The organism is Streptococcus parasalivarius, assembly GCF_054785155.1.
On the sequence record NZ_BAABOB010000003.1, the window covers coordinates 1 to 115343 of the forward strand.

The following is a 115343-nucleotide window of genomic DNA, read 5'->3' on the forward strand; positions in this document are numbered from 1 at the left end:
TTGACCGTAAGATGTCATACTCTGGTAAAGGCTGAGCTAGAGCTACCATGTCGTTTAAGACAACTTGTCTGCGTTCAGAAAGACGAAGCAATTCTTGAGCATAGTAACGAACCTCTTCAAGCATTGGGGAGGTTTTCTTGACCGCACAAAAAGATTGTTTAGCGAGTTTTATAAGTTTATCAGTCAGGTAAGCAATACGCTTTTTAGAGATGCGTTTGGAGGTAGATTGACGGATAACCTCACACAAGTTACTTTGAGATAGGCTTAATACAAACTCTTTGCATGGAAAAGCCATCACTAAGTTCCAATATTGTTCTCCAGTAGGTGTGGATAATAGATTTTCCAATTCAGGAAAGGTGACTTGTAGGACCTTGTGTAGACGGTTTTTAGTTCGAACAAGATCTTCTGTCATATTTTGATAGAAACGGCTTAAATCACGCAAGTGTTGATAAACTTCTTCCTGCACGTAAGTTGGTTTACGATTGTGCACAAGCTGAGATTTAGCCAACTTTTCAGCGTCAATTTTATCTGTTTTACGAACTCGCAGACTGTCCAATTGCTTCTTAGCTTCCAGTGGATTTAGCCGTGTGTAAGCGTAACTATATTCCTCAAGAAAGGCTTGAAGACGTCGAGAATAGACGCCTGTAGCCTCAAATATAATCTCAGGGTTATGAACAGTTTTCAAGTCGCCCAACAGGCGATTGAATCCAATGGCATCATTGAGTATGGTGTAGCTATGAACCTTCTCACCGTTGACTAAAATGGCCACCTCAGAACTTGTTTTACTGACATCAATTCCAAATACTGCACGCATGACATTACCTCTTTTGTCTTGAATAATTCCATGTTTTAGTGATTTTATTTTCAATACGCGACGTTTAGCGTCCTACATACTTTGATCAAACTCCACCTAAAACAAGGTGTCTTGCCAGTTTGTCAAGCGACGTCTAGCGCCATAGAGCCCTACGACTTTACAAGACACCACTACTTTAACATAAAGAAAAAGTAGTGAGTACTCTCTCCCGTCGGAGATTTCTTCACTACTAATCTTAGTATGTTTGTCAACTGTAGTGGGTGACGAAAAGCTAACATCTAGAGAGGACCATATAGGTCTTCTCTTTTTCTATCATTTGTCAAGTATAATACGGTTTCTGACTCAACATTATTTCTGAAAGTGTATGAAGAGAATTTTTTGAGGGATAGTTCAAGCCGTTTTTTCTGACATTTGAGCATATAAAAACGACACCTTATCTGGTATTTTTTGAAACAAGGTGTTAGAATTATAGGGCATGGACGACTTTAATGACTTTGGGCTAAAGTATAGTCTTAAAGTTCATTATGCATTATAAGATAATACATTGTCCTAATAAGGCGATGTATAGAGGCAATCGTATGAGGCTTAGTTGAAGTTGTCTGCGATTGTCTTTTTCGTTTCTCATAGAAATCTGAGATATGGAAAAGATTGGTATGGCTAGCTGAAGCGATATTGTGAATACATTTGTGCAGAATTTTTCTTGCATAAGGATTCCCACGCTTAGTAATATGCTCTTGACCTAGGAAATCTCCTGATTCATTGTGTTTGAGATCAATACCGATAAAAACGTTGATTTGGTAAGCAGACTTAAAGCGACGAATGTCTCCTAATTCGCCAATAACGCTTGTAGCCGTTGTCTCTGCGATACCAAGAATAGAGAGAAGAATCTCATATTCAGGTAGAGGTTTAGCTAACTCTATCAACTGTTCTAAAATTTGTTCCCGACGGTTTGTCAACCTTATAAGTTCCTGTGCATTATACTTAACCTCTTCTATTATAGGAGAGGTTTTTGAAATGGCAGAATAAGATTACTTTGCCAGTCCAACTAACTTCTCAGCCAAGTTACCTACTCTGTTCTCTGAAATGTGTTTTGTATGTTCAGAGTAATGAAAATACGCTTCCTAAAGTTGATAAAATTTCTAAAACCGAAGCCCAGACGTTTAATATCTTTGATAAGCTTATTGGTCCCCTCCAATTTTGCATTTGAGTAATGTGTTTCTAGTGCGTTTTTGATATATGGTTTGTGTCTAAGGAAGGTCCTAAAGACAGTTTTGAAGTAATGATTGACCTTGCTTATATTCTCCTCTATGAGCTCAAAAAACTCATCCACTCTTTTTTCCTGAAAGTGAAAAAGCAAAAGCTGATAGAGGTTATAATAATTGGCAAGTTCTTCTGAGAACTTCAGTGTCTTCTCAACAACTTCATGTGGACTTAAGGTTTGACAAAAGGTCTTCGAGTGAAATGATTTACAAGATAACTTACGGCTGTCCTTTTGGAAGAGTCTCCAGTGATTTTTTAAAGCTCGATAAGGTAGTGATTTCTTATCAAACTGGTTCATAATGGCAATTCTTGTCTTTAGAAAGGCTCGACCGAGGTGCTGGATAATGTGGAAACGATCAATAATGATTTTGGCATTTGGGAAAAGCCTTCGAGCTAGTGGCATATAGGCTCCTGACATGCCCATCGTGATAAACCGTACCTTTTGGCGTACTTTCAAACATCTGATGAAAAACCTTGGTTTAACTGCTCTAATTCGTCGCAAACGGCAGTATCCTTTCATGTTAGTATACGATAAACTATTATTATCCTTTCTCATCACTGTTCCTCCTTTTGTATATTAGTTAGTGGTCGGGAAACCCTATCTAATATTACACTTTAGGGGGCTTTTTTGACACATCGCTAAAAGCTTTTCGGAACCATTAGCATATCTAGTGGTTTTCGTGACACAAAAAGACTCACCCCTATCAGGGATGAGTCTTTAGGTTTGAAAACTTAGAAGACTATTTAAATCACTTCTATAAGAATATTTTATCTTAATCTTCTTTTCTACGTTTTCCTGCAATGGCGATTCCAGCTGCCGCTAGAATTCCACCAAGGACTACGCCACCGATAGATGCTTCGTCTCCTGTTTCTGGAAGTGTAGAAGCATCTTTTTCAGTTGCTGAAATATTTGCCCTAGTTTTAAGGTTCATGCGTTTCGCTGAAGTAGTTGATGACTCAACTTTGCCACTTAGTGTCGGTTTAACAACTGTTGGAGTATTCTCAGAACCCTTACCATTGTTAAAGGAATCTACTGTTCCACTTGTTGTGGCAAACATTGGAGCACTAGCTCCTGAAACATTACCTGCTAGGTCTGTCGCTTTCGCTGTCACAGTACCTTCTGGAATGTTAACTGTTGGAACTACTACGGCATGACCTGTTTCATCAGCTGTAGCTTCACCAATCTTGTTACCATCTTTATCGAACAATTCAACCTTAGTTCCTGGTTCTGCAATAACATCAATTGGAGTACGAGTGCCAGCCTTACCTGTAAGATCAGTAGTCACAACTGGTGCATCTGGAGCTGTCGTATCAGTTCCCTTACCTACAGTCACTGATGTTGGGTTAGAGGTGTTGTCTGCGTCATCTGTTGCAGTGACAGAAACTGTGTCACCTTCCTTCAAACCACTTACTGGAACACTGAAGTTACCATCTTGGTCAGCTTTAGCTGATACTTTAGAACCATCTGGAAGGGTTACTTCTACAGTTGAGCCAGCTTCGGCTGTTCCTGTGATTACTGTGTCACCAGCTTTAACTAGGTTCACAACTGGTGCTGATGGAGCTGTCGTATCAATTCCTTTACCTACAGTCACTGATGTTGGGTTAGAGGTGTTGCCTGCGTCATCTGTTGCAGTGACAGAAACTGTATCACCCTCTTTCAAACCGCTGACTGGTACACTGAAGTTTCCATCTTGGTCAGCTTTCGCCGATACTTTAGAGCCATCCGGAAGCGTTACTTCTACTGTTGAACCGGCTTCGGCTGTTCCTGTTACTGCTGTAGTACCTGCTTTAACTGGGTTTACAACTGGTGCTGATGGAGCTGTCGTATCAGCTGTTTTCGCTACGGTTACAGTTGTCGCATCTGATGTGTTACCTGCGTTATCTGTGGCTGTTACAGATACTGTCTTACCTTCTTCCAAACCGCTGACTGGAACGCTGAAGTTTCCATCTTGGTCAGCTTTAGCCGATACTTTAGAGCCATCTGGAAGAGTGACTTCTACAGTTGAGCCTGCTTCGGCTGTACCTGTGATCGCTGTGCCACCTGCTTTAACCGGGTTCACAACTGGTTTAGCTGGCGCTGTGGTATCTGTCGCAACTTTTGGTGCGCTTGCATCTGATGTTTGACCATCTTTCGTAGCTTTAGCTGTTACATTACCTGCTGGAATATCAACGGTTGGCGTGATCGTAGCTTTACCATTTTCATCAGCTGTTGCTTCACCAATCTTGTTACCATCTTTGTCGAACAATTCTACCTTAGTGCCTGGTGCTGCAGTCACTTCAACTGGATCTTTAGTTCCTGCTTTACCTGTAAGGTCTGTATCGACAACTGGTTGGCTTGGTTTAGCTGGTGTTGCTGCTGTAGCTTCTTTTGGTGCGCTTGCATCTGATGTTTGACCATCTTTCGTAGCTTTAGCTGTTACATTACCTGCTGGAATATCAACGGTTGGCGTGATCGTAGCTTTACCATTTTCATCAGCTGTTGCTTCACCAATCTTGTTACCATCTTTGTCGAACAATTCTACCTTAGTGCCTGGTGCTGCAGTCACTTCAACTGGATCTTTAGTTCCTGCTTTACCTGTTAGATCTGTCTTAACTTCTGGTTTCGCTGGAGCTGTGGTATCTGTCGCAACTTTTGGTTCACTTACGTCTGATGTATTTCCTGATGGGTCTGTCGCTGTCGCTGTCACATTACCTACTGGAATATCTTTCGTTGGAGTGATAGTTGCTACACCGTTTTCGTCAGCTGTTGCTTCACCAATCTTGTTGCCATCTTTATCGTAGAGGGCTACTGTTGAGCCTGGTTCTGCACTGACTTCAACTGGGTCTTTAGTTCCTGCTTTACCTGTTAGATCTGTCTTAACTTCTGGTTTCGCTGGAGCTGTGGTATCTGTCGCAACTTTTGGTTCACTTACGTCTGATGTATTTCCTGATGGGTCTGTCGCTGTCGCTGTCACATTACCTACTGGAATATCTTTCGTTGGAGTGATAGTTGCTACACCGTTTTCGTCAGCTGTTGCTTCACCAATCTTGTTGCCATCTTTATCGTAGAGGGCTACTGTTGAGCCTGGTTCTGCACTGACTTCAACTGGGTCTTTAGTTCCTGCTTTACCTGTTAGATCTGTCTTAACTTCTGGTTTCGCTGGAGCTGTGGTATCTTTGACTACAAATTCTGTTAATGGTTTTGTATCTTTAGAACCATCTTTATAGGTTACAACAAGATTGTTTCCATCTTTTTCTACTTTATCAACAACTTTTGTAGCATCTTCTACTTCTTGACCTTTTTTGTCAGTTAAACGTGCATCTGGATTATTTTGAGAATATTCAACTTTAACTTTCTCTTTAATCTTTTCAAACTCTTTATCAGTAACATTGTTAGCATTTGATACGACTACTTTATCTGCTTCTGATGGAGTTTTGATATCATATTTCTTAGTTTGTGCTTTTAATACGAAAGTTACTGCACCTGGGTCAGTAAGGTAAGTACCAACTATTTCTCCATTATTTTTAGTTTTTGTTGCATTATTGGAAATCAATGCACCATCTGTATCTGTTGCTGTTGCAAAACGAGTTACAAGTTCTAATGAGTCATTTTCTGTTTTTGGAAGTCTATTTTCAGCAATACCAGAAACTTGTCCAGTAACTTTAATTTTTGCTGGTGTAGGAGTTTCAGAATTTATCGCTGTTACAGTGTAGCCCCATTCATTATCTTGTTTTTCTGGGTTCCCATCAATATTATTTAAGGCGATATTTCCACCTTTTTTTAATGATGCGGATTTAATTTTTCCAGAATCGTCATTAAAGGTAATATCAACGTCAGCTTCTTCTCCAGTATAAAGATAAATTTCTTTTTTGTTTGGAGCTGGATCTGAATATGGAATCTCTACTGTTGGAGCTACGTTTTCACGTGCAGGATTTACAACTACAGTAACTTCAATCTCGTCTGACTCTTTACCTTGGCTATCAACAGCTTTATACTTAACTGTATAAGTGCCTGGGGTATTTGTATCTACTGTCTTAGTTGCTGTGTTACCATTTACTGAGACAACTTCAGCATGCACCTTATCACCTAGTGTTGCTTGAGCATCATCTTCTTTATCTGAAACTGTCACCAGAGAAGCAAGATCCAGTTGAGCACCTTGTTCAACAGTTTTTCTGTTTCCTTCAACTGCTGATGTAATAGTTGGAGCTTGGTTTTCTACTGAGCGCGGTTGCCATCCAGCCACACTTGAGAAGCCACCCTCTACCACGTTTGAGATAGCTGCTACTTCTGTACCTGCAATCTTGTCAGCCATCGTAAGGACGATCGTATCTTGGAACTTACCGTTCTCAACTGATTTGACAGTTGCTGCTTCTGGTTTTTGAGATGTCCATGCAGATGAGACATTATCACGTTTGACTGGGATCTCCGCAGTCTCTCCTGCAGTATTTGTATAACGCAAGTAGGCAATCCCTGCGTCATGAGGAACCTTAAGAGTAACCTCTTTTTGTCCTGCTACAACTGCATCTTGGTTAGTAGTCAAGCTTGAAGGTTCAACAGTAGTCACACCGACAGATACTGGTACTGTACGACGGCTACTTTCTTCACCGTTAACTACTTGGCTTACCTGTACTGTTTGACGTGGTTTGATGGTTGCACCAGTACCTTGGTTGTTGTTAAGAGCTGTTGGAAGCTCACCTGTGGTCCAGTTTCCATCATTGTCAACTGTGACCGTACCGATGTTTTGCTCCTGACCATCGATATAAAGTTTGATAGTTGCCCCTGGAACCCCTGTCCCTGAAAGAGTGCTTGAAGTCGACGCCACTGTCTGAACAGGAACATTGATAGAAGTGTTCGTCAAGTTTGGAGTCACACTTGGTGCATCAACCTGACTAACCAAGTTCTTGTCGTACTTACCTGAGATAGCATACCAGTTATTCCTTGGTAGCCCTGTCTTGGATTCAACTCCGGCAATATAAGAAATGGCTTGTGATGAGTTTTCAACTACTGTACGGTACTTAATAGTAAACTTGCGAGCACTAGAGTTATTAGATAATGAAAGAACATATACCTTTTTAGTGTCCCCCATGACACCGCTAAGACCATCTACATTATTGTAATCATTTCCGACAGTATTTTTGACACGCCATTCAAGTCTATTACCTGCGTCAACATACTGAACACCTTCTGCATTTGCTGTTCCGGCACCCGATTCTTTATTTGCATCCTTCCAACCATATCGGTCTACGTAAGCACCATCATAATCTGTAACAACATCATAGGGATCGGATACATTGTTAGGGATGGTAAAATAGTAGTATCCTCCCATCTTATCGTACTTAGCCTCGTTAAAGGTTACAGTCCACTCTAATACTGGGCGACCTTGACCAGATGGATCAGTTGCGACTGTCTTCCCATTGACTACCTCATAGTCGTCCAACTGCCTGTATTCAATCTTAGCACGTTCAGTTGGTTCTCCACCATTAACCGTAGCTCGTCTATTTTGGTATACGTACTTAATATCCTTTCCTTCCATAGAGCGATCTTGAGCACGTTCTTGTCCTGCTGCTCGACGACTACGTACACGAGGCGCATTTGCCGTTTCTGACACAGTAACATTATTTGCACTAGCGCTCACTGAGCTTGCTGTAGTCGACGATGCTGTAGAAGCTGTGACTGAACGAGATGCCTCTGAAGCAGTTGCTGGTTTTGCAGTTGATACATTTGTTGAGCCTGTAACTTCTGAAGCAACTGCTGTAGTTGATGATGTTGCTGCTGATGAAGTCGGCGCTGAACTTGTAGCACTTGATGAAGCTGGTGCTGTTGAAGCCGGCGCTGAACTTGTAGCACTTGTTGAAGCTGGTGCTTCCGAACTTACTGCTACACTTGATGCAACTGAGATTGTAGGTGCAACCGACGTCGCTGTAACTGTTTCAGTAGCTGCTGGTGCTACCGTAGCAGTTGCTGCACTTTCTGGTGCTGTGCTTGGCGAAGTGGTGGTCGAGACTCCTTCACCTTGACTTGCACTTACAGCTGTAGCTACAACTGTTGCTCCATCAGATGTCGTTTCATCCGCTTGAGCTGTGTGACCAATCATGATCAAAGTACCAAGCAAGACCGAGCAGACTCCGATATTCAATTTACGAATCGAGAAACGACTCTTCTTACTAAAGATATCTTTACCCATATTTCCTCCTAGACAAGGAATCATTAGATTTTGATTGCTCTTGTCTCTTCTAAAAATAATATAAATTGAATTTCCCTAACATAAAATATATCATATAATTAGAATTGAATCAATATTTTACTGTCATAAAATTAATTTTATATATATTTTTTAAAAACTAACTTAAGCAAAATTTTTCTATATTAGTCTCATCTTACACATTATCTTTATACAGAATTTGAAACCTTACAAATATAAATTAATAAGCAAAAACAAACTGTATATAAACGATTAAAAACCTTACAAAACCTATGCTCTCCCTTTGTTAAAAGCTTTACATTTTTCGGAAAACAGAATGATTCTTACGTTTTATACTTTCAATCTATATAGGATAATTCACAATAAAATTAATATTTAGATCCAGAAATATACATATTTTTAGATTTATTAACGATTTTACATTAGAAAAATGTCGATATTTTTAATGATTCAATTTCCCATCAAACTTTATTTTTGACTGAATAATTAAAAACTGCTCTAGAGATTATAGAGCCGATATTTTTAAGACTAGAATTGCGATTATGAACCATTTCGACAAGAAATCACTACCTTGTCGAGCCTTGAAAAATTACTGACAACACTTTCAAAAAGAGAGCCATAGGTTATCCCTAAACTGTTACTATTCAAAGACTTTTCGTCAAACTTTAGCACCACATGAAGTCGTTTAGAAGACACTGAAGTTCTCAGAAGAACTCGCCAATTATTATAACTTCTATCAGCTTTTGCTTTTTCACTTTCAAGAAAAAAGAGTGGATGAGTTTTTTGAACTCATAGAGGAGAATATAAGCAATGTCAATCATTACTTCCAAACATTCTTTAGGACTTTTTTTAAACATAGACAATACAAAAAAATGTTTTAGAAGCACATTATTCGATTGCAAAATTAGAAGATGGCAATATACTTAACAAGCATATCAAAGATTTGAGATCTGGTTTAAAAAAATTAATCAGCTTTAGAAAGCATGTATTTATAACTTTGAACATCACAAAAGAGACCCAGCCCTTATGGGATGAGTCTCTTTTTCGAAAACTGAAATAGTCTAACTAACTATGTTGAGGGATTTAACCTATGAACTATCTTAGTCTTCTTTTTTGCGTTTTCCTGCCAAACCAAGTCCAGCTGCCGCAAGGATTCCTCCGAGAGCCATAGCTGCCATAGACGCATCATCACCTGTTTCAGGGAGAGCTGGTCCTTTAGGAGCTTCTGGTGTAGTTGGTGGTGTCACTGGTGGAACCACTGGTGTTGGAGGAGTTGGTGGTGTTGGTGGCGTTGGAGGAGTCGGTGGTGTTGGTGGTGTTGGAGGAGTCGGTGGTGTCACAATATTGTTGAACTCAGTATCTTCTGGCAATTGAGAAGTTACTGTCAAGACTTTACCGTCTTTAGTTACTGAGACAACGACTGTAGCAACCATCTTATCGTAGGTAACAGTTGCATCGTTACCTTGTACTTCTTCTACTGTGTAGACGTGAGTACCTTCTTCACCACGTTTGTACTCAAGAGCTGAGAACTTGATCTTACCGTTAGCATCATTGCTTACAGTTTCGATCACATTACCCTTGCTGTCTTTAAGTACGAAGCTAAACTCACCAGCTTTAAGTTCACGACCTTCAAGTTTCTTAGTGAATTCAAACTCAACCTTAGTTGGGATATTGACTACACGTTTTTCTGTTGGTTTTTCTGGTTTTTCAACAGATTTCTTAGTTGGGTCGTATTGGTGAACGATTTGTGACGCAGTATTTTCGATGTCTACACCATCTTTAGCAGTGCCTTTGATAGTTGCAGGAATATCGAACTTGTAGTAGCGTCCGAATGCCAATTTGGCAGTATCGATCACTTGAGTATTTTCTGCATCACCGAGTGACTTAGTAAGGTCAGACTTAGATGTTGCAGTGATTACACCATTTTCAACCTTGATGTCAAACTTAGCTGTCACATCTTCTCCTGTTACAGAGTCGTATGCTTTAATATCAGCAACGTTGATAGTCAAGTTTTCGCTGTCATATTTATCTGTTACACCAACAGATTGAATATTGTGAGCGTCAGTGAAGTTAGTTGTGTCGAGCCATACTTGGTAGACAAACTTATCACCTTTCTTGAGTGTCTTAGTATTGATATTTTCAGCTTCGTTGTTAGCTGTGCTGTCAGCGTAAGGATCCTTGTTAGTATCGCCTACTTTATCTTTCAACTCAGCATCATCGTCAACAAGTTTCATACCAGTGATATCGAATTTCTCTTTAGAAACAACGTATTTCTCTGGTTGGAACTTAGGTTTTTCTGGTGGACGAACAGTATTGTTGAATTCTTTATCTGCTGGATCAGTAACCTTAGTGATAAGAGCTTTAGCTTTACCATCATGTGATACTTCAACAGTGACAAGAGCTTTCATACCGTCGTATTGAACAGTACCGTCAGTACCTTTAACTTCTTCTACTGTGTACTTGTAAGTGCCTTCTTGGCCTTTCTTGTACTCAATAGGTGAGAATTTAACGTTACCTTTAGCGTCATTGCTTACAGTTTCAAGAGTCTTACCTTCTGAATCTTTAAGCACGAAGCTGAATTCGTTAGCTTTAAGCTCACGGCCTTCCAAACGTTTAGTGAAGTTGAATTCTACTGAAATTGGAACACTGTTAACACGTTTTTCAGTTGGTACGTTTGGTTTTTCAACTTTCTTAGTAGTTGGGTTGTAGTAGTTAACAACTTGGGCTGCTGTATTTTCGATATCCACACCGCCAGCGACGTCTGCTTTCACTGTTGCAGGAATATCAAATTTATAGTAGCGACCAAACTCGAACTTAGTAGTGTCGATAACTTGAGTGTTTTCAGCATCGCCAAGTGACTTCGTGAAGCCATCTTTAAGGTTAGCTGTAACAACACCATTTTCAACCTTAATGTCGAACTTAGATGTTACATCCGCACCTGATACTGAATCGTAAGCCTTGATTGCTGATGCATCGACATCCAACTTAGTTTCATCGTAGTCATCAGTGATACCAACAGTTTGGATATGATCCTTGTTGTTAGCATCAAATCGAGTTGTATCAAGCCATACTTGGTAGTAAAGTTTTTGACCAGGTTTAACTGACTTAGTATTCAAGTTTTCCAATTCATTGTTTGATGCATCATCAGCGTAAGGGTTGGTATTTGTATCTGCAACCTTATTAGCCAATTCTTTATCATCATCAACAAGTTTAGTACCTGTTACGTCGAATTTCGCTTCAGAAACAACATATTTTTCTGGTTGGAACTTAGGTTTTTCTGGTGGACGAACAGCATTGTTGAATTCTTTATCAGCAATTTCACCAACAGTTGCTACAAGAGCTTTAGCAGTACCATCATGAGAAACAGTGATTGTTACATTCGCTTTCATTGTATCGTATGTAACAGTTGCATCAGTTCCTTTGACTTCTTCTACTGTGTACTTGTGAACGCCTTCTTGGCCTTTCTTGAATTCAAGTTTAGAGAATTTAACGTTACCAGCTGCATCATTCTTAACAGTTTCAACAACTTTACCTGCTGCATCCTTCAACTCGAATGTGAATTCGTTAGCTTTAAGCTCACGACCTTCCAAACGTTTAGTGAAGTTGAATCCGACTTCAACTGGAACACTGTTAACACGTTTTTCAGTTGGTACCTTAGGTGTTTCAACCTTCTTAGTTGTTGGGTTGTAGTAGTGAACAACTTGTCCAGCTGTATTTTCAATATCTACACCACCAGGAACAGTGTCTTTAACAGTGGTTGGGATATCAAATTTATAGTAACGACCAAAGGCAAACTTAGTTGTGTCGATAATTTGAGTGTTTGCAGCATCACCAAGTGACTTAGTGAAGCCATCTTTAAGGTTAGCTGTGATTACACCGTTTTCAACTGTGATGTCGAATTTAGCGGTAACATCTTCACCTGTTACTGAATCGTAAGCTTTAATCTTAGTAGCGTCAAGTTCCAACTTAGTTTCGTCGTAGTCATCAGAGATACCAACTGTTTGGATGTAATCCTTGTTGTTGGCGTCGAATTTAGTTGTATCGAGCCATACTTGGTAAACAAGTTTATCACCACGTTTAACAGACTTAGTATTCATGTTTTCCAATTCGTTGTTTGATGCATCATCAGCGTAAGGATTAGCATTTGTATCTGCAACCTTGTTAGCCAATTCCTTATCATCATCAACGAGCTTAGTACCTGTGATATCGAATTTTGCTTCAGAAACAACATATTTTTCTGGTTGGAACTTAGGTGTTTCTGGTGGGCGAACTTTGTTGTTGAACTCTTTATCGTTAGCACTTGAAGCGAATCCGCCTGTTGAAGCGTGATTAACGACAGTTGTGAGAACTTTGCCTTCCTTAGTAACTTTCACTGTTACAGTTGCTTTCATAGCATCGTAAGTGATTGAAGTATCTTTACCAGCTACTTCTTCAACTGTGTAAGTGAATGTCTTACCAAGATCAGCTTTGTTGAACAAGAGTTTTTCAAACTTGATGTGACCATCTTTATCGTTGGTTACTGTTTGAAGAACCTTGTTGTCTTTGTCTTTCAATACGAAGCTGAACTCACCTGCAGTCAACTCACGGCCTTCAAGTCGTTTAGTGAAGTTGAACTCGAGTGGAACTGGAACGTTGTTTTCACGTGTTTGAGTTGGTTTTTCAGGAGTTGTAACTTTCTTATTGAATGGGTTGTATTGGTGAATTGTTTGGTTAGCTGTATTTTCAATATCTACACCGTCGTTAGCATCAATGTCTTTAACAACAGCTGGAATATCAAATTTATAGTAACGACCAAACTCGAATTTAGTTGTATCGATGACTGGAGTAGCATCTGTTGCACTAATAGCTTTAGTCAAGCTTGCTTTAGATGTACCGTAGAGAACACCATTTTCAACTTTAATATCGAACTTGTCTGTAACATCCTTACCAGTGATACCATCGTAAACCTTGATTTCAGAAGCGTCGATATCGAGCTTAGCTTCTTCGTAGTTGTCTGTGATACCAACTGTTTGAAGGTTGCTTTCTGCAGTGAAGTCACGAGTATCAAGCCATACTTGATAGTAGATCTTTTGACCACGTTTGAGGGTCTTACCATTCAAGTTTTGGATTTCAACTTTATCAGCTGAATCGTCGTCATCAGCAAGTTTATTACCAATGATGTCGAAGCTTGGTTCTGAAACAACGTATTTCTCTGGTTTGAAGTTAGGAGTTACGTTGTTATCGAAGACACGATCGTCACCTCCATAAGCATCTCCACCTACTGTAGCGTAAGAGATAACTGTTGACAATTGATCTCCTACTGAAGGTTGGATAACTTGAACAGTAACATTGACTTTCATGTTATCGTAAGTAACAGTTGTATCAGTTCCTTTAACTTCTTCTACCGTGTAGTTGAATGTCTTACCAAGATCTGCTTTACCGTAGTTGATAGTAGAGAATTTAACTTTACCTTCGGCATCATTCTTAACAGTTTCAAGAACATTACCTTTTTCATCTTTCAATTCAAAAGTAAATTCTTTGTCTTGCAACTTACGTCCGTTAAGTGTCTTACCAAAAATCAACTCGATAGCAGTTGGAACGTTGTTAACACGTTTTTCAGTTGGTTTGTTTGGTTTTTCAACAGTCTTAGTAGTTGGGTTGTAGTAGTTTACAACTTGAGCTGCTGTATTTTCAATTTCAGCACCATCGTAAGCACCGTCAGTGACCTTAGCTGGGATGACAAACTTGTAGTAACGTCCAAATTCGAACTTAGTAGTATCGATAATTTGAGTGTTTTCTGCATCGCCAAGTGACTTAGTGAAGCCAGCTTTAAGGTTAGCAGTAATCACACCATTAGCGATTGAGATGTCAAACTTGTCAGTAACATCAGCACCAGTCTTACCATCGTAAGCCTTGATATCAGCTACCTTAACATCCAATTTAGCTTCATCATAATCATCAGTGATACCAACAGTTTGGATATGATCCTTGTTGTTTGCATCAAATTTAGTTGTATCAAGCCATACTTGGTAGTTAATAGTGTCGCCACGTTTAACAGCTTTAGTATTGATGTTTTCTGCTTCGTTGTTATCAGCTTTATCAGCGTATGGGTTCGCATTTGTTTCTGCGTACTTATCTGTCAACTCTGCATCATCATCAAGAAGCTTAGTACCAGTGATATCAAACTTACCGTTACCATCGCTAAGAACGTATTTCTCTGGTTGGAACTTAGGTTCTTCTGGTGGAGTTACAGTATTGTTGAACTCTTTATCTGCTGGGTCTGTCACATTAGTGATAAGAGCCTTAGCAGTACCATCATGACGAACTTCAACTGTTACAACAGCTTTCATTGTGTCGTATGTAACGGTTGAGTCAGTTCCTTTAACCTCTTCTACTGTATACTTGTAAGTGCCTTCTTGACCCTTCTTATACTCAATAGCTGAGAATTTAACGTTACCTGAAGCATCATTCTTCACGCTTTCAACGACTTCGCCTGCTTCATTCTTCAACTCGAATGTGAATTCGCCTGCTTTAAGCTCACGACCTTCAAGTTTCTTAGTAAAGTTGAACTCTACTGAAACTGGAACGCTGTTAACACGTTTTTCAGTTGGTTTGTTTGGTTTTTCAACTTTCTTCGTAGTTGGGTTGTAGTAGTTAACTACTTGAGCCGCAGTATTTTCGATATCTACTCCACCTGCAACATCAGCTTTAACTGTTGCTGGGATATCAAATTTATAGTAGCGACCAAACTCGAATTTAGTTGTGTCGATGATTTGAGTGTTTTCCGCATCGCCAAGTGACTTAGTGAAGCCAGCTTTAAGGTTAGCTGTGATTACACCATTTTCGATTGAGATATCGAATTTATCTGTAACATCAGCACCAGAAACTGAATCGTAAGCCTTGATAGCTGATGCATCCACATCCAACTTAGTTTCATCGAAGTCATCTGTGATACCAACAGTTTGGATATTGTCCTTGTTGTTTGCATCAAATTTAGTTGTGTCAAGCCATACTTGATAGTAGATAGTTTGACCACGTTTAACAGACTTAGTATTCAAGTTTTCAGCTTCGTTATTTGAAGCATCGTCCGCATATGGGTTCGCATTTGTATCTGCGTACTTGTCTGCCAACTCTTTATCATCATCAACGAGTTTTGTACCTGTTACGTCGAACTTAGCTTCTCCAACTACGTATTTCTCTGGTTGGAACTTAGGTTCTTCTGGAGGTGTTACACGGTTGTTGAATTCTTTATCCGCAATGTCGCCTACAGTCGCGATAAGAACTTTAGCTGTTCCATCGTGTTTCACTGTAACTGTTACATTCGCTTTCATTGTGTCGTATGTAACGGTTGCGTCTGTTCCTTTAACTTCTTCTACTGTGTAGTTGTGTACGCCTTCTTGGCCTTTCTTGAATTCAAGTTTAGAGAACTTAACGTTACCTGAAGCATCATTGCTTACAGTTTCAAGAGTCTTACCTTCTGAATCTTTAAGAACGAAGCTGAATTCGTTAGCTTTAAGCTCACGACCTTCCAAACGTTTAGTGAAGTTGAATTCCACTTCAACTGGAACGTTGTTAACACGTTTTTCAGTTGGTTTGCTTGGTTTTTCAACTTTCTTAGTTGTTGGGTTGTAGTAGTTAACTACTTGAGCCGCAGTATTTTCGATATCTGCACCACCAGGAACATCAGCTTTAACTGTTGTTGGGATGTCGAACTTGTAGTAACGTCCGAAAGCAAATTTAGTTGTGTCGATAACTTGTGTGTTTTCTGCGTCGCCAAGTGACTTAGTGAAGCCATCTTTAAGTGTTGCAGTAATCACACCGTTGTTAACAGTGATATCGAATTTAGCTGTAACATCATCACCTGTTACTGAATCGTAAGCTTTGATCTTAGTAGCGTCAAGCTCCAATTTAGTTTCATCGTAGTCATCTGAGATTCCTACTGATTGGATGTTGTCCTTGTTTGCTGCGTCGAATTTAGTTGTATCCAACCATACTTGGTAAACCAACTTATCGCCACGTTTAACAGTCTTAGTATTGATGTTTTGTGCTTCGTTGTTTGAGGCATCGTCAGCGTATGGGTTCGCATTTGTATCTGCGTACTTGTCTGCCAACTCTTTATCGTCATCAACGAGCTTGTCACCAGTGATATCGAATTTCTCTTCAGAAACAACGTATTTCTCTGGTTGGAACTTAGGTTCTTCTGGAGGTGTGACACGGTTATTAAATTCTTTATCCGCAATGTCGCCAACAGTCGCGATAAGAACTTTAGCTGTTCCATCGTGTTTAACTGTGACTGTTACATTCGCTTTCATTGTATCGTATGTAACGGTTGCGTCGCTTCCTTTAACTTCTTCTACTGTGTAGTTGTGTACGCCTTCTTGGCCTTTCTTGAACTCAAGTTTAGAGAACTTAACGTTACCTGAGGCATCGTTGCTTACAGTTTCAAGAGTCTTACCTTCTGAATCTTTAAGTACGAAGCTGAATTCGTTAGCTTTAAGCTCACGACCTTCCAAACGTTTAGTGAAGTTGAATTCTACTTCAACTGGAACGCTGTTAACACGTTTTTCAGTTGGTTTGTTTGGTTTTTCAACTGTCTTGCTTACTGGGTTGTAGTAGTTAACAACTTGGGCAGCAGTATTTTCGATATCTGCACCGCCAGGAACATCGTTCTTAACAGTTGCTGGAATATCAAACTTGTAGTAACGTCCAAATTCAAATTTAGTTGTATCAATGATTTGAGTATTTTCTGCGTCGCCAAGTGACTTAGTGAAGCCAGCTTTAAGAGTTGCAGTCATCACACCATTTTCAACTTTAATGTCAAATTTATCTGTGACATCAGCTCCAGTTACTGAATCGTAAGCCTTGATTGCTGAACCATCTACATCAACCTTAGTTTCATCGAAGTCATCAGTGATTCCTACAGTTTGAACGTTGTCTTTGTTAGCTGCGTCAAATTTAGTTGTATCCAACCATACTTGATAGTAGATCTTTTCGCCGCGTTTAACAGACTTAGTATTGATGTTTTCTGCTTCGTTGTTATCAGCTTTATCTACATATGGATCGGTATTTGTTTCACCATATTTATCAGTCAACTCTGCATCATCATCGAGAAGCTTGTTATCAGTGATAGAGAATTTCGCTGTATTCAATACGTATTTCTCTGGTTGGAACTTAGGTTCTTCTGGAGGTGTCACACGGTTGTTAAATTCTTTATCCGCAATGTCGCCAACAGTCGCGATAAGAACTTTAGCTGTTCCATCGTGTTTAACTGTAACTGTTACATTCGCTTTCATTGTGTCGTATGTAACGGTTGCATCTGAGCCTTTAACTTCTTCTACTGTGTAGTTGTGTACGCCTTCTTGACCTTTCTTGAACTCAAGTTTAGAGAACTTAACGTTACCAGCCGCATCGTTGCTTACAGTTTCAAGAGTATTACCTTCTGAATCTTTAAGTACGAAGCTGAATTCGTTGGCTTTAAGCTCACGACCTTCCAAACGTTTAGTGAAGTTGAATTCCACTTCAACTGGAACGTTGTTAACACGTTTTTCAGTTGGTTTGCTTGGTTTTTCAACTTTCTTAGTTGTTGGGTTGTAGTAGTTTACTACTTGAGCCGCCGTATTTTCGATATCTACACCGCCAGGTACATCAGCTTTCACTGTTGTTGGGATGTCGAACTTATAGTAACGTCCAAAGGCGAATTTAGTTGTGTCGATAACTTGAGTGTTTTCTGCATCGCCAAGTGACTTAGTGAAGCCTGCTTTAAGAGTTGCAGTGATCACTCCACCTTCAACTGTGATATCGAATTTATCTGTGACGTCTGCGCCTGTTACTGAATCGTAAGCTTTGATCTTAGTAGCATCAAGGTCCAATTTAGCTTCATCGTAGTCATCTGAGATTCCAACTGATTGGATGTTGTCCTTGTTAGCTGCGTCAAATTTAGTTGTATCCAACCAAACTTGGTAAACCAACTTATCGCCACGTTTAACAGTCTTAGTATTCAAGTTTTCTTTTTCGTTGTTTGAGGCATCGTCAGCGTATGGGTTCGCATTTGTGTCTGCGTACTTGTCTGCCAACTCTTTATCATCATCAACGAGTTTGTCACCAGTGATATCGAATTTCTCTTCAGAAACAACGTATTTCTCTGGTTGGAACTTAGGCTCTTCTGGAGGTGTTACACGGTTGTTGAATTCTTTATCCGCAATGTCGCCTACAGTCGCGATAAGAACTTTAGCTGTTCCATCGTGTTTAACTGTAACTGTTACATTCGCTTTCATTGTGTCGTATGTAACAGTTGCGTCGCTTCCTTTAACTTCTTCTACTGTGTAGTTGTGAACACCTTCGTCACCCTTCTTGAATGACATAGCTGAGAACTTAACGTTACCTGAAGCATCATTGCTTACAGTTTCAAGAGTCTTACCTGTTGAATCTTTAAGAACGAAGCTGAATTCGTTAGCTTTAAGCTCACGACCTTCCAAACGTTTAGTGAAGTTGAATTCCACTTCAACTGGAACGTTGTTAACACGTTTTTCAGTTGGTTTAGTTGGTTTTTCAACTTTCTTAGTTGTTGGGTTGTAGTAGTTTACTACTTGAGCCGCAGTATTTTCGATGTCTACACCACCAGGTACATCAGCTTTCACTGTTGTTGGGATGTCGAACTTGTAGTAACGTCCAAAGGCGAATTTAGTTGTGTCGATAACTTGTGTGTTTTCCGCATCGCCAAGTGACTTAGTGAAGCCATCTTTAAGTGTTGCAGTAATCACACCGTTGTTAACAGTGATATCAAATTTAGCTGTAACATCATCACCTGTTACTGAGTCGTAGGCTTTGATCTTAGTAGCATCAAGATCCAATTTAGTTTCATCGTAGTCATCTGAGATTCCTACTGATTGGATATTGTCCTTGTTAGCTGCGTCAAATTTAGTTGTATCAAGCCATACTTGGTAAACCAACTTGTCGCCACGGTTAACAGTCTTAGTATTCAAGTTTTGAGCTTCGTTGTTTGAGGCATCGTCAGCGTATGGGTTCGCATTTGTATCTGCGTACTTGTCTGCCAATTCTTTATCATCATCAACGAGCTTGTCACCAGTGATATCGAATTTCTCTTCAGAAACAACGTATTTCTCTGGTTGGAACTTAGGTTCTTCTGGAGGTGTCACACGGTTGTTAAATTCTTTATCCGCAGGGTCTGTCACGTTTGTGATCAAGGCTTTCGCTGTACCATCATGAGATACAGTAACGGTTACAACAGCAGCCATTTCATCGTAAGTGACAGTTGCATCTGTACCCTTAACCTCTGTTACAGTGTACTTGTAAGTACCTTCTTGACCCTTCTTGTATTTAAGGGCTGTAACAGTTTCACCAGCTTTATTTGTGTACTCTACTGGAGAGAATTTAATCTTACCAGCTGCATCGTTGGTTGCAGTTGCAATCACAACATTGTCGCTATCTTTCAACTCGAATGTGAATTCGCCAGCTTTAAGGTCGCGACCTTCCAATTTCTTAGTGAAGTTGAATTCTACTGAGATTGGAACACTGTTGACACGTTTTTCAGTTGGTTTTTCAGGTTTTTCAACTTTCTTAGTTGTTGGGTTGTAGTAGTTAACAACTTGAGCTGCTTTGTTTTCGATATCTGCACCAGCTACAACATCGTCTTTCACTGTTGCTGGGATATCAAATTTATAGTAGCGTCCAAATTCGAACTTAGTCGTATCGATGATTTGTGTATTTTCAGCGTCGCCAAGTGACTTAGTGAAGCCAGCTTTAAGGTTAGCTGTAAGAACACCGTTGTTATCAGTGATATCGAACTTGTTAGTAACATCTGCACCAGTTACAGAATCATAAACCTTGATATCTGAAGCATTAACAGTCAATTTATCCTTGTCGTAGTTATCTGTGATTCCTACTGTTTGGATATTGTCTTTGTTAGCTGCATCAAATTTAGTTGTATCCAACCATACTTGGTAGTAAAGTTTAGATCCACGTTCAACTGACTTAGTATTTAAGTTTTCATCTTCGTTGTTGTTTGTATTATCAACATATGGGTTTGTATTTGTTTCACCATATTTATCTGTCAATTCAGAATCATCATCAACGAGTTTAGTACCAGTGATATCGAATTTCGCTTTAGAAACAACGTATTTCTCTGGTTGGAACTTAGGTTCTTCTGGAGGTGTTACACGGTTGTTGAATTCTTTATCAGCAGCATCTGTTACGTTGGCAACGATTGCTTTAGCTGTACCATCGTGTGAAACAACAACTTTAACAGTGGCAACCATTGTGTCGTATTTGACAGTTGTATCTGTACCAGGAGTTTCTTCTACTGTGTAGTTGTAAGTCTTACCAAGATCATCGCGACCAAATTCAAGAGTCTTGAAGACAATCTTACCAGCAGCGTCGTTCTTCACGCGTTCAACTTCAACGCCGTCTTTCTTCAATACGAATTCGAATTCGTTAGCTTGAAGTTCACGACCTTCCAAACGTTTTGTGAAGTTCATTTCCACTGGAACTGGAACGCTGTTAACACGTTTTTGTGTTGGTTTTTCAGGTTTTTCAACTGTCTTGCTTACTGGGTTGTAAACGTGAACTGTTTGGTTGGCTGTATTTTCAATATCAGCACCAGCTTTAACAGATTCTTTAACAGTTGCTGGGATATCAAATTTATAGTAACGTCCAAAGGCGAATTTAGTAGTATCGATAACAGGATTGTTTACTTTATCTTTGATAAATTCATCTTTAGAAGTTGCAGTGATTGTGCCATTTTCAACTTTGATGTCGAATTTAGCAGTCACGTCTGCACCAGTTACTGAATCGTATGCTTTGATGTCAGCAGCGTTAACGTCCAATTTTTCTGCATCGTATGTATCAGATACACCAACGTATTGAACGTTGTTAGCTTCTGTGAATTTAGTAGTATCAAGCCATACTTGGTATACCAATTTAGAACCGCGTTTAACAGTCTTAGTATTCAAGTTTTCTGGTTCGTTGTTGGCAACACCATCAACATATGGATTGGCGTTTGTTGCTGTGTACTCGTTACCAGGAACATCATCGTCATCATCCATCAACTTGTCACCAGTGATGTCATATTTCTCTTTAGAAACGACAAATTTTTCTGGTTGGAATTCAGGAGTGTTCGGAGGAGTGACTTTGTTGTTGAATTCTTTATCTGCAGTACCATCAGTTGCATTACCGTTAGCGTCTACACCACCAGTTGATGTAACGTTTGTAACAGTAGTCAATGTGTGACCGTTCTTAGCAACTTCAACTGTCACTGTAGCTTTCATTTGGTCGTAAGTCATTCCGAATTCTTTATTTTCAGGAATCACTTCTTCTACAGTGTAAGTGTGTGTACCAACTTTAGTATTGTCAAATGACAATTCAGAGAAGGTTACGTTACCAGCAGCATCATTTTTAACAGTTTCAACGACGTTACCCGCAGCATCTTTCAATACGAAGCTAAATTCACCAGCTTTAAGTTCACGACCAGCCAATTTCTTAGTGAAGTCAAACTTAGTTACAACTGGAGAAACCACATAGTTGTTGAACTCAGTGTCTTCAGGCATTGTAACAGCAGTACTCAAGAGACCTGTAGCGGCATCTTTAGTAACTTTAACTTTCACTACTGCGTTCATAGTATCGTAATCGATATTTGTATCGTTACCAGCTTTTTCACGCACAGTGTAAGTGTGTTCACCTTCAGCGCTGTATTCAATAGCATCAAATGTGATTGAACCGTCTGCTGCATTTTTCTTAGTTTGGATTACATTGCCATTTTCAAGCAATTCGAATGTGAAGGCATCTGCTTCAAGTGCTTTACCTTCAAGACGTTTAGTGAACTTGAATTGAGCTTGAGTAGGAGCAGATGTGAAGGTATTGTTGAACTCTTTATCAGTTGGAAGAGTTGCAACAGCAGTAAGCGCATGACCTGACTTAGTAACAGTAACTGTTACGTTAGCTTTCATTGGGTCATAAGTCATACCTGCTTCAGTTCCTTGAACTTCTTCTACAGTGTACTTGTGGTCACCAACTTGAGCATTTGTAAATGTCAATGCGTCAAATTTAACTTTACCGTTGGCATCATTTTGTTTTGTTTGAAGGACTTTACCATCTTTGTCTTTCAATACAAAGCTAAATTCGCCAGCTTTCAAGTCACGACCTGCAAGAGCTTTGCTGAAGTCAAATTGTGCAGTTACAGGAGCTACAACGTGGTTGTTGAAGATCTTGTCATCAGTACCAGTTGCTTCACCACCTGTTGAAGTCATTTCAGTCTTAGCAACCAAAAGACCTGTAGCGGCATCTTTAGTAACTGTTACTTTAACTGCGATAGTCATTTCATCGTAGTCTACATCGGCATTGTTGCCCTTCACTTCTTTAACAGTGTAGTTGTAGACACCTTCGCGGTCAAATGACAATTCGCTGAAGTTAATCTTACCGTTAGCTTTGTTAGTTACAGTTTCGTTAACATTGTTATCACCAGTCAATGTGAAGCTAAAGTCACCTGCGTTCAAAGTACCGTTTGAAAGTGATTTATCAAATTCAAGGTTAACTTTAACCGCACCTGGAGTGAATGTATTGTTGAACTCTGTATCTGATGGAAGAGTGTTTGTTGCTTTAAGAACGTGACCTTCCTTAGTAACAGTGATTGTTACTTCAGCCTTCATTGTATCGTAAGTCATACCAGCTTCTTTATTTTCTGGGATAACTTCTTCTACAGTGTACTTGTGAGTACCAACTTGTGTATTGTCAAAGGTCAAGTCATCAAAGGCTACAACACCTTCTTTAGTATTTGTCTTAGTTTGAAGAACTTTACCAGTTGAATCTTTCAATACAAAGCTGAATTCACCAGCTTTCAACTCTCGACCTGCAAGGGCTTTGCTGAAGTCGAAACGAGTCTTAACTGGAGCTACAACGTAGTTGTTGAAGATCTTATCAGTTGCGCTTGAAGCAAAACCACCAGCACCACTGTATTTAACTGAAGCTTGCAAATCACCTTTAGAGTTCTCTGTAACAGTAACTGTCATAGTAACTGTCATTGCATCGTAATCAACGTTTGCATCTGAACCTGCAGTTTCAGTGATTGTGTAGATGTAAGTACCAACTTTATTGAAAGTTAAGTTACTAAATGTCGCTTTACCGTTTTTGTTAGTAACAGTTTCTTCATATGAAGGAAGTGATTTGTTTTCATTGACTTCTTTAATCTTGAAGCTGAATTCACCATCAACAAGTACACGTCCTTCAAGTTGTTTTTCAACTTCTGGAGTAACTGTTACAGGTTCTTGCTTCACGTAGTAGTAAACAGGTTGTTTATACGGTGTCAAAGAGTTGAGCAAGTCAACGTTGGTACCGATACCTTCTACTCCACGTTCTAATTGAGCATTTGGAGAAAGGTGACCGATATTGTCTCCTAAGAATGGTACGAATACAGATTTATATGGTGTATACCCAGCAGCTTTTTGGAAATCAAATGGTACATCTTTACCGTTTGGATATTCAGTTTTTGCTCCTGTTTTTGGATTAGTTACTGTATGTGCAATAGTTTTAAGAGGTGTTTTCTTAACAGCTAATTCTTGTTTGTTATAATCACCTGGTTTAATTGGTTTCGTTTCCGCTAGTAACATGTAACCATCAGTGCTTAATGTACCATCAGAACGTTTACTTTGTTGTTTTGGATCTAATAAGTAAACACGAACGACTACAGTTCCATCTTCCCCTACGATTTCTTTAATCCGTTTAATTCCCGCACGCTCAGCGTCCATGAATTTCGTACCAACTTTGTAAGGGCGACTTACATAACCTGATTGATCATTTGCATCAGCTGCTTGATACAATTTATAGCCATCAAATTGACGCTCTCCAGATGCTGTGAAGTTTTGCCCTTCCATAGCTTTAAGAGTGTATGAAGCTAAGTCTACTTCGTTACCATTTGCTACGTAGTCTTGAACAGTTTTATCTGTTTTATTAGCGTTAAATGTTGGGTTGTTTTTATCAACTACTTTATAGTAAGTTGTTTTATTAACTGATACTGGAATCTTGGCATTAGTATCCGTAATCGTACGACCGTTATAAGCTGGTTCTACAACGTTGATAATATCTGTTGATGTACGAGCATCATAAACAGCATCGTATAATTTTTTCTCATCCGGAGTAAGGTTATGTCCTGGAGCTACTAAAGCTTGGATACTTGCCCCAACTTCATAACCAAATTGAATAAATGGTTGGTCCGTTTTACCAGGTCCAGCTCCTAAACCTTTATCATAATCTACTTGGAAAGTTAATTCACCTTTAGAAGCAGATTGAGTAGTCGTGAATTTTTGAATACCACTAGAGGCAGTAATTGTTCTTGTTTCAACTACAGCACCAGTATTTTTGTTGATCAATTCAACAGTCGTATCTGTTGAAGCATCAAATCTCTTGTAAGCACGTACATAGTAGCTTGTATTGTAACGTTCATTGAAGCGAGTGAGGTCTACGATACTGTATGTATAGACATCACCTTCTTTAGCTTGATAACCTGATGGTACTGTTTGTGAACGAACACTTGCACCATTAGGATCCGTCATATCAGGTGTAGCAACTTCACCGTCTTTTAGGAAAGTTGCTACAGCAACCGGCTCGTTATTGTGGTCTGTAGCGGCACGACGGTTACGACGGCTACGACTTGTTGCCAAAGCGCCAGCATTAGTCAAATCAGTTGCAGCGCGGTCAAGTACTGCACTGCGATCTTCGGCTGCTGCTCTAACAGAGTAAGCACGTGCTGTGACATTTGGCTTAACACTTGTTGCTGCTGCCGCAGTTTCAGCTGCTGCTGTTTCTTCAGCTACTGGAGCGGCTGTTGCAGCAGTACGGTTAGCCGCTGTTGCAGCTGGAGTTGCTGCAGCGGTTGTCGCTGAAGCTGTTGTTTCAACGTTGTTGCTAGCTGCATTTGTAGATGCCGCTGTAGCTGGTTTAGCTGTTTCTGTAGCAGCTTTTTCAGTTTGTTTTGCAGTCTCTGAAGCTGGTTTAGCTGCTTCAGGTTTTGCAGTTTCTGTAGCTTGTTTGTCAGTTGTCTCTGCGGCAGCCTTATCTGTTGTTGAAGCTTCTGGCGTCAAGTTAAATGTTGACGCAGTTGCCTCAGTTGAAGATACAGCTGCAGTAGGATCTGCTTGAGCTGTTGATGCTGTTGACGTCTCAACCAGGTCTGAAGAACTCTCGCCCTCAACTGATGAACCAGGATTTGATGAAGAAGCGTCAGGCGCTGTTACTTCATCAGCCTGTGCAGTATGAGCAGCAAAGAGTGCCGTTCCTAGCAAGACTGAAGCGACACCAAACGAATATTTACGCAATGAAAATCGTTGACGTCTGTTAAAAATGTCTTTCATTTCAAGTCTCCCTCTGTATGAAATAGTTAGTTATAGGTCACGAGTATACAAGAATCCTATACTTGAACTCATGATTCTATTACATTCTAACATTCTGACAATTCATGGTCAAGTGATTAATCGATATTTTTTAAAAAAAATCAAGTTGTCTGACAATTCAACCAACAACTTTTGCTCGTTTTTTATTTTTACAAGTGTAAAAACCTTGATTTTATTTGCTTTATACCGTTTTCAATTTTCTATTTTATTTTCTTTTCATTCCTAACTTTCTCATAATTTTCACGGAAGATATTAGACTTATGAGAGGATTTAACTCATTTTATTGGCTGATTTCCTCACTTTGATTCTAATTTTCACCTTCTTATTACAAACCATCCGATTCTGTAACACCCTCGATAAACCATTGATATACAATTTAATAATCCTCTTTCACGACTAAAGTCTCCCATTAGCATTTCAAAAACACTAAAAAACCCAAGTATCATAAACTTGGGTTCATAATCTTATTGGTTTCAGAGGTAAGTTCCTCTATTTTTTTCTGATATGGTTGTCATTCCAAGTCTGCAATTCTTGGTAGGACTTGACTTTTCCTTCTTCCTGAGTCGGTCTAAATGCCCTAACCGGTAACTCGTAGGCATCTTGGCCTTCAGGTGCCACCCAATGGAGTAAGGTATTGAACCAGGTTTCATTGTTAATCTTGCTTGGAATGGTGTAGATCCTAGCATGTTTGGTCTTAATCGCTTCATAAGCATCCTTATGCTCTTTGGCAAAGTTGGTACTATCCATATTGAGGCTTCTGTCTTTTTCAGAAATGTAATAAAGAGCAGGCAGACTCGCAATTGGTGTTTCTGTTGGATAATCTAGATCCTTACCATTAGTTGCACCTGGCCACATTTCAAGACCAAAAGGCTCTAAAGTCTTACGCATATCAACATTGGCGTAATCCAATTCCGAGTCCAAAGTATTCGAGTTAGCTGGAATATTCATTTCCTCAATCTTTTGCGTTTTGAGATTGAGGTATTTTTTATTAGAAGCAAAATCAGCTGATGACGCACCAAAAGGCATTTGTAAGTAAGCTTGTTCATTAAGCATGAAAAGCCTTAGACTTGCCTGATTTAAATAATCTTCATCCCCAGCTTTTTTAGCCAATTTCAAGAGGTCAATTTGTTTAGGTTTTTGATTTGGTTTTTCCGTGTCATACATATAGATATTAAAGTAGTCATACTTATAAAGTGTCTCACCCTTGGCATTTTTCTTACCAGATTCACCCCCCTTGTACTCTTGAGTGACTAAGTATTGACCAGCAACCCCCACAATGTTAAACATGTTTCTATCATGACCAGGATTTGGTGTCACGAGTAAAAATTCTTTATTATCTCCGAAGGTTTTCAGGGTGATTTTGAACAAGGGGTCTTCTGCATTGCTGCCGGAATAGACAGTCGTACTCGACTTACTGGATGCAGCTGAACCTTTGTTAGCCTTACTGCTACTATTCACAGCAAAGAAGATAGCCGTCCCTGCGATTATAAAAAGCAATGCCACTAAGAGACCTATAAAAACAATTCTTGTGGACTTATCCCCCTTAGGTGTTGGTTTCTTTACAAACTTATTTTCCATAAATAATCTCCATTTTTAGTATTGCTTTTAGTATAGCACAGGTGGAGACTATTGATAAGGTAGATTGGCAGTCTAATAAGGTTGGATATTTTATTTTCATTTGACAAAATCTCTCAGACAGCGTACAATCAAGACAAGTAACATTCGGAGGTAAATGGAGACATGAACAACTAAGTCTATTCACAATAAACCTGCTTTATTTGATAGATTGTTTTCATGTCTTTTTTGCGCTCTTTTTTTGTAGAAAACTTGTTGATGGTATCTGATTTTTTTGCGTCCACACCATCACTATCTCCTAGAGAGCTTTTTAGCTAGATTCAAGACAGTTCTATCTTATAAGGTAGGACTGTTTTTTGACCTTTGATATTGTTTGAAGTAAGAACCATATTTTCTATGAAACAATATCTACAAGCACTCAGACCTAGGAGGACCTATGATACAAATTCAACATCTAACCATAACACATACTAAGGATTTGCGTGAACTCGTTCATGATCTAAATCTAACGATAGCTACAGGCGAAAAAGTCGCCATCATTGGGGAGGAAGGCAATGGAAAATCTAGTCTCCTTGCCCTTCTGGTCAATCCAAAAACACATTTCAACCATCTTTCTTACGAGGGAACTATTAATAAACCAGATAGCCCACAGGTCTATATTCCCCAACAGATTTCGGATGACTTACAATCCCTAACCCTTAACGACTACTTCTTTGCGGATACTTATGACTTAGACTATGCTCCCCTCTATCGTCTGGCTGATGAACTTCATTTTGATAGTGATCGTTTTGCTAGCAGTCAGCTTATCTCCTCTCTGTCAGGTGGCGAGAAGCTCAAAATTCAACTCATCCGAGAATTAGCCCGTCCCCACGACATCATTTTTCTTGATGAGCCCTCAAACGATATGGACTTGACTACTATGACTTGGCTAAAAGATTTTATCAAACATTCTGATCAAACCATAATCTATATCTCACATGACGAGGACCTACTAAGCAAGACAGCAGATACCATTATCCACCTAGAACTCTTTAAACGTCGTCGACAAGCCAGGACCAGTGTGGAACATCTCGACTATGATAACTATAGCCAGCAACGCACTGATGCCTTCCAGCAACAGATACAGCAAGCCAAAACCGAGAAAAAAGCCTATGACAAAGCTATGGCCAAGCATCGCCGTATCAAACAAAATGTCCAAACCACCCTACGTAATACGCATGATAGCACGCAAGGACGGTTGGTTGCTAAAAAGATGAAAGCAGTCCTCTCACAAGAAAAACGCTACGACCGCCTTGCCCAAGACATGACACAGATGCCTTATAAAGAAGACAGTATTGAACTATTCTTCTCTCATATCGACCCTCTACCTCAGGGAAAGTATCTCTTAAATCTGGATGAAAAGCAGATAAACATCGCTCCCCACCTGACCATTGACCATCTCAAACTTTCTTTGAAAGGGCAAGAAAAAATTGGTATTGTTGGAGATAACGGCTGTGGTAAATCCACTCTCTTACACTACCTCTACCAGGAACTTAACAGGAAAACAGACCTGACTATCGGCTACATGCCCCAAAATTACGATCTTATCTTGAAAAATGATTTGTCACCGATAGCGTTTTTACATAAGACTGGCGACAAAACTGAGAAAGAAATCATAAGTTCCCATCTCGCTAACCTCAACTTTAGTCATGATGAAATGAACCATGCCATTTCTGATTTATCTGGAGGACAGAAAGGAAAACTACTCCTGCTACACCTGGTCTTAGAAAGCCCTCAGCTCCTTATCCTAGATGAACCAACCAGAAATTTTTCACCCACCTCGCAACCCCAAGTACGCCATCTCTTTGAGAACTATCCAGGTGCCATTCTTACAGTCTCACATGATGTCAACTACCTCAGACAAGTCTGCCAAAAGATTTATCGTCTAGACTCACATGGTTTAAAAGAAGTTGAGATTTAAGATATCAAATTTATCGTTTTTACAAGAAAAGTCTCAAAAGAATCATTTTCTTCAGATGCAAAAGAACTCAGGTTTTGCCTGAGTTCTTTTAATCTTAATCAATTTCAAGACCACCAGTATAGAGTCGGTAGTAGGTACCACCTTGTTCCATAAGGCTGTCATGGTCACCACGTTCAATGATACGGCCATGATCCATAACCATGATAACGTCAGAGTTAACGATGGTTGAAAGACGGTGGGCGATAACAAAGACCGTGCGTCCTTCCATAAGTCGGTCCATTCCCTCTTGTACCATTTTTTCGGTACGAGAGTCAATAGAGGATGTCGCTTCATCAAGGATGAGGACAGGGGCATTGGCAAGGGCAGCACGCGCAATGGCAATCAGCTGACGTTGTCCATTAGACAAGCCTGCGCCATCATCTGTGAGGACAGTGTCGTAACCATTGTCCAAATGTTGCACAAAGGAATCCACATTAGCAATACGAGCAGCTTCAAGAATTTCCTCGCGCGTCGCATCAGCACGGCCGTAGGCAATATTTTCAGCGATAGTCCCTGTGAAGAGATGCGTATCTTGAAGTACGATACCAAGTGATCGACGAAGAGAATCTTTTTCAATCAGCTTCACATCGATACCATCATAAGTAATCACACCAGATTGGATGTCGTAGAAACGGTTAATCAAGTTAGTAATCGTCGTCTTACCTGCACCTGTCGCACCAACAAAGGCAACCTTTTGCCCCTTGTCTGCATAGAGGTTAACATCGTGAAGGATTTGTTTCTTACCATCGTAAGAGAAATCAACGTCTTGGAAGACTACATTTCCGACCAATTCGACCAATTCATAGTCGCCATTTGGACGTGGGTGTTTCCAAGCCCAAAGATTGGTTTTCTTGTCTGTCACAACCATTTGACCGTCTACCAATTCGTAGTTGACCAAAGTGACCTTACCTTGGTCCACTTCTTCTGCTTCATCCAAAAGGTCAAAGATACGGTCAGCACCAGCAAGGGCCATAAGGACAAAGTTAAGTTGTTGAGAAACCTGAGTAATAGGACCATTGAAGGAACGGTTCAATTGTAGGAAGGCCATGAGACCACCGATAGTTAAGCTACCGACACCATTTAGAGCAAATACCCCACCGACCAAGGCAGTCAAAACAAAGGAAACATTTGCTAAGTTCCCAAGAATGGGCATGAGAACATTGGCATAGCGATTGGCCAAGTATGATGATTCAAAGAGCTGTTCGTTAATCTTATCAAAGTCAGACATGCTTTCTTCTTCGTGGACGAAGGCCTTGACTACCTTTTGACCTGACATCATTTCTTCGATAAAACCATTCTCAATCCCTAGGTTCTTTTGTTGTTCACCGAAGTAACGACCTGATTTGGATGATACATTTTTGATGACCATAAACATGATGCCTACCATGATTAGAACCACGATAAAGAGAAGAGGACTAACCGTAAGCATGGTCACAGTCACACCGATAATGGTAATAGTCGTTTGTAGCAACTGTGGAATAGATTGCTCGACAGCTTGACGGAGGGCATCGATATCATTGGTGTAAATAGACATGATGTCACCGTGTTGGTGAGTATCAAAGTAGCGAACCGGAAGCTTTTGCATGCGAGCAAAAAGCTGATTACGAAGGGAACGCAGAGAATCTTGCGAAATCGTCGCCATAAGGAGTGATGACACATAGTTGGCAATCACACCGATAAGACAGAAGACAGCCACTGAAGTCAAGAAACGTAACAATGGCCCAAAGTCATGGCTACCAGATTTGAGCAAAGGTTGAACGTAAACGTCAACCAAGGACTGAATAGAAGCCGTCAAATTGACTGTTGCCAAAGAAGCAACAACAATGAGGATAAAGGCGATAGAAAGCGAAAGTTTGTAGTCTTGCCACAAAAAGCGTAGAAGACGTGCTAGAGAGCCCCAATTGGCTTTTTTCTTATTCTGCATCTGCTACTCCTTTCCCTTGTGTTTGCATCTTGTAAACGTCACGATAGATGGCATTATTAGCCACCAAGTCGTCATGACTACCAATAGCATCGATACGGCCATCATTCATGACGATGATACGGTCTGCATCTTGGATAGATGAAATCCGTTGACCGATGATAATTTTAGTTGTTTCCTTAAGACTCGATGCGAAACCTTGACGAATCAAACTATCTGTCTTGGTATCAACTGCTGATGTCGAATCATCCAGAATCAAAATTTTCGGATTCATGAGAAGGGCACGTGCGATACAAAGACGTTGACGTTGTCCCCCTGAGACATTGGCTCCACCACGTTCAATCTTGGTATCATAGCCATCCTTAAACTCTTGGATAAATTCATCAGCTTGGGCAATCTTACAAGCTTCAATGATTTCCTCATCTGTTGCCTGTTTATTTCCCCAACGCATATTTTCTTTAATGGTTCCTGAGAAAAGGACATTGGTTTGAAGGACCATGGCAACTTGCTTACGTAAGCTATCCAAATCATAATCCTTAACATCATGCCCAGCAACCCTAACCTGACCTGCTTCCACATCATAAAGACGAGGAATGAGCTGAACCAAGCTTGATTTACCCGAACCCGTTCCACCAAGGATACCAATAACTTCACCAGACTTAATATCCAAAGTGATATCTTTGAGGACATGGGTCTTGTCACCATTTTCATCCGTGTATGAGAAATCCACATGATCAAAGCTGATAGAACCATCTGCAACTTCTGTTAAACCATTTTCAGGTGAAACAATGGTGGCTTCAGTACTAAGAACTTCATCAATACGTTCAACAGATGCTGTAGAGATAGACAACATGACAAAGATCATCATGAACATCATGAGTGACATGAGGATGGTCATGGTGTAGCTAAACATGGAAGTCAATTCCCCTGTAGTTAAGCTACCACCAACGATGAGATGGGCACCAAACCAGGAAATCATAAGGAAGGACGCATACATAGACAACATCATAGCTGGGTTAGACATGATAACTACACGAATGGCACGCATGAACATCTTGTAAATACGACGTGAGGCCTTCTTAAATTTGTCAGTCTCTTCCTGCTCTTTAACATAGGATTTCACCACACGCATGTTGGTGATGTTTTCCTTGATACTGTTATTGAGGTTGTCATAAGCCTCAAACACTTGAGTAAAGAGAGGGTATACAATCTTGGTAATAATGGCTAAAACCAAACCAAGGAAGAGTGTTACACCAACGAAAATCCAAGCCATTTCGCCATTAATCAGGAAACTTGCTGCAATGGCAAAAATCAGATTAAGTGGCGCACGCACACAGATGCGGATAATCATCTGGTAAGAGTTCTGCACGTTGGTAACATCAGTCATCATACGTGTCACCAAACCACCAGCTGAGAACTTATCGATATTTTCAAAAGAGAAAGTTTGAACCTTTTTGAAAATGGCCTGACGTAGATTCTTGGCAAATCCAGCAGAGGCAAAAGCTGCATAGCGAGCCGACTGCATACCGCAGAAAAGCGAAAGAAAGGCGCAGACCAGCATGAGGCCACCGTAGAGCCAAATGTTAGACATGTTGGATTGCTGGACACCTTTGTCCAAAAGATTAGCCATGACAAAGGGAATGGAAATCTCAAACATGACTTCTAGTGTCATAAAGAGGGACGCTAGGATTGAGGGTTTCTTGTATTCCTTTATCTGGGGGATAAGGGTTTGAAACATAGTTACCTCCGTTTTTTATTCTTTTTCTTTTTTTGATATTTTTCTTAAGTGGCTTCGGACGCTAGCAGCTTCCTTCGGAATCTCATAGCTAAGTTTTGAGCCAAAGTCTCAAAACTTCCGAGTTATAGAAGTCTCTTGACTTCTATAACTATTGCCACGGCGAAAAATATCGCCTGCCCTGAGCAGAGTGTGTTTCAGGCATTGATAGATATAAGCTAGTCCTGTAATCCATCACGACGAAAGTATCGCTTTTGGGCAGAGCGTGTTTCAGGTATTGATAGATATAAGCTAGTCCTGTAATCCATCACGGTGAAAGCATCATTTTTGAGCAGAGCATACTGTCGGAAAGCTACTCTTAACGCTCATCCTTTATCTATAAAAGAACGGTTATACCCTTTTGAGAGCATACAAAAGCCCCTGAGGGCAGACCCTAGGGATTCTTTCGTTCTCATATATACGTCATTAGTATAGGCTAATTTGATTTAAATTGCAAGAGAAATAACATTTTACATAAAAATCGGTGGGTATTTTACAATTTTTGCATATAATAGAGTTAAAAAGCAACCGGTTTTAAGAATTCTTATCTAAAACATTCGGAAATTCCCCTTAACCGTAGCAGAAAGTTGTTTTCTTCTCCTATTTATAATAGACTATCACTAACATTAGATGAAAAGGTGACTCTATGACTATAAATCAACTGCTTCAAAAGCTGGAGCCTACTAGCCCTATCCTTCAAGCTAACTTTGGAATTGAACGCGAAAATCTTCGTGTCGATAGACAGGGAAAATTAGCACATACGCCTCACCCTTCCTGCCTAGGAGCTCGAAGTTTCCACCCTTATATTCAAACAGATTTTTGTGAGTTTCAGATGGAACTCATCACACCAGTTGCCAAATCTACTACTGAGGCTCGCCGATTTCTTGGAGCCATTACCGATGTAGCTGGACGTTCCATCAGTAAAGATGAACTTCTCTGGCCCTTATCCATGCCTCCTCGTATCAACGCCCAAGAAATCCAAGTTGCCCAACTGGAAAATGAATTTGAACGCCATTATCGCAACTACCTGGCCGAAAAATACGGAACCAAACTACAAGCTATCTCAGGTATCCACTATAATATGGAACTAGGGAAAGATTTGGTTGAGGCCCTATTCCAAGAAAGTGACCAGATTGATATAATTGCTTTCAAAAACGCCCTCTATCTTAAGCTGGCTCAGAACTATTTGCGCTATCGTTGGGTGATTACCTATCTCTTTGGTGCTGCACCTGTTGCTGAGCAAGGCTTCTTCGACCAAGAAGTGCCAGAACCCGTGCGTTCCTTCCGAAACAGCGACCATGGTTATGTCAATAAGGAAGAAATCCAAGTATCTTTTGCAAGCCTAGAAGACTATGTCTCTGCCATCGAAAACTATATCGAACAAGGTGATTTGATTGCGGAAAAGGAATTTTACTCGGCTGTTCGTTTCCGTGGACAAAAGGTTAATCGCTCCTTCCTTGACAAGGGAATCACCTACCTGGAATTCCGTAACTTCGACCTCAACCCCTTTGAGCGTATCGGTATTAGCCAAACTACCATGGATACCGTACACCTACTCCTTCTAGCCTTCCTCTGGCTGGATGCCCCTGAAAATGTTGATCAGGCTCTGGCTCAAGGTCACGCGCTGAATGAAAAAATTGCCCTCTCTCATCCTTTAGAACCTCTACCTTCTGAAGCTGAAACTCAGAACATTACGACAGCTCTAGACCAACTGGTGCAACATTTTAGGCTTGGTGACTATCATCAAGGTCTGGTTAAACAAGTTAAAGATGCCTTTGCAGATCCTAACCAGACACTAGCAGCCCAACTTCTTCCTCATATCAAAGACAAGTCCCTTGCTGACTTTGCCCTCGACAAGGCTCTTGCCTATCATGATTACGACTGGACTGCCCACTATGCCCTTAAGGGTTATGAGGAGATGGAACTTTCTACCCAGATGCTGCTCTTTGATGCCATTCAAAAAGGGCTTCATTTTGAAATCCTAGATGAGCAGGATCAATTCCTTAAACTCTGGCATAAAGATCATGTTGAGTACGTCAAAAATGGTAACATGACCTCAAAAGACAACTACGTGGTACCCCTTGCTATGGCCAATAAGACCGTAACCAAGAAAATCTTAGCCGACGCTGGCTTCCCGGTTCCTGCTGGAGACGAATTTACCAGTCTAGAACAAGGTCTAGCCTACTATCCTCTTATCAAGGGCAAGCAAATTGTGGTTAAACCAAAATCAACCAACTTCGGTCTGGGCATTTCCATTTTCCAAGAGCCTGCCAGCCTTGATAACTATAAGAAAGCCCTTGACATTGCCTTTGCAGAAGATACCGCTGTCCTTGTTGAAGAATTTATCCCAGGAACCGAATACCGTTTCTTCATCTTGGATGGACGTTGTGAGGCTGTCCTCCTTCGTGTCGCTGCCAATGTTGTCGGTGATGGCAAACATACCATTCGTGAATTAGTCGCTCAGAAAAATGCCAACCCATTGCGAGGCCGTGACCACCGCTCACCGCTGGAAATCATTGAGCTAGGAGACATCGAACAATTGATGTTGACTCAGCAAGGTTATGCACCTGATGATATTCTCCCAGAAGGGAAAAAGGTCAATCTCCGCCGTAACTCCAACATCTCTACAGGTGGCGACTCTATTGATGTCACTGAGACAATGGATTCCTCTTACCAAGAATTGGCCGCAGCCATGGCAACTAGCATGGGCGCCTGGGCTTGTGGGGTTGACCTCATTATTCCAGATAAAACTCAGCCTGCTAGCAAGGAAAAACCTCATTGCACTTGTATCGAGCTCAACTTCAATCCCTCTATGTATATGCACACCTATTGTGCTGAAGGTCCTGGACAAGCTATCACTCCAAAAATCCTAGACAAGCTTTTTCCAGAAGTTGCCACAAGTCAAACCTAAAACCTAATTCTTAGGAACAAACAAATCACCTTTATCTCGAGATAAAGGTGATTTTGCTTTATTAACCAAACTCTCCTGCTTCTTCCTCAGGATGCGTTTCCATGTACTGGATGTGTTGTATATAGGCATCTTGAGCCTGATTGAAGGCATCTTGAGCCTGATTGAAGGCTTCCTGATCACTATATGGATAATCTATATAAAACAGGTCCCGCCAGCCATTAAAGGTTTGGCTATTGTAAAAACCTTGAATCTTAGTCGGAAGGAAATCCTTGTTGTAGCTGATTCGCAGCTTAAGCAAGGTCTTATCCTGAAACTGAGTGATGATACTGTTGGAGGTTTCTTGACCTTCCAGACTAGACCAAACGTTATTCAGAACGATATCCTGACTATAGTGATTAGCCTTGATACGATTTTTGTCCACTGGGAGCTTCTGGGTGGCCTCTAAAAGGTAGGACGCCTCCCCCTGAAAATAAGCCTCAATGGTCAAATCTCCAAGACTGGAGCCATATAACAGACCATCTTTAATAGCAATATTTGACCCAAAGAGTCTCTGACCAGCCACATCAAAGGACATCCCCTCATCCTGCCCGTAGAGCTTGATGGCATAGGCATCCCTTACACGATAGAAATTTTTAGCGACAAGAACACTATCAAGGGTTTCAGTCTTTTTTGTCTCCACCTTGGGGCTTGTAGGTTTCTTGGTAAAAGCTGTCAAACCCATTAAGCACAAGATGAGAGCGAATATAATCAAGGTAAGCATTGTAGACCTGGAGGCGGTCTTCAGCTTTAACTTGTCTCCATGTTTCAAGATCTTTCAAGCCTCCTTTTTTTACAATATCAGCATAGCGCCCACCATTTAAGACATTCTTGGCATTTTTCCACTTTCTAACCATCTTGCGTCTAATCGCATTATCCGCAGGGTGACGAACATCGAGATAGGTATGGCTATTATTGAGATAGGCTGGTAAGTCAGCATTTAATCCCTTAGATAGGCCGTAGTTAGCAGAGTCCGTATCAGCAATGTCAGCACCATCCTCAATCTTATAGTGCTTAGGATTAGAGTCGATGCTACCGTCTTTCCTTTTCTTGTAGACATTCCACTCAGAAACAAATTTCCCTGTATCCATATTGACAATAAATTCAATAAAGCGGGAATTGCTGACACCGTAAGGACCCATGACACTGGTCTGAGGTAGCTGGATTTTCATGTTCTCTGGATAGGTAAAGTCTCCCAAGCTTCGATTATGGTAGGAAGCACCTGTAGTATAATCCAACTTAATCTTCTTGTCCTTGCTGTAAGCCAGAAGCTTGTCTAAATCCGTCTTGCCCTTGTAGTTGGTCCTAATATAGTCCATGGACTGCTTATCAATCCAAGATCTAAAAAGGTGGAGCTTGATACCTAACTCATCTACACCAAGCCCTAGATCCGTCTGATAGGTCTCCATAATAGCCTCACGGAAGTAACTGTAAAAAGCGCTGGTTGGCTCTAGCTTTTTGGAAAATTTATAACCTGACTTCCCTAACTGGAGAAATTGGTACTTATCCACATAAACCTGCATGTGCTCCATAACCAAATTGAGCTTGTCGTGATTAGGCAGTTGAGAAGCTTGGAAAAAGGCCGTATAGGTATCGGAGCCCACTTCCTTACTTTCTTGATCAATTTCTTGCAGAACCTTTTCCAACTGTTTCAAAGAAGTCTTCTTCATCTTACTTCTGACCTGAGCCACATAGGCCGGTTTAATGCCTTGATCCCAGTGATCACGAGATATAATAGCATCTGCCTTTTGCGAAATTAAGGTCAACCGTTTCTGATAAGACTCGTCCTCCAAGGCTAGCTTCAAAGCCTTTGATGGCGTCGCTTGAACCACAGACAAATCACCGTAGATATCAGACTTTAGGACAAGATTTACTTGCATATCATAGGAATGATTGATATGGAGAACGAGGTGAATCTTTCCATCTTCCTTCCTAACAGACAAAGAATCGAGTTGATAGGATTGTATAATCCCAGCCTGACTAAGGGCCAGTCTATCTAGATTTTCCAAAGAATCCTGATAGATATAGGAAATCTCAGGGTCTTTGACCTTCTTTACCAGAGAGTGATTTCGCTGTCTGTTGAAAACCACAAGACCAAGTATAAGGATTACAGTCAGAGCACTTGCCAGATACTGTAAAATTACTTTCTTCATAGTACTTCCATTATAGCATAGGACGACAAAATATTCTGAAAACGATTGGTCAAGCCTGAAAACAAATGAAAAACAGGTCGTGTCTGACCTGCTTTACTGCCTTATAAATCACTCAAGCGACGATGTTTAATACTAAAATCAAAATAAGCACTTTCCTGAAGCTTATGGAATATCTCTCTGTAGGCTTCTTCGTCAAAGTGATCTCCACGATAGAGAATCTCAAAACTCAAACCTTCATATTCCAAGAAAGCATTGGAAGTCTTGAACCCATTACGCTTATAGAAATCCCAACGTGCCTCACGTTGCTCTGGATTGTCATTTGGTTCATCCAAGCGCTCTACTTCCAAGACCATAGACCGAGATGGTCCATAAAAGTCCACCAGTTTATCAATAATCTCACTTCCGTAGCCATGACTCCGCATTTGAGGAACGATGGCAAAGAAACTCACATAAAAAACTTTGGCATTGTAGAGAACTGAGGCAAATCCAACAAAATCATCCTCGTCATAAAAGGCAAAGAAATGATAATCATCACGACCATCCAATTGTAAAAACTCACTTAATGGAATACGTTCTTCTTCTGGGAAGGCCTCGTTATTTAAGCGCTCTACCCTATCTAATTCTGGAAACTCCTTAGTAATTAATTGGCTGCGTAAAGCCATGTATTGTCCCCCTTTTTGATGCTTATACCTATAGGACATTATAACACCTTGATAAGCAAGTGCAAGTTTCAAGGGCTAAGATAGATCTGCAGATAAACTACCCTGCCATTTATAAATGCTTTTTGGCTGTCTATGACACCCCTCTTCTAAAAAAATAAAAAGACAACGACCATTTCTAGCCTTTGTCTTTTTGTGATTCATAAGCTATCGCCTATTTTTTCAATTCCCAAATTTCTTTAGCATACTCTGTAATCGTATCATCTGAAGTGAACTTATGAGATTTAGCAATATTTGCCAAGCTCATGCGTGCCCACTTGTCATGATCACGATAAAGCGCATCGATTTTCTCTTGAGCTTCTACATAAGCTTCGAAGTCTTCCAAGAGGAAGTATTCATCGTTGTGGGTGATGAGTGCTTCATAGATTTCAGTACCTTCAGCTTGAGCATCTGGAATCGTACCGTTGACAAAAGTATCAACAACACGACGAATGACAGGATTATTTTCATAAACTGCACGAGAATAATAATCATGACGTGCATAATGTTCATAAACTTCGTCCTTGTCCATACCGAAGATGACAACATTCTCATCTCCAACTTCATCCTTGATTTCAATGTTGGCACCGTCAAGTGTTGCCAAGGTAATAGCACCAGTCATCATGAATTTCATGTTTGAAGTACCAGATGCTTCTTTAGAAGCTAATGAGATTTGTTCAGAGACATCTGCTGCTGGAATGATGAGTTCTGCAAGACTGACACGGTAGTTTTCAAGGAAGACCACTTTAAGTTTACCTTGAAGGCTTTCATCATTGTTAACAAGATTGGCAACTTCGTTGATGAGTTTAATAACTGATTTTGCGAAGTGATAACCAGGCGCAGCTTTGGCACCAAAGATGAATACACGTGGTACCATGTCTTTATCTGGATTATCTTTAAGATCCCAATAAAGTTTGATAATGTGAAGGAGGTTAAGCAATTGACGTTTGTACGCGTGAAGACGTTTAACCTGCACGTCAAAGATAGCATCTGTAGACACTTCAACACCTGTTGTTTCCTTGATATAGTCTGCCAAACGTTGTTTAGCAGTCTTCTTAACTTGATAGAACTGGTTCAAGACTTTCTTGTCATCCAAGTAAGTTGTAAGGTTTTCAAGCTCATGGATGTCGTCACGCCATCCATCACCAATCACGTCATCAATTGCTGCTGAAAGTTCAGGAGCTGCAATTTGTGTCCAACGACGTTGAACGATACCATTTGTCTTGTTATTGAATTTTTCAGGATAAATAGTATAGAAGTCGTGAAGGGTATCTTCTTTAAGAAGTTCTGTGTGGAGTTTGGCAACCCCGTTGACTGAGTGACCACCAATAATCGCCAAGTTAGCCATATGCACTTGGTTATCCTTCACGATACGAGTGCGTTCGATAACATCTGCAGCAACACCACGTCCAGCCATTGCAGCTACATAACGGTTATCGATTTCCAAGATGATTTGGTAAACACGTGGAAGAACACGTTTGAAGAGCTGTTGATCCCATTTTTCAAGAGCTTCTTGAAGGATTGTGTGGTTAGTATAGCTCATGGTCTTAACAGTCGCATTCCAAGCATCTTCCCATGAAAGACCGTATTCATCAAGGAGGAGACGCATGAATTCAGCTGGTGCAACCGCAGGGTGAGTATCATTGATGTGAACAGATACCTTTTCGTGGATATCTTTCAATGGCAAGCCCATCTTGAGGTATGATTTGATAATGGTTTGGAGACCTGCACTTGTCATGAAGTATTCCTGAACCAAACGCAATTCTTTACCTTCAATCGTTGTATCATCTGGATAAAGAATGGCTGTAATATCTTTCACACGACGGCGAGCTTCCAAAGTTGGGTAGTCCAATTCATATTCTTCAGGAATTTCTACATCCCAAAGACGAAGGTTGTTAATCACACCATTTTGATAACCGATTTGTGGCACATCGTAAGGCACAGCACGAAGAACTTGAGCATTCTTATAAGTTGGAACAAAACGACCATCTTCGTCACTTTCAAGGACAACATCACCAAAGAGTTTTACATAGACAATATCATGGTCTTTACGTGTTTCCCAAACATTTCCTGTTGAACCAAACCAACCATCTGGTAGCTCTACTTGGTAACCATCAACAATACGTTGTTTGAAAAGTCCGTAACGGTAACGAAGACCATTACCAAAACCTGGATAACCAGTAGTTGCAAGCGAATCCATGAAGGCAGCAGCCAAACGACCAAGACCACCGTTACCAAGTGCCATATCATGCTCAGCTTCTACCACTTCGCGGAAATCGATATCAAGTTCTGCGAAACCTTCTTTAACAAGGTCAAGAATACCAAGGTTGAGGAGGTTAGTTTCCAACATGCGACCTGGGAGGAATTCGATTGAGAAGTAGTAAGCAATCTTTTCTTGATTGTCTGAAAGTGCATGGTTACGTGTAATCCATGTGTCAGTGTAATATTTACGGACCAAACCAGCCAGAGCTGTAAAAATTTCCGTTGGTGTGGCCTTAGAAACTTTAATCAACTGCTCTTGATGGAGCGTGTCTTTAAAGTCACGGATGAATTGTTCTTTTGTTAAATTTTCGAGTTGCATAGAAATCCTTTCTTACTACTTCCTTATCTTCAATACACTTCTTACAGAGGGATCTATTCAGATAAGAGGGAATTGGAAATTTTCCACAAACTTCCAAACCTTGCCAATCAAGATTCGAAACAGATATTTCAAAATCTTTATTTACAAAACTATCAAAACAGTCAGATTTATTATAAGACGATTAGAGTTAGTCTTCTATTCAGATTTTTAGATATCTTCTCTTTCATTGCTTTATCAGCAAGATTGAGAGATGCTATCCTGACTTTTGTCAAGATTATATAGAAGTGTTTTTAAACGCTTTACACGAAGATAACTTTTCCCTTCCGAGAAAAGTTATCTTTGAAATTATACTAATTGTTTGTACAAATCAACATATGCCAAACTTGCTGTATCCCATGAGAAGTCACGTGTCATAGCATTGTGCTGGAGTTGTTTCCAAGCATCAGCATTGTTTTCGTAAACATCGAGAGCTTTTTCAAGGGTTTGAACCATCCAGTAACCTGAGAAGTTACCAAATGAGAATCCTGTACCTGAGCCTGTCACAGGGTTGTATGGTTCAACAGTATCACGAAGACCACCAACCTCGCTAACCACTGGCAAGGTACCATAGCGCATAGACATCATTTGAGAGAGGCCACATGGTTCAAAGGCTGAAGGCATAAGGAAAATGTCACAACCAGCATAAATTTGTTGAGCCAACTCTAGGTTGAAAGTAATGTTGGCAGACATTTTCTCTGGATAAGCATGGCCAAACCAAGAGAAAGAATTCTCATAGTCGCTGTAACCAGTACCCAAAAGAACAATCTGAACATCATGTTGCAAGATGTTGTGAAGTTCGTTGACAACCAAATCGAAACCTTTTTGGTCAGTCAAACGTGACACAATACCAATCAATGGAACGTCTTCACGAACTGGGAGACCAACACGTTCTTGAAGAGCTGCCTTGTCTTTGGCTTTACCTGACAAATCATCCACTGAGAAATGATAAGGAATGTGAGCATCTGTTTCTGGATCAAGGAGGTCCGTATCGATACCATTAACAATACCAGACAACTTACCAGATTCCATGCGCATGATTTGATCTAGGCCTTTACCAAATTCAGGTGTTTGAATTTCACCCGCATATGATGGTGATACTGTTGTTACACGGTCTGCGTAAAGAACGGCTGCTTTCATCCAGTTGAGGCAGTCATTCCAACGGAGAGTACCATCAGCATAACGCTCGTAACCAACACCAAAGATTTCCCAAAGCATACCACTGTCAAATTGACCTTGGAACTCAATATTATGGATAGTGAAGACTGTCTTAATACCTTGGTAAGCTTGAATCCAATGGTATTTTTCCTTAAGAAGGAATGGAATCATGGCTGTGTGGTAGTCATGAACATGGAGAATATCTGGAATAAAGTCCACTTTTTCCATCAACTCAAGGGCAGCCATTTGGAAGAAGCCAAAACGCTCACCATCATCCCACTCACCGTATACCGTACCACGGTTGAAATACTGTTCATTATCAATGAAGAAGAAGGTCACACCATCACGGACAATTTTCTTGATGCCGACATATTGACGACGCCAACCAACATTTGTATAGAAGAAGCCAAGGTCTTCAACCTGATCGCCAAATTTAGCCGAAACCACATCATAATATGGGAGAATTACGGCAACCTCGTGACCATTTTTGACTAGAGATTTAGGAAGAGCACCGATAACGTCACCCAAACCACCAGTTTTAGCGAAAGGTGCACCCTCTGCTGCTACAAATAAAATTTTCATCGTACAATATCCTCTGTTACAACGCTACCTTTTTTGATGATAACTGGGTTGTTTTCTGTACCGCGAACCGTAACACCTTCAGCGATTTCAACACCTTTATCCACAATAGCATATTCAACTGTTGCGCCTTTAGCAACTTTAACACGTGGGAAGATAATTGAATGGCTAACACTAGAACCTTCAGAAAAGTCAACATTACGTGAAATCATTGAGTTCTCAACTTTACCTCGAACAATCGAACCAGATGCAAATTGTGAAAGCTTAACTTCAGAAGAGTCTGCATAGTATGTTGGCTCTTCATTTTTAACTTTTGTATAAACTTTTTGGTTTGGTGCAAAAAGTTTATAGAATTTTTGTGATTCCAGCATATCCAAGTTAGCATCAAAGTACGCTTTTACTGAGTGGATATTTGAAAGGTAACCAGTGTACTCGTAAGCAAAAGCATTTTCAGCAACTGCCAAATCACGAAGTACATAACGAAGCTTACGAGGTTCTTCTTTAGCTGCTTCTTCTTCCAATTTTTCAATCAAGAATGGTGTATCCACAACAAAGATGTCTGTAGACATATTGTAAACTTCTTTATCGCCACCCTGGAAGAGCTCATGGCCAAGCACTTTGTCAGAGTCATCAATTTCTAAAACGCTGTTTACATCTGAAATGAGTTCTTTAGGAAGTTTTTTGTAGACCACAGTAACTTTTGGTTTTGTTGTATTGTGAAGGTGGAAAACTTGGTTAAGATCAATGTTGACCAAAACATCACTGTTAAGAGCTACAGTCTGATCTGAGCCTGAACGTTTAAGGTAAGTCAAAATTTGACGATAGTATTCCTCATCAACAGTTGAGCTTTCAACAGGAGTATTGTAAATACCAAGGTAGTAGTGACTGAGAAGAGTAGACAAGCCCCACTCACGACCTGAACGAATATGGTCGAAGACAGAACTGATGTTTTCGTTTTGGAAGATTCCGAAGACGCTACGGATACCAGCATTAGCCAAGTTAGACAACGGGAAGTCGATGAGGCGATATTTTCCGCCAAATGGTAGGCTGGCAATAGGACGGTGCTCAGTCAAACCACCCATGTCATGGAATCCTACGGTATTTCCTAGAATTGCAGAATATTTATCAATCTTCATCTTTTGGTACCCCCACTACTTCATTGTATCCTACGACTTGCACTTCTTCTGTACCGTCAATTTCCACACCATCGGAAATGTGTGCACCTTCACCGATAATAGCTCGTTTAATTTTTGCACCTTTACCAATAATTGCACCACTCATAATCACTGAATCTTCAACGACTGCCCCTTCACGAATTTGTGCACTTGTTGAAAGCACAGAATGTTTAACAGTTCCATCAACCAAACAGCCATCAACAACGAGTGAATCTTCAACATGAGCATTCTCACCAAAGAAGTTTGGTGGAGCAATCACGTTACGTGAGTAAATTTTCCATTGACGGTTACGACTATCCAAGGCATTTTCAGGAGAAATGTACTCCATATTTGCTTCCCAAAGGGATTCGATAGTACCTACGTCTTTCCAATAGCCTTCAAATTCATAAGCAAAGACGCTTTCACCTGTTTCAAGATAAGCTGGGATAACGTTCTTACCAAAGTCTGACATATCAACTGAACTCTTTTCAGCTGATACTAACATATTGCGAAGACGTTTCCAATCAAAGATGTAAATACCCATTGATGCTTTCGTAGATTTAGGGTTTTCAGGTTTTTCTTCGAACTCAACAATACGGTTATTAGCATCAGTGTTCATGATACCGAAACGGCTAGCTTCTTTAAGTGGCACATCAAGAACGGCGACAGTAAGACTTGCGTTGTTATCTTTGTGAGATTGGAGCATATCATCATAGTCCATCTTGTAAATATGGTCACCAGACAAAATCAAAACATATTCAGGATTGATGCTATCGATATACTCAATGTTTTGATAAATAGCGTGGCTGGTACCTTCAAACCAACGATTACCTTCGCTAGCTGAGTAAGGTTGAAGAATTGATACACCAGAGTTAACACCATCCAATCCCCAACTTGAACCATTACCGATATGACTGTTCAAAGCAAGTGGTTGATACTGTGTAATGACACCTACATTGTTAATTCCTGAATTGGCACAGTTTGACAAACCAAAGTCAATAATACGATAGCGTCCACCAAATTGAACAGCAGGTTTGGCAATACTTTGGGTCAATTTTCCAAGACGAGTTCCTTGCCCACCAGCAAGGATCAAAGCCAACATTTCATTTTTCATGAATAGTCCCCCTCATGATTTTTAGTTCCATCCTCAAAAGGATGTGAGACAATCAGTTGAAACTGATTATGACAATTAAAGTAAGTTCCTCAGTGTGGCAATAGTTTGGGCATCAAACAGCTTCTTTCAACCGTGACTTCCTTGCTACCACTACTGAAAAACAAATCGTGTACACGTTTAAGTCTAGCCTTTATTTCAAGCGACGTTTAACACGCCAGATACTTGCTCCAAGAGCTGGCAATGTGAAGCTAAGGGTATTTTCATAATCCTTCCACTTCGCCTTTTGGGTACGAGTTTCAGGATTTCCTTCTTTCCAGACACCACCGAATTCTTCCATCTCAGTGTTAAGTACTTCTTGATAAATACCAGCGACTGGCAATCCAATAGTGAAGTCTTGACGTTCCACTGGAGCTAGGTTGAAAACACAGACGAGAAAGTCACCCTTATCGCCTTTGTCATCCTTACGAATGAAGGAAAGCACACTTTCAGCACGGTTATCCGCGTCAATGATTTCAATACCATCGTAAGAATCATCAATCTGCCAGAGAGATTTATGGTCCTTGTAGAAACCATTCATATGGCTAGTGAAAGCCTGCATCTTCTGGTTCATCTCATCTTCAAGATTTCCCCATTCCAGTTGGTAATCATATTTCCACTCTAAGAACTGACCAAATTCAGATCCCATGAAGAGCAATTTCTTACCTGGGTGACAGAGTTGATAAGCATAGAGGTTACGTAGGCCAGCAAACTGATTGTAGCGGTCCCCCCACATCTTATGCATCATACTCTTCTTACCATGAACTACTTCATCATGTGAGAAAGGTAGAACATAGTTTTCATTGAAGCAATACATGAAACTAAAGGTCATCAGATTGAAATCGTACTGACGGTAAACTGGATCTTCTTCGTAGAATTTGAGGATATCGTTCATCCAACCCATATTCCATTTGAAGTCGAAACCTAGACCACCCTCTTCAATCGGTTGTGTAATTGGTGTTGCTGCAGTTGATTCTTCCGCAACCATCATGACATCTGGATAGCGTTTTTTAATCTCACGATTGAGTTTTTGAAGGAAGCCATAGCCTTCCAAGTTACGGTTACCACCGTCCTTGTTTGGCATCCATGGACCCTCATCATAGTCCAAATAGAGCATGTTTGAAACTGCATCCACTCGGATACCATCGATATGATAATTTTCAATCCAGTAAAGAGCACTTGAAATAAGGAAAGACTGTACTTGATTTTTTCCTAAGTCAAAGTTCAACGCTCCCCAACGATAGTTATGAGCTCGATCGTGATCCTGATATTCGAAAGTTGGTGTACCATCAAAGTAGGCTAAAGCATCGTCATTCTGTGTATAGTGACCTGGGACCCAGTCTACCAAGACACCGATATTATTCTGGTGACATGCTTCAACAAAATCTTGAAAATCTTCTGGTGTACCATAGGTATGCTCAAAAGCAAAGTAACCCATGAGCTGGTAACCCCAACTCATCCCAAGAGGGTGAGCCATGAGTGGCATGAATTCCACGTGGGTATAGTTCATCTCAACCAAATATGGAATCAACTCTTCTTTCAATTCTTTGAAAGTATAAGGTTGACCATCCTCTTTTAGTTTCCAAGATGATGCATGAGCTTCATAGATATTAACCGGACGTTTTTGGAAGCCAAAGCGTTTGCGACGCCCCATCCAAAGGCCATCTTTCCACTTCTTAGCTTTCTTCTTACGAATGACAGCTCCTGTTCCTGGACGTGGTTCCAAATAAGTAGCAAAAGGATCCATCTTTTCAACTACTTGACCACCCTTACGTTTTACCAAGAACTTATAAATCTGTCCTTCTTCAGGGAGAGCTGAAGTAGCCTCCCAAACGCCGATATGGTTTTTAGTCATATCCAGAGGTTCATCAAACCAACCTGTGAAATCTCCGATTACCTGAATCTGCTCAGCATGAGGGGCCCACACACGGAAGACAAATCCTTCTTCACCCTCCAATTCATGCACACCCAGATAATTCTGAAGGTGGAAGTTCTCACCTGTTCCAAACGTGTACATGGCTTCATCGAGATTCATACAATCACTCCTTCCTTAAACTAGTCTTGATAGATCTAACTATCAAGAAATTAAAACATTGAAATATATGTAAATACACTAGAAAACCCTTCAGATTGATAGGGCTCACAAGCGAATAAAACTGCTTGTGTAAGCGTTTCCTATATTATAGCATTTTTTGACTGCCTTGTCAGTAAATATCCAAATCTTTTTTCATATTATTGAACACAAAAGTCTTACGTAATTTTCCAGAAATGTGCAATTCAACAATACCTGAATCGTACTCCGCTTTTGCGACATAGAGATTATCGTAAATATCTGCATATGAACGATATGACAATTCTGGTACAGTTTGCTTACGCTCAATTAATTTGGCAACTTTAGTAACCAAGTCTTTCTTAAGGGTCACTTGATTCCAATCCACCTGATTAACGGCATCAGGAGCATTGTAGCTATTCATGGCACGCATAACATCCGCTTCCGTGTAGTTTCCGTCTTCACCTGTTGCAACCATCTTACTACGCTGGAATTCTTGTCCCAACTGCATGAAACACAACCCTTGCATACTTAGATTAAGAGCATTTGCCAAGTAGATACGTTTTTCAATATCTTCTGGCGAATCATGTGGATGCAGATGATGCATAAGGTCATTCAAATTGTAGTTGTCGTGCGCCTCGATATAGTTGAGGACCTGACCTGGCATGAGGTAGTTTACAAAACCACGGCTACCAAGTAGACTCTTGGCAATCTGGTCTTCCAATGGGGCTCCAGACACATAGCCGTTACTGATGTGTCCATAGACTTCTGCCCCTTTAACGGCGTCACGCGCATTGTCATTGAAAAATCCGATTCTAGGCATCAGGGCTGCATTATCCTTCTTGCCCTTTTGATCCACAGGAAGACCAATTCCCATATCCCATCCTTCACCATATAGAAGAATCCTAGAATCAATATCATCCATGGCCGAACGAATGGCATTCATAGTAGCAACATCATGCAAGCCCATAAGGTCAAAACGGAAACCATCCACTCCAAATTCTTCTGCCCAATAGGTCAAAGAATCTATCATATACTTACGGTACATTTCCTTTTCACTGGCTGTTTCATTTCCACATCCTGACCCGTCTTGGAAAGACCCATTGTCATGCATACGGTAGTAATAGGCCGGCACAGACAGTTGGAAGGGAGAGCTGTAAGAAGAATAAGTATGGTTATAAACCACATCCATGATGACCCCAATGCCTTCCTCATGGTAGGCCTGAATCATCTTCTTAAGCTCTAAAATTGGTGCCACGGGATTCTTTTGATCAGCAGCAAATTGACGATCTGGGACATTATAATTCTCAGGATCATACCCCCAGTTATAGAGAAGCTTCCCATCTTTATCGTAGGTTTTATGGTGATCAAAGACCGGTTGCAACTGGACATAATTGTAACCCATGCGTTTGAGGTAATCAAAACCAGTCACATCTCCTTGGGCATTTTTAGTCCCTTTCTGACAGGCACCTAGGTATGTCCCTCTATAGGACTTCTTAACACCAGACGTCTCTGAGATTGAGAAATCACGGAGGTGCATTTCACAGATAACGGATGAGCAAGCATTTGCATTACGCCAGCTCGCTTTTTGCTTCGTTACCTTTTCATACCCTCTTGGTACAAGTCGCTTAGGATTGACCACTAAACTTTTTTTGTTATCTAAGCTAAGGGCGATGCTATAAGGGTCTCTCGTATCCTGATAGAAGCTTTCCTCATGATAAACACGAAACTGGTAGGCTACCCCATCCAAATCCTTTTTGACAGTGGCACTCCAAACACCGTGAGTATTCATCTCATGACGGTCCTTATTGACGCTGGCTCCTCGACTCATCTTAATGACCTTAGGATTTTTACTGCCCTTTTTAAAAAGTAAGAGCTGCACACGACGAGCTAGTGGGGACCAAAGGCGAAACTCTGTAGCCCCTTTTTCATACTTATGCCCTAACCAGCCTTGAAAAGCCCACTTTTGATCAAATTCCTGTCTACGAAGAGCCATATCAAAGGCATGCTGGTCGCGACCCTCAAAACTATGGCTAGTCAAGGCTGCCTGTTTAGAATAATAAACCGTTGGATCACCTTCAACTATCCAAATAGCATTGGGAGCATCCCCTAGGAAGCGTCGGACACGATAATCATGTGTTTGCCTCGACCAGTCTTCCGTTTTGACCAAAAGATTGACAGAATCAATAAAACGATTGGAGGGAGAAGTAACCTGACCAACAAGGCCAAAATCATCCTCACGTGAAAAATGGGCCTCTTCGCCCCAATAACCATCTAGCCACTTCCACATACTATATCGGGAATAGTCGCCATGCATACTATGAAAATGAACGGTTAATAAATTGTCCATTTTTTAACTCCTTAGTTTTTATTACTCACTCTTTCTCCTATTATAGCAGAAAATGTTCGTTTTGTAAGCGCTCTTATGGAATATTTTGCAATTTTTTGGTTTATTTTGAACATAAAAAAAGAATGAGAAAACAAATGGTAAAATACTCATTTTTCTCATTTCTTTTATCTGTTCTAATTCCTTTCAAAACCAGGCTCGTGACTCTTTCCAGTTCATTATTCTTGAGTCATCAAAACCTTACGTGGCTTGGTACCTTCAGCTGGTCCGATAACGCCGGCTTCTTCCAATTCTTCCATCAAACGAGTGGCACGGTTGAAACCAACTGACAGACGACGTTGAATCATGGAAGCACTGGCTTTTTGTGTTTCAAGGACCAAAGCCTTAGCTTCTTCAAAGAGAGGATCTCCTTCTGAGCTACCACCATTGGCAGACGAACCTCCACCAAAATCATTCTCAGAAACTTCACCAGGGTCAAAGCTCTCATCATAGTCGGCTGAAGCCTGGTCCTTGATAAAGGTCACAATACGTTCCACGTCATCATCAGAGATGAAGGAACCTTGTAGACGAACAGGGTGGTTCTCATCAATCGGTTTGAAAAGCATATCCCCACGTCCGAGTAGCTTTTCTGCCCCATTTTCATCTAAAATGGTACGACTATCTGTTCCCGAAGACACCGCAAAGGCCACACGAGAAGGCACATTGGCCTTAATCAAACCAGAGATAACATCAACCGACGGACGTTGAGTGGCGAGAATCATGTGAATTCCCGCAGCACGCGCTTTTTGTCCCAGACGAATGATGGCATCTTCCACTTCCTTACTAGCTACCATCATCAAGTCAGCCAACTCATCAACGATAACCACAATTAAAGGTAGGGGAATCTGTTTTTCTTGGGATTGGGCATTCCAATCTTCAACCTTGGCATTGTAGCCAGCAATGTTACGTACGCCAAACTTACTAAAGAGTTCGTAACGGTTTTCCATCTCATCTACCACTTTTTGAAGAGCCTTGGCGGCCTTACGTGGGTTGGTCACCACAGGGATAAGGAGATGAGGAATATCATTATAAACAGAGAGCTCAACCATCTTAGGATCGACCATGAGGAACTTAACCTGGTCAGGACGAGCCTTCATAAGAATACTAGAGATGATTCCGTTAACCGCAACCGATTTACCAGAACCTGTTGACCCAGCCACCAGCAAGTGAGGCATCCGTCCCAAATCAAAGCTACGAGCCGAGCCATCAACTGCCTTACCGAGAGGAACTTCCAAGAGCTTATTAGGATCCGTCTTGGACTGTTCCCAAAGTTCACGGAAAGAAACCGTCGCAATCTCAGAGTTAGGCACTTCGATCCCAACCAAAGATTTTCCAGGAATAGGGGCCTCAATACGGACATCTTTCGCAGCTAGAGCCAGAGCCAAGTCATCAGCTAGATTTGAAATGCGATTAACACGAACCCCAACAGCAGGCTTGACCTCGTACTTGGTCACTGATGGTCCAATTTCAGCTCGCTCAACCTTGACGTCAATATTGAAACTCTTGAAAGTATCTTCTAAGATTCTAATATTCTTACGAACGATGTTTTTCTCTTTAGATTGACTCTTAGGCTTATCAGGTGCAAAGAGATCTATCTGAGGTAGTTTATACTGTAAGAGCTCCTTCGGTGTGAAATCAACCTCGACAGGTGCATCATCTCCCTCAACAACCATAGATGGCGGAAACTCCTCGGTTGGCACATCGTCTGGATAAGGTGCATAATCTTCTTGGAAATCCTCATAATCCTCTGGAGGGAGATTATCATAGTAGCCCTCAGAGGCATAATCACTGATTTCAGGTTCAGGTGCAAAAATCTCAGTTTCTTGTGGTAACTCCTCTGCGGCATCATCTAAGATTTCTCCCGTCTCCTCGTCAACAGTTAAATCAGCCAGACGCTCGGCTTCGGCACGTTCTTCCGCCTCACGTTCTTTCTGAGCCTGACGTTCTGCCTTCTTTTCCTGACGTTGAGCCGTCCGTTCCAAACGCTTCTCAGCCCCTTTCTGCCAAGCTTCCTTAGCATACTCCATGATATCCAAGACATCCCAAGGGCTAAGAATGAAGGCACCCAAGAGAATGATCAATACCCCAATCATGAAGCTACCGATATTTGAAAAGAGGAAGGAAATCGGTTGGTATAGGAGAGCCCCCAACATACCACCACCCGCAAAACGAGCTACTTGCACACTGACCAGTTCCCCAAAAAGCAAGTCCTTGGTACCAGGGAAAATATCCAGACCACTCATGCGTTCTAGACTAAAGAGATAGGCGTGAAACTCCAACAAGAGACCCGCGAAGACCATCCAAAATCCTGTTACGTAGTTACTATGTTTACGTAACCATTTAAAGCCAAAGAGATAAACATAGATAGCAAAAATTAAAGGATAAGCCATACTCCCCACAAATACTCGAAAGAGATTATAGAGGGTAACCCCAAAGAAACCCAATCGAAAGACTGGGAAAATTAAAACAAAGGCAAAAAAGAAGGTCCATAGCATTCGCTTAATCGCCTTCTGTCTGTCTAATTCTGCTTTTGTAAGCCGCTTCTTACTGTTCTTAGAAGTCGACCCTTTTTTCGTTTTTTTCGTTGTAGCCATAGGTGTATTATACCACGTTTTTAGACATGAAAAAAGAGAGACAGGTCTCTCCTTAGATTGAAGACAAAGTCTTTTTTTGAGACTTTCCTTCTTTTGACATCATTCTTCAATTAATGATGTTGAGTGAACCGGACGATTCTTACCATCCGGATCAATATATTGGATAGCTTGGTTGATAGCGATAGGAGCTTCACCCATTCCCACAGCAATCAAATCAATCTTACCCTCATATTCTGCCGCATCACCGATAGCATAAACACCTTCTTGTGAGGTTTCAAACTGGGCATTGACAGTAATGCTAGAGCGTTTAAAGTCAACATTCCAGTTACGAAGGTTTTTATTGTTGGTTGAGAAGCCAAAGCTAACAATAAGGGCATCAAGTGGCAATTCCACAACCTCGTCTGACTTAACTTTTTGAACGGTCAAACTTTGGGCAAGACCATTTTCACCCTTAATTTCAAGTGGCACATAAGGCGTCATCACATTAACTGACGATTGATGAAGAAGCTCTACACTATGCTCATGGGCACGAAAGGCATCACGACGGTGAATCAAAGTCACGCTCTCAGCAATCCCATCCAAGTGATTAGCCCAGTCAACAGCTGAATCTCCACCACCAGCAATCGCAACCTTCTTGCCGGCAAATTGGTCAAGACTATGCACATTATAGAACAAGTTATTGTCCGCATAATCTTCTTCATTGTCCACACCCAAAGGACGGGGAGCGAAGGCACCATTCCCACAAGCAATGACGATAGCCTTAGACAAGTGTCGGCCCTTACTAGTAGCAATTGTGAAGATGCCTTCTTTCTTTTCAAAGGTTTGCACTTCTTCTTTCAAATGAATGCTGACACGATCTTCAAAACGCTTAAGTTGAGTCAAGAGATTTTCTGTCAATTCCGCACCTGTCGTTTGCGGAAAGGCTGGAATATCGTAGATTTTCTTCTCTGGATAGAGAACGGCAGGTTGTCCACCAAGCTCTGACAGACTCTCAATAATATTAACAGTCATACCACGTAGACCGGCGTAAAAGGCAGCCCAAAGTCCTACTGGCCCACCACCGATAATGGTAATATCGTAAATCTTTTCTTCTGACATTTTATTTCCCTTCTGCTTTTATCTCTTCTAAAATCTGACGTTCTTCATCCGTAAAGTCATAGTTTTCCAAGAGGTCTGGTCGACGCTCCCAGGTCTTACGCAAACTCTGTTCCATACGCCAACGTCGAATATTGACGTGGTGCCCTGACAAGAGAACATCTGGCACCTTCATGCCACGAAACTCAGCTGGGCGCGTGTACTGTGGAAATTCCAAAAGCCCTGATGAGAAACTATCATCCTTATGACTAGCTTCCTTACCTAAAACTTCAGGAATCAAGCGGACAGTCGCATCTACAATAGTCATTGCAGCCAACTCTCCCCCAGTTAAGACAAAATCTCCCAAGGAAATCTCATCCGTCACTAAGGTTTTGATGCGCTCATCATAGCCCTCATAGTGACCACAGATAAAGACCAATTCCTCTTCTTGCGCCAATTCTTCTGCATAGGCCTGATCAAAGGTACGACCGGCAGGATCTAAGAGAATAACGCGAGGTTTTGTGACGTCTAACTTGTCAAAGGTATCAAAAATTGGCTGGGCACGTAGCAACATACCTTGACCGCCACCGTAAGGTTCATCATCTACGTGACGAGCCTTCTCCGCATTTTCACGAAAATTGTGATAGTTGATTTCTAGAAGGCCCTTATCCTTTGCCTTACCAACAATGGAATGCTCTAAGGGAGCAAACATATCTGGAAATAGGGTCAAGATATCAATCTTCATCGTCTAATCCTTCCATGAGCTCAACCTCAACACGTCCAGCTGCAACATCAACATCGAGAACTACAGGTGGGATGTATGGCAAGAGCAAATCCTTCTTACCTTTACGTTTTACTACCCAAACATCATTAGCACCCGGTTGGAGAATCTCTTTGACCTGACCAATCAAAGTATCACCTTCGTAAACATCAAGGCCAATGATTTCATGGTAGTAAAATTCCCCATCATCAAGGTCTGTTAAATTTTCCTCAGCAATCTTGAGGCTGCAGCCCTTATACTTCTCCACATCATTGATATGGTAAAGCCCCTTAAACTTAACGATATCGAAGTTTTTATGTTTACGGTGACTCGCAATCTCAACATCCATGATGTAGTTGTCTTTGTCATCAAAAAGGGCTAGGACACTCTTCTTCTTAAAACGCTCATCCGCAAAATCTGTTACAGACAAAACACGAAGTTCCCCCTGCAAGCCCTGTGTATTCACAATCTTTCCAACGTTATAGTATGTCATTGAATTTCCTTATTATATGTTTTCTTATTCGAATGAAACCACGACTCGACGAATTATTTGTCATCATCTGACAGCCATCACAAAACAAAGTTATTTCTTCGGGTCGAGGTCTTGTCATTTATGATTTTAAAGTGGTATAAAATGTTTGGCCTAGGCCAGTCAACCCCTCTATTTTATCAAAAAGGACACAAAAAAACCAGCTTTCTCTAGCTGGCACTTATAGTCCGTACGGGATTCGAACCCGTGTTACCGCCGTGAAAAGGCGGTGTCTTAACCCCTTGACCAACGGACCATAATCTGTGTCTCTACCCTCAGGTAGAACTGGGGTAGCTGGATTCGAACCAACGCATGAGGGAGTCAAAGTCCCTTGCCTTACCGCTTGGCTATACCCCAAAAGACTCTTATTATTCTACAGAAAAACTGGTTGGCTGTCAACACTTTTTTTAACTTTTTTCAAAAAAAAAGCAACCGGAAATACCGATTGCTAGGAGTTAGGAGATTTCATCATCTAAGCGAACTTAGATAGATGATATGAGGTCGCTTCAACCTCATATGAAAAAAGAAAAGTTTTAGGATGACTTCATTATATGTTTTGCTAGAAATAAAGTCAAAAGATTTGACTTGCAAAATCCGAGTAAGGGGTAAGAATTATGATAACTCTCCCTAGCCTCTAAATAACAAGGTTAGTTGATAACTTTATTCATCATCCTGTGAAACCAAATGATGTCTAAAGGCATAAACGACAGCCTGAGTACGGTCATCAACATTGAGTTTTCCTAGGATATTAGACACGTGAGTTTTAACGGTTTTCAATGAAATGAATAGCTCGTTAGCAATGGTCTGATTGTCATAACCCTTAGCCAAAAGCGCCAGGATATCACGTTCACGTGCCGTCAAGTCGTCGTGTAGGTCCGGGTGGCTATCGTGGTATTTAATCTTATTGTCCACCTCAGTTTCGATAGCTTCTTCACCACGGTAAACCTTACGGATACTATTGAGAATCTCTGCCGCACTGCTAGTTTTAAGCATATAACCTTTAGCACCAGCTTCAATGACTGGATAAATTTTTTCATTGTCCAAATAGCTAGTCAAAACCAAAATCTTGGCTTCTGGCCATTCTTTGAGCAATTCCAAAGTCGCTTGAACACCATCTAATTCAGGCATGACAAGGTCCATTACGACAACATCTGGACGAAGTTCCAGGGCAAGGTCAACACCTTCTCGGCCATTGCTCGCTTCTCCAATCACTTCCACATCTCCTTGGAGATTCAGGAAACTCTTAAGGCCCAAACGGACCATCTCATGGTCATCGACCAAAATCACATTTATCTTATTCGACATTGTCTTCTCCTCTTAATATCGGCACACGAACATCAATAGATGTTCCTTTACCTATAGCAGATAGGAACTGCACAGTTCCCGCCATTTCATCGACACGTTCCTGGATATTTTTCAGTCCATAACTCATCTCGTCAGTCGACGCATTTAAATCATAACCAACACCGTTATCCAACATTTTCAATTGAATTTCCTGACTATTTTGATAGAGATAAACCTCTATCTGGCTAGCCTTGGCGTGTTTAAGAGTATTAGAGATAAACTCTTGGGCAATCCTAAAGAGATTATTTTCAATACGCTTAGGCACTTTCTTAACCATATCCTTGTAGACGACATGGATATTGGATTTATCGGTTAATTCCTTAAGAATCATCTGCAAGCCTTCTTGCAAGGTCTTGTTCTCAAGCTCTGTCGGACGAAGATGCAAAAGCAAGACACGCATATCATTTTGAGCGTCCGTCAGCATGGCCTCAACCGCCTGGATCTGATTATGCAGGTCTTCCTTACTTAGCTGGTCCGCAATCTGAGAAACACCAGATAGGATCATACTAGCCGCAAAAAGCTCCTGACTAACGGTATCGTGAAGGTCACGAGCAATACGTCCTCGCTCCTTCTTAATAATATCACGGCTTTGAAGAGCTTGGGCATTCTCAGTTTTCTGCAAGTCCTTAGTCAATTTACGCATCTTATGAGATAAACGCATCATATTCTTGTCTAACTCAATATCTCCCTGACGTTTGACTGGTTGATTATTGATAATGCGGCGCAAATCCTGATTGACTGATCGCATACTGTTATCATTGGCAATGGCCCAAAGAATATAAAGCAAAATGAGCAAACTCAGAACCACAAAAAACATGTTAAAAAGGAAATGGAAGACCTGAGACAGATTACCAAAAACCAATGAAAAGTTAAGGTTAAAGCTATCCATAACTACTAGGGTAACGCCAACCAGAACGACAACTGAATAAATCAGAATCAAAAATAGGTACTGTTTCTTCATTTGCGACGTACCTCCACTGGTCCAGCTCCAACATTGAGAATCAATTTCACTGTTCGATGAGCATGTTCATACTCCGCCCCCTGCAAGGTCAATCTTTCGTAACGGAGGTCGTACTCATCTTCATTGAAGAAGGTGACAGAGCTATAAATCGCTGATATATTGAGCTTGACGGAAACATCAATTGGTACCAAGATAGTCGTCGGACCATAAAGTTTCTGCAAAATCACAACATTATCTCGCCCCGAGACGATAACCTGGGTCAAATCAATCACATCTGTCCCAAAGAAACGAATGATATTGATATCATCAAAGTCATAGCGATCACTGACAGGTTCCATCCGAGTTCCAATCCACTGATTTCGCACAGCCTGAGGATCCAAGTCATCTTCCTTGAATTGAATAAGAGCGTAGCGATTCTTTTTCTTGACCTGTGAAAAATGGTTAATCATGACATAGGCCACACCCACCAAAATCGCAAGCACCACATAGATATTCCACATGGAAACCAGAAAAAGTGAGATCAAACAGAGGGTCAAGACAAAATCACTTTTGGATTCCTTATTAAAAAAGCGAACCGCTAACAAGGTCAAAACCAATATGAAAATAAAACTGGTAATATCATTATTAAAAATGGTAATCAGGCCCAGAGTCAAAAGCAGAGCTTCCACTACTAAGAAAAAATTAAATTTGGTCATAAGGATCTCTCAAATAAAAGTATACAGGCTTCATTCTATCAAATTTTAAGGCAATTGACAAAAAGACCCAGTTTGAGTACTGAGTAACCAAGATAGAAAAGGGGCAGAAGAAAGCAAAAAAGTGCCTCCATTACAGGAAACATAGTCTTTCATTCAAAAATCTTAATCGTCAGTATCGTCCATTTTGCTATTTATCATTATCACTGTACTTCTGATTTCCTCCAGTATGACACGCTGCTCTGCTAATTCTTTCTTAAGCTCGGCTAATTTTCGGTCAGTCTGACGACCTGACCGCACAAAAATATTATTAAGAGAGCTAGTTAGCAACCCTAGAGTGGCAATCCCACTAAACATGAGAATAACAGCGACTGCCTTACCTACAAGCGTTTTAGGGACGATATCTCCATAACCAACCGTAGTCACCGTTGCTACAGACCACCAAATAGCATCTATAAAATTATGGTGTTCTACTCGGGCAATAACAGCACTACTGATAAGAATGATAATACTATTAACCGAAAGTAGAAAATAAAAGCCATTTCTGCGATTGATACGATTGGAAATATGCTTGAGCTTGCTACTCAAACCAATTAAGCGGGAGAGTTTGGCCAACCGAGCAAAACGACCGACCCTCGAAAAACGGAGGAAGGTAAAGACTTCATTATAGGGAATGATAGCCAACAAGTCCAAGACATGTGTTTTCACAAAAATTCGCTTACGAGGTGCCAAGGAGAAACGAATCGCATAATCAATGGCAAAGATGAGCGTTATAGACTGATCTATCACTCTGAAAGGTCGCCTTCCAATTGAAATTAAGCCAACTAAATCAAAGATAACTAAGCCAATGGAAATAAGGGCCAAGACCGTCATGACAATATCGTAGGTAATGATGTACCTTCTCAGTTTTCTACGGTTTCTCATAGCGTCTCTCCTATATGTGATGTCTTCATTATAAAAGAATCTCTGACCTCTGGCAAGCAGGCTTTTTAAGCTATCGACAAGATTTCTAGATAATAAAAAAGAGAGATTAGAGAACCTCTCTTCATTATGTCTAAGTTTTTTTAATCTATTGTAGCTCTGTGTGAGTAGCCTCTGTCGAGGTTTCAGTGCTTGAAGTTGTACTGTCAGAACTTGAGCTCGTTGATGACGAATGTGTCGTACTGCTTGAGCTTGACTGGAGACTTGAACTTGCTGTTGCAACCGAAACATAGAGAATCACTGTACCATCAACACTTGTACCAGCTTGTGGATCTTGATAAAGGACCTCCGTACTGCTAGGAACCTTATCCTTATCTAATTTGGCACCAGTATTATAGTCGTGGTACTCGATGCTACTACTTGAGATATTCTTACGATTCAAGGTTTGAACTGCTGTTGAAACCGTCAAACCAGTCACATCAGGCATGGTAACTGTCTTAGGAGTTGCCACACGGAACTTAATCTTAGCCTTACTATCCTTAGGATTGAAAGACTTGTTTTTCCCTGGACTTTGAGATAGGATTTCTCCCTCTTCAGCACTGTCGTCTTCGACATGCTGAATATCAATTTGGTCCTCAGAAACACCATAATTCGAAGTTAAGTCCTCAATGGCATCCTTATAGTTTTTACCCTTGTAGTCTTTCAAAGCGAAACCTTTACTACCAGAAGAAACATAAACATCAATGCTTGATCCTTCTTTTCGTGTGGTTCCAGCTGTAGGATCGGTCTTGATGACCTTACCCGTATCGACAGAGTCATCTTCCACTTCTTTGACTTCTCCTACCTTAAATCCAGCACCCTCAATTTTAGTCTGAGCTGTGGACAACTCCTGACCGACCACATTAGGTACTTGGACATTATCAGGATTGGTAAAGACTAAATAGGCAAAGATGATAATACCAATAAAGACAAGTCCTAGGAAAACCTTGAGTAAGGTTGAGAAGAAGTTCTTCTTCTTTTTCTTCTTAGCTGGTGTCGTTTTTTTCCTTGGTTGTTTACTTGGAGCAGGTGTAGGCTCTGATGGTTCAGCAGCAACGGCCTTTTTCTCAAGACTTGCTGATGGAACTGGATCAACCTTCGGCAAGGTCTTGGTATCCGTCATATCATCAAAGACTACCTTGGCATCGCGTCGATGACTAGGATGCAAACTCGTTACCAAGTCACGGCTCATTTCCAAAGTACTATTGTAACGATTTTCTAGTTTTTTGGCTGTTGCTCGAATAACCACGTTTTCCAAAGCTTGGGGAACGTTACGGTTCTCTGCCAAAATCGATGGTAGTGGCTTTTGGAAATGTTGGAGTGCAATGGTTACTGCACTATCGCCATCATAAGGAATATGACCTGTCAACATTTCAAAAAGCATAATACCCATAGCATAGATGTCACTTTGGATAGTCGCTTTAGATCCACGAGCCTGCTCTGGTGACAGGTAGTGGACAGAACCCAACATAGAGTTCGTTTGAGTTAGACTAGTCTCTGCAAAGGCAACCGCAATTCCGAAGTCTGTGACCTTGGCTGTACCATCCTTAGTTAAAAGAACGTTTTGTGGCTTAAGGTCACGGTGGATAATGCCCTTTTGATGGGCAAGAGTCATGGCGGAAAGGACCTCCCCCATGATACGCACAACATCTTGGTTAGAAAGTGGCGCATGGTCTTGAATGTATTTCTTCAAGTCCGAACCGTCCACATACTCCATCACCAAGAACTGCTGGCCGTCTTCTTCGCCAATATCTCGGATAGCAACGATATTAGGATGACTGAGTTCTGCCATGGCACGCGCTTCACGTTGGAAACGGGCCACAGCCACCTGATCAGTTTGGTAATTGGTACGAAGTACCTTAATAGCCACTTTTTCATTATCCAGAATCAGGTCATTAGCCAGATAAACATCCGCCATACCACCACGTCCGATAGATTTAAGGATTCGATAACGTCCAGCAAACAATTTGCCAACTTGGATCATTATCCTTCCTCACTTTCTACCTTAATGAGAGCAACGGTAATATTATCAAAACCACCTGCCTCATTGGCTGCAGCTACCAAACGACTCGTTTTTTCTTCGACGAAACCAGGGCTGTTGACAATATGAACAATCTGTTCGACTGAAATCATGTTGGTCAAACCATCTGAATTGGCCAAAATATAGTCCCCTGGTTCCAATTGTTGAACACCAAGGTCAGCCTCAATCGGAGCAACTTGCCCAATAGATTGCGTAATGATATTACGTTGTGGGTGAACCGCTGCTTCTTCTTCGGTCAACTGACCAGCCTTGATAAGAGCATTGACCAAAGAATGGTCATTCGTCAATTGCTTATACTCACCATTACGGATAAGGGCAATACGTGAATCCCCAACATGGGCAAAAATCACAGCATTATCAACAAAGGCAAGAACCTCGATAGTTGTTCCCATTCCCTTATATTCTTCGTTTTGGCCAAGTTCATAAATTTTACGATTTTCTGCATCAATGGCAGCAATCATCCAATCACGAATCTGACTCAACTCACGAAAATCAGTGTTAATCCAGTCACGACCAAGATCAGTCACTGACATCTCACTGGCAATATTTCCAGCACGGTGTCCGCCCATCCCGTCTGCAACAACGACAAGAGTAACACCAGCTTGGTTGACAAATTTATTAACAAAATCTTGGTTATTTGACCGTTTTTGGCCAATGTCCGTTAATAATGATATTTCCATAGTTTTCTTTCTGACTTGCGTCAGCATTTCCTCCTCTGTAACCCTAAGTTTTTTTACGCAACTGTGCGATGAAAAAACCATCAGTTAGATACTGTTCGGGGGTAATTGCCAAACAGCCATTGACCACGATGTCTTTACATGGATGGTCTAAGGCAACTTGCTCAAAATCAGGATGGCTCTCAAGAAAGGCTTGAATCACCTCTTGATTTTCTTCTGCTATGATGGTGCAAGTACTATATGTTATTATACCACCTTTTCGTAGGGTTTGACAAACGCTGGATAGGATATCCAACTGCACAGCCTTGAGGGACTCAAAATCTTGGAGATCCTTGTTATATTTGATGTCAGGTTTCCGACGAATGAGCCCAATTCCTGAACAAGGTGCATCCACTAAAATCTTGTCAAAACTATCAGCTGGAAAGACTTGATGTACCTGACTAGCATCCAGTTTCTGAGTCTTAACCTTATCAGCTAAGCCAAGACGTTGTGCATTTTCTTCGATAAGAGCAAGCTTATGATCATAGAGGTCAAGCGCCGTCACATGTCCACTCGTCAAATATGAGGCCATATGTACCGTCTTACCTCCAGGTGCCGCACAGGCATCCAGGATTTCTTCCTCACCTTGAATCCCTAAAGTTGGCGCAACCAGTTGACTGGTCTCATCCTGAATGGTCAACAAGCCCTCTTTAAAATAATCTGTCCCAGCAAAGTAACCTGAAGACTTAATAAGCCCGACTGGGGATAATACTGAACACTCAGCCCCAGTGGCCTCCGCAATCTCTTCCAAACGTGACGCATCCGTTACACGCACACTAGCCTTGTTTCTCACAAAAAGGCTTTGGAAAATAGCAGGGGCACGATTCTCTCCATACTGATCGATAAGTTTTTTAACCAACCATACAGGTAGAGAATACTGAACAGAATAGCGTTTATTGACACGTTTGATTGTGCTTGGATCTGGCAAAGGCTGGCTAGATAGTTTACGAAGAACCGCATTGACCAGCTTCTCAGCACCCTTTTTATTGCCACGATTTTTAGCAATAGAAACGGCATCATTAACCACCGCATGGGCTGGAATCTTATCTAAATAGGCCAACTGATAGAGGCTCAAAAGCAATAAGTCATAGACCCAAGGTTCAAGCTTGTCACGGTCCTCGATGACATGGGCTAGGACCCACTCCAACGTAATCTTACGAGCCACGGTCCCATAGACAATTTCCGTCACCAAGGCCTTGTCCTTATCTGTCAGATGCGACTTGCTCAGATGGGCATTGAGAGCAATATTTGAGTAAGCTCCTTCCTGGAAGACTTCTTCTAAGACTTCAAGTGCCTGTCCACGGGCTGTTTTTTTCCAATCATTGGCCAAATGCATCACCTACTTCAAGATTGCGTCCGACCCCATTAAGGAAATCAGCAATAGCCATACGGGGCTTTCCTGCAGGCTGAACTGTCTTAAGTGAAATGGCTCCCTGACCAGTCGCAACTACCAAACTCTTCTTGGTCTTTTCAATGATATGACCAGACTGTCCCTGGCCTTCTGCCAAGTCTGCTTCATAAATCTTGAAACGTTTGCCGTCAAGCAAGGTATGTGCCACAGGCCATGGATACATGCCACGGATTTGATTGAAGATGTCACGAGCCGATTTATTCCAATCAAGACGCTCCTCTTCTGGGCTAATATTTGGCGAAAACGTTACCTGACTGGCATCTTGAGGAACAGGTTTGATTTCTCCAGCAATGTAGGCAGGCAAGGTCTCGAGCAAAAGGTCACGACCCAAGACTGCCAATTTTTCAAACATGGTACCAACATTATCCTCGTCAAGAATTGGCAAGGCCTTTTGGCTGACCATGTCACCAGCGTCCATTTCCTTAACCATTTCCATAATAGTCACACCAGCTTCTGCATCACCATTGATAATGGCATAATGAATAGGTGCCCCACCACGGTATTTTGGCAAGAGAGAAGCGTGGACATTCACCGCAAAATCCATGCTATTAAGCAACTTACTTGGTAAAAATTGTCCATAAGCTGCAGTAACAATCCCATCAGCACCAAGCGCCATCAATTGCACCATTTCTTCTGACCCTGACAATTTTTCTGGTTGATAAATTGGCAAGTCATGCACCAAGGCTACTTCCTTGACCGGTGTCATGCGAATTTCTTTTTTACGACCGACAGCACGGTCTGGTTGCGTCACCACAGCAACAATATCGTAACGCTCATCTGTCAAAAGTCCTTCCAGCACAGTCGCTGAAAAGGCAGGCGTTCCCATAAATACTAATTTTGTCATATTCTTCCTTTTCTAGATTAGGTAAAATTCTGAGGTTCGTGATCGATAATCAAACGCAGGTCCTTGTTTTCAGGTTCCTGAGTCATGTCAAGGACCCTATTAAGCGTTTCTTCCAAGTTATCTTCAAAACGGTATTTGATAATAATCTGATAATGATAAAGGTTATGTGTTCGAGCAATAGGCTTAGGCGTTGGCCCTAGGAAGGTCACCTTGTCTGACAAGTGCTCTCTTAAATAAGCCATAACCTCATAGCTCTTGCGGACGACAAACTCTTCATCCTTGTGAGAAAGCGTGATTCCTACCGTATAAAAATATGGCGGATAGGCCAACTGACGTCGAATCCCCATCTCATAGGCATAGAAAGCTTCATAATCCTGTTGTTGGGCAAACCGAATGGCATAATGACTAGGATTATAGGTTTGAATAATAACTTCCCCTTCCTTGTCAGCACGACCAGCACGACCAGCCACCTGAGTCAAAAGCTGGAAGGTACGCTCAGCCGAACGAAAATCTGGTAAATTAAGCGATGTATCTGCATTCAAGACCCCTACCAAGGTGACATTGGGAAAATCCAAGCCCTTGGCAATCATCTGAGTCCCAAGCAAAATGTCAGCCTTACCACTTCCAAAGGCCTCCAAGAGTTTCTCGTGAGCACCTTTCTTACGTGTCGTATCAACATCCATACGAATCACTCTGGCTTCTGGCAAAAGTTCCGTCAATTGATCATAGGCCTTTTGTGTCCCAGTCCCATAATAGCGAATCTGACGACTCTGACAGTTAGGGCAGACATGTGGTATTGCTTTTTGAAAATCACAATAGTGGCAATTCATGGTCTTGGTATCCATGTGCAAGGTCAGTGAAATATCACAATTCGGACAATCATCCACATAGCCACAGTCACGACACATGACAAAAGAGGAATACCCACGACGGTTCAACATCAATACGACTTGTTCCTTACGTGCCAAACGTTCCCTGATTTTTTCCAAAAGAGGTGGCGTAAAATCACTCGCCTCTTGACGGCCCACAAAATCCTTGAAGTCCACCACTTCCACCTGCGGAATTTTAGCATTAGGATTAGCCCTTTGTGTCAACTCAAGAAAATGGTAAACCCCTTTCTGAGCTCTCGCCCGTGTCTCAATAGAGGGTGTTGCCGACCCAAGGACAAGCACAGCTCCATGACTCTTAGCCCTAAGCAAGGCAACATCTCTAGCATGATAGCGAGGATTGGATTCCTGCTTATAGGTCGCCTCATGTTCCTCATCGATAATGATAGCTCCGATATTGTCCAAAGGAGCAAAGATAGCCGAACGCGCTCCTACAACAACCTTGGCCTGACCAGATTTAACCTTACGCCACTCGTCAAATTTTTCACCGTCTGACAAGCCTGAATGCATAATCGCCACCAAGTCCCCAAAACGCGAAATGAAACGATTGGTCATTTGGGGTGTCAAGGAAATTTCTGGCACCAAGACAATAGCAGTTTTACCCATTGCCAGGGTCCTCTCGATAAGATGCAGGTAGACCTCGGTCTTACCTGATCCCGTTACCCCTTCCAATAAGAAAGGTTTGCCACCTTGTCCAATCTGACGCGTCATTTCTTCAACCGCATGCGCCTGTTGGGCATTAAGCTCAAGAAAATCTGTCTTTTCTACCTTTTCAAAGTAGCTATCAGCACGATTGACCTCAACTTCGGTGATGACCAGGGCACCAGCTTCAATGAAAAACTTAACCACATCTCGTGAAAAAAGCTTGTGGAGGTCCGTCAACTTGCCAGACTCACTCTTTTCTAGCAAGAAGTCTCGCAACTCCAATCGTTTCTTAGCCCTTTGCGAAATAGCCAAAGTCTCGAGAATACCCTTTTGAACACTATAGTGCTTCTCAGTCTTGATATTCTGCTTATCTTTAGCAAGGTAATCAACCGTTACACGCCCCGATTGGACCAGACGAGGAATGGCTTGACGTTGTACCTCTGACAACTGCGAGAAAAGAATATGATTCTGCCCTTGAAGGAGAGTCTCTTTTTCCTCTTCACCCAGTTTATCAGTTGCCATGATAACCTTATCGTACTGCGAATTAAGGAGACCAGGTAGCATTGACTTCAAGATGGAAATCTTATAAGAAAAGACCGTATGTCGCATCTGATCAGCCAAATCCAGCTGTTCCTGATTAAGCACTGGCTCATAATCTAAAAGCTCAGCGATGGGTTTTAGTTCAGGAAAATCTCTTAAATTTTCCTGCTCTTCCAAGCCAATAATAAAACCTTGAAGTAGACGATTTCCTTTACCAAAAGGCACATGAACCCGCATACCGATGGCGATTTGTTCTTGCATGGCTTCCGGTACCAGGTAACTATAAGGTCTGTCCGTCTGCATCAGAGGAACGTCGACAATAATATGTGCTACTAAAACCATAAATTTCCTCCTGTCACTTCCTTAAGACCAGCATCTTCCAAGCTCAAGAAAATATGAGCTGCCTATTATCGTCATAAAGAAGGAAGCTGAGACACTATGCCTCAGCTCCCCTCTCCTCATAAACCAAATCAAGACTTTGATTTTAGATTTTATCGCCTTCTTCTTTTTCTTTAGCGATTTGTTCTTTGATTTTACGTTCTTCTTCCTCAGCAGCAAGACGTGCTTGAATCACTTTCAAACGTGCCAATTCACGTTTAGATTCTGGATCTGGGTGGATAGTCACATTACCAGATTCAATCTCTTCAAGGGCTTGAAGGGTTGGTTTTACTGACAAAAACTCTTGAGTTGGTTCAGCACCAGCGGCTAATTCATGGGCACGTTTGGCTTGCAAAATAACCAATGAATATTTTGAAGGCACTTTATCCAAAAGTTTGTCAATAGAGGGTTTCAACATCATAATTCTATACCTATTTCTAATTTATTTATCTGATAATTTCTTTTCTGAAATCATATTACGATAGCGACCAATCACACGGTCAACTCGGAAGTGTTCTGCTTCAATAACACGTTTGACACGCTCAGCAGCCAAAGGCACTTCGTCATTAACAATGGCATAATCGTATTCGCTCATGAGAGCAATTTCTTCACGCGCACGCTCAATACGTTGAGCAATAACTTCTTCAGAATCTGTCCCACGGCCAACTAAACGTTCTTCAAGTTCGTTCAAATCCGGTGGTGTCAAAAAGATAAAGACAGCATCTGGAACCTTTTTCTTAACCTGAAGGGCACCTTGAACCTCGATTTCAAGGAAAACATCAATACCTTTATCCAAGGTTTCATTAACATAAGTCAAAGGTGTTCCGTAGTAGTTACCCACATACTCAGCATATTCCAACATTTGACCATTACGAATAAGCTCTTCAAATTCCTCACGCGAACGGAAGAAATAATCCTTTCCATCAACTTCACCAGGACGTTGAGCACGTGTGGTCATTGATACTGAGTATTCAAATTTGTGGTCAGGTGTTGAAAAAATCTCCTGACGAACAGTTCCTTTTCCGACACCAGAAGGCCCTGAAAAAACAATCAAAAGTCCACGTTCAGACATGTCTTCTCCTTAAACTAAGATTAAAAATCTTCTTATGACTCACCTTAAAAAAGAGAAAACAATCATCTCTTTTTTTGGCTTAGGGGTTGTTCAGTGATTAAGTTACAGCTCACTTTTCAGAGCATGCGTTTTTCCTTACTATTTTACCAATAAAAGCGACTTTTTTCAAGGTGAGGACACCATTAAAAAGAGTGAATCCCTTTTCCCAGTACTCACCCTTTTTAAATATCTTTTAAACCAAGCCAGTCAAGAGACCTTGCATGAATTCTTCTGAATGGAACTCACCAATGTCATCAATCTTCTCACCGAAACCAATCAACTTAACTGGAATATCCAACTCTTGGCGAATAGCTAGAACCACACCACCCTTGGCACTACCATCCAACTTGGTTAAAACAAGACCCGTAAGAGGTGTGATTTTTGAAAATTCCTTAGCCTGACTAAGTGCATTTTGACCCGTTGATGCATCCAAGGCCAAGAGGGTTTCATGAGGTGCTTCTGGCACCACACGCTTGATAATACGGCCGATTTTTTCAAGCTCTGCCATGAGGTTGTCTTTGTTTTGTAAACGACCCGCAGTATCGATCATAAGAACATCAACACCTTCAGCAAGGGCCTTCTCCATACCATCAAAAACTACTGAAGCTGGATCAGCCTTCTCAGCACCAGTCACTACTGGCACATCAACACGACGCCCCCACTCAACCAACTGAGCGACAGCTCCCGCACGGAAGGTATCAGCAGCTACCAACATAACTTTCTTGCCTTCTTGTTTGTATTTATGCGCCAACTTACCGATAGACGTTGTCTTACCAACCCCGTTGACACCAACGAAAAGCATGACTGTCAAACCATCTTGGAAATTGATTTGCTCCTTGTAGACATCATCCTTCTCGTAGATATCCACAAGTTTTTCGATAATCAAGCGTTGCAAGTCCTCAGTCTTTTTGACATTTTCAAGGCGAGCTTCATAGCGCAAATCTTCCGTTAATTGCGTTGCAACATTAACCCCAACATCGGAAAGAATCAGCATTTCTTCCAATTCTTCGAAGAACTCCTCATCAACACGACGGAAATTCGCAAAGAATTCATTCAAGCGGGCAGCAAAACCAGTACGCGTCTTCTTGAGGGTACGGTTATATTTTTCTTGTTCTGTTTCAGTTTTTGAAGCCTGAACTTCTTCAGGTTTTTCCTCAACTTTACGGGTTTGAACGGCTTCAAAAGTGACAGTTTCACCTTTTTCTGCAGCAGCAGCTACTTGAGCCTTCTTAGCATAGTAATCAGCCATGACATCCGCAAAGTGGTTATCCACAGCAACTTGACTTTCTTCTGACTCTGAAACACCTTCTGCTTCGCTTGAAGCCTGATTATCAACAGAAAGGTCTTCGTCAGAAGACGCTACTACACTTCCTTCAGTCACTGTAGAATCACTTGATTCAAGAGATTCTGTGGATGAAAGCTCTTCTACTTGAGTCTCTGACTCACTGAGCTGTTCTGTTTGACTCTCGCTTATCCCTTCACTTGTTGACAAGTCTTGATTATCAAGAGCCTCAGTTTCTGAAATTTCCTGATTTGCTACAGTTTCCTGTGACTGGTTTTCCTCTTGTCCAAATAATCGATCAAATAGACCCATTTGGTTCTCCTTATTTCTCTAGAATATATTTGTGGATGGCCTCAGCCACTCCAGATTCCTCATTAGTTTTTGTCGTTACAGCCTTGGCAACAGCCTTGACCTTGGGAACAGCATTCGCCATAGCCACACCAAGACCAGCCCACTCCAGCATTGTCAAGTCGTTTTCCTCGTCTCCCATAGCCATGACCTGACTTTTATCCAGAGCAAGGTAATCAGTCAAGAGGCTCAAACCTACAGCCTTATGAACACCTTTAGGCATGACCTCTAGGATAATTTCACGAGACTTAAATACCTCAAACGCTTGGTATAAATGGTCAGGTATTTTTTGAATTTGAGCATCCAAAAACGCTTCCTCACAGACCGTAACTACCTTATTATAGACGATATTTTCAGGAATGTCATCAATACTCTCCACATCAACGAAGGTCAAGGTAGGGTTAGCCTGACGATAGAGAGAATGATTGCCTTTACTTGGCACACCATAGACAATGCCATCACTGATAACATCCATCGGGAGGCCTAGGGGCTCAAAGACAGCATAAATCTGCTTTAAATCTTCTCGACTCATCTCTTTCTTTATGAGGATATCCCCATTATTACGCTGAACCAAGCCACCATTGAAGGTCACACTATAGTGCTTATCATCCAACAAGCCCAAATCTTCCAAGATATGAGTAATAGCTGGCAGAGGACGACCAGTCGTAATGACCACATGAATCCCCTTAGCTTCTGCCGCCTTAAGAGCAGCTCTATTTTCAGCTGTTACTTGCTTATCCTTAGTAAAGAGGGTCCCATCTAGGTCCAAGGCCAACAATTTAATCTCAGACATCCGAACCTACCAATCCTTCCATGAAGTCAAAGACTGCACCATCTTTATGGTGACCAATCACTTCGTCAGCTACTGCCTTAATCTCATCGCGGGCATTTTCCGTAGCAACCGCACGCCCTGCAAAGGTCAACATCTCCATATCATTGAGATTATCACCAAAGGCTACAACATCTGAAGCCTGACGTCCCAACTCTTGGCAAAGATGGTAAAGACCAAAGCCCTTGTCCACACCTTTAAGGATAATATCCATAGAATCAAAGCCAGTTGTCACAGCTGTCATATCCTCAAAGATTGTGTTGAGGTAGTCACCACGCTCCATAATGGTATCCCCTTGGAACTTAGCAGTTACCTTGAAAATATCATCTGTGACCGCTTCAAGGTTCGTTGCCATGACATTTTCATAGTAACGTTCCATGGCCTTAAGATAGGCTGGGTCTGCATCGTTTGGTGCATAGGCACCTCGACGGCCTGACAAGAGAATCCCCTCGCAAGTTGGCAAGGCTAAAGTCGTGTCTGCAATTTTCAAATAATCCTTAGGTTCTAGCTTGGACTCAAACAGGACTTCACCCTTATACTGAACCAAGGCCCCATTTTCCGCAATAATAGCAATGCGGTCCACAAACCCATCAAAAAGCTCCTCCAAGGCCAAGAGGGCTCGGCCAGAAGCTACGGTAAAAACGTAATCTTTAGCTTCACAAGCAGCCAAAAGGTTATCCAAACGTGCTTTGTCATAGGTACCAAGATGGTCTAGAAAGGTACCATCCATATCTGTTGCTAAAATTTTCAAAATAATCTCCCTTCAGGTCGAATATACTTGCCCCTATTGTACCAAAAATAGGAATATAAGTTTGGGAAAAGCCAAAGAAATTAGAGAAAATATAGCATTTTACTTGCAAATTCAGTATTTTAGTTGTATCATTACGGTAGTACAAAAATAATATATTATACTTTTAGAAAGGAGTCTCTTATGGCTTGGACATTTGATGAAAAATCGCCAATTTATCTCCAAATCGCCTATCGCGTCAAACTGAAGATAGCTTCCAAGGAATTGAGTATGGGACAACAACTCCTACCCGTTAGAGAATTTGCTCAGGAAGCTGGGGTCAATCCCAACACTGTACAAAGAGCCTTCCAAGAACTTGAAAAAGAGGGGTTGGTCTACTCTGCCCGTACCTCTGGTCGCTTTGTTACCGAAGATGAAAAACTAATTGATCAAAAACGACACGAGATTGCCCAAAGTCTCATGAAAAACTTTGTCACTGAGATGACAGCCATTGGTTTTAGCTCACCTGAAATCAAAGCTATCATCACTGACTACATCGAACAAACAGGAAAGGACTTGTAGACCGATGACTGATATTGTAACTCTAACAAATCTCACCAAGACCTATAATGGTATTCCAGCCCTTAGAGATGTGACCATGTCCATCCCTTCTGGTAAAATCATTGGTCTCTTAGGACCAAACGGTAGTGGTAAAACAACCCTAATCAAAATTTTGAATGGCCTCCTCCAACCGACTTCAGGTTTAGTGACCATTAATGGATTTCAGCCGTCACCTATCACTAAGGCGCAAGTGGCTTATTTGCCTGACACAACCTATTTAGATGAAAGTAAGACAATACAGTACTACTTGGACTTCTTCCAAGATTTCTATGCTGATTTCCGTTATCCTCTTGCCTTGCAACTCTTGCAGGATTTAAAGCTTCAGCCTGATTTGCGCCTTAAAGACCTCTCAAAAGGTAACAAAGAAAAAGTTCAGTTGATTTTGGTTATGAGTCGTGAAGCTAAACTCTATCTCCTCGATGAACCTATCGGTGGAGTCGATCCCGCGTCACGTGACTACATTCTTAAAACCATCATCAACCAATACTCTGAAGATGCTTCTGTTATCATTTCAACCCATTTGATTGCAGATATTGAATCCATCCTAGATGAAGTTGTCTTCTTAAAATACGGTCAGATTGAACTTCAAGGGGATGCTGATAATATCCGTCAAGCCCATGGCAAATCTATCGACAAACTCTTTAGAGAGATGTTCCACAACTAGGAGGTATGAGCATGTTTTGGAAATTAGTTAAGTATGAATTACAATCGGTCCGTAAGTGGTACCTTGGCATCTATGGTATTGCCATCCTACTCTCTATCCCCTTGGGCTTAATGCTTCACAAATTAACATTCACCTTTGAACACAGTCACGAAGAACCTAGTCTACTCTTCTTCGCTTTCTTTACACTGATGGTTTTTGCTACCATTATCGTATGGGGAACCATTTATATAGCGACAATAGTCCTCATTGTTAGACGCTTTGCAAAGACTGTCTTTGGGAGAGAAGGCTATCTAACCAATACACTCCCAGTTTCTGCCCACCAATTGATTTTATCTAAACTCTTGGTAGCCTTTATTTTAAATACGATTTCTAGTCTTGTAGTACTTGCTTCGATTGCTATTATAGCCGCATTTAATATAGACTTCAAAGATGTCCTCCTAGCTACCAGCTACTTTGGCCAGTTCCTAAAAGAAATAGGTGCTTTATACCTCTTCATCCCTTCTACAATCTTGTCAACAATTGCTGGTATCCTTTTCTATTACCTCTGTATTAGTATCGGAAACCTCTTTAACACTAACAAAGTTCTTATGGGATTTGTCGCCTATTTCGCCATTCAGGCTATCCTATTCTTTATTGGTTTCTTCTTTGGAATCGGTGCAGCCTTGACCGGAGATGCAACAAATACTGCAATTAATAACTCGTCATATATATTTAGTCTAGTTCAGTCTCTCATTCTCATCGCAGCAAGTTACTTTGGTACCTACTATATCATGACCAAACGCTTAAATTTAGACTAAAGAAAAACCGTGTTCCTTCTGGAACACGATTTTTTTTGCATTGAAAAGACTTATTTACTTTGTTCTTTACGATAAGTCTCAATTTCGGCCTTGTTACCCCAAACGAAGTGTCCTGGACGTACTTCAACCATTTCTGGTTTATCAACCGAATAGTCGTGTTGGTTTGGATCATAAACCTTCAAGACTTTCTTACGTTCCAAGATTGGGTCTGGAATAGGAACAGCAGACAAGAGTGACTTGGTGTAAGGGTGGATAGGATTGTTGTAGAGTTCTTCTGTCTCAGCAACTTCCACGATTGTCCCCTTGTAAATAACAGCGATACGGTCAGAAATGAAACGGACCACTGACAAGTCGTGAGCGATAAAGAGGTAGGTCAATCCCAACTCTTTTTGGAATTTCTTAAGCAGGTTCAAAACTTGGGCACGAACTGACACGTCAAGGGCTGAGATGGGTTCGTCAGCGATAACCAAATCAGGTTGCATGACCAAGGAACGTGCAATCCCAATACGTTGACGTTGTCCCCCAGAAAATTCGTGAGGGTAACGTGTCAAGTGCTCCTCAAGAAGTCCCACTTCTTTGATGATTTTCTTGATTTTAGCTTTACGATCTTCCTCATCCTTATAGAGATGGAAGTTATGCAAGCCCTCAGACAAGATATAATCGACTGTTGCACGTTCATTCAGACTAGCCGCAGGGTCTTGGAAAATCATCTGGATACGACGGATAAGGTCGTTTTTCTCAGAGTGAGACAAGTGTCCATTAATTTTCTTACCGTCAAAAATAATCTCACCATTACTTGTATCATTTAGACCAATAATGGCACGCCCGATAGTGGTTTTACCACTACCAGACTCACCAACGAGGGAAAAGGTTTCACCCTTGTTGATGAAAAAATTAGCATTGTGGACAGCAACGAATTTCTTGCTTCCTTCACCGAAGGAAATCTCCACATCTTTTACTTCAACTAACTTCTCAGGCATTGCCTTCCTCCTCATCTCCTAAATGTGCAAATCCCATATTAGCACGGATTTTTTCATGTAGATTTTGGATAACCGCAGGTTTTTCAACTTTTGGTGCATCCTCATGTAAGAGCCAGGTCTTAGCCCAGTGAGTATCTGAAACTTGGAATTGTGGTGCTTTTTCCTCGAAGTCAATCTGCATAGCATAGTCTGAACGCAAGGCAAAGGCATCCCCAACAACCGGTGTATAAAGTGATGGTGGTGTCCCTGGAATTGAGAAAAGCTCACCCTTATCATCAGCCAACTGTGGCAAGCTTGAAAGCAAGCTCCACGTGTATGGATGACAAGGCTCATAGAAAATTTCCTCAACAGTTGCGTATTCAATGATTTCACCAGCATACATAACAGCAACCTTATCAGCGATACTTGCTACCACACCAAGGTCATGGGTAATGAAAATCACTGAGAAACCGTACTCCTCTTTGAGTGATTTCAAGAGGTCGATGATTTGAGCTTGAATGGTCACATCGAGAGCAGTTGTTGGTTCGTCACAGATAAGGACATCTGGATGACAAGCCAAGGCAATGGCAATAACGATACGTTGACGCATCCCACCAGAGTATTGGAAAGGATACTCATTGAAACGTTTTTCAGCATCAGGAATACCAACCTTGCCCATGTAATCAATGGCCATTTTTTTAGCTTCTTTGGCTGATTTTCCTTGGTGTTTGACAATGACCTCAACAATTTGGCTACCGATAGTCTTAATTGGGTCAAGACTGGTCATAGGATCTTGGAAGATAGTTGCAATCTTAGCCCCACGAATAGATGCCCAATCTTGGTGACTCTTAAGCTTAGTCAAATCTTGACCGCGATAATCAATCGAACCACTAGCGACACGACCATTTTCTTCAAGCATCCCTGTGAAAGTCTTAGTCAAAACTGATTTACCTGAACCAGACTCACCAACCAAGGCTAAAACTTCACCTTCAACCAAATCAAGGGAAACTCCTCGAATGGCTGTCAAAACACGGTCACGAACGTCAAATTCCACGACGATATCGCGAGCCGATAATATTACATTTTTATTTTCTGTCATATTGGACTCCTATCTATGCGTACGTGGGTCGCTGGCATCCGCCAAGTTTTGACCGACAATAAAGAGAGCAAGGGAAACGAGGATCAAAGTAGTCAATGGAATCCAGAAGAGATAAGCATTGACTGTAACGTTCTGTGCATAGTCTGAAATCAAACGACCAAGACTAGGCGTCGTAACAGGAAGCCCTAAACCAAAGTATGAAAGGAAGGCTTCGTAAGAGATAAATCCTGGCAAGAGCTGACTAGCCATAGTTACGATAACTGACACTAGTTGTGGCATGATGTTTTTAACCACAATCTTAGGAGTTGGTGTTCCCAGTGTACGAGAAGCCAAGTTATACTCCAAATCACGGTAACGCATGATTTGAATACGGATAGTATAGGCAATACCAATCCACCCTGTAACAGTCATGGCAAAGATCATATTCCAGAAACCAGCACCCAATGAGTAAGTCAAGACGATAACTACAAGGAGGGCAGGAATATTTGAGATGATGTTGTAGATTTCCATCATAATCATATCGAAGGTCTTAGAAATCCCCCAAACAGCACCTACAAGCAAACCAATAACAACGTTAAGGAAGGTAGCGATAACAGCAATAAGGATAGAATTACGAGCTCCAAACCAAACACTATCGAAGAGGGATTTCCCGTTACTATCTGTACCAAACCAATACTGGCCATTAGGATGCACATAACGTACACTAAAGTCATTAACCTTAGACACATCATTAAAGTCAAATTTTGAAAACATCGGGTAGATAAAACTCATCAAAATGATAGCAATCAAGATTCCCAACATGACAGTTGTTGACTTCTTCTTGAAGAACTGACGCATCACCGATTTCCAGTATGAATAGGCCGGTGCATCAATTGTTTCAGAGGCAAAATCATCGCGCTTTACAAATTGGAACTTACTTTTATCAATTGAAGCCATTATTTACCTCCTTTAGATGTCAATTTGATACGTGGGTCAATCATAGTCATAAGGATATCACCCACAAGCAATGAGAAGATGGTGAGGGCTGTGAAAATAAATACAAGACCCACAACCATAGCGTTATTTGAAGCACGGACAGAGTCAATCAACATTTTACCCATACCAGGGAAGGCGAAGATTGTTTCTGTCAAGGTTGCCCCTGTGATAACACTAACGATAGATGCTGGGATTCCTGAAACCAAGGAAACCATAGCGTTTTTGAAAATGTGTTTATTCGAAATTTCTTGTTCTGACAACCCTTTGGCACGTGCAAAACGAACGAAGTCTTGTGATTGCAAGTCAATCATGTAACGACGAATCCAAATCGCAAGACCTGGTGTTGACAAGAGACCGAGAATAACAGATGGCAAGACGTATGAACGCCAGTCACCCGCACCCAAGATAGGGAAGGAATCTGGAAGACCAATCTCAGAACCAATCAAACGAATGATATAAACCAAGGCGATGGTTGGTAGTGAAAGCAAGAAAGTCAAGACACCTGTTGATACACTATCAAAGAGGGTATTTTTAAAGCGTGCCATGTATGATCCCAATGGAATTGCCAAAGCATAAGACAAGACCAAACCAATCAAACCTGCAATGGCAGAACTTGTCACCATTGATGGGTATTGGTAGCGACTCTTGGTCGCTGTGTATGGGTCATTTCCATAGTAAGAACGATCTCTAGCATCAGCCTGACTTGGTGATTTATAAGTACGAGAGTAGATATCTACTGAAGATACCTTCTTACCAGTAGGGAAGTTGACCTCAGAACTTTGTGTTTGTCCTTGACCTTGTGTAATAACATCAAGAACACCTTGCTCAGCATAAGTTGGGTAAGATGTACCAAGGTTCATCTTAACAAAGTTTTGGTGAACAAATGGGAACTGACCGTTAAAGTAAAGCAAGTATTTATGCTTAGTCCCTGAACCAACAACTGACCAACCGATAGCTGGGTCATTTTCAATACGGATATAACGCTTCAAGTTTGGATTTGTTTTATCTTTAACCCATCCAGTATTGTCAAATTCAAAGAGGTGCGTATAGAAGCCAAACACACGTTCAAGTACTGGCACATCACGTGTCGCATAGAATTGTTTACTTTGCTTGAACTGATGCAAACGCCAGCCATGTCCCAAACTATCCACATATTTTTGGTAGATAGCCTTATTTTCTTTTGTTGGCTTAGTGGTTACTGACTTATCAAGGGAGCTAGCTTTCTCCTGCAACTCCTTGGTGTCATAGTAATCAATGTAACCCATACGTTCATAGATTGTATTTTCATAGTTAGCCTTAGAATCAGCTGTCTTAGCAATCTTGTTGTAGTTAGGGTCCTGTCTGAAAATCAGACGCCTCGGCACCATGGTATAGATAATCGTGTAGGTCAAGGCCGTCACGACAAATATTGACAATAGAGAACGGAGGGTTCTCAATAAAATATATTTTTTCATGTCTCTTCCTTTAATTCCAAAAGAACTTTCCCAATCTAATGAGAAAGTTCCATCGTCCTTTTATTTAACGTGTTTCTCAAGGTCTTTTTGAGCTTTTTCGTTGGACTTAGACTTTTCTTTAAGCCAGCTTTCGCGAGCTTTATCATAGTTTTTCTTAGTGACAACATCTTTTTGAGGTTCAAGGTACTTGAAGTATCTGTCAGAACCCTTAGGTCCTACTTGAGAGTAAGCACCTGAAAATGGTGTCAAACGAGCTACCATTGGCGCAGCCCCCTTGTTAACCATAAGTGGCATGAAGAGTGAGCTATCTTCCAACCAAGCTTGTGCCTCTGCATAACGTTCATAACGTACGTTGAGGTCGCTTGTTTCTTTAGCTGCATTTTCAACCAAAGCATCAAAGTCTTTAAGACCTACTTGAGCTGCTGCTGCATTGTTAGGATCGTCAAATCCCATGTAAGTTTTTGTGTTCTCACTAGCTGTTGTCTTGAAGATATCAAGGTATGTTGATGGGTCTTCATAGTCAGGTGCCCAAGCAACTGAGTCAGTAATATCCCAGTCTTCTGCTGCTGCATTAGGAGCAGAAAGAGTTGCGTTCAACAGGTCATCTTGAGACATTTGGTTGAGGTCAACCACAACATTTTCTTTACCGAGTGTCTCTTCAACAGATTGTTTCAAAGACTGTGCACGAGCCACCTTTGTCTTTGCTGTTTGGTCAACTGGCATATCTAAGTGAATTGGGAATTGAACACCTTGTGCTTGGAGGGCTTCCTTAGCCTTATTAAATTCAGTCTTAGCCTTACCAGCATTGAAGAGACCATCTTGACTGTCTTTAAGGTTAACACCTGACCACTCGTCACCGTAAGAAGCCATCTTTTCAGTTACCAAATCACCAAATGACTTGTCACCAGCATAAACAAAATCAGGTTTCACAAGAAGGTTACGAACAGCTAGAACTCCCCCTTCTTCTCCATTAATTTGAGCTGAGTATGACTCACGATTAATTGAGAAGTTAATAGATTGGCGGAAGTCCTTGTTAAGAAGAGCTTTCTTAGTTGAATCTTTCTCAGCATCAGTCTTTTTAGATGTATGGTTGTAAGACTGACGATCAATATTAACACCAACACCAACAATATCAGCAGATGGTTGTGTATAGAAAATATTATCTTTATATTGTTTTTTTACTGAGGCGAAGTTCGACCCTGTTGGATAAATACGTGCTTGGCTATAGGCGCCATCAGTGAAATTACGGACTTGAGCCTCTTGATCAGAGCCATCGAAAAATGACAATTTCACCCCATCATAGTGGACATTTTTCTTATCCCAGTAGTTTTCATTTTTAGCCAACTCAATAGATGATTTAGCTGTCAATGACTTAAGGATGTATGGACCATTATAAAGGATAGATGATGGATCTGTTGATTTACCAAAGCTATCCCCTTTTGACTTAAGGAACTCTTCATTAACAGGCCAGAAGAGAGAATAAGTCATCTTAGAATTCCAGTAAGGTTCTGGTTGTTTAAGTGTGTACTGAAGAGTGTAATCATCAAGTGCTTTAACGCCAACTTTAGAGAAGTCTTTATCAGTACCATTGAAATAATCAGCAAGACCTACTACAGAATCTTTTGCCAAGTAAATTGACTCTGTCTTTTTATCAGCAGCATGCTTAAGACCTGTTACGAAGTCTTTAGCTGTTACTTCTGCATACTCTTCACCGTCTGAAGTATACCATTTGACTCCCTTACGAAGTTTGTATGTATAAGTTAAACCATCAGCTGAAACAGTCCAGTCCTTGGCAATAGAAGGTACCAAGTTACCATATTTATCGTTTTCCAAAAGACCATCGACACCATTTGTCACAGCATCAATTGTTGAACCCTTATTGGAAATAAGGTAATCCAATGTCTCAGGATCAGCATTATAAACATAGTTAAAAGTATTGCTTGAAGTGTTTGATTTTGACGAACAAGCCACTAAAACCCCAACACTTAGGAGGGAAACACCCGCAAGGGCCAACCATTTACTTTTTTTCATAAGCATTCTCCAAAAATCTTTTTTGATATGCCTACATTATACCATAAAAAATATGATGAGTACAATTTTCAGAATATTTTGTCTTATGCTGACTTTCTCACAATTATCCCCCTTATGAACACTAGGAATTAGCCCCTTTTTTGACAAAAGAAAAAGGCAAACTGCCTTTTCCTCAAAAATATTATTTAACGTGTTTCTCAAGATCTTTTTGAGCTTTTTCGTTAGATGCTTTCTTTTCTTTAAGCCATTTTTCACGACTTTGTTCATATTCTTTCTTAGTAACTACTTTTTCTTGTGGTTTCACATATTTGAAGTAGTCTGATGAGTTCTTATCACCCACCTGCATGCTAGCACCCGTAAATGGTGTCAAACGTGAGATAACTGGTGCTGCACCGTTACCAACTGTCAATGGAATGACGAGTGAGCTATCTTCCAACCAAGCTTGAGCTTGGGCATAACGGTCGTAACGAGCATTGAGGTCTGTTGTTTCTGAAGCTGCTGAATCAAGCAAGGCATCATAATCTTTAAGACCTACTTGGGCTGCTGCTGCATTGTTTGGATTATCATAACCCATGAAAGTCTTGGTGTTTTCACTTGATGTTGTTTTGAAGATATCAAGATAAGTTGATGGATCTTGATAGTCTGGACCCCAAACCACACCGTTAGAAATATCCCAGTCTTCTGCTGCTGCATTTGCTGCATTAAGAGTCGCATTTTGCATATCATCAGATGACAATTGGTTAACATCGATAACCACATTATCGCTACCCAATGATTGTTCAATGGTTTGTTTCAAAGATTGAGCCTGAGCAACATGGATTTTAGAACTTTGGTCAACTGGAAGGTCCAAGTGAATTGGGAATTGAACACCATCTGCTTGGAGAGCTTCCTTAGCTTTGGCAAACTCAGTCTTAGCTTTTTCAGCATTGTAGAGGCCATCTTGACCATCAGTAAAGTTTACACCTGACCATTCATTACCATAAGAGGACATTTTCTCTGTTACAAGATCTCCAAAGGTCTTATCACCTGCACTGACAAAATCAGAAGGAACAAAAAGATTACGAAGAGCTAGAGCTGCACCATCTTTACCATTCATTTGTGATTGATAAGCCGTACGATCAATAGCAAAGTTAATTGATTGACGGAAGTCTTTGTTTAGAAGAGCCTTCTTAGTTGATGTCTTTTCAGCATCCGTCTTCTTGGCTGAGAATTTATAGCTTTGGCGGTCGATATTAACACCAATGGCTGATGTAGACGCACCTGCTGCAGTGTAATAAATGTTATCTTTATATTTCTTCTCTACAGAAGCATAGTTAGAACTCGTTGGGTAGACACGAGCCAAACTATAGGCACCATCCGTGAAACCACGTTCTAGAGCCTCTTGATCCGAACCGTCATAATATGACAATTTGATGGCATCAAAGTGTACATTTTTCTTGTCCCAATAATTTTCATTCTTAGTCAACTCAATAGATGATTTAGCTGTCAAAGATTTGAGAAGGAAAGGACCATTATAGAGGATAGAGGTTGGGTCTGTTGACTTACCAAAATCTTTCCCTTTATTCTTAAGAAAGTCTTCGTTAACTGGGAAGAGCAAGCCATAAGTTGTTTTAGAATTCCAGTATGGCTCAGGTTTTTTAAGGGTGTATTGCAATGTATAATCGTCGATTGCTTTAACGCCTACATTTGAGAAATCTTTATTGGCACCAGAGAGGTAGTCAGACAAGCCAGCAATAGAATCTTGCACCAAGTAAAGAGCTCCAGACTTGCCATCAGCCGCATGCTTAAGACCAGTCACAAAGTCCTTAGCAGTCACATCAGCATACTCTTCACCATCAGAAGTATACCATTTAACTCCCTTACGGATTTTATAAGTATAAGTCAGACCATCTTGAGAGACAGACCAATCTTCAGCTACTGAAGGGACAAGATTACCATATTTGTCCGCTTCCATAAGTCCATCTACACCATTAGTTACAGCAATTTTTGTAGGTCCTGTATTTGAAGTGATGTAATCCAATGATTCTGGATCTGAATTATAAACATAACCATAAGTCGTTCCACTAGTACTTGACTTAGAAGAACAAGCCGCTAAGGCACCTACACTGAGGAGTGCCACACCCGCGAGGGCTAACCATTTGCTTTTTTTCATAAGATTTCTCCAAAAAATAAAATTTTACTCTTTCATTATAGCATAAATAATCAAGAAAAACAGTCACTTTCAGAATATTTTGCACAAGCAAAGTACATAATGAAACATGGCAAACTCAACAGTCCATTGTATTTCCTGGATTTCTAGCTACTTTAATCGATTTATTTTTAATCACCAGTCATGCATAAAACAAAAAGGCCTAACACCTTGGTCAGACCTCTTTTTTGAGACAAAATTAGTTATTAAGAGCTTGAGCAGCTGTGATAATAGCTAAATTATAAATGTCTTCAGCACTAGCACCACGAGAAAGATCGTTTACTGGTTTATTAAGACCTTGTAAGATTGGTCCGATAGCTTCGAACATTCCCAAACGTTGGGCAATCTTATATCCAATGTTACCTGCTTGCAAGCCAGGGAAAACAAAGACATTAGCATGTCCTGCTACGTCACTATCTGGAGCCTTAATAGCCGCTGTTGCTGGAACAAATGCTGAATCGAACTGCAACTCCCCATCAATAGCCAAGTCAGGACGCATTTCTTTAGCAATATTTGTTGCTTGAACAACCCTGTCAACTTTTGGCGATTTAGCAGAACCTTTTGTTGAGAAGCTAAGCATAGCCACTTTAGGATCAATACCAAAAACTTTAGCTGTTTCGGCAGTATTAATTGCAATTTCTGCCAATTCTTGAGCATTTGGTTCAATATTGATAGCACAGTCAGCAAACATCAAGCGATGATCGGTATTTTCACGGTTCATAAGGAAGACACCTGATGTACGTGAAATGCCTGGTTTTGTTTTGATAATTTGAAGGGCAGGACGTACCGTATCCGCTGTTGAATGAATCGCACCTGAAACCATTCCATCTGCTAAACCAAGTTTAACTAACATAACACCAAAATAGTTGACATCACGAAGCAACTTTTCCGCATCTTCCATTGTCGCTTTCCCTTTACGGATTTCAACAAATTTTTCCTTCATTTCCTCGAAATCTTCATAGGTTTCAGGATTAATAATTGTATAGTTAAAGTCTGCAAAACCGAGATCGTGCAAGATTTTGTGAACCTCTGCTGGGTCTCCCAAAATAATAGGATCAACCAATCCTTCAAATTTCAAACGGGCTGCTGCACGAACCACACGGTCGTCGTTACCCTCAGGGAAAACAATCTTAATACCCTTCCCTAAAATATGTTCACGAAGTTCACCAAATAGACTACGCATAAAAAAATTCCTCAATCAATCTTTTTTAGTTTGTAAATTCATGATAACGGTTTCAAAATCATCTGTCAAGGAAGATGCATGGACCATCTCTTTTTTGGTGAAAGGATCAACAAATGCAAGACGGTGACAATGCAAGGCCTGGCGCTCAATACCATAGTCTAGAGAACCACCATAAAGATCATCTCCCAAAAGGGGAAGGCCTAAGTGGGCAAAGTGGACGCGAATCTGGTGAGTACGCCCAGTATGCAAATTGATATCAACCAGTTTAACCCTACCATAATCACCTACCAAACGATAACTAGTGTGGGCATATTTCCCCGACTTATGGACTCGACGTGTGATAATGGAATCCTCATCGCGCGCAATCGGTGCAATGATTTCACCCTGCTTCTCAAGTTTGGTGTCACCTTCAACCAAGGCATAGTAATGTTTCTTGATAGACTTCTGTTGTAACTGTTTATCCATACGAGCATGGGCGTAACCATGCTTAGCAAACAGCATGAGACCAGAGGTGTCCTTATCCAAACGTGTCACAATATGCACACGCTGGTTGGGATAATTATTGCTGACAAAATGATGTTTGACAAAATTAGCCATGGTATTATCGTGGTTAACACTTGGAATACTAGCATAGCCATAGGGTTTATTAATCACCAAGAAGTTATCATCCTCATAGACGATATCCAAGTCAAAAGGAATTGGCTTCAAGGTTTCATGCGGTGCCTCGTCAGGGATTTCAATGGCAACCACATCTCCTTCATGGACAGGATAAGTCGCAAACTGCTCCTCGCCATTGACCCAAATATGACCACCTTCAAACTTAATCTTGGCCAGAAGTCCTTTTGAAATATCGTGCTCCTTCAAAAAGGTCTTAACTCGACATGAACGTCCTACGGTAAATTCATATCTCATTCTTCCATGTCTCCAATAAAGGAATCACGTACGCGTTCCCAGAAACTTGTGTGGCTAGCACTAGCAACAAAGGAAATCTTTCGTTGGTCAATCGAAAATTCTACCTTTTTCACATTACGGTTGGTATAGATTTTATTATCAACGGATAGAGTGTAGCTTCCCATTCGGGTAGGATAAACGGTAATCTTCTCATGCTTGGGCACAATAAGGGGACTTCCTAAGGTCCGGTACACACGATTATTAAGACTGGCAATCTCTGTCAGTTGCAAGGCTTCAATAGTGGGATGAAGGACCGCACCACCCAAGGATTTATTGTAGGCCGTTGATCCTGTAGGCGTCGACACTGACAACCCATCTCCACGGAAGCTCTCAAACAAGACATCATTAAGGCAAACATCTGCTGCCATGGTTTTCTCATTACGCTTGATGGCTGCTTCATTGAGGGCAATCGATGTAAAAGAACGACCATCAGCCAGGGTCAATTTGACATTCAAAAGAGGGTAAGAAATCTTTGCACCACTATCTTTTCGAAGCGTCTCGATTAATTGATCCACCTCACTGTCCAAATAATCCGTATAAAAGCCTAAATGACCCGTGTGAATCCCTACAAAACGCACATGCGCAAGCTCTTTTTCATACATATGAAAGGCCGATAGCAACATGCCATCACCACCAATTGAGATGACCACATCTGGATTTTTCTTGGTCAAATAAAAATCAGGATCATCTCGAAAGGCATTAAAAAGTTTCGAGGCAACACGCCTACTTTGGGGTTTGCCATTGGCAATAATAGCTACCTTCATCTCATCCGAAGAGGTCTTCATCTGTGTCATCACTATTTCCTACACTATCCTTCAAAGTTCTATTAATTGGATCAAAGAGCAACTGGGCTTCTCTAATATCATCACGTATCTTCCGCATCTCTTCGTCAAGCTCATAAGCCATGCGGGCCGTAGTTTCCAAGCGAAGTTTAATCTCCTCAGGAAAATTCCCCTGATACTTGTAATTAAGGGAATGTTCAATGGTGGCCCAAAAGTTCATGGCCAAAGTCCTAATCTGAATCTCTGCAAGAATTTCCTTACGACCATCTATGGTATCAACGGGATAAGAGATGATAACATGATAAGAGCGATAACCCGAATTTTTACGGTTTCTGATATAGTCTCGCTCTGAAATAATCGTCATATCACTACGATGACGAAGCAAAGCCAAAACCTCATCCACATCATCGACAAATTGGACCATGACTCGGAGACCAGCGATATCCTGCATATCTTGAGCCAAATTTTCAACCGAAAGGCCACGAAGGGCGATTTTCTCCTCAATGGAAGCCACTGACTTCACACGTCCCGTCACAAACTCAATAGGCGAGTGACGATTTTGCTTACGAAATTGTTTACGAATGCCTCGGAGCTTGATTTTGAGCTCACCTACGGCCTGAATATAGGGGTCTAGAAATTCTTCCCAATCCATGGTCAAGATAGGACTCCTCCTTGTCAAAAGCTTTAGTTTTTTATAAAATAAATACAATCTGTTATATTATACCACATTTGAAAGCACAAGGGAGGACACACATGAACCATTTAGAGATAGAGTACAAGACTCTACTCACCAAAGACGAGTACAATCGTTTAGCGATGCTTTTCTCCCATGTGACACCTGTTACGCAAACAAACTACTACATCGACACTCCTCAGAGTGACATGAGAAATAAAAAGTTGTCTTTGCGTATTAGGACACTTCCCACTCATGGTGAGCTGACCTTGAAAATCCCTGAAAAAGTCGGGAACATGGAGTACAACCTTACCATGGATTGTGCGGATGCTAAGGCTTTGACTAAGTCGCTGGACTTTCCTGATTGTCAAATCAAATCCATTCTTTTAGAACGTGGGGTTAAACTAGAGGACCTAACCATCCTCGGACATTTGACCACAACTCGTCGCGAGTACCAGACCAACATCGGCCTCATGGCTCTTGATGTCAATGTCTATGCTGACAAGAAAGATTACGAGCTTGAACTAGAAGTTTCGGATGCTGAGAAAGGTAAAGACGACTTTGATGCCTTTCTTAAAGAAAATAACATTGACTTTAAGTATGCCAAGAGTAAGGTTGCACGCTTTGTAGCTACCCTCAAACGAGACAAAGACTAAAATTTAGACAAGGAGTTGGCTCCTTGTTTTTTTATTTTAAACACATGTAGCTTCAAATGCCACAAGTATTTAGAACTCCAGAGGGTAATAGATTTCTCTAAAAACGCATACAAAGGCGTTTTATCTAACAAAGGTTCGGTATTTTTCACTAATACCACACTTTGAAGGCTGAAATTTCTGCTTCTTTTTGCTAAAATAGAACTATCTGTAGTTTTATTACAATAGCCCTAACTGGGCTTAGCATCTTATTTTTTTAAAGGAGTCACCATCGTCATGGTACATCAAAAAGCAAACCCACAATTGAAATTGTTCTCGCTCAGCTCAAACCCAGAAATTGCTGAAAAAATTGCTGAGGCTACTGGATTGCCACTTGGTAAAGTATCTTCACGTCAATTTTCTGACGGTGAAATCATGATCAACATTGAAGAGTCTGTTCGTGGGGACGATATCTATATCATCCAATCTACTAGCAACCCTGTTAACGACCACCTTTGGGAATTGCTCATCATGATTGATGCCTGCAAACGTGCCAGTGCTAACTCTGTCAACGTTGTTATGCCTTACTTTGGTTATGCACGTCAAGACCGTATCGCTGCGTCACGTGAACCCATCACTGCTAAATTGATTGCCAATATGCTAGTTAAAGCTGGTGTCAATCGTCTCTTGACGCTTGACCTTCACGCTGTCCAAGTTCAAGGATTCTTCGATATCCCAGTAGATAACCTCTTCACAATGCCTTTGTTTGCTGAATACTACAACAAAAAAGGATTCACAGGAAGTGATGTTGTCGTTGTTAGCCCTAAAAACTCAGGTGTTAAACGTGCTCGTAGCTTGGCGGACTACCTTGATGCACCAATCGCTATCATTGACTACGCTCAAGATGATTCAGAACGTGAAGAAGGCTACATCATCGGTGAGGTTGAAGGAAAAACAGCAATCTTGGTTGATGATATCCTTAACACTGGTAAAACGTTTGCTGAAGCTGCTAAAATCCTTGAACGTGGTGGCGTTAAAGACATCTATGCAGTAGCTAGTCACGGTCTCTTTGCAGGAGGTGCTGCTGAAGTCCTCAACGCTGCTCCAATTAAAGAAATCTTGGTGACAGATTCAGTTGCAACTAAAGAAAAAGTTCCTACAAACGTTAAATACATTTCAGCAAGTAAGCTAATCGCTAACGCTACTACTCGTATCTTCGAACGTCAACCACTTAGCCCACTCTTTGCTTACACTGCAAACGAGGACTAAGCTATGGTTTATTTGGACAACGCAGCAACAACTCCTTTAAATACTGCTGCTATTTCAGCTATGACACATGTCATGACTGAAACCTTTGGAAATCCATCCAGCCTCCATGCTTACGGTCGACAGGCTTCTAAGGAACTTCGTGAAGCCCGTGAAGAAATGGCCAAACACTTTGAAGTCCCTGCTCGTAAGCTTATTTTCACTTCTGGTGGGACTGAAGGAAACAATACAGCTATCAAAGGTTACGCCCTAGCCAATCAAGCTAAAGGTAAGCACCTGATTACAACTGCTATTGAACACCACTCTGTCCTTCACACCATGGCCTACTTGGAAGAGCGTTTTGGTTTTGAAGTAACCTATATTCAACCAGAAAATCAAGTCATTACTGTCCAACAAATCGCTGATGCCTTACGTGACGATACCATTCTGGTTTCTATTATGTATGCCAATAATGAGACTGGCCAATTACTTCCTATTAAGGAAATTGGTGACTTGCTTGCCAATCACCAAGCTGCCTTCCACGTCGATGCCGTTCAGGTAGCAGGAAAGCTTCCTATTCACCCAGAGGAACTTGGAGCCGATTTTCTCTCTATTAGTGCCCATAAATTCCACGGACCTAAAGGTGTCGGCTTGCTCTATCATAACGATTTGCATTTTGACAACCTACTCCACGGTGGTGAGCAAGAAGAAAAACGCCGTGCCAGTACTGAAAACCTGGTCGGGATTGCAGGTATGACCGCAGCTTACAAACAAGCTAGCGACCACTACCAAGACAATTACCAGCACGTTGAAACGATTCGTCAGACCTTTCTAGATTCCCTTACCATTCCTTATGAAATCAATGGTGGAGGACCTAGCCTACCTCACGTCATCAACATCAGTTTTCCTGATAAGGAAAACGGCCCTCTCTTAACCTTGTTAGACCTCGCAGGCTTTGCTGTCTCAACAGGTTCTGCTTGTACTGCTGGAACTGTTGATCCAAGTCATGTCATCCAGGCCCTCTATGGCAAGGATTCTGACAAGCTAAAAACAGCCATTCGCATTAGTTTATCAGAGGAAAATACCGCTGAAGAACTCCAGGCCCTAGCAGAAAAACTTAATCAAATCATAGGAGACTAACATGGCATTTGAAAAAAGCATTCATTTGACTGACTGTAAGTACCGTTACACCATCAGTCCTAATGTCAAAAAATTCACTCTACGTGATACGACTTTTGTGCAAAATAAAATCGGAAACTACGAGTTGCACCGCCTTCTCGAAAAAGTGCCTAATTCAGGCGAAGGTTTCCCACTCAAAATCACTATTAACAAAGATTTGACAGGTTTCAAATTGTCAATCACAGACAAATCTGGTCTTCGTAACGTTAATATCTTTAAAAATGAAGACCACCACATCTTACAAGAAAAATTCTACTTCTTGATGCAGAGTTTGGTAGACCGTCAAGTTTTTGAGCAAGAAGAAGTTTAAACCTTTTTCTAGATATATAGAAATAGCCTATCCTAGTGATAGGTTTTTTATATCGCCTCATCTACACTATTTTGTTGCAATCTTCACAAACTTTTCTTAAAATATAAGAGAATCATACTAATTGAAGAAAGGAAAGCGATCAATGACATTTGAGAAAAACATTCCAAACGCCACAGCTAAACGTCTCTCTCTCTATTATCGAATTTTCAAACGATTCCATCGTGAAAATATCGACAAAGCAAGTTCCAAACAAATTGCTGAAGCTATTGGAATTGACCCTGCCACTGTTCGTCGTGACTTCTCCTATTTTGGTGAGCTAGGTCGCCGTGGTTTTGGTTATGACGTTAGTAAGCTGATGACATTTTTCGCTGAACTCCTTAATGATAATGCGACAACTAAGGTACTCCTTGTAGGAGTGGGAAATATCGGGCGTGCTCTTCTACACTACCGTTTTCAAGAACGTAACCGCATGCAGCTGGTTATGGCTTTTGATACAGACGATAACGAACTGGTAGGAAGCGAGACTGAGGACAAGATTCCTATCTATGGTATCTCTCAAATCAAGGAAAAGATTGCCCAGGAAGATATCAAAACGGCCATCCTGACAGTGCCATCAGTCAAGGCACAGGAAGTGGCTGAGCTTTTGGTTGATGCTGGAATCGAAGGCATTCTCTGCTTCTCTCCAGTCAACCTCAATCTGCCACGCCATGTGGTGGTCCAATATGTAGACTTGACTAGCGAACTACAAACCCTACTCTATTTCATGAAAGAAGAAGAAAAATCAAGGAGAAACAATGACTAAACCAATTATCGGTATCACAGCTAATGTAAGGCCTAATCCAGCTCATGAAGATATCCACTGGTCTTATGCCCCATCCGGCTTCGTAGAAGGAGTTCAAAAAGCTGGTGGTCTAGCAATCCTTCTACCAGTATCCGATCCTTCGGAAGCTAAAACCTATATCTCCATGATTGACAAGCTTGTCCTCATCGGTGGTCAAAACGTTGACCCTAAATTCTACAACGAAGAAAATCATGCCAGTGAGGATGACTTTTTCCTCGAGCGTGATCTCTTTGAGATGGCCTTAATCGAAGAAGCTACCAAACAGAAAAAACCGATTTTTTCAATCTGTCGTGGAACACAACTCATGAATGTTGCCCTTGGTGGTAGTCTCCACCAAGACATTGAAAGACACTGGCAGGACAAGCCTTCTGATTACCTTTACCATGAGATGATTATCGACGAACACAGTAAGTTAGCGGAGATCTACGGTCGTGAAACCTCTATCAACTCTTTCCACCATCAGAGTATTAAGCACTTGGCCTCTGACCTCCGTGTAATTGCGCGTGACCCTGAGGATAACACTATCGAAGCTGTTGAATCAAACACTCCAGACCTTCGTTACCTTGGTGTTCAGTGGCATCCAGAGCTTCTCCTACACAAACGTGAAGAAGACCTTAAACTCTTTGAATACGTCGTAAATGAACTTTAAAAGCAACTGATACTGCATTCAGTTGCTTTTCTTGTGTCTTTAACTGATAGACTCTCCTTAAAGTTCAAAATCCTCCCTCTCCTCACGAAAGGAATAATAGGTTGATTTGCCAACAATCAGATGATCAAGCAGACAAATTCCCAAGTCGTCACAGGATCGCTTAATCTTTTGAGTAAAATCAATATCATTACGACTAGGATAGGCTTCCCCCGAAGGATGATTGTGAACCACAATCAAAGACGTTGCCATCAGATGACAGGCATAATGTAAAATCTCACGTGGCTCAGCAATCGAACGACGGACCCCACCAATAAAGACCGTCTTTTGCTGAATAATACGATTCTGCGTATCCAAATAGATAGCCACCAGATGCTCCTGAGGCTTGTCCCCAATATCCAACATCATACGACGCGCCACCTGCTGACTGGACATAATCTGCTCAGAACGCGCTAGCTCAGCCTTCTCAATCCGCTTAGCCAACTCCACCATAGCCTTCAGTTCAATGGATTTCACACGCCCAATACCAGGAATCTCCTGAAGCTCTTTCAAGGACAAACGAGACAAATCCGCCAAACTCGTCATCCCTTTCAAAATACGATTGGCCATAGATAAGACCGACTCAGACTTAGTCCCCGTCCGCAGCACTATCGCCAACAGCTCTTGGTCAGACAAGACCTCTGCTCCCTTCTGTAAGAGTCGTTCACGAGGCAAAAGCCCCGACTCCTCAGCTACAATACTATACATAAGAAAAAACCTCCTACTTACTTATTCGTAAGTGGGAGGGGGAAGTTACACAGCTGAGGATTTTTTTAAACCCAATTTTTTTAACAAAGCTTTCCGGTATGCTGAAAATTTTTTCTTTAACGTCAGTGGTTCTGCTACCTGCGACATTTCAATAAGATGGAGCTTATAACGTTCTGCAAAAGATATTTTTCCTGAAGCAATAATACGATAATCAATTCCTAGATCCCAGGCTTTTCGATAGAAAAGATAAGAAAGGGTATCCTCATCAAAGTCATCGAAAGCTTGCTTATCCTTAAGAATAATTTTTTCTAGAAAATCTTTTGATAACCACATAGAACCTTGAAAAATATGAAGCGAATGATTGATTACTTTTTGACATTCGTCAGTTAGTTTAACAGTTTGTTCTTGATTTAAGGCACCAATTGCATCTGTCCAATAGAGTTCTTTTGATAAATCAGCAAAAACCAGACCAACCTCTGGAAAATGGTCAAAGATTGATGCCACTTTCTCTTCATCTAATAACATATCCACTAAAGCAAGTCTTGTAGCTTCATCAACAAGTTTGCCCTCATTTCCAAAGTCTTCTGTGTGAAAATGCCCAACAAAGTCATACTCGCTAAGCTGAGATGCCAAGGATACTAAGGCATGGTAATGATTATCAAATCTTTGTGAGACTAGCTGAAATCTATCTTTATCAAAGCTATTTAATAAGGTGTTCTCAACGATATTTTTATCCAAATGGCTTGATAAAGTGAAATAATAAAAGGCAAATAACTTTTTATCAGAGAAAACTTTTAGTCTCTCAAGGTCACTAATATGTACATGGATAGCCGAATGATAGCCTTTCCCACTTACCGAATGAAATGAGGATTCGATGATTTTTTCATCTAAAATGACTAAGCTATCTGGCGAATGGTAGCTGTTAAGATGGGACTTAATTAGTGCTACTGGATATGCCGATAGCTTAGTAATATAGTCTAAAAGTAGTCTTCCCTTTTTTTCATTGTCAGTAAATGCTTTTAGTTTAATGAACGGTACCTTATGTTCAAGTGTACTTATCGGTCTATAGTAAGAAAAATCAGGGTGAATTAAGTCTTCTGCCTCTGCATCAATAGTATTAAAGACAGCACCAAAACGATACCCCGCCTCAGTAAGAACACTAGTAACCCTAGTTTCATAATTATCAATAACATCTTGAACATCGGTAAAAGTCTTTATAGAAGTCCAAAATTTTTGAAAGGATTCTGAACCGACAACATGCTTTTTGAAAGATATAAAATAACTTTGCAAATGCTCATCGAAATATTTGGTCTTTCTAAAATTCGTCATCCCCCAAAAGTCAACATTCGGGCGCTCTTCAAATCCTTCAACTATGTTAGACAAATCCCAAAGAGGACCAAAGCAAGTATCATTCATGAGTGTAACCGAATCGAAGTCTGTTAAATGTTCGAATCCAACATGAGCCATACCATCTCTCCAAGCTGCAAAATCAAAGCCCAGATTCTCTCTCTGGATAACTTCATCTATGCCAAGCTCTTTGAGAGTTAATGTTGCCGATTCCGTTAGTTGACTATTTGAAATCACAATAAGTTTAGAAAAAAGTGGTCGAAGTTGCTCCAATTGGTAGAGCACATGACCACTTAATTCGTCGTACTTATTATAATGAACATACAATAAGAGACGTTTCATTTATTCTTGAATCTCCCATTTTCCATTTCTCTGAACCATACCAGTTGCAGAATCTTTAGCAGACTTATCATCATCTTCAATATCAGTTCGATTCAAGAGAATAACTGGTGAGTTATCTGAATCAGCAAAAGCAATCATCTTATCATCCTTATCTCGAACAGAAACCTGAAGCTTAAGCTTAATGTTATTAAGATGGGCAAGACTACATTTATATGTGAGTGTTTTTCTTCCAGAACCACTCGTTTTATTGTCCATGGAATTGTCATTATAAATCCAGATACCACGGTCAATATCTGTCAATGAAAAGGCAATATAGGTCTCAATATCCTCATTGACATCATATGAAATCTCAAATGAAATATCTTGGTCAGGACTGATAATATTGTCATTCAAGAGTTTTACTTGTAAATCAGTGATTTTAGGATTTTCAACAACAACGTCGTCGTTTGAAACCTTTTGACCAGCAGCATTATCAAAACTATATTGGTTAGCAACTTCGTCTGGATCACCAACCACTTTTACCAAACCATGTTCAATCAGAACTGCTTTATTACAGTATTTTTTAACTGCTGACATGTCATGGGTAACTAAGATAGTTGTCTTTCCAGATTGCTTACGTTCCATGAAATAGTCATTACACTTACGTTGGAAGGCCTCGTCACCTACGGCTAAGACTTCATCCAAGATAAGAATATCACCTTGAGCCTTGATAGCCACTGAAAAGGCTAGACGAACCTGCATACCACTTGAGTAGTTCTTCAACTTTTGATTCATGAAATCATGAAGTTCAGCAAAGTCTACAATGTCATCATACATGGCATCTACTTCTTCTGTTGAAAAACCAAGCATGGCACCATTCATATAGACATTCTCACGACCAGTTAATTCCGGATTAAACCCAACCCCAAGCTCAATGAAAGATACCAGCTTACCATCAATGGTAACCTTACCTTTTTCTGGGACATAAATCTCAGAAATAATTTTTAGAAGTGTTGATTTACCAGAACCATTACGTCCAACAATTCCATAGAAATCACCCTTTTCAACTTCAAATGAAATATCTTTTAAGACATGTTGTTCAGTATACCCTTTAATTCCTTTAAAGCGATTGACTAGAGTCGTTCTCAAACTCTGACTCGCCTCAGTTGGTAATTTAAAATACTTACTTACATGATCTACTTTTACAGCAATATTATTTGACATTATAGAATCTCCGCAAATCGTTTCGCATTTCGATTAAAGACAAGGAAACCAATGATAAAAATCACTACAGGAATCGCATAAGGAACAAAAGCAATCAATTTATTATTAATAATATCCCATCCTCTTGGATTAACTGGATCAATGATAAAATGACGCATATCCTGTAAAATCTGAGCGATTGGATTCAACATCATAACCTTTGCAACAAACGTCTGGTTTCTTTGAAGAAGGTAAGTGATGGAATAGATAATTGGACTTGCATACATACCTGCTTGAAGTACTACTTCCCAAACTGGACCAATATCACGGTATTTAACAAAGAGTGCTGATAGAATAAAAGCAACTCCCATTGCCATCAATAGCACCTCAATGAAGAGAGGAATGATAACCAAAGTATTGAAACCAATTGGAACATGATTAATTAAAGCAAAAACGAAGACAACCACTAGGTTAATCAAGAAATTAATCGCTGCTCCTAGTACAGATGAGATAACGATTGTTTGCTTTGGAAAGTTTAGCTTACGTAAGAGGTCTCCTCGCGAAACAATAGAAAGCATCCCCATATTGGTAGCCTCTGTAAAGAAGCCCCAAAAAATCATAGCCAAAAGCAAGCCTACTGCATAGTGTGGTGTCCCATCATCAAATCTCAAGAAACGAACAAAGACAAGGTACATAATTGTAAACATCATCAAAGGTTTCAAAATAGACCAAAGATAACCAATGAAAGAACCTTGATAACGCAATTTAAAATCCGTTTTAATCAGTTCCTTAAGTAAAATCCTATTTTTCTGACTAAAGAAATTCATTTAGTCCTCCTTATACATGAATTTTGTCAAAATCAAACTCGTAAATACAATGGTATGAAAAGCCCTGTTTTTACGATAACCATATGTTTTCAAACGACGATAACGCTCTCTGAATCCTTGGTCCATAATGGTCACAAAGTTTTCAACCAACTCTCTATTTTCAGTATTCAATGGCAAAGAAAGAAGATTTTCCGCCTGATTCTGACTAGCCTTAATCAACTTCCAATATTTGTTGAACAAGGTCTGAGGGCGAATCCAATTCTGCATACGTTTCCGAAGCGTTCTAGCTCCCAAGACATTATCCGCATGCTGACGGTAAAGCTCTGTTGGCTGGTCAATATAAACGAGATTACCAAATGCTGACGCAAGCAAACCTAAATACCAGTCATGCATCAAAAGCTCGTTCGTTTCTTCACCAGTCCATAATTCAGCCAGAGCATGATTGATTAAAGACACACCACCTGTGACAGTGTTTTCTGTCATTTCTTGAACCAATTCCGTATTAGCATGGTCAGACTGAGTACGAATCATACTCTCATGAAGTACCTCTAAATCTTGGTTCACAACCTTTAAATCCGTGTATACTAAAAGGGGTTTGTTAGATGGATAGTGACTTGCTTTCTCAAGTTGAAGAGATAGCTTCTCAGGTAACCAAGTATCATCCTGGTCTGAGAAAAGATAGTAGTCAGATTCTTGATACTTCAGAAGCGTAAAGAAACTCTTTATTACACCTAAATTTTCAGTTTGATCAGGATTGATGAAAGTAATGCGATCATCTTCTAAAGCGAAACGTTTGATAATCTCTCTCGTTTTATCTTTAGAACCATCATCTCGAATTAACAAGGTCCAATCAGTATAAGTCTGTTGCTGAATACTCTCTATTTGCTCTGCTAAAAAGTTCTCGCCATTATAAGTAGACATGAGAATAGTTACTTTCATGATAAAAATAGCTCCTCGTATTCACCCACGATTTTTTCCCAGGTGTAATTTTCTTTCATATTTGCTTTAGCAGCATTTCCCAAGTCCTCAAACGACACTTGACCATCTACAGAATCGATAAGCTGAGATAAATTCCCATCCTCTTTATTCCAATACAAGGCAGTCTCTTGAGCAACCTGGTGGTTAAAGTCTACATTATAAATAAGGTTGAGGTCCGTTTGAGCCAAGGCCTCTAATAAGCCTGGATTCGTTCCACCTACTTCGTGTCCATGAATATAAGCAAAGGCTTGGTTGCGAATATACTTAAGCAAATCCTGATCATAGACAGTACCCACAAACTTCACACGTTTATCTTTATCAAATCCTGTAATCTGTCGTAGTTCATCAAAGTAAGCATTTCCTTCATGATTACAGATGATAACAAGATCACGCTCTGTAGAGGACTTCATAAATTCACGAATCGCAGTTTCGTAATTGTTTTCAGGAACAAATCGACCCAATATCAAATAGTAATCTTTTTCTTGAGTCTGCCATTTCTGATACCAATCTCGAACAGGGTAATCCTCAGCAGTCAAAGTCGTCTTAGATAAATCAGTTCCATAAGCAATGAAAGTCGTTCTAGCCCACGGATAGGTATTTTGAATATAGGTCTCAATACCTCGGTTATCAGAAATAATTAAGTTCGCATACTTTGTCATCTCTTTTTCAGAGTATTTGAGATAGCTTTGAACAGGTTTAGACCACTTAGCACGTTTCCATTCCAAACCGTCAGGATTGACTAGCAAAATCCCACCAACGGACTGAATTTTCTTGGCAAAATGAACAATGAAGGCACCAATGGTATTTCCTAAAATATAGAAAATTGGGGATTGAATTCCCTCTTTTTTAATAAGTTTCAAGCTATAATTGATAGCCATCATATCGTAAGCTATGACACGTGCGGGACCTAGCTTTGGAGGGTTGACCGTAAAACAATCCGCACCTTTATAGTCAAAATGGTTGCCAGTACTTTCGTCAGATAAGCAAGCCACGTGATAACGTATAGCAGGCGATACCTTATAAGAAATCAATTTCTCAACAAATGTCTCAAAGCCACCGTATTGAGCAGGCAAACCTCTACTACCTATGATAAAAATATCCTTCAAAGTTTACCTCCATTCGTCACATCTCTCAAATACACAGAATTATACATAGTAGCTTTTATTATACCATTTTGGAAGGTATTTTGCATGATTGGACAGAAAGAGTAAAGCAAAAAGGCCCTTCGAAAATGGCCTTTTCATTCTTAATCATAGATAACGAGATTTTACCTTAATTCATCTTTTTAAGCTGAAATAATTTTTTCACAGCAGATTTCACACTCTTCGTTAGTGCTTTTCGGCTGTTGAGAAAATCTACATCTTTCTGATTTACTTTCTTATAACGCAATTCATCATCCTCAAGTTTTTCAGTAATATTAGCATAGACACTCTCTAGAGAGTATCTCTCTTTTAAACTTGGAACAGCTTTTACTGCTTCAAGTTTCTCTTGGTCAAATTCACCAAGGACCTCTGAAATCATGCTAGTTAAGGTATCCAAGTCACCCAAAGGGTAGATATGACCTTGCTCATTCATATACTCGAAGGCTGATTTATGTCCCGCATTATCTGATAAAATCGTTGGAATACCATTTAAAACAGATTCAACATAAACGAGACCAAACGTTTCCATACTAGATGGGAAAACAGCTAAATCCTTATCAGTAATCTCTGACCAAGGATCATCTAAATATCCCAAAAATGAAACATTTTTCATATCGTGCTCTGCGATATAATCATCACAGAGTTGTTTATAATCCTCATCCCATGCACCTAAAAATACAAGTTCAGTTCCTGCTAGATCAAGCATCTGAAAAGCTTTTATTAACTCAAGCTGATTCTTTCTCTGAGTCAAGCGTCCAACTGAAACGATACGATGTTGGTCATTAGATTCAGTTCTTCCCCCTTCTTTCAGTTCAATTTGAGTATAAGGTGCAAAGGAACAAATCTTCCTATTTGGAAAACACTTTTCTAAATCCTCGGTCAAAGCTCCTGTGACAGCAAAAATCTCATCAGAAAACTTGTCTATAAAGTCAATTTTTTCTTTATAGTAACCAAATTCTCCCTCAGGAAATTCATGAATCAACCAAAAATGTCTGACATTCTCAAAAGTTGCAGCAAGTGCACCTTGAAAAACATTGACTGTATTACTAATAACAAGGTCTACGTTGTTATCTACAATAATATTTCGAATATCTTTGACATTCTTATTATATGACTTCACTCGCAAAAAATGATTTCCTGGAGAACCACCCGGTGCTTCTTCCCACCACCATTTAACAGCTGAAAGACCATAGGTTTTAATCCCTACTTTCTGAAGTTCTGCTTGATACACCTCTTGAGATGGCACCTTGTAATCAGGAAAAACGTTTAATACACGATAACCTTTTTTCACTAGAAATTTCATAAGATTGACTATCGAAATTTCGGCACCATTATCCAGAGTCCCCGTCGGAGATATAAATAAAATTGTCTTAGTCATAAATTATGCAAATACCCCCCAGTAATGGAAAAGAATCAAATACATAGCAACTAGGAAGTTTGCAATCAAAGTAATAGTTACTATCTTCAATCTTTTCTGTTGAGCTAAATCAACTTTAGCTGTATTAGCAATTAACGGTAACAAGAGAATGATAAATGGCGTAAAATAACGTCCTTGAGCACCAACTGATATATTAGCTCCCTGTCCAAGAACAACTGGTGTCCACTGCATATACATTACAGTTACAGCAGCTAGAACCTCTAGTAGGAAGAGAATCCAAGACGCATTAGCAAAGTCTTTTGTAAAGAAATCTTTCTTACTTGATAGGAATAAAATAGTAAGAACTACGATATCAATAAAGATTAACCAAACTGGCATTTGTAAAGTAAGGTTACCAAGATAACCGAACATTCCAAGTGACAAGATACCATTCAAATTGTCATTCAACTCAGGATTAAAGAGTGTATTACGCAAAACTTCTCCATAATGACGAAGACCACCTTGATTCCTCATTAAGAATTGAAGAACCACTACAAGTCCTACAACAAAGAGAAGATAGAAGACTGCTTTATATTTTGAAATAAAGGTCTTAATAGCTTGCACTGGACGATTTAGAAAGGCTAAGACACCTTCAAACTCAAAAGGCACAAACGGAATCAATCCCAACAATAAAACATTATTTGGCTTGGTTGCTAGAAGCAATATTGCTAGACCTATCACCTGGATAATATTACGATTGGTAAAATGTTTAGAATAGGCAAGATTAGTGATAAAACCAAGAGCCAACATCACTTCCAAGTAGTTCATCACATCATAAGAAAGTGATGAAGCTTGCTGAACCATAATAGGTAAAAGTGAAATAAACATTAAGGCAGTCTTTCCATACTTGAAATAACGTATTAAAAAGTAAATCCCTAATATATAAGCCAGTGCATTAAAGATACGCCCCATATAGATGATCATCCCAACTGTGGGACTAATCCAACTTCCAATCGTCATCCCTATCAACTGTGGAATAAAGGAGATTGTTTTTAAGCTCACACCAAATTGAAAGGGTTCCTTACTCATATCAATTTTTTGAGCAAAAATCTGTTTATATTCCGCTAACTTAACCTTATCATTACTTGGAATCTCATCCATCCACTTAAATGATGTCTCAGTTGGTTTATGGAAGGTCTCCCAAGTCATACGCGCGTGGTTTGTTTCATCTGGCACACGATTAATTGGAAATACAAACATAAATGAGAATATAAAAATCGTCGCTAAAATGAAAAATAAATTTTCAACTTTTATTTGTTTAATTCTGTTCAAAATAAGTCACCATATCATCTTTCTTGCTTAAGGTACAATTTTCAAGAACAGCCCGATAAGCAGCTTCTGCTATTTTCTGTCTTAATTCTGGAGATAACACTAAGGTTTCTAGCTTGTCGAACCACTGTTCGTCAGTAGCTAACAATCCTGTTTCACCATCAACAACTGCATCTGAGAAGGCTCCTATCTTACTTGCTACTGTTGGTACCTTCACCAAGGCAGCTTCAATCCATTTAATCTCAGATTTCGCACGATTAAAGATAGAATCCACAAGCGGTGCCAGGTTAATATCAACCTCGCTAATCAAGGCAGGCAGTTTATCCCAGTCCACATAATCGTGAGTTACAATTTGATTTTCAAAGGGCTTCATATCTTCCGGAATATCAAGAATCCCGACAATATGTAATTGTACATTGCTGTATTTTGTAAGCAGTTGCTTAATAGCTGGTTTAATCAATTCGAAATTCTCATTATGACTGATTGAACCAGAGAAATAACCAATCTTAACAATGTCAGATGTTTGAGAGTAATCTTTGATATATTGACTACTAATAGCGATTAAGTCATCAGAAGCCAAGTTGCGATTAAGTAAAACCTTACTTTGATACTTATACAACTCCTCCTGCAATTGGTTAGTCGAAGTAATAGCACCATCACAATTTTCTAGCATATAGCCGTAATTTCGAACACCTGCATCATAGTTTCCTTTTTCAACCGAATTCAACCCTTTCGTATAACTTAATTGGTCTGTATAAACCGTATCAAAGACTAAGTCATCAATATCAAAAAAGACAGGTTTTCCATATTCTTTTGCCAAATGACATAGACGCAAAAGTTCAGGTGAGATTGGTGAACGGTAGATAATGATGTGACTAGCGTTTTGAGCCATCGATAGTTGGAAATCAGATAGATTAACAACTTTGACTGCAAAACCATGCTTACGTAATTGCTCTGCCTTGTTCAAGACACGATAACGGGTACATTGCGGAATAATATTTTCAACCCCATCAATCAATAGAATATATTGATCACGTGGAACAGCCTTAAACTTGTTCACGATATCTTCCAGAATTGACACTGGGTAATCCGTTTCTTCTGCAACAAACTCTAACAAGTCAGGGACTTCTGAATCACGATCCAGACCTTGCCACAAGAACTGGTCTTCATCATAATTTTTCAGAGCCGTGTATTTCACCAAAGGACTACCTGCTTTGAGCATCTTAAGCGGGTGGATATACATGGCAGAATCTTCGTATTCTTGCACAACCGCATCATAACGATAACCTAAATCAGCAAAATGCTTGGTAAAACGTGTCTCATGTCGACCAATAGCTTTATCACGAGAATCTGTATCCGTCAAGTGTGTCCAGTACTCATAAAAGTCATCATCGTTTAGCATGAGCTTTTCAATAACTAGGAAATAAGATTGAAGATGCTTAGGAATGTAGCCATAAGGATTCTCTTTAGTAACATCTTCTTGCTCTTCTCCAAAGGAAATGCCCCAGAAATCTAGTTGCTTATCGGTCATTTCCTGGAATACTTGAGACAAATCTCTCATTGGACCAATGTTAGTATCATTCACCAAGAGGAGCTGGTCGTAATCTTTAAGCTTGTCTTTACCAAAGGCAAAAATCCCTTCTCTAAAGGCCGCAGTATCATATCCCTTGTTATCACGAGTCAAAACCTTACCGTAGGCCTCAAGGGTATTAATATCATCATCGTGAAGCTGTCCATTGACAACGACAATAACATCATCTACCAATGGAGCCAAGGCTTGTAAGAAACGTAATTTGTATTCTTGAAGACGAGCTTCAGACTCAAAAATAACATAAACCAACGCTTTCTTACCATTATGTGACAAGGCGGAACGTTGACTGTTTCTAAGACGTCGTAACTGGCGAACCTTAAGAGGTGTCATTCGACGACGTAACTGTATCACTTTGACTTTTAAAGCTCTCAAATAATTTTTAATCGCTTTTGGATTCTTAGCAATGACTCCTACTGTCTTTATAGGTGTGATAAGGGCATTACCTAAACGATATGACAGTGAACCTCGGATAAGCTCCATTTCTTTATGGGCATCCTTCAATTGCTTAGATTGTGTATACTTTCTTCGTTCAAGTTGATCACGTTCTTTTTTCAAGCGATTAACATAGTCTGTCACATCATCGTGATGTTTAAGCAAGCTGTCCAACCGCTCTTCCAAAACCATGAGGTTCTCACAAACTGCCTTGTAAATTTCATGAGGAAGCTTATCAAGGTACTTCTCAAGAATGTCAAGATAGATTTCATAATGGTAGCGAACGGAGTCACGTCCAGAAATTGATCCTGTTTCAAAGACACGATAATTAAGCTTAGTGCTTGGTTGATATACCGCTTTAGCACCGTTATTAATGATTAAGTTCAATAAAAAGTCATAATCTTCAAGCTTTTTACGATTTAACATCTCATCATAACGAGCATTTCCAATAATACTTCTACGAATCAAAGAACAGTTATCAATAAAACTAGCATTTAGAAAGGCAGTTAGGTCAAATTCACGGCTTTTAAGGTAGAACTCTTCTTTTTCTGGATTAAAAAGATCACAGTACGCAATATCAGCATTTGTTTCCGTCAACTTACTGTACAACTGTTCCACATAATCCGCATCGAGGTAGTTATCACTATCTACAAATAGCAAATAGTCACCTCTAATAAGCTCGAGTCCAAAATTTCGATTCTCTACTACCCCAAGATTTTCATGAGTTTCAAATCTCGTCTCACAAGGTGAATCCTTCAAAACCTCTTGGATAATTTGAGTTGAACTATCCGTCGAACCATCATCCAAAACGATTAATTCGATATTAGTATAGGTCTGATTAAAAACACTTCGCAGACACTGCTCAATATACTTTTCATGATTGTAACAAGTCACAACCACTGAGATTAAATTATTCATTTTTCCATCCATTTTGTTTAACAAAATATCAATTAGTACCTGAAAATTACTAATATTACTAAGCTTCAAAGATTGACTAAAGTAGTAATCTTTGAAAGTGCATACCACCTTAATTATACTATAGTTTATACAAAAAAGAAAAAGTCCTCTTGCTATTGAGTAACAAAAAAAGCAGAATACAATTCTGCTTTTTACTGATTTTCTGTGTTATTCATTTATACAATAGTTATTTTCTGTTTTAGTTCTTATATAAATTAACAGAAATATAAAAGTTGAAAATAGCGAAATAGTAAATGAAAGTTTAGCTAACAAAGTATAAGAATAAGTCACTTTTAATATATGAGTTCCTGGTGGAACTGCTACGGCAGTTGAAGACCATTCACTTAACGAGCTCACTACTTTTTTACCATCTAAATATACTTTTTGACCTTTATAAAAATAAACTGGAAGGTAAGCTATTTCTGATTTGTTATGACTATTAGTAAACTGGAAGGTAGCAGCACTAGCTGAATAACTACTCTGTACACTATTAACCAACTGTTTGTCTAAATAGACTTCATGTTGGACAACTCTCCACCTTGGATCATCGGGAATAATATTTGTCTTAGTTCCTTTACTTATTTCATTTGTATAATCCGGAACAAACACAGAATGTGTTAATTTATAATAATCATTTCTCTCTGATAATTCTCTAAAAGCAACTTTAACCGGCTCTTCAGTAAGAAGATTACATGTCCTCATCACACTAACAGTATTCATAAATATAGCTAGAATCATGAATGAAACATGAATATATTTCTTTAAATTTAAAAGAACAACGGCTAACAGATAAGATAAAAATATTGTTGTAAAGCCATTTAAACGCCACGGAAATTGTATTACTTTAAGCAAATCTAAAGGGAATTTCTCCCAATTCACTAAACAAGTAGTGGCTAATAGTAAGCATAAGCTAATTACAAAAAGAATACGCCACATTTTTTCTATATATCGTAATCTGAGACATATAACTACTACAGAAATAAAAAGAACAAACCCAACTTGCTTATCTAGTTGATTGACTAAGTTAACCATAATCAACTGTTTAAAATTAAATAGTTGATTATTTAATGGAAAAGTAACTGGTGATGATAACTTTGTAAATAGTATTTGTTCAATCAGTGGAACTATTTGAAATAATGACATCAAAGTACAAGATAATACTGCATTAATAAGAGCCATTATTCGCTTTTTTCTTTCATCAGCACAAATCAAAAATATCAAAAAGTAAATCGTAAGTAATAAGGTAGCTATAAAAACAGATAATAAATGAGAGTAGACTAGCAATGTCATACCAATAGACAACATTGGCCATTTTCTATAATCACCTTTAAAAACTTGGTATGCACCAGCAAATATCAAGGGTAAAAACGCCATGGCTAAAATTTCACCCGTGGCAAACCTAATTAGAATATTATAACTACGATATGTACTAAATGTATATATAATTGCAAATAAGTAACCAACAATTTTTGATTTTGAAACACTAGTTGCTGAGAAAAAAGAAATAGATAGTGTTATAAATGTTATGATAAACAGATAAAAGTACCACGCAAACCATATACTATGAACAAAACTAAAAATTATATAAAAAGGATAGTAGATTAAAAATGGGTAAAAGAAATTAATTCCCTGACCACTATTGTAGAATGTTTTAAAATTAATTGGGCTATCAAAAATATTTGATAAACCTAACATTCTATCCAAATGAAAATGTAAATCATCACCATATAAACTTCCTTTTGAAAACAAAAAAGGAAAAAGAAAAATGAGTGAAAATACTATCATGATCAAATAAGGTTTGACTCTATTAAAGATATTATTTTTCATCTATTTTTATTTCTCCATCAATTATTCGTCTTCTGACTTTTTACATACTGTTTCATAAGAATATTTGCTATCCATTTTGGCCAAAAGAGTTGGTACATATACAAATCTTCTTTACTACGAGTATTATCAGCAATAGTCTTAGAAGTCTCAGATTCCTCATGAATTCGGTGACACATTAGCTTATCTGACACATAAACAAAACGTCCCTTGTATTCACTAATCTTATACCAAGCATACCAATCAAGGCTGACCTTCATTCCCTCATCAAAATAGAAATTCTTCAATTTTTCAAGGTTATAGGTGACAGCTGGACAACAAATTGGATTACCAAAGGCCATTACGCGGTTACGCCAAAAATGACTACTAGGAAAAAGATTCATTGTTTTTAGCATCAAGGTTTTAATCTTGAGGTTTGTATTTGCAGGGATCTTAAGACCATTTTTTTCTTCAAAATAATCAGAATATCCGATTAGAACATCACTAGTTTTTTCCATCTTGGCCAATACTTTTTCTGCATATCTTGGCTCATAGTAGTCGTCCTGATGGGCGATAGTAGCATATTTTGTTCCTACAAAAGAAATGGCATTATTCCAATCCTTACCAATCCCCCCACCTTGTTTCGTATAAAATGGGATATCATAACGATGGCAAAGTTCCTTAATCGAATCAAGTGGCGTTGAACTATAACAGATAATTTGAGAATAAAGAGTTTGATTTTTCAAAGATTGAATACAGGCTTCAAGATAATCACTTTCTCCATAAGCGCAAATTACCCAAGTATGATTATCATTCATTCTTTTCCTCTTTCTCTTCTACATGACTTTTTAGAATAGATAATTCCTGAACTAAATGTTTAATCTGCTCTTTTTGTTTCGATAAAGTCATGGTTTGTAGGAAAGCGATGACCAATAAGAAAAAGATAGCAAGCGACAGCAAAAAATTCGAAGTCAGTTCAAATCCAAGTAATCCTGCAAAATAAACTGGAATAACATCAAAAATCGAAATAACAATCATTACCAGACTGATGACAATCCACATGAAGGCCTGTTCAAATAAGATATTGTTCTTATTGATATTTCTAATGACTAGATAAAGGAAAAAGATGGAAGCTACCAACATCACAATAGATAAAACTGACATTATTCACTCTCCCTCATAAAGGCTGCAATAACAATCGACGAACACACTTCAAGCATATATCGAATCGATTTAATTGGCGTAATGGAAGAAACACCACCAGTACGTTCAAACATATTTGCTGGTCGTTCAACAACTCGATATTTACGTTTCAAAATATGAACAATAGTTTCTGGTTCTGGATACTTGATTGGATAACGCTTAGCGAACTGTTTAATAACATCTTTATCAGCCAAACGGTACCCCGAAGTTGTATCTAAAACTCTTTGTCCAGTTGTCCATTTGATAAGGTTGGAAATAACACTAATTCCGAAGCGTCTCATAAAAGTTGTTTGAAATTCAGACTTAACATCACCAACAAAGCGAGAACCAATAACTAGGTCTGCTTCATTTTTTCGAATTGGTTCTAGCAAATCTGACAAGGATTCAATATCATGCTGGCCATCGCCATCAAATTGAACTGCTACATCATAGTCATGCTCTAGTGCATATTTATATCCTGTTTGAACTGCACCGCCAATTCCAAGATTCATCACGAGATTAACCGCATTAAAATGATTATCTTCCAGAATCTGTTTTGTCTTATCAGTTGATCCATCATTGATAACAACATAGTCCAAATCAAAATCAACTTTCTTGCGGTAATTCAAGATACTCGTTACCGTGTCGAAAATACTTTCCTCCTCATTGTAGGCAGGAATTATCATTAAAACTCTCAACTACTTCTCCTTTCCTTTACAGTAAAATCTCGAAAACAGTGAAACTAATCTTAAGCGTTCCAAAGTTCTAAAAGCCATTACAGAAATAACTGTTTGAATTCTTTCTCCAGTTATCTCAGATGATAATGGTGTTAAATTTGAATCAAGATTTTCTTTAGAAATCCATTGCTTAATTCTTTTATATTGATCCATAAACGATGAACTTGAAGCTGCTCTTCCAGAAAAGAGTAAGTACCATATGTAATATCGTTTAATAAAATAGCGAATATATTTTGAATCACCAGCAACTTGAAGCAAGTGACTCAAGAAATACACAATATCTATATTCGGATTAAACCCTCTTTGAGATGTGTTTGATATACTCTTCTCATTAAAAAACCAATTATAGCCATTATAATCAATTATTTTAATTCTTTCTGTTAGATTGTAAGCAGTCAAAGTGAAGATAACATCTTCACCTATTGGATAATCAAAGAACTGGATATTATTATCTGTTAAAAACGAAGTTCGATAAATACGTGCCCAAGGTGCAACGACTATATACTTAGACCATTCAGATTGTGTTAAATCTTGTTTAAAAAGCGTCTTCATTTCCTGATTAACACGCTTATAACCACCAAGAACAATATCTAGTTGTTCTTGATCTATTTCATTATAAAAACGCTCTAAATAATCTGAATCAACAAAATCGTCATTATCGATAAATACAATGTACTTTCCATTAGCAAGTTGTATACCCTTATTTCTGGTTTTAGCAACTCCCTCGTTTTCTTTATCAATTACTCGGATAAAATCATTATCAGCTGCATACTTTTTAATAACTTCTAAACTATTATCTGTAGAGCCATCATTTAACAGAATAATCTCAAAATCTGTAAATGATTGATTTAGAAGAGAATCCAGGCATTGTTTAATTCCCTCTTGTGCGTTATATACAGGAATTATGACTGAAACGGTTGGATTAGACATATTATACTTTCTATCTATTATTTTTTATAAAATTTCAGAAGGTGAGAAAATAACCTTGTTGAGATATTAATTCCCAAAATCGAAGCAAAGATACCTGTCATTTTAAATGATTTGTTGTTTATATGACTTGAATTTCTCAACAAATACTTATATTGAATTAACAAATCACGTATTTCTTGGTTAAATAAATATGGCCTAGCGTAAGGAAGAATTGAAATATAGGAAATTGTAAAATAGGTGTTTAGGGCTTTACGTTTAACTTCAGATAATGACTTCTCATCAGATAAACCTCTACTAATTCCCTTAAGAGTATCTAATACATTTCTTTCTTTCACTACATTTGTTAAACTTCCAACTCTGTTCTGACGATACATGTACTGAGTGCTATTAATTACAGAAAAACTTTCCATCATCTTCATTATTGATGAACAGTACAAACTATCTTCAGAGACCAAATCTTCAGGAAAACTTAACTCTTTATTAATTAATTCCTTAGAAATACACTTATTCCAATTAGGACCATTGAATAATCCAAAATTAGTAGCTTCGATTAAGTCGTTTAAACGAGAAACTGGAATCTCTTTAATTTCATTATCATAGTAATAACTATAACCAAAAATAACAACATCTACTAGTTGCTTATTTAGTTCACTAGCAACCTTATCTAAAAAGTAGATATCACTCCAAAAATCATCACCATCTAAAAATAAAATATAATCACCAACAACTTCTTTCATCCCTGTATTACGAGCTTTTGAAGCACCTCCATTAGATTGGTGAATTACATTAATTTGTTTAAATTGTAATGACAAATCATCAGCTATTTTACCTGTCTCATCTGTTGAACCATCATTTACAATTATAACTTCATAATTATCATATGTTTGTTTAAGGATACTCTCTACACAGTTTTCTAAATAATCTGCCACATTATATGCTGGAATAATGATAGAAAATTTCATGTCAATTATTTTTTCCTTCTAAAGATTGTATATGGATTTGTTACAAAATAAATTACTAGAGAAGCAAGTAGCCATGCTATCATCGCACAAAGAAATGATAATGAGGCTCCAAAAATTTCAAATTTCGACACTAGAGGCTTGGCAGTTAAGATTGACACAATATAGCCTACAATAAAGGAAATAACTAAAAAATGTTGTTTCCTAAATATTGTCAAAATGTTATCACATACAGTTGAAAAAGTACTTGCAATTCCTCCAAGCAACAAAACAACAAAACTAGTCTGATACTGTTTAAGGTTAGTCCCATATACAATATCCAAAGCTGGAATGGCTATAAAAGCACCAATTAGAAATATTAATGTACAAGTTTCAAATAAAATCTTGAAGAGATTATTCTTGTAAGTGACAAAATGAGAAATCTTCTTTTCTTCTAAAAAGACTGCAAGTTGCGTAATCATCGGTCTAAGAAATACAATCATAAGATTCATTGCAAAAATTGGTGTAAATAAAATACTAAAATCGCGCTGAACACCATTTCCAATCAAACCTTTATTAAAAATATCATTCAAAGCATACTTAGGCTGATTATAAATTGAGACCAACAAAAAAGCATTAATAAATAAAGGTAAGCAATCTTTCAATACATTGATAATATTACTCGACTTAACACTCATAAGATTTAAGCGATGGAAGAACTTTGAATGAGGGTAATCGAATAGAGCAATAAAAACAAATGAACTAATAGTTTGTGAAATCACGGACCACAATAGATTTTTTGAGATGACTAGAGTTAAAGCAAATACAATTGTTGAAATAGTATTTCTCAAAAACAGTGATTTCCCGGCAATATCCAAACGTTCCTTCTGTTGAAATAATCCTTGAAAAACATCCGATAAAGCTTCACTAACACGGAAAAAAGATACCCAAAAAATTATCCCTATATTTGAGTGAGTATTAGTATTAAAAATTAAATACGTCACTAAAAGAAGAACCATTGCAACGTTTGAAATAATCCTTGTTACGAAATAAGTATCAAAAGAATACTTCTCTCTTATATCTGTTGCTTGGAAATCTCTAACTTGAAAACTTGCTACAATAACAAAGAGATTCGCAATCGCATAGGCAAAACTATAGGTATCCGCTGAAGCACTATTTAAAGCACGTGTAACAATAAAAAGAAGTATAACTGAAACAGCAGCTGAAGACATACTTCCTAAAATATTCCAGAAAAATACCTTTTGGGCAGTCACTTTTTTCAATTATTTCACTCTCTTTCGATAACTATATTCCATTAATTATATCATATTCTCAATGAAAAAAGAGAGAACAGCATGACACACGTTCTCTCTTTTAACTTAAAAAGCTCATTAAGTATTCTTATTTCACTTCTTGTTTGTAAAACTCTTTCAAAGCATCTTGCCATGTTGGGATGACAAACCCTGTAGCCTTAGCCTTAGCCAAACTCATTGTTGAGTTAAGTGGACGTTTAGCTTTAGCTGGGAATTGGCTTGAATCAACAGGTTTCACTTCAACATCAGTATCTTTAAGGATTTCAACCGCAAAGTCATACCAAGTTGTATCTTCTGCTGCATCATTTGACAAGTGATAGTAACCATATTCCTTACGGTTTTCAGCCAAATAAGTCATAAACTCAGCCAAAGTACGTGTCCAAGTTGGACGACCGTGTTGGTCATTAACAACTGTAAGTGTCTTGTGAGTCTTAGCAAGGTTTTGCATAGTGAAGACAAAGTTCTTACCATAGTTACCGAACACCCAAGCAGTACGGATAATGTAGTAGTTTGACACATGTTTTTCGACTAGCTCTTCACCCATACGTTTTGTACGACCATACTCTGTCTGTGGATCTGGTTTGTCATCAACTTCCCACTCTTGACCGACTGGTTTTTCACCATCAAAAACGTAGTCTGTTGAAATATAAACCAGCGTTGCCCCATGTTTTTCAGCAGCCTTAGCGACATTTTCAGTACCAGTCACATTAATTGCATAGTCAAGTTCTTTACCTTCATCCTCAGCAGCATCAACAGCTGTGTAAGCAGCACAGTGATATACCAAGGTTGGTTTTACTTCCGCAAAAACTTCATCTACTTTGTCAGCATCTGTGATGTCCATTTCTGCCACATCTACTGCTACATACTCTTCATTACGTTCGTCAAGAAGATGACGAAGCTCAGTTCCGAGTTGGCCATTTGCACCTGTTACTAGAATCATATTTTTCTCCTCGTAATTCAATAATATCAGTTTCATTTTAACAAAAAAAGCAGAAAAAATCTGCTTTCATAAAATATAATTTATCATTTCATCACAACAAAAAGTTCATTATCTTTGGTATAAACATTATACATTTTGGTTGTTTCTAATTGTTTATACTCTGAATTTACTGTAGTTGCATCAAATGGTCTAAAATCAACATTTAATTTTGTGATTGCATTAAATCTCATAGTCATATCCCACGAAACATTAGTATTAGGCATAATTAAACTACTAATCATTGGATAGACAGAGGTCGCATTTTCATAAATAGGGGAATTAGCAACAAAATGATTAATATTGACCACATTATTTTTATCATTTAAATACTTATTCAAACTATTTCCTAGCATAGCACTTTGTACTTCAAATGTATTATTCTGCTGCTTTAAATTGCTTACATAAATAAATGAAAAAGCAAGGAAATAAAAAATGAGTAAACTAGAAAATACAGATTTTAAAATATTAATAATCTGGTTTCGATTGGTTATTCCTAAAGAAATAACTAACACAATGGACGCAAAGATTCCCAATCCATATTCATATCTGGGTCTCAACAAATAAAATTGTTCTGAAAGTATTAAGTAGCTTCCATAACTTAAAATACTTCCTAAACCTAGCCAAGCAAACGTAAAAGCTAACGCTACAATTTTCTTTTGCTTACTGCTACTAACTATATTAAACACTAATAAGATAAGTATTACTAGGAATAACAGAATCCAAACTTTCGAGCTTTGAAGATAAATATTTTTCAGATACCCTTTAGCATTCGCAAGCATAATACTAGGAAGATGTAATAAACTTGGTATTTTTCCTTGGTCAGCAAAAATTGGTGGCTTGATAGTAATTTGTATTTTATATAAAACCATACCCCCAACATAGGATAAAATTGAGCAGATTAAACTCTTTATATTCAATTTACCGCTGTAAACTACTTCTAAAAAGAGAAGTGTTAGTGTCATGAGAATATAAATTCCTGACGATGCTTGGTATGAGTTACACATAAGATAAATACATACAACCGAACATATACTAAATAGTTTTCTAGACTCCCAAAAGATAAAAGGAAGAATTGACACTAAAATACTCAGTGACATAAATGGGTTGTCAAACCTAAAGCTCAGAGGCTCTAAAAACCAAGGATTTATTCCAATTACAGTTGAGGCTAAGGCTAAAACTGGAGTAACCTTTTTCGATGGAAACAATACAAACAATAATATCGTACTTGCAAATGTTAGTATAAAAGCTGAGATAATATTGGTTGTCAGGCCAGGATCCGTTAAATGAGCACCACCTTGAATAAGACGTGCTGAAAACTCACTTACATATCTAGAGTAATGCTCAGAAAAACCAGTATAACCCAGTATTTGACGGCCTATATCATCAATGTAGGGATACTCAGCTAAACTGATGTTAATATTAACTAAAAGATAAACACCTAAGATAAGAGATAAAACAAATTTATTTCTCTTGATGTAGTCCTTTAAGTTATGAAACACTCCTAAAAACTCTTCAATCATTCTTTAGCCCTTCTCCTTAACAATATAAACCGGTCGTTTCTTGGTTTCTAGGAAAATCTTTGAAATGTAGTTCCCGATGATACCCAAGGCTAAGAGTTGGATTCCTCCAATAAAGAGGATGATTGAGACAAGACTTGCCCAGCCTGCAACACTCCCACCTATGGTTAGTTTTCGGATAACGACAAAGACAATTCCAACCAAAGAGATTAAGAATGAGAAGGTTCCTGCCCATGTGGCAAGCTTCAACGGTACTTCGGAGAAGTTGATAAAGCCATCAAGTGAATAGCTCAATAGGCTCCAGAAAGACCATGAGGTTTCTCCTGCCACACGTTCACGATTTTCATAAGAGACATAGGCCACATCAAAGCCAACCCAAGAAAAGAGTCCTTTTGAAAAGCGATTCACTTCTTTTAGTTCGAGAATGGCATCAACAACCTGACGAGTCATCAAACGAAAATCACGCGCTCCATCGACCATTTCCGTGTCAGAAACCTTATTAATCAACCAATAGAAGGCCTTGGCAAAGAATGAACGGATCGGCGGTTCACCCTTGCGGTCAGCACGTCGTGTTCCAACAACATCATAGCCTTCTTGAATTTTGGCGTACATCTCGATGAGAAGTTCAGGTGGATCCTGAAGATCGGCATCCATAACTGTGACGTAGTCACCTTGGGCTGCCTCAAGTCCAGCAAGTAAGCCTGCTTCCTTCCCAAAATTACGAGAGAAAGAGAGATAGTGGACATTTTCAAATTGTTTTGAAACCTGTCTCAAAACCTCTAAGGTGCGATCTTTTGAACCGTCATTGACAAAATAATAGTTGAAAGTCAACTGATTGGCCATTTGTCGTTCAACTGCTTGACAAGCCTCTAAAAAAGGATGGATGGTCTCTTCCTCGTTATAACAAGGAACAACGATAGCCAGTGTTTTCATAAGCCTTCTCCTAACGAATACCTAGGGCGATACGGGCATAACGGCTCATCTTTTCGATAGTCCATGCTGGTGTCCAGACCAACTTGACCTCAGTCTTAGTGACTTCAGGCACTTCTTTCATAGCGTCATAAATTTGGTCTGTCAAAAGATCTGCCAAAGGACAGCCCATAGTCGTCAAGGTCATGTCGATTTCAGTATAGCCGTCTTGTTGGAAACGGATATCGTAAATAAGGCCTAGGTTGACAATATCAATCCCCAACTCTGGGTCAATGACCATTTCTAAGGCTTCCAAGATACGGTCTTTGATTTTTTCAATTTCTGCTTCAGTGTATTTTACTTCAGACATAGCTTTTCCTCCAAAATCAGGACCTAATAATCAGGCCCCTTCCATTTACTATCTTAGTCTTCAATAAAGTCTTTAAGTTGTTTACTACGACTTGGGTGGCGCAATTTACGAAGGGCTTTAGCTTCAATCTGACGAATACGTTCACGAGTAACGTTGAAGACTTTACCAACATCTTCCAAAGTACGCATCTTCCCATCGTCAAGACCAAAACGGAGACGAAGAACATTCTCTTCACGGTCTGTAAGGGTATCAAGCACTTCATCCAATTGTTCACGAAGAACCACTCGAGTTGTGTAATCTACTGGATTTTCGATAACTTCATCCTCGATAAAGTCACCCAAATGGCTATCATCTTCTTCACCGATAGGTGTCTCAAGAGAAACTGGCTCTTGAGCAATCTTAAGGATTTCACGAACCTTATCTGGAGTCATATCCATACGTTCAGCGATTTGCTCAGGTGTTGGGTCTTGGCCCAACTCTTGCAAGAGGTTACGTTGTTCACGGACCAATTTATTGATAGTTTCAACCATGTGAACTGGGATACGGATGGTACGTGCTTGGTCTGCGATGGCACGAGTGATTGCTTGACGAATCCACCATGTCGCATAAGTTGAGAATTTGAAACCTTTAGAGTAGTCAAATTTATCAACGGCTTTCATAAGTCCCATGTTACCTTCTTGAATCAAGTCCAAGAACTGCATGCCACGTCCCACATAACGTTTAGCGATTGAGACTACCAAACGAAGGTTGGCCTCTGCCAAACGTTGTTTAGCTTCCAAGTCACCATTTTCAACAGCGATAGCCAATTCTTTTTCCTCTTCGTTACTCAAGAGAGGAACTACCCCAATCTCTTTGAGGTACATACGAACAGGGTCATTGACCTTAGCTGAGTTTGAACCAAGAAGCTCCTCGTCTGTCAATTCTTCTGGTTTTGGGGCTTCAACAACATATTTAGATGAAGGATTTCCGTCCTTATCTGTGATAGAGATCCCACCGTCTGTCAAACGTTCCAAAAGGTCATCAATCCCATCAGCATCTAGAACAAATGGGATAACTAGTTTTTCTGTGACTTCATCATCAATTGCTGTACCTGCTTTTTTGTGGTTACGAATGAAATCAGCGACTTGAACGTTAAATGCTGTATTTTGTTTTTTCTTTGCCATGTGTTACTCCATATCTCGTTTTTGGTCGATGAGCATTTGCAGCGCTTCTACCGCTGCATCTACATCACCGTGGTTACTTGATTCTCTTATTTGTTTACTTTGCTTACGAAAGTCCTGTTCCCTCAAAAAATGATTTCTACGCTCTTCAATAGCCTGGACTTCCTCTAAACTGGTTTCAGGTGGCAAAATCTCCTCTAAAACCTGATAATAGGCTGTTTGCACCTCTTGAGAAAGTACAGACAAGGTCACTGTATCGATTTGACCATCTTGCTTCAGAATATGATAGAGCTCCTCTAACTCAGGTGTTTCGAAGAAAAAGTCATCCCGCATACGATAGTCGTTTAAAATCATAGGATGATTAAGCATGCGATGGAAGAGTTGATTTTCCGCGCGACGAAGACCTGTAATTTTAGGTGTAGAAGGTAGTTTGACCGTCCCTCTAAATCCTGATGCTGACTCATAAGCACTATTACTAGTAGCCGATAATTGAGCCGTCTGCTGATTCCTCATAGTCAATCGTTCGTTATTGACCGCTTGCTCGACTTGGAAAAAATCAAAATCTGGCAAAAGGTCAGCCACCTTAGAAATGTAGGAATTTTGTGCCGTTACAGAAGGCGACTTAGCAATAATCTTAGCAATCTGCTCGACATAGGCAATCTCTGCTTGAAGATTGTCTACATTGGTAGGCTTGAGCTGTCCTATCCAAAATTCCACATCTGAAATGCGGGATTCGACCAAGAGTTTACCCAAAGCCTCTTCAGATGTTTTCTGTAGATATTCATCAGGATCCATATTATCTGGAATTTTAACAATATCTACTTGAAAATCCGATAAAAGCTCAAGAGACTTGGCAATCGCATTTTGCCCAGCCCTATCACCATCATAGGTAAGAACAATTTTCTTGGTTAACTTACGAAGGCGATTGACATGCTCAGGAGTCAAAGCAGTCCCCATAGAAGCCACAGCATTAACATGCCCAGCCCTATAGGCCGCAATGACATCCATGAACCCTTCCATCAGATAGACCTCATGGGTCTTCTGAATCACTGGCTTGGCCTGATCGAGGTGGTAGAGTTCATAGGACTTATTGAAAATACGAGTAGCCCTTGTATTTTTGTACTTGGCTTGTCCTTTTTCAATATCTTCCTTAGTCCAAACACGCCCTGAAAAACCGATGGTCTTCCCAAACTCATTTTTAAGCGGAAACATGATTCGGTTTTTAAAAGTATCGAAAAGACGATTACTTTCAGAAAGATTAAAAAGACCTGATTCTGTCAGTACCTCTTCGTCATATTTTTTTGATACAGACTGATAGAGGTAATCTGGTTCGTCAGGGGCTAGACCAATCTGGAAGGTCTTAAGTAAATCGTCAGTCATACCACGTTCATAGAGGTAGGCACGCGCTGCTTCTCCTATCTTAGTCGTCATCAAGACTGCGTGATAAAACTTCAGCGCATCCTCATGAAGATCATAGAAAGCTTGATTAGGAGAATTCTGCTGCTGGGCTTGCCTTGGCGCATCTATACTAACTGCGATACCTAGCCGATCTGCCAGAACCTTGACACTTTCTTGAAAA

76 protein-coding genes, 2 tRNA genes and 3 pseudogenes (1 of these 81 running past the window's edge) are annotated in these 115343 nt (G+C 39.9%); 12 read left to right on the forward strand and 69 right to left on the reverse strand.

What is annotated here, in order from left to right:
- The 4 genes and pseudogenes from ACYVQ1_RS03565 to ACYVQ1_RS03580 form a co-directional block, all read right to left on the reverse strand.
- Positions 1-814 (reverse strand): IS110 family transposase (locus ACYVQ1_RS03565; RefSeq protein WP_461249979.1); only part of this gene is annotated, 814 nt, incomplete at its 3' end.
- A gap of 512 nt (positions 815-1326) precedes the next feature.
- Positions 1327-1908, reverse strand: a pseudogene (locus ACYVQ1_RS03570) (transposase); the annotation flags it as partial.
- A pseudogene (locus ACYVQ1_RS03575) lies at positions 1881-2537 on the reverse strand (ISL3 family transposase); the annotation flags it as partial. The pseudogenes ACYVQ1_RS03575 and ACYVQ1_RS03570, both read right to left, overlap by 28 nt.
- Before the next feature lie 310 nt (positions 2538-2847).
- On the reverse strand, positions 2848-8238 hold the full coding sequence (locus ACYVQ1_RS03580; protein ID WP_461258406.1) for an Ig-like domain-containing protein: 5391 nt from the start codon (positions 8236-8238) through the stop codon (positions 2848-2850).
- Positions 8239-8780: 542 nt separating this feature from the next.
- On the opposite strand from ACYVQ1_RS03580, the pseudogene ACYVQ1_RS03585 reads away from it, so the two are divergent.
- A pseudogene (locus ACYVQ1_RS03585) lies at positions 8781-9316 on the forward strand (transposase); the annotation flags it as partial.
- Between the two features lie 40 nt (positions 9317-9356).
- Here the strand turns inward: ACYVQ1_RS03585 and ACYVQ1_RS03590 are convergent.
- Positions 9357-25592, reverse strand: coding sequence for an SspB-related isopeptide-forming adhesin (locus ACYVQ1_RS03590; RefSeq protein ID WP_461249977.1), 16236 nt, complete (start codon positions 25590-25592; stop codon positions 9357-9359).
- A 528-nt stretch (positions 25593-26120) separates the two neighbouring features.
- Positions 26121-27209 carry a hypothetical protein gene (locus ACYVQ1_RS03595; protein ID WP_461249976.1) on the reverse strand — a complete coding sequence of 363 codons (1089 nt, stop codon included), beginning with the start codon at positions 27207-27209 and terminating at the stop codon, positions 26121-26123.
- Between the two features lie 433 nt (positions 27210-27642).
- Between ACYVQ1_RS03595 and ACYVQ1_RS03600 the strand changes: the two genes are divergently transcribed.
- The gene (locus ACYVQ1_RS03600) at positions 27643-29166 is read left to right on the forward strand and encodes an ATP-binding cassette domain-containing protein (protein ID WP_461249975.1); all 1524 of its coding nucleotides are present in this window, start codon (positions 27643-27645) and stop codon (positions 29164-29166) included.
- A gap of 94 nt (positions 29167-29260) precedes the next feature.
- On the opposite strand, the gene ACYVQ1_RS03605 is transcribed toward ACYVQ1_RS03600, so the two are convergent.
- Both ACYVQ1_RS03605 and ACYVQ1_RS03610 read right to left on the reverse strand, forming a co-directional pair.
- A complete protein-coding gene (locus ACYVQ1_RS03605) occupies positions 29261-31129 on the reverse strand; it encodes an ABC transporter ATP-binding protein (RefSeq protein WP_461249974.1) in 1869 nt (622 codons plus the stop codon).
- Positions 31119-32864, reverse strand: coding sequence for an ABC transporter ATP-binding protein (locus tag ACYVQ1_RS03610; RefSeq protein WP_461249973.1), 1746 nt, complete (start codon positions 32862-32864; stop codon positions 31119-31121). The genes ACYVQ1_RS03605 and ACYVQ1_RS03610 overlap by 11 nt, the downstream gene beginning before the upstream one ends.
- Before the next feature lie 682 nt (positions 32865-33546).
- Here ACYVQ1_RS03610 and gshAB point away from each other — a divergent pair.
- A complete protein-coding gene (gene gshAB, locus ACYVQ1_RS03615; RefSeq protein WP_461249972.1) occupies positions 33547-35811 on the forward strand; it encodes a bifunctional glutamate--cysteine ligase GshA/glutathione synthetase GshB in 2265 nt (754 codons plus the stop codon).
- 61 nt (positions 35812-35872) lie between these two features.
- On the opposite strand, the gene ACYVQ1_RS03620 is transcribed toward gshAB, so the two are convergent.
- From ACYVQ1_RS03620 to ACYVQ1_RS03760, 29 genes are all read right to left on the reverse strand, one after another.
- Positions 35873-36490 (reverse strand): hypothetical protein, encoded by a 618-nt coding sequence (locus ACYVQ1_RS03620; protein WP_461249971.1) that lies wholly within the window; start codon positions 36488-36490, stop codon positions 35873-35875.
- On the reverse strand, positions 36471-38000 hold the full coding sequence (locus ACYVQ1_RS03625) for a DUF1310 family protein (RefSeq protein ID WP_461249970.1): 1530 nt from the start codon (positions 37998-38000) through the stop codon (positions 36471-36473). The genes ACYVQ1_RS03620 and ACYVQ1_RS03625 overlap by 20 nt, the downstream gene beginning before the upstream one ends.
- 101 nt (positions 38001-38101) lie before the next feature.
- On the reverse strand, positions 38102-38662 hold the full coding sequence (locus tag ACYVQ1_RS03630; protein WP_461249969.1) for a GNAT family N-acetyltransferase: 561 nt from the start codon (positions 38660-38662) through the stop codon (positions 38102-38104).
- A gap of 211 nt (positions 38663-38873) precedes the next feature.
- On the reverse strand, positions 38874-41279 hold the full coding sequence (locus ACYVQ1_RS03635) for a glycogen/starch/alpha-glucan phosphorylase (protein WP_461249968.1): 2406 nt from the start codon (positions 41277-41279) through the stop codon (positions 38874-38876).
- A gap of 345 nt (positions 41280-41624) precedes the next feature.
- Positions 41625-43055: a glycogen synthase GlgA gene (glgA, locus tag ACYVQ1_RS03640; RefSeq protein ID WP_070576885.1), complete on the reverse strand. Its 1431-nt coding sequence runs from the start codon at positions 43053-43055 to the stop codon at positions 41625-41627.
- Entirely contained in the window at positions 43052-44188 is a 1137-nt protein-coding gene (gene glgD, locus ACYVQ1_RS03645) for a glucose-1-phosphate adenylyltransferase subunit GlgD (protein ID WP_037601795.1), read from the reverse strand. Before glgD ends, glgA begins: the two co-directional genes overlap by 4 nt.
- Positions 44178-45320: a glucose-1-phosphate adenylyltransferase gene (locus ACYVQ1_RS03650; protein ID WP_461249967.1), complete on the reverse strand. Its 1143-nt coding sequence runs from the start codon at positions 45318-45320 to the stop codon at positions 44178-44180. The genes glgD and ACYVQ1_RS03650 overlap by 11 nt, the downstream gene beginning before the upstream one ends.
- Positions 45321-45510: 190 nt before the next feature.
- Complete coding sequence (glgB, locus tag ACYVQ1_RS03655; RefSeq protein WP_461249966.1) at positions 45511-47391, reverse strand: 1,4-alpha-glucan branching protein GlgB; 1881 nt, start codon at positions 47389-47391, stop codon at positions 45511-45513.
- Between the two features lie 169 nt (positions 47392-47560).
- A complete protein-coding gene (gene pulA, locus ACYVQ1_RS03660; protein ID WP_461249965.1) occupies positions 47561-49756 on the reverse strand; it encodes a type I pullulanase in 2196 nt (731 codons plus the stop codon).
- 215 nt (positions 49757-49971) lie between these two features.
- Positions 49972-52386 carry a DNA translocase FtsK gene (locus ACYVQ1_RS03665; RefSeq protein WP_461249964.1) on the reverse strand — a complete coding sequence of 805 codons (2415 nt, stop codon included), beginning with the start codon at positions 52384-52386 and terminating at the stop codon, positions 49972-49974.
- A 99-nt stretch (positions 52387-52485) separates the two neighbouring features.
- Positions 52486-53484, reverse strand: a complete 999-nt coding sequence (locus ACYVQ1_RS03670) for an NAD(P)/FAD-dependent oxidoreductase (RefSeq protein ID WP_461249963.1) — start codon at positions 53482-53484, stop codon at positions 52486-52488.
- Between the two features lies 1 nt (position 53485).
- Positions 53486-54205 (reverse strand): tRNA (guanosine(37)-N1)-methyltransferase TrmD, encoded by a 720-nt coding sequence (trmD, locus tag ACYVQ1_RS03675; protein ID WP_060972852.1) that lies wholly within the window; start codon positions 54203-54205, stop codon positions 53486-53488.
- A complete protein-coding gene (gene rimM / locus ACYVQ1_RS03680; RefSeq protein WP_060971504.1) occupies positions 54195-54713 on the reverse strand; it encodes a ribosome maturation factor RimM in 519 nt (172 codons plus the stop codon). Before rimM ends, trmD begins: the two co-directional genes overlap by 11 nt.
- Before the next feature lie 220 nt (positions 54714-54933).
- A tRNA-Glu gene (locus ACYVQ1_RS03685) sits at positions 54934-55005 on the reverse strand.
- A 29-nt stretch (positions 55006-55034) separates the two neighbouring features.
- Positions 55035-55106, reverse strand: a tRNA-Gln gene (locus ACYVQ1_RS03690).
- A gap of 303 nt (positions 55107-55409) precedes the next feature.
- On the reverse strand, positions 55410-56054 hold the full coding sequence (locus ACYVQ1_RS03695) for a response regulator transcription factor (protein ID WP_414358727.1): 645 nt from the start codon (positions 56052-56054) through the stop codon (positions 55410-55412).
- The gene (locus ACYVQ1_RS03700) at positions 56044-57054 is read right to left on the reverse strand and encodes an envelope stress sensor histidine kinase LiaS (protein ID WP_461249962.1); all 1011 of its coding nucleotides are present in this window, start codon (positions 57052-57054) and stop codon (positions 56044-56046) included. The genes ACYVQ1_RS03695 and ACYVQ1_RS03700 overlap by 11 nt, the downstream gene beginning before the upstream one ends.
- On the reverse strand, positions 57051-57749 hold the full coding sequence (liaF, locus tag ACYVQ1_RS03705) for a cell wall-active antibiotics response protein LiaF (protein WP_461249961.1): 699 nt from the start codon (positions 57747-57749) through the stop codon (positions 57051-57053). The genes ACYVQ1_RS03700 and liaF overlap by 4 nt, the downstream gene beginning before the upstream one ends.
- Positions 57750-57911: 162 nt before the next feature.
- Positions 57912-58670 (reverse strand): potassium channel family protein, encoded by a 759-nt coding sequence (locus ACYVQ1_RS03710; RefSeq protein ID WP_461249960.1) that lies wholly within the window; start codon positions 58668-58670, stop codon positions 57912-57914.
- 145 nt (positions 58671-58815) lie between these two features.
- Positions 58816-60690, reverse strand: a complete 1875-nt coding sequence (gene pknB / locus ACYVQ1_RS03715; RefSeq protein WP_461249959.1) for a Stk1 family PASTA domain-containing Ser/Thr kinase — start codon at positions 60688-60690, stop codon at positions 58816-58818.
- Complete coding sequence (locus ACYVQ1_RS03720; RefSeq protein ID WP_070576910.1) at positions 60690-61427, reverse strand: Stp1/IreP family PP2C-type Ser/Thr phosphatase; 738 nt, start codon at positions 61425-61427, stop codon at positions 60690-60692. Before ACYVQ1_RS03720 ends, pknB begins: the two co-directional genes overlap by 1 nt.
- A gap of 43 nt (positions 61428-61470) precedes the next feature.
- The gene (gene rsmB, locus ACYVQ1_RS03725; RefSeq protein WP_461249958.1) at positions 61471-62793 is read right to left on the reverse strand and encodes a 16S rRNA (cytosine(967)-C(5))-methyltransferase RsmB; all 1323 of its coding nucleotides are present in this window, start codon (positions 62791-62793) and stop codon (positions 61471-61473) included.
- Complete coding sequence (fmt, locus tag ACYVQ1_RS03730) at positions 62783-63718, reverse strand: methionyl-tRNA formyltransferase (protein ID WP_461249957.1); 936 nt, start codon at positions 63716-63718, stop codon at positions 62783-62785. Before fmt ends, rsmB begins: the two co-directional genes overlap by 11 nt.
- Positions 63719-63735: 17 nt before the next feature.
- The gene (locus ACYVQ1_RS03735; protein WP_461249956.1) at positions 63736-66132 is read right to left on the reverse strand and encodes a primosomal protein N'; all 2397 of its coding nucleotides are present in this window, start codon (positions 66130-66132) and stop codon (positions 63736-63738) included.
- Between the two features lie 142 nt (positions 66133-66274).
- Entirely contained in the window at positions 66275-66589 is a 315-nt protein-coding gene (rpoZ, locus tag ACYVQ1_RS03740) for a DNA-directed RNA polymerase subunit omega (RefSeq protein WP_270282112.1), read from the reverse strand.
- A 21-nt stretch (positions 66590-66610) separates the two neighbouring features.
- Complete coding sequence (gmk, locus tag ACYVQ1_RS03745; RefSeq protein WP_295494977.1) at positions 66611-67240, reverse strand: guanylate kinase; 630 nt, start codon at positions 67238-67240, stop codon at positions 66611-66613.
- A gap of 232 nt (positions 67241-67472) precedes the next feature.
- Positions 67473-68873, reverse strand: a complete 1401-nt coding sequence (ftsY, locus tag ACYVQ1_RS03750; protein WP_461249955.1) for a signal recognition particle-docking protein FtsY — start codon at positions 68871-68873, stop codon at positions 67473-67475.
- Between the two features lie 10 nt (positions 68874-68883).
- Complete coding sequence (locus ACYVQ1_RS03755) at positions 68884-69702, reverse strand: Cof-type HAD-IIB family hydrolase (RefSeq protein ID WP_270282115.1); 819 nt, start codon at positions 69700-69702, stop codon at positions 68884-68886.
- A complete protein-coding gene (locus tag ACYVQ1_RS03760; RefSeq protein ID WP_461249954.1) occupies positions 69695-70489 on the reverse strand; it encodes an HAD-IIB family hydrolase in 795 nt (264 codons plus the stop codon). The genes ACYVQ1_RS03755 and ACYVQ1_RS03760 overlap by 8 nt, the downstream gene beginning before the upstream one ends.
- Positions 70490-70669: 180 nt before the next feature.
- Here ACYVQ1_RS03760 and ACYVQ1_RS03765 point away from each other — a divergent pair, with 180 nt between their 5' ends.
- From ACYVQ1_RS03765 to ACYVQ1_RS03775, 3 genes are read left to right on the forward strand one after another with little or no spacing between them, the layout of a single operon-like run.
- Positions 70670-71047, forward strand: a complete 378-nt coding sequence (locus tag ACYVQ1_RS03765) for a GntR family transcriptional regulator (protein WP_060971837.1) — start codon at positions 70670-70672, stop codon at positions 71045-71047.
- Between the two features lie 4 nt (positions 71048-71051).
- Entirely contained in the window at positions 71052-71750 is a 699-nt protein-coding gene (locus tag ACYVQ1_RS03770; RefSeq protein WP_461249953.1) for an ABC transporter ATP-binding protein, read from the forward strand.
- A gap of 11 nt (positions 71751-71761) precedes the next feature.
- Entirely contained in the window at positions 71762-72547 is a 786-nt protein-coding gene (locus ACYVQ1_RS03775; RefSeq protein WP_461249952.1) for an ABC transporter permease, read from the forward strand.
- 50 nt (positions 72548-72597) lie between these two features.
- Here the strand turns inward: ACYVQ1_RS03775 and ACYVQ1_RS03780 are convergent, their stop codons facing one another.
- From ACYVQ1_RS03780 to ACYVQ1_RS03825, 10 genes are all read right to left on the reverse strand, one after another.
- Positions 72598-73527: an ATP-binding cassette domain-containing protein gene (locus tag ACYVQ1_RS03780; RefSeq protein WP_021143812.1), complete on the reverse strand. Its 930-nt coding sequence runs from the start codon at positions 73525-73527 to the stop codon at positions 72598-72600.
- Positions 73520-74605 carry an ABC transporter ATP-binding protein gene (locus ACYVQ1_RS03785; protein ID WP_461249951.1) on the reverse strand — a complete coding sequence of 362 codons (1086 nt, stop codon included), beginning with the start codon at positions 74603-74605 and terminating at the stop codon, positions 73520-73522. Before ACYVQ1_RS03785 ends, ACYVQ1_RS03780 begins: the two co-directional genes overlap by 8 nt.
- Before the next feature lie 9 nt (positions 74606-74614).
- Positions 74615-75541, reverse strand: a complete 927-nt coding sequence (gene oppC, locus ACYVQ1_RS03790; RefSeq protein ID WP_118185609.1) for an oligopeptide ABC transporter permease OppC — start codon at positions 75539-75541, stop codon at positions 74615-74617.
- Positions 75541-77034, reverse strand: coding sequence for an ABC transporter permease (locus ACYVQ1_RS03795; RefSeq protein ID WP_038676511.1), 1494 nt, complete (start codon positions 77032-77034; stop codon positions 75541-75543). Before ACYVQ1_RS03795 ends, oppC begins: the two co-directional genes overlap by 1 nt.
- A 60-nt stretch (positions 77035-77094) precedes the next feature.
- The gene (locus ACYVQ1_RS03800; protein ID WP_461249950.1) at positions 77095-79065 is read right to left on the reverse strand and encodes a peptide ABC transporter substrate-binding protein; all 1971 of its coding nucleotides are present in this window, start codon (positions 79063-79065) and stop codon (positions 77095-77097) included.
- A gap of 181 nt (positions 79066-79246) precedes the next feature.
- Positions 79247-81217, reverse strand: coding sequence for a peptide ABC transporter substrate-binding protein (locus ACYVQ1_RS03805; RefSeq protein WP_461249949.1), 1971 nt, complete (start codon positions 81215-81217; stop codon positions 79247-79249).
- Positions 81218-81452: 235 nt separating this feature from the next.
- Entirely contained in the window at positions 81453-82436 is a 984-nt protein-coding gene (gene pta / locus ACYVQ1_RS03810; protein WP_461249948.1) for a phosphate acetyltransferase, read from the reverse strand.
- A gap of 15 nt (positions 82437-82451) precedes the next feature.
- Positions 82452-83348 (reverse strand): RluA family pseudouridine synthase, encoded by an 897-nt coding sequence (locus ACYVQ1_RS03815; RefSeq protein WP_061652283.1) that lies wholly within the window; start codon positions 83346-83348, stop codon positions 82452-82454.
- Positions 83345-84181, reverse strand: coding sequence for an NAD kinase (locus ACYVQ1_RS03820; RefSeq protein WP_461249947.1), 837 nt, complete (start codon positions 84179-84181; stop codon positions 83345-83347). Before ACYVQ1_RS03820 ends, ACYVQ1_RS03815 begins: the two co-directional genes overlap by 4 nt.
- Entirely contained in the window at positions 84153-84827 is a 675-nt protein-coding gene (locus ACYVQ1_RS03825) for a GTP pyrophosphokinase (protein WP_417164263.1), read from the reverse strand. Before ACYVQ1_RS03825 ends, ACYVQ1_RS03820 begins: the two co-directional genes overlap by 29 nt.
- A 95-nt stretch (positions 84828-84922) precedes the next feature.
- Between ACYVQ1_RS03825 and ACYVQ1_RS03830 the strand changes: the two genes are divergently transcribed.
- From ACYVQ1_RS03830 to ACYVQ1_RS03855, 6 genes are all read left to right on the forward strand, one after another.
- The gene (locus ACYVQ1_RS03830; protein WP_022496737.1) at positions 84923-85498 is read left to right on the forward strand and encodes a CYTH domain-containing protein; all 576 of its coding nucleotides are present in this window, start codon (positions 84923-84925) and stop codon (positions 85496-85498) included.
- A gap of 273 nt (positions 85499-85771) precedes the next feature.
- Positions 85772-86743, forward strand: coding sequence for a ribose-phosphate diphosphokinase (locus ACYVQ1_RS03835; protein WP_002886837.1), 972 nt, complete (start codon positions 85772-85774; stop codon positions 86741-86743).
- Positions 86744-86746: 3 nt separating this feature from the next.
- The gene (locus ACYVQ1_RS03840) at positions 86747-87859 is read left to right on the forward strand and encodes a cysteine desulfurase family protein (protein ID WP_461249946.1); all 1113 of its coding nucleotides are present in this window, start codon (positions 86747-86749) and stop codon (positions 87857-87859) included.
- 1 nt (position 87860) lies between these two features.
- The gene (locus ACYVQ1_RS03845) at positions 87861-88208 is read left to right on the forward strand and encodes a DUF1831 domain-containing protein (protein WP_272147879.1); all 348 of its coding nucleotides are present in this window, start codon (positions 87861-87863) and stop codon (positions 88206-88208) included.
- A gap of 142 nt (positions 88209-88350) precedes the next feature.
- The gene (locus ACYVQ1_RS03850; RefSeq protein ID WP_107373266.1) at positions 88351-89010 is read left to right on the forward strand and encodes a redox-sensing transcriptional repressor Rex; all 660 of its coding nucleotides are present in this window, start codon (positions 88351-88353) and stop codon (positions 89008-89010) included.
- Positions 89003-89698: a gamma-glutamyl-gamma-aminobutyrate hydrolase family protein gene (locus ACYVQ1_RS03855; protein WP_270327488.1), complete on the forward strand. Its 696-nt coding sequence runs from the start codon at positions 89003-89005 to the stop codon at positions 89696-89698. Before ACYVQ1_RS03850 ends, ACYVQ1_RS03855 begins: the two co-directional genes overlap by 8 nt.
- Positions 89699-89755: 57 nt before the next feature.
- Here the strand turns inward: ACYVQ1_RS03855 and radC are convergent, their stop codons facing one another.
- The 22 genes from radC to dnaG all read right to left on the reverse strand — a co-directional run.
- Complete coding sequence (gene radC / locus ACYVQ1_RS03860) at positions 89756-90442, reverse strand: RadC family protein (RefSeq protein ID WP_461249945.1); 687 nt, start codon at positions 90440-90442, stop codon at positions 89756-89758.
- 45 nt (positions 90443-90487) lie between these two features.
- Positions 90488-92131 carry a rhamnan synthesis F family protein gene (locus ACYVQ1_RS03865; RefSeq protein ID WP_461249944.1) on the reverse strand — a complete coding sequence of 548 codons (1644 nt, stop codon included), beginning with the start codon at positions 92129-92131 and terminating at the stop codon, positions 90488-90490.
- The gene (locus ACYVQ1_RS03870) at positions 92132-93334 is read right to left on the reverse strand and encodes an ABC transporter ATP-binding protein (RefSeq protein WP_461249943.1); all 1203 of its coding nucleotides are present in this window, start codon (positions 93332-93334) and stop codon (positions 92132-92134) included.
- A complete protein-coding gene (locus ACYVQ1_RS03875; protein WP_118189161.1) occupies positions 93334-94140 on the reverse strand; it encodes an ABC transporter permease in 807 nt (268 codons plus the stop codon). Before ACYVQ1_RS03875 ends, ACYVQ1_RS03870 begins: the two co-directional genes overlap by 1 nt.
- Positions 94141-95079 carry a glycosyltransferase family 2 protein gene (locus ACYVQ1_RS03880; RefSeq protein WP_148512825.1) on the reverse strand — a complete coding sequence of 313 codons (939 nt, stop codon included), beginning with the start codon at positions 95077-95079 and terminating at the stop codon, positions 94141-94143.
- Complete coding sequence (gene cps2T, locus ACYVQ1_RS03885; protein WP_461249942.1) at positions 95076-96224, reverse strand: beta 1-4 rhamnosyltransferase Cps2T; 1149 nt, start codon at positions 96222-96224, stop codon at positions 95076-95078. Before cps2T ends, ACYVQ1_RS03880 begins: the two co-directional genes overlap by 4 nt.
- 166 nt (positions 96225-96390) lie before the next feature.
- On the reverse strand, positions 96391-97638 hold the full coding sequence (locus ACYVQ1_RS03890) for a glycosyltransferase family 4 protein (protein WP_461249941.1): 1248 nt from the start codon (positions 97636-97638) through the stop codon (positions 96391-96393).
- Positions 97639-97641: 3 nt separating this feature from the next.
- On the reverse strand, positions 97642-98949 hold the full coding sequence (locus ACYVQ1_RS03895; protein ID WP_461249940.1) for a DUF2142 domain-containing protein: 1308 nt from the start codon (positions 98947-98949) through the stop codon (positions 97642-97644).
- The gene (locus tag ACYVQ1_RS03900) at positions 98936-101887 is read right to left on the reverse strand and encodes a rhamnan synthesis F family protein (protein WP_461249939.1); all 2952 of its coding nucleotides are present in this window, start codon (positions 101885-101887) and stop codon (positions 98936-98938) included. The genes ACYVQ1_RS03895 and ACYVQ1_RS03900 overlap by 14 nt, the downstream gene beginning before the upstream one ends.
- A gap of 207 nt (positions 101888-102094) precedes the next feature.
- Positions 102095-103753, reverse strand: a complete 1659-nt coding sequence (locus ACYVQ1_RS03905) for a hypothetical protein (RefSeq protein WP_461249938.1) — start codon at positions 103751-103753, stop codon at positions 102095-102097.
- A gap of 17 nt (positions 103754-103770) precedes the next feature.
- Entirely contained in the window at positions 103771-104547 is a 777-nt protein-coding gene (locus tag ACYVQ1_RS03910) for a glycosyltransferase family 2 protein (RefSeq protein WP_461249937.1), read from the reverse strand.
- A complete protein-coding gene (locus tag ACYVQ1_RS03915; RefSeq protein ID WP_003094173.1) occupies positions 104540-104893 on the reverse strand; it encodes a DUF2304 domain-containing protein in 354 nt (117 codons plus the stop codon). The genes ACYVQ1_RS03910 and ACYVQ1_RS03915 overlap by 8 nt, the downstream gene beginning before the upstream one ends.
- Positions 104893-105609 carry a glycosyltransferase family 2 protein gene (locus ACYVQ1_RS03920; protein WP_060971819.1) on the reverse strand — a complete coding sequence of 239 codons (717 nt, stop codon included), beginning with the start codon at positions 105607-105609 and terminating at the stop codon, positions 104893-104895. Before ACYVQ1_RS03920 ends, ACYVQ1_RS03915 begins: the two co-directional genes overlap by 1 nt.
- Complete coding sequence (locus tag ACYVQ1_RS03925; protein WP_461249936.1) at positions 105610-106578, reverse strand: glycosyltransferase family 2 protein; 969 nt, start codon at positions 106576-106578, stop codon at positions 105610-105612.
- Between the two features lie 17 nt (positions 106579-106595).
- Positions 106596-107540 (reverse strand): glycosyltransferase family 2 protein, encoded by a 945-nt coding sequence (locus ACYVQ1_RS03930; RefSeq protein ID WP_461249935.1) that lies wholly within the window; start codon positions 107538-107540, stop codon positions 106596-106598.
- Between the two features lie 5 nt (positions 107541-107545).
- Complete coding sequence (locus tag ACYVQ1_RS03935; RefSeq protein ID WP_461249934.1) at positions 107546-108799, reverse strand: MATE family efflux transporter; 1254 nt, start codon at positions 108797-108799, stop codon at positions 107546-107548.
- Positions 108800-108917: 118 nt separating this feature from the next.
- The gene (gene rfbD / locus ACYVQ1_RS03940) at positions 108918-109769 is read right to left on the reverse strand and encodes a dTDP-4-dehydrorhamnose reductase (RefSeq protein WP_021146239.1); all 852 of its coding nucleotides are present in this window, start codon (positions 109767-109769) and stop codon (positions 108918-108920) included.
- Between the two features lie 83 nt (positions 109770-109852).
- Positions 109853-111328 carry a glucosyltransferase domain-containing protein gene (locus ACYVQ1_RS03945; RefSeq protein WP_461249933.1) on the reverse strand — a complete coding sequence of 492 codons (1476 nt, stop codon included), beginning with the start codon at positions 111326-111328 and terminating at the stop codon, positions 109853-109855.
- Between the two features lie 3 nt (positions 111329-111331).
- Positions 111332-112258: a glycosyltransferase family 2 protein gene (locus ACYVQ1_RS03950; protein ID WP_461249932.1), complete on the reverse strand. Its 927-nt coding sequence runs from the start codon at positions 112256-112258 to the stop codon at positions 111332-111334.
- Between the two features lie 10 nt (positions 112259-112268).
- On the reverse strand, positions 112269-112604 hold the full coding sequence (locus ACYVQ1_RS03955; protein ID WP_002884757.1) for a metal-sulfur cluster assembly factor: 336 nt from the start codon (positions 112602-112604) through the stop codon (positions 112269-112271).
- 53 nt (positions 112605-112657) lie between these two features.
- Positions 112658-113767 (reverse strand): RNA polymerase sigma factor RpoD, encoded by a 1110-nt coding sequence (rpoD, locus tag ACYVQ1_RS03960; RefSeq protein ID WP_002884252.1) that lies wholly within the window; start codon positions 113765-113767, stop codon positions 112658-112660.
- 3 nt (positions 113768-113770) lie between these two features.
- A protein-coding gene (gene dnaG / locus ACYVQ1_RS03965) for a DNA primase (protein WP_461249931.1) crosses the window boundary here: on the reverse strand, positions 113771-115343 show its 3' portion. The gene runs 236 nt beyond the window's last position; only the last 1573 of its 1809 coding nucleotides appear in the window; its start codon lies beyond the right edge, outside the window; the stop codon is at positions 113771-113773.

Excerpts from the sequence above, each read along its gene's own strand:
- ACYVQ1_RS03580 (WP_461258406.1), bottom strand. The coding sequence starts at position 8,238 with ATGGGTAAAGATATCTTTAGTAAGAAGAGTCGTTTCTCGATTCGTAAA.
- ACYVQ1_RS03590 (WP_461249977.1), bottom strand. The coding sequence starts at position 25,592 with ATGAAAGACATTTTTAACAGACGTCAACGATTTTCATTGCGTAAATAT.
- ACYVQ1_RS03595 (WP_461249976.1), bottom strand. The coding sequence starts at position 27,209 with ATGGAAAATAAGTTTGTAAAGAAACCAACACCTAAGGGGGATAAGTCC.
- ACYVQ1_RS03600 (WP_461249975.1), top strand. The coding sequence starts at position 27,643 with ATGATACAAATTCAACATCTAACCATAACACATACTAAGGATTTGCGT.
- ACYVQ1_RS03605 (WP_461249974.1), bottom strand. The coding sequence starts at position 31,129 with ATGCAGAATAAGAAAAAAGCCAATTGGGGCTCTCTAGCACGTCTTCTA.
- ACYVQ1_RS03610 (WP_461249973.1), bottom strand. The coding sequence starts at position 32,864 with ATGTTTCAAACCCTTATCCCCCAGATAAAGGAATACAAGAAACCCTCA.
- gshAB (WP_461249972.1), top strand. The coding sequence starts at position 33,547 with ATGACTATAAATCAACTGCTTCAAAAGCTGGAGCCTACTAGCCCTATC.
- ACYVQ1_RS03625 (WP_461249970.1), bottom strand. The coding sequence starts at position 38,000 with ATGAAGAAAGTAATTTTACAGTATCTGGCAAGTGCTCTGACTGTAATC.
- ACYVQ1_RS03630 (WP_461249969.1), bottom strand. The coding sequence starts at position 38,662 with ATGGCTTTACGCAGCCAATTAATTACTAAGGAGTTTCCAGAATTAGAT.
- ACYVQ1_RS03635 (WP_461249968.1), bottom strand. The coding sequence starts at position 41,279 with ATGCAACTCGAAAATTTAACAAAAGAACAATTCATCCGTGACTTTAAA.
- glgA (WP_070576885.1), bottom strand. The coding sequence starts at position 43,055 with ATGAAAATTTTATTTGTAGCAGCAGAGGGTGCACCTTTCGCTAAAACT.
- glgD (WP_037601795.1), bottom strand. The coding sequence starts at position 44,188 with ATGAAGATTGATAAATATTCTGCAATTCTAGGAAATACCGTAGGATTC.
- ACYVQ1_RS03650 (WP_461249967.1), bottom strand. The coding sequence starts at position 45,320 with ATGAAAAATGAAATGTTGGCTTTGATCCTTGCTGGTGGGCAAGGAACT.
- glgB (WP_461249966.1), bottom strand. The coding sequence starts at position 47,391 with ATGAATCTCGATGAAGCCATGTACACGTTTGGAACAGGTGAGAACTTC.
- pulA (WP_461249965.1), bottom strand. The coding sequence starts at position 49,756 with ATGGACAATTTATTAACCGTTCATTTTCATAGTATGCATGGCGACTAT.
- ACYVQ1_RS03665 (WP_461249964.1), bottom strand. The coding sequence starts at position 52,386 with ATGGCTACAACGAAAAAAACGAAAAAAGGGTCGACTTCTAAGAACAGT.
- ACYVQ1_RS03670 (WP_461249963.1), bottom strand. The coding sequence starts at position 53,484 with ATGTCAGAAGAAAAGATTTACGATATTACCATTATCGGTGGTGGGCCA.
- trmD (WP_060972852.1), bottom strand. The coding sequence starts at position 54,205 with ATGAAGATTGATATCTTGACCCTATTTCCAGATATGTTTGCTCCCTTA.
- rimM (WP_060971504.1), bottom strand. The coding sequence starts at position 54,713 with ATGACATACTATAACGTTGGAAAGATTGTGAATACACAGGGCTTGCAG.
- ACYVQ1_RS03695 (WP_414358727.1), bottom strand. The coding sequence starts at position 56,054 with ATGTCGAATAAGATAAATGTGATTTTGGTCGATGACCATGAGATGGTC.
- ACYVQ1_RS03700 (WP_461249962.1), bottom strand. The coding sequence starts at position 57,054 with ATGAAGAAACAGTACCTATTTTTGATTCTGATTTATTCAGTTGTCGTT.
- liaF (WP_461249961.1), bottom strand. The coding sequence starts at position 57,749 with ATGACCAAATTTAATTTTTTCTTAGTAGTGGAAGCTCTGCTTTTGACT.
- ACYVQ1_RS03710 (WP_461249960.1), bottom strand. The coding sequence starts at position 58,670 with ATGAGAAACCGTAGAAAACTGAGAAGGTACATCATTACCTACGATATT.
- pknB (WP_461249959.1), bottom strand. The coding sequence starts at position 60,690 with ATGATCCAAGTTGGCAAATTGTTTGCTGGACGTTATCGAATCCTTAAA.
- ACYVQ1_RS03720 (WP_070576910.1), bottom strand. The coding sequence starts at position 61,427 with ATGGAAATATCATTATTAACGGACATTGGCCAAAAACGGTCAAATAAC.
- fmt (WP_461249957.1), bottom strand. The coding sequence starts at position 63,718 with ATGACAAAATTAGTATTTATGGGAACGCCTGCCTTTTCAGCGACTGTG.
- ACYVQ1_RS03735 (WP_461249956.1), bottom strand. The coding sequence starts at position 66,132 with ATGGTTTTAGTAGCACATATTATTGTCGACGTTCCTCTGATGCAGACG.
- rpoZ (WP_270282112.1), bottom strand. The coding sequence starts at position 66,589 with ATGATGTTGAAACCCTCTATTGACAAACTTTTGGATAAAGTGCCTTCA.
- gmk (WP_295494977.1), bottom strand. The coding sequence starts at position 67,240 with ATGTCTGAACGTGGACTTTTGATTGTTTTTTCAGGGCCTTCTGGTGTC.
- ftsY (WP_461249955.1), bottom strand. The coding sequence starts at position 68,873 with ATGGGTCTATTTGATCGATTATTTGGACAAGAGGAAAACCAGTCACAG.
- ACYVQ1_RS03755 (WP_270282115.1), bottom strand. The coding sequence starts at position 69,702 with ATGTCTGAGATTAAATTGTTGGCCTTGGACCTAGATGGGACCCTCTTT.
- ACYVQ1_RS03765 (WP_060971837.1), top strand. The coding sequence starts at position 70,670 with ATGGCTTGGACATTTGATGAAAAATCGCCAATTTATCTCCAAATCGCC.
- ACYVQ1_RS03770 (WP_461249953.1), top strand. The coding sequence starts at position 71,052 with ATGACTGATATTGTAACTCTAACAAATCTCACCAAGACCTATAATGGT.
- ACYVQ1_RS03775 (WP_461249952.1), top strand. The coding sequence starts at position 71,762 with ATGTTTTGGAAATTAGTTAAGTATGAATTACAATCGGTCCGTAAGTGG.
- ACYVQ1_RS03780 (WP_021143812.1), bottom strand. The coding sequence starts at position 73,527 with ATGCCTGAGAAGTTAGTTGAAGTAAAAGATGTGGAGATTTCCTTCGGT.
- ACYVQ1_RS03785 (WP_461249951.1), bottom strand. The coding sequence starts at position 74,605 with ATGACAGAAAATAAAAATGTAATATTATCGGCTCGCGATATCGTCGTG.
- oppC (WP_118185609.1), bottom strand. The coding sequence starts at position 75,541 with ATGGCTTCAATTGATAAAAGTAAGTTCCAATTTGTAAAGCGCGATGAT.
- ACYVQ1_RS03795 (WP_038676511.1), bottom strand. The coding sequence starts at position 77,034 with ATGAAAAAATATATTTTATTGAGAACCCTCCGTTCTCTATTGTCAATA.
- ACYVQ1_RS03800 (WP_461249950.1), bottom strand. The coding sequence starts at position 79,065 with ATGAAAAAAAGTAAATGGTTGGCCCTTGCGGGTGTTTCCCTCCTAAGT.
- ACYVQ1_RS03805 (WP_461249949.1), bottom strand. The coding sequence starts at position 81,217 with ATGAAAAAAAGCAAATGGTTAGCCCTCGCGGGTGTGGCACTCCTCAGT.
- pta (WP_461249948.1), bottom strand. The coding sequence starts at position 82,436 with ATGCGTAGTCTATTTGGTGAACTTCGTGAACATATTTTAGGGAAGGGT.
- ACYVQ1_RS03815 (WP_061652283.1), bottom strand. The coding sequence starts at position 83,348 with ATGAGATATGAATTTACCGTAGGACGTTCATGTCGAGTTAAGACCTTT.
- ACYVQ1_RS03820 (WP_461249947.1), bottom strand. The coding sequence starts at position 84,181 with ATGACACAGATGAAGACCTCTTCGGATGAGATGAAGGTAGCTATTATT.
- ACYVQ1_RS03830 (WP_022496737.1), top strand. The coding sequence starts at position 84,923 with ATGAACCATTTAGAGATAGAGTACAAGACTCTACTCACCAAAGACGAG.
- ACYVQ1_RS03835 (WP_002886837.1), top strand. The coding sequence starts at position 85,772 with ATGGTACATCAAAAAGCAAACCCACAATTGAAATTGTTCTCGCTCAGC.
- ACYVQ1_RS03840 (WP_461249946.1), top strand. The coding sequence starts at position 86,747 with ATGGTTTATTTGGACAACGCAGCAACAACTCCTTTAAATACTGCTGCT.
- ACYVQ1_RS03845 (WP_272147879.1), top strand. The coding sequence starts at position 87,861 with ATGGCATTTGAAAAAAGCATTCATTTGACTGACTGTAAGTACCGTTAC.
- ACYVQ1_RS03850 (WP_107373266.1), top strand. The coding sequence starts at position 88,351 with ATGACATTTGAGAAAAACATTCCAAACGCCACAGCTAAACGTCTCTCT.
- ACYVQ1_RS03855 (WP_270327488.1), top strand. The coding sequence starts at position 89,003 with ATGACTAAACCAATTATCGGTATCACAGCTAATGTAAGGCCTAATCCA.
- radC (WP_461249945.1), bottom strand. The coding sequence starts at position 90,442 with ATGTATAGTATTGTAGCTGAGGAGTCGGGGCTTTTGCCTCGTGAACGA.
- ACYVQ1_RS03865 (WP_461249944.1), bottom strand. The coding sequence starts at position 92,131 with ATGAAACGTCTCTTATTGTATGTTCATTATAATAAGTACGACGAATTA.
- ACYVQ1_RS03870 (WP_461249943.1), bottom strand. The coding sequence starts at position 93,334 with ATGTCAAATAATATTGCTGTAAAAGTAGATCATGTAAGTAAGTATTTT.
- ACYVQ1_RS03875 (WP_118189161.1), bottom strand. The coding sequence starts at position 94,140 with ATGAATTTCTTTAGTCAGAAAAATAGGATTTTACTTAAGGAACTGATT.
- ACYVQ1_RS03880 (WP_148512825.1), bottom strand. The coding sequence starts at position 95,079 with ATGAAAGTAACTATTCTCATGTCTACTTATAATGGCGAGAACTTTTTA.
- ACYVQ1_RS03890 (WP_461249941.1), bottom strand. The coding sequence starts at position 97,638 with ATGACTAAGACAATTTTATTTATATCTCCGACGGGGACTCTGGATAAT.
- ACYVQ1_RS03900 (WP_461249939.1), bottom strand. The coding sequence starts at position 101,887 with ATGAATAATTTAATCTCAGTGGTTGTGACTTGTTACAATCATGAAAAG.
- ACYVQ1_RS03905 (WP_461249938.1), bottom strand. The coding sequence starts at position 103,753 with ATGAAAAATAATATCTTTAATAGAGTCAAACCTTATTTGATCATGATA.
- ACYVQ1_RS03910 (WP_461249937.1), bottom strand. The coding sequence starts at position 104,547 with ATGAATGATAATCATACTTGGGTAATTTGCGCTTATGGAGAAAGTGAT.
- ACYVQ1_RS03915 (WP_003094173.1), bottom strand. The coding sequence starts at position 104,893 with ATGTCAGTTTTATCTATTGTGATGTTGGTAGCTTCCATCTTTTTCCTT.
- ACYVQ1_RS03925 (WP_461249936.1), bottom strand. The coding sequence starts at position 106,578 with ATGTCTAATCCAACCGTTTCAGTCATAATTCCTGTATATAACGCACAA.
- ACYVQ1_RS03930 (WP_461249935.1), bottom strand. The coding sequence starts at position 107,540 with ATGAAATTTTCTATCATTATTCCAGCATATAATGTGGCAGATTATTTA.
- rfbD (WP_021146239.1), bottom strand. The coding sequence starts at position 109,769 with ATGATTCTAGTAACAGGTGCAAATGGCCAACTCGGAACTGAGCTTCGT.
- ACYVQ1_RS03945 (WP_461249933.1), bottom strand. The coding sequence starts at position 111,328 with ATGATTGAAGAGTTTTTAGGAGTGTTTCATAACTTAAAGGACTACATC.
- ACYVQ1_RS03950 (WP_461249932.1), bottom strand. The coding sequence starts at position 112,258 with ATGAAAACACTGGCTATCGTTGTTCCTTGTTATAACGAGGAAGAGACC.
- ACYVQ1_RS03955 (WP_002884757.1), bottom strand. The coding sequence starts at position 112,604 with ATGTCTGAAGTAAAATACACTGAAGCAGAAATTGAAAAAATCAAAGAC.
- rpoD (WP_002884252.1), bottom strand. The coding sequence starts at position 113,767 with ATGGCAAAGAAAAAACAAAATACAGCATTTAACGTTCAAGTCGCTGAT.